This is a genomic window from Burkholderia sp. WP42, from assembly GCF_000745665.1.
GTDB classification, from domain to species: domain Bacteria; phylum Pseudomonadota; class Gammaproteobacteria; order Burkholderiales; family Burkholderiaceae; genus Burkholderia; species Burkholderia vietnamiensis.
Genome location: NZ_JQJT01000018.1, coordinates 1 through 115343, shown reverse-complemented (window position 1 = coordinate 115343; position 115343 = coordinate 1). Strand labels below are relative to the sequence as shown.

Sequence of the window (115343 nt, the reverse complement as noted above, 5' to 3'; positions counted from 1 at the left end):
CGAGCTGTTGCCCGAGCTGCGCGACGCGACGATCACGCACGCGTGGGCCGGCTTCGTCGACAGCACGCCGGACGGCGTCCCCGGGATCGGCGAACTGCCGGGCGTGCCGGGCCTCGTGCTCGCGGCGGGCTTTTCCGGCCACGGCTTCGGCATCGGCCCCGGCGCCGGGCATCTGATCGCGGATCTCGTGACGGGCGCGCAACCGCTGGTGGACCCGACGCCGTACCGGCCGAGCCGGTTCGCCGATTCCGCGTGGGGCAAGGTCGCCGATTTCTAGGCCGACGCCGGCGGCGTGACGACGCTGCGCATCGTCACGCGCCGTTCGCGCAGGCAGACGATACGACACGGTGCGACGCGATGCGACGCGAACAATGCGCGCCATGCCTCGCGGCATGGTGCGGCCGACAATGGAGTGCGTGATGCGTTTCGGTTCCTATTGGCTCGATACGTCCGAGCCCTTCGCGAGCCGCTCGCCTGAGCTGCCGGACGGAATGTGCGACGTGGCGGTCGTGGGCGGCGGGATCACCGGTTCGGCGGCCGCGCTCGCGCTCGCGAAGAAGGGCGCGCGTGTGGTGGTGTGCGAAGCCGGCACCGTCGGGCACGCCGCGTCGGGCCGCAACGGCGGCATGTGCAACAACGGCTTCGCGCAGGACTACGCGATGCTGTCGCAGCGCATCGGCGCCGAGCTGGCGAACCGGCTCTATCAGGCGTTCGACGCGGGCGTCGACATGGTCGAGCGTCTGATCGAAGAAGAGTCGATCGATTGCGATTTCGTGCGGCGCGGCAAGCTCAAGCTCGCGGCGAAGCCCGCGCACTACGACAAGCTCGTGCGCAGCCAGGCGCTGCTCGCCGCGAACGTCGATCGCGACACGCGCATCGTGACGAAGGCGCAGCTGCGCGACGAGATCGGATCGAGCCGCTACCACGGCGGCTTGCTGTTCGAGAAGAGCGCCGGGATGCACGTCGGCCGGTATGTGCGCGGCCTCGCCAACGCCGCGCAGGCGCGCGGCGCGCACGTCGTCGAACATGCGCCGGTGCTCGGGATGAAGCGCGACGCAGGCGGCGCATACGCGCTGCGCACGCCGCTCGGCGAGATCCGCGCGCGTCAGGTGCTGCTCGCGAGCGGGATCTCGCAGGTGGGGCCGTTCGGCTGGATCCGGCGCAGGATCGTGCCGGTCGGCGCGTTCATCATCGTCACCGAGCCGCTGCCGCGCGAACTGCTCGACCGCCTGCTGCCGACCCGCCGGATGGTCACCGACACCAAGAACTTCGTGAATTTCTTCCGCGTGACGCCGGATCACCGGATGCTGTTCGGCGGGCGCGCGCGTTTCGCCACCTCGAACCCGCGTTCGGACGAAAAGAGCGGACTGATCCTGCGCCGTCAGATGGCCGCCGTGTTTCCCGAGCTGGCGAACGTGCGCGTCGACTACTGCTGGGGCGGCATGGTCGACATGACCGCCGACCGGCTGCCGCGCGCCGGCGAGCGCGACGGCGTGTATTACTCGATGGGCTACAGCGGCCACGGCACCCACATGGCCACGCTGATGGGGACGCTGATGGCCGAGATCATGGACGGACGCGCCGATCTCAACCCGTGGCAACGTTTCGACTGGCCGGCGATTCCCGGCCACTTCGGCAAACCGTGGTTTCTGCCGTTCGTCGGCGCATGGTACCGACTCAAGGACACACTCCAATGACTTCTTACGACCAATCACCGGTTCGTCACCTGCTCGAGGCCGGCCGGCTCGAGCGCTTCTTCATCGACGGCGACTGGGTCGCGCCCGACGGCGGCGGCCGCTTCGCGGTCGTCTGCCCGTCGACGGAAGACACGCTGTGCGAGATCCCGCTCGGCAGCGCGCGCGACGCCGATCGCGCGGTGCAAGCCGCGCGCCACGCATTCGCCGGCTGGGCCGCGACGTCGCCGCAGGAACGCGCGGCGCTGCTCGACCGCGTGCATCGGCTGCTGCTCGAGCGCGCCGAGCGGTTCGCGACGGCGCTCGCGCTGGAGATGGGCGCGCCGCTCGGCTATGCGCGCAGCGCGCACGTGCCGCTCGCCGCCGAACATATCCGGGTCGCGCGCGACAACCTGACCGATTACCCGTTTCGCAAGCAGCGCGGCACGACCGCGATCGTGCGCGAGCCGATCGGCGTATGCGCGCTGATCACGCCGTGGAACTGGCCGATCTATCAGATCACCGCGAAGGTCGGCCCGGCGCTCGCGGCGGGCTGCACCGTGGTGCTGAAGCCGAGCGAGCTGTCGCCGCTCAGCGCGCTGCTGTTTGCGGAAGTGCTCGCCGATGCGGGCGTGCCCGCGGGCGTATTCAACCTGGTGAGCGGCACCGGCGCGGAGGTGGGCGCCGCGCTGTCGTCGCATCCGCTGGTCGACATGGTGTCGATCACCGGCTCGACGCGCGCCGGCGTGCTGGTCGCGCAGGCCGCGGCGCCGACCGTCAAGCGCGTCGCACAGGAGCTCGGCGGCAAGTCGCCGAACGTCGTGCTGCCCGATGCCGACCTGGAGCGCGCCATCGCGCCGGGCGTGGCCGCCGCGTTCCGCAACATGGGGCAGTCGTGCAGCGCGCCGACCCGCATGATCGTGCCGCGCGAAGCGCTCGGCGCGGTCGAGGCGCTCGCCGTCGCCGCGGCGCAGCGTTGCGTGGTCGGCGATCCGTTCGCCGACGCAACGACGCACGGGCCGCTCGCCAATCGCGCGCAGTTCGAGCGGGTCGCGCAGATGATCGACGTGGGCATCGCCGAAGGCGCGAAGCTGATCGCCGGCGGCCCCGGCCGCCCGGCGGGATGCGAGCGCGGCTTCTATGCGCGGCCGACGATCTTCTCCGACGTGCGCACCGGCATGGCGATCGCGCAGCAGGAGATCTTCGGCCCGGTGCTCGCGATCCTGCCTTACGACAGCATCGACGAAGCGGTCGCCATCGCCAACGACACGGTGTACGGGCTGGGCGCACACGTGCAGGGCGCCGACAGGGAACGCACGCGCGCCGTCGCGGCCCGCATCCGGGCCGGGCAGGTGCATCTGAACTACCCGGCGTGGGACCCGCAGGCGCCGTTCGGCGGCTACAAGCAGTCGGGCAACGGCCGCGAGTACGGCGTCGAAGGGATGGAGGAGTACATGGAGGTCAAGTCGATCCTCGGTTACTACGACTGAAGCCTGGGCCGCGCGACGTCCGCGCGGCGATGCACAATCCCGACCGTCCATCATCGAAGGTGTCGAACTTGGAACACGCCATTCTTTCCGAAGCGTCGCTGAGCGCGCATCGTGCCCACTGGGCGAGCTTGCGCCGCGACCTGCATGCGCATCCCGAATTGCGATTCGACGAGCACCGGACCGCCGACGTCGTGGCCCGCGAACTCGCGGCGCTCGGCTACGCGGTGTCGCGCGGGCTCGGCGGCACCGGCGTGGTCGCGAGCCTGCCCGGCACCGACCCGCGCCGCGGCATCGTGCTGCGCGCCGACCTCGACGCGTTGCCGATTCGCGAAGCCAACGACTTCGCGCATGCGTCGTGCACGCACGGCGTGATGCACGCCTGCGGGCATGACGGTCATACGGTGATGTTGCTCGGCGCCGCGCGCGTGCTCCGGGAGCTGCCGCAGCTGGCCGGCAGCGTCCACTTCGTGTTTCAGCCGGGCGAGGAAGGCGGCGCGGGCGCGCGCAAGATGATCGACGACGGCCTGTTCGAGCAGTTTCCGACCGAAGCGGTGTTCGGCATGCACAACTGGCCCGGCCTGCCGGCCGGGCACTTCGGGTTGCGCACCGGCCCGATCATGGCCGCCGGCTCGCGGTTCCGCATCACGGTGACCGGCAAGGGCGCGCACGCGGCGCAACCGCATCTCGGCATCGATCCCGTCCCGCTCGCCTGCGCGATGGTGTTGCAGTGCCAGACGATCGCCGCAAGGCACAAGGACCCGGTGGACCCGGCCGTGATCTCCGTCTGCATGTTCCAGGCCGGCACCACGGACAACGTCATTCCCGACAGCGCCGAGCTGCGCGGCACGATCCGCACGCTGTCGTCCGCGTTGCAGCAGCAGTTGCAGCGCGACGTCCGGCTCATGTGCGAGGCGCTGGCCGGCGCGAGCGGCGCGCGCGCGGACGTCGAGTTCTTTCAGTACTACCCGGCGACGGTGAATACGCCGGCCGAGACGGCCCTGTGCGAGGCGGTGATTCGCGACACCTTCGGCGAGCAGCGCCTGCGCCGCGAGGTGCCGCCGAACATGACGTCCGAAGACTTCGGCTTCATGCTCGAGGAGCGGCCCGGCGCGTACGTGCTGATCGGCAACGCGGCGGACGGTGACGCGGCGCCGGCGCTGCATCACCCGAAATACGATTTCAACGACGACATCATTCCGGCCGGCGTGCGCTACTGGGTGTCGCTGGCGCAGCGGTATTTCGCGCGCGCGGCGTGACGGTGCGCGGCTTCGAACGCGCCGTATTAAACGGCGGCTAACGAACGCTTAAGCGTGCGTTAGCCACAGCAAACACGTCTGTTCCTATAGTGACCGCTGCGAACACGCCGCGCGATGTCGCCGGCGATACGGCAACACAGGCGCGGGCCGTCGTCCGTGCCGGCTCGACACACGACACAAGAGGGATCGCCCGATGACACACGAACACGCGACCAACGCTGCCGCGCCGGCGACGGCGCTGCACTATCGACGCTTCACCGCCGCCGACGTGAGCGCGGCCCACGCGCTGTCGGTGGCGCTGCGCTGGCCGTTCCGGGCCGAAGACTGGCAGTTCTCCGCCGACACGTCGACCGCGTTCGTCGCCGAGGAGGACGGCGTGGTCATCGGTACGGCGATGTGCTGGAAGTACGGCGCGGATCGCGCTGCGCTCGGACACGTGATCGTGTCGTCCGAGCACCAGGGGCGCGGCATCGGGCGCGCGCTGATGGAGATCGTGCTCGACGAGCTCGGGCCGCGCATCACCTTCCTGCACGCGACGCCGGCCGGCCAGCCGCTTTACGAAAAGCTCGGCTTCGCCGTGTGCGGCTCGCTGGATCAGTTTCAAGGCAACGTCGAGCGGCCTGCGTCGGTGACGCTCGCCGGCGGCGAGCGCCTGCGGGCCGCTACGCCGGGCGACCTGGATTGCCTGGTGGCGCTCGACACGCGCGCGTCCGGGCTCGGGCGCGCCGCGCTGCTGGCCGCGTTGCTCGCGCGCGGCGAAGGCGTCGTGCTGGAGCGCGGCGGCGAGATCGCCGGCTTTGCGGTGCTGCGCCGCTTCGGCCGCGGCCACGTGATCGGCCCGGTCGTCGCGCCGCGTTCGCCCGACGATGCGCATGCGAAGGCGCTGATCGCGCACTGGCTGCGCGCGCGCGACGGCGAATTCGTTCGCATCGACGTGCCGTCCGGCACCTGCCTGCCCGACTGGCTCCATGCGCAGGGCTTGAAGCGCGTGGACACCTGCTCGAAGATGGTCCGCAACGCGCCTGCCGCGGCGCACGGCGCGCCGCACGATCCGGACTGCGGGCTGTACGCGCTCGTCAGCCAGGCGATGGTGTAACGCGCGTCCGGGCGCCGACGCGCAGACGGCATCGCGGCGGTGCCCAGCTCGCCGCCGGGCCGACCGCATGCCGCACGCCATGTGCCGCGTGCCGCGATCGCCGCCGAACGCGATGATGACCGGCACATTACAGTTTCGTCATCGACGCTGCCGACGCATGCACGGAACGTCTCGCCATCGCCGTTTCCCGGTAACATCGCCGCATCTTTCCCCATGCGACGGAGCCGGCGATGCGCATCCTGATAGTCGAAGACGAACCGAAGACGGGCGCGTACCTGAAGAAGGGTCTGGAGGAGTCCGGATTCAGCGTCGATCTCGCCAAAGACGGCGGTGAAGGGCTGATGCTCGCGCAGGAGGAGCGCTACGACGTGATCGTGCTCGACGTGATGCTGCCGGTGCTCGACGGCTGGGGCGTGCTCAAGCGGCTGCGCGACACGCACACCACGCCGGTGCTGTTCCTGACCGCGCGCGACGACGTGCAGGACCGCGTGCATGGGCTCGAACTCGGCGCCGACGATTACCTCGTGAAGCCGTTCGCCTTCGTCGAGCTGCTGGCCCGCATCCGCACGCTCGCGCGTCGCGGCCCGCCGCGCGAAACCGAGCATCTGGCGGTCGGCGATCTGGAGATCGACGTGGTGCGCCGCCGCGTGAAGCGCGGCGCCGTGCGGATCGACCTGACGCCGCGCGAATTCTCGCTGCTGCAACTGCTCGCGCGCCGGCAGGGCGAGGTACTGAGCCGCACGCAGATCGCGTCCTACGTCTGGGACATGAATTTCGACAGCGACACCAACGTCGTCGAAGTCGCGATCCGGCGGCTGCGCGCGAAGATCGACGATGCCTTCCCGGTGAAGCTGATCCATACGGTGCGCGGCGTCGGCTACGTGCTCGAACCGAAGGACGACGCGTGACACGCTTGCGATCGCTGTCGGCGACGCTCGCGCTCGCGTTCGCCGCGACCACGCTCGCCGCGTTCGCGCTCGTCGGCGCGTACGTGTACATGGGCCTCGAGCGGCAGGTGAACACGCAGGACGATCTCGACATCGTGCTGGCCGCGCGCCACACGCGCCGGCTCGCGGGCGAGCTCGAATCGCTCGACGCGGTGCGCGCGCACGCGGAGCGTCTGACGAGTCAGGTGCTCGGCAACGAGGCGCTGTCGATGGTGGTCCTCGACGCCAACGGCGACGTGCTGGTGCGCCACAACGTCCGGCTGAGCGCACCCGACGCGGCGCTCTACGACGCGCCGGGCGCACCGACCGACGCGCAGCTGCTGGCGCCCCGCGCTGTGCCGGTGCCCGACAACGAACGGATCACGGCCGAGCGGCTGCAGACATGGACGGTCGACGGCGGCACGCCGATGCGCGGCGTCGTGATCGCCGCGGCGCTCGGCGATCACACGCCGATCCGCATCGCGATCGCGCGCAATATGCACGACCGCGCGCAGCTGCTCGACGGCTACCGAGACCGGCTGAAGGTTGCGGGAGCGGCAGGCGCGCTGTTCGCGCTGCTGTTCGGCTACTGGCTGATCCGCACGGCGCTTGCGCCGCTGCGCGAGATCGTCGCGAACACCGGCCGGATCACGGTCGACAAGCTCGACACGCGGCTCGACGCGTCGCGCGCGCCGCACGAGTTGCGCGCGCTGGTCGACGCGCAGAACGCGATGCTCGCGCGCCTGCAGCAGGCGTTCGCGCACCTGTCGCAGTTCAGCGCGGATCTCGCGCACGACCTGCGTACGCCGCTGAACAACATGCGCGGCGCAACGGAAGTCGCGCTCGCGCGGCCGCGCTCGGCCGACGAATACCAGGCGCTGCTCGAATCGAACCTCGAGGAATACGACCGTCTCGCGCGGATGATCGACAACGTGCTGTTTCTCGCGCGCGCCGAGCACCCGAGCTTCGTCACGCGGCAACGCGCGTTCGACGTGCGCGACGAACTCGATCGCATCGCCGAATACTTCGAGGGGCTCGCCGACGAAGCGGGCTCGACGCTGCGCGTCGAAGGGCACGGCCGGCTGACGGCCGACGTCGAGCTGTTCCGCCGCGCGATCGGCAACCTGCTCGCCAACGCGCTGCGCTACACGCCGGCCGGCGGCGTGATCACGCTGGCGGTCGACGAAACGGCGGACGCCGTGCAGGTCGTCGTCGCGAATCCGGGCGAGCCGATCGACCCGGCGCTGCTGCCGCGGATCTTCGACCGGTTCGTGCGCGGCGACCCCGCGCGCAGCGGCGGTGCGCCGGGCGGCACGGCCGGGCTCGGCCTCGCGATCGTGCGCTCGGTGATGGAGCTGCACGGCGGCAGCGTGCGCGTCGAGAGCGATGCGCGCGGCACGCGTTTCATCCTCACGTTCAACCCGCCGCCGCCGGCGTGACGGCCGCGCGGTCGTTCGTCGCCGCTGACGGCGCCGGTTGCGCGCCGGCCGCCGCGTCTGCGTCGCGGCCCGCGGCGCCTTGCCAGCCGCCGCCCAGCGCCTTCAGCAAGCCGACTTCGGCTTCCATGCGGCGCGCGTCGATCTGGTCGGCCGTGCGGCGGTTCGTCAGCGCGATCGTCTGGGCGGTGACCACGTCCAGATAGCTGACCGCGCCCGCGTTGAAGCGGTTCGTCGTGAGCCGCAGCGACAGGTCGGCCGCGTCGGTCGCGCGCTGCTGGCTGCGCGCTTCGGACGCGAGCGCGGCGATCGTCGACAGTTGATCCTCGACCTGCTGGAACGCGACCAGCACCGTTTGCCGATAGCCGGCGACCGCGCCGTCGTATTGCGCGTGCGCGCCGCGCAGCGACGCGCTGCGGCGTCCGCCGTCGAACAGCGTGCCGGCGAGCTGCGGGCCGATCGACCAGAACAGGCTCGGCGCGGTGAGCCACGGCGCGAAGAACGAGCTTTCGAGGCCGGCGCTCGCGGACAGCACGAGATCGGGGAAGAACGCGGCGCGCGCCTCGCCGATCTGCGCGTTCGCGGCCGCGACGCGGCGTTCCGCCGCCGCGATGTCGGGCCGCCGTTCGAGCAGCTGCGACGGCACGCCGGCCGGAATGGCCGGCACCGCGAACGGCGTCACGCGCGGCGGCAGCGCGAAGGTCGACGCGCTCTCGCCGACGAGCGTCGCGATCGCATGCTGGAGCTGCGCGCGCGCTGCGTCGATGTCGGTGTCCTGCGTGCGCGTCGCTTCGAGCTGCGTGTCGGCTTGCGCGACCGCCGACGCGTCGATCGCACCGGCCGCCAACTGCTGCTGCAACAGCGTGAGTGCGTCGGCGTACGCGCGCACCGTGTCGTCGAGCAACTGCTTCTGCGTATCGAGCGAGCGCAGCGCGAAATAGTCGGTCGCGAGTTCGGCGGTCACCGACAGCTTCACCGCCTGCAGGTCGGCCGCGCTCGCGGCCGCATCGGCCTGCGCGCCGGCCACCGCGTCGCGCACGCGGCCGAACACGTCGGGCTCCCAGCTCGCGGCGACGCCGGCCTGATAGTCGGGCGTGGTCTTGCCGGCGAGCGACGAGCCGAGCCGGTTCTGCGACACGCGCGCGCGGCTTTGCGCGGCGCCCGCGGTGAGCGTCGGCAGGAAGCCGGCGTGCTGGTAATCGACCATCGCGCGCGCCTGCTGCAGATCGGCGACGGCTTTCTTCACCGTCTGGTTCGACACGTCGACGCGGGCTTCGAGCGCGTTCAGGTCGGCGTCGCCGAACACGGTCCACCACGCGCCGCGCGCGGCGGCGTCGGCCGGCACCGCGACGTGCCAGCCGGCCTGGGCCGCTGCGGCGGCCGGGGCGCCCGCGTAACGGGCGGGCACGGCGACGGACGGCGGCGCGTACGGCGGCAGCGTCGAGCACGCGCTCAGCGCGGCGGCGACGCCGAGCGCGACGATGCGCCGGGCAAACGGGAGCGGATGACGAAGAAGGCGCATGGCAGGTGTCTCGCGGGTTGTCGTCGATGAATCAGCTTTGGGTCGGTGTCGATGTCGACGCAGATGGCGGTGGGGCGGCGGCGGCCCCGAGCGCGACGATGCGCCGGGCAAACGGGAGCGGATGACGAAGAAGGCGCATGGCAGGCATCTCGTGGGTGGTCGTCGATGAATCAGCTGTGGGTCGGTGTCGATGTCGACGCAGACGCCGGTGACGCGGCGGTCGTGGGCCGGGACGGCACGGCGTGCGCGGACGATGCGGCAAGCGGCGCGGCAACGGATGACGCAACCGACGCGCCAGCGGGTGGGGCAACCGGTGCGCCAACTGCCGAACCCGCGCGGGCCACGATCTTCACGGCTTCCCCCGCGGCGATCGCATCGCCCGGGTTGTCGATCACGCGATCGGTCGGCGCGAGCCCCGCGACGATCTCGACCCGCGTGCCGAAATCGCGGCCGATCTGCACGGTTTTCAGCGCGGTGCGTCCGTGCGCGTCGACGGTCGCGACCGTCACGCCGTCCGGACGGAACAGCAGCGCGCTGACCGGCAATTCGAGCGCGGGCGCCGCGCTCGGCACGACGAGATGCGCTTGCGCATACGCGCCGGGCAGCAGCGCGCCGTCGCGGTTGTCGACGTCGATCTCGACGCGCAGCGTGCGCGTGACCGGATCGATCGCCCCGGCGGTGCGCGTGACGCGCGCGGCGAAGCGGCGCCCCGGATACTGCTGCGTGCTCAGGTAGACCTGCGTGCCGGTCGTGATGCCGGTCGCGCTGTCCTGCGGCACGTCGACGAACACGCGCAGCGTGTCGGTCTGCTCGAGATGGAACAGTTCGCCGGACAGCCCCGCACTGCCCGGCGTGCCGCCCGCGGTGACGAGCGTGCCGACGTCGACGTCGCGCGCGGTGATCACGCCGTCGAACGGCGCGGTGACCGACTCGTACGACACCAGTTCGGCGAGGTGCGCGACATTGGCCTGCGCGGAGGCGAGCATCGCGCGCTTGGCGTTCATGTCGGCGGTCTTCGTGTCGGCGTCCTGCTGCGACACCGACTGCGTCGCGAGCATCTGCTGCCAGCGCTGCGCGGTCGATTTCGCATAGTCGTAGTTCGCCTGCGCGGTGGCCGCGTCGGCGCGCGCCTGGCGCAACTGCGCGTCGAGGTCGGGCGCGGCGATCTGCGCGAGCGGCTGGCCGGCCTTCACGTGCGCGCCGAGATCGGCGCTCCAGTGCGCGATGTAGCCGCTCGTACGCGCATAGATCGACGCCTCCTCGTACGGCATCACCGCACCCGGCAGCGTCAGCGTCTGGTCGGCCGGCGCCGCGCCCGGCACGATCACCGATACCGGCAGCACCTGCTGCGCGGCCACCTGCGCACGCTGCGCGGCGCGCGCGTCGAGGCGCGGCACGATGCCGATCGCGAGCAGCGCGGCCGCCAGTGCGATGCCGGCGAGCGGCACGGCCAGCTTGCGGCCGCCGCGGGCGGGCGGCGCGTCGGGTGCTGCATAGGGTGTGGCGGTGGGCGTGGCGGTGGGCGTGGCATACGTGGCGGACGTAGCAGACGTGGCCGAGGTGGCGCGCGTAGCAGACGTCGCTGGCGTCGCAATCGCGGCGGTTGAAGTGCCGGCTTCGCCAGCCGGCGGCGGGGCGACGGGTTCGATCGAGTCGTTCATGATGGGTCCGGGGTCGGGGCGAGTCGAGGGATGAAGGAGCGGCCGTCCGCGCTCAACGCAGCGCCGGCGTATCGGGCGCACCGGGCGCACTGGGCATATCGGACGCACGACGCGCGCGCGCCGCGTCGCGACGCCGCTCGAGCCACGCGTGCACGAAGCCGAACACGACGGGCACGAACAGCAGCGTCGACAGCGTGCCGAACGCGAGCCCGCCGATCACCGCGCGGCCGAGCGGCGCGTTCTGCTCGCCGCCGTCGCCGAGGCCGAGCGCCATCGGCAGCATCCCGATCAGCATCGCGAGCGCGGTCATCACGACCGGACGGAAGCGGCTGAAGCCGGCGTCGAGCGCGGCCTGCCACGGCGATGCGCCGCCGGCGAGCAGCTCGCGCGCCGCATTGACGACGAGGATGCTGTTCGCGGTCGCGATGCCGATGCACAGGATCGTCCCGGTCAACGCCGGCACCGACAGCGTCGTGCGCGTCACGAACAGCATCCACGCGATGCCGGCCAGCGACGCCGGCAGGCCGCCGACGATCACGAGCGGATCGAGCCACGACTGGAAATTGACGACCATCAGCAGGTAGACCAGCGCGATCGCGAGCGCGAGACCGCCGAGCAGCCCGGCGAACGACTCGTGCATCGCCTGCACCTGACCGCGCAGCACGATCGACGAGCCGGGCGGCAGCTGCGCGCGCGCGTCGTCGACGAGCTTCGTCACGTCGGCCGTGACCGCGCCGAGGTCGCGCCCCTGCACCGACGCGAAGATGTCGAGCACCGGCTGCACGTTGTAGTGCGACACGACCGCCTGCTGCGTCGTGCGCGAGAAGCTGCCGAGCGTGCCGAGCAGGTTTTGCGCGGGCGCACCGGCCGCCGGGCCGCCGGCCGGGCGCTGCGGCGCCGGCGTGCCGCTGGTCGGCAACGGCACGTTCGCGAGCGCCTGCAGCGAATCGATCGTGTACTGCGGCGTCTGCACGAGCACCGGGTAGCTCACGCCGTTGCGCGGATCGAGCCAGAAGTTCGGCGTCGTCTGCGAGCTGCCGGACAGCGCGATCAACAGGTTCTGCGCGACGTCGCGCTGCTGGAGCCCGGCCTCGATCGCCTTGGTGCGGTCCACGTTCACGTCGATCGCCGGCTCGTCGCCGGGCTGCTGGATGCGCGCGTCGACCAAACCGCGCACGCCGCGCAGTTTCGCGAGCAGCGCGTTCGCGACCGCGCGGTTCTGATCCAGCTTGTTGCCGACGATCTGGATATCGACCGGCGCGGGCAGCCCGAAATTGAGGATCTGGCTCACGATGTCGGCCGGCAGGAACGCGAACGTCACGCCGGGGAACGACTGCGCGAGCAGGTTGCGCAGCCGGGCGACGTACGCGGCGGTCGGCGCGTGGCCCGGCTTCAGCGTGATCATCACGTCGGCGTCCTCGGTGCCGATCGGGTCGGACGAGTCGTAGGTGAGGTTGATCCCGCTCACCGGCACGCCGATGTTGTCGAGCATGCCGGCCAGTTCGCGCGCCGGAATCACGCTGCGCACCTTGGCCTCGACTTCGTCGGTCAGCCGTGCGGTCTGCTCGATCCGCGTGCCGGTCGGCGCGCGCAGATGCAGGCGGATCTCGCCGGTGTCGATCGCCGGGAAGAAGTCCTGGCCGGCGAACGCGAACAGGCCCGTGGACGCCACGCACGCCAGCACGAACGCGGCCGCGAAGCGGCGCCGGTGCGCGATCGCCGCGGCGAGCAGCGCGCGATAGCCGAGCCGGATCGCGTCGAAGCGGCGTTCGAACGCGGCCTGCAGGCCGGCGATACGCGCGAACACGCCGCGCGGCGGGCGGCCCTGGCCCTTCGCGCGCATCAGCACCATCGCGAGCGTCGGCACCAGCGTGCGCGAGAAGAAGTACGACGCGACCATCGCGAAGATCACCGCCTCGGCCATCGGCACGAACAGGTAGCGCGCGACGCCCGTCAACAGGAACATCGGCACGAACACGATGCAGATCGACAGCGTCGACACGAAGGTCGGCACTGCGATCTCGCCGGCGCCGGTGAGGATCGCGTCCTCGAGCGGCTCGCCGCGTTCGAGGTGATGCGTGATGTTCTCGATCGCGACGGTCGCGTCGTCGACGAGTATGCCGACCGCCAGCGCGAGCCCGCCGAGCGTCATGATGTTGATGGTCTGGCCGAGCGCGCCGAGCGCGAGCAGCGACGTCAGCACCGCGAGCGGAATCGACACCGCGATGATCAGCGTCGCGCGCCAGCTGCCGAGGAACAGCAGGATCATCAGCGCGGTCAGGCACGCGGCGATCAGCGCCTCGCGCACGACGCCCTGGATCGCGGACTTCACGAACACCGACTGGTCGTCGAGCGCCGCAATGTGCAGCGCCTTCGGCAGCCCGGCCGCGATCTTCGGCAGCATCGCCTTCACCTGGTCGATGATCGTCAGCGTCGATGCGCCGCCGGTCTTCTCGACGGTCAGCAGCGCCGCGCGCTTGCCGTCGGCGCGCACGATGTTGGTCTGCGGCGCGTAGCCGTCGCGCACGTGGGCGACGTCGCGCACATAGACGACGCTGCCGCCGATCGTCTTCACCGGCAGGTCGTTCAGCGCGACCACCGTCTGCGTGCTGCCGTTCAGCTGCACGTCGTACTCGTGCGTGCCGATCTTCGCGGTGCCGCCCGGCAGGATCAGGTTCTGCGCGTTGATCGCGTTCACCACGTCGATCGGCGCGAGCCCCTTCGCCTGCAGCGCGCGCGTGTCGAGATCGACGACGATCTGGCGGATCTTGCCGCCGTACGGCAGCGGCACGGCCGCGCCCTGGACGGTTGCGAGCTGCGTGCGGATGAAGCTGTTGCCGAGGTCGTACAGCTGCTGTTCGGCGAGCGTGTCGCTCGACAGCCCGAGCTGCAGGATCGGCACCGTCGACGCGTTGTACGTGATGATGTTCGGCGGCAGCGTGCCGGGCGGCAGGATGCGCAGGATCGACGCGGCGTTGCTGGCGGCTTCCGCGATCGCGCGATTGATGTCCGCGCCGGGGTGGAAGAACACCTTCACGACCGACACGCCGTTCAGCGACTGCGATTCGATGTGCTCGATGTCGTCGACGTCGGACGTGAGCGCGCGCTCGTAGTTCGACGTGATGCGCTTGGCCATGTCTTCGGCGGAGAAGCCGTTGTACGACCAGACGATGCTGACGACCGGGATGTCGATGTTCGGAAAGATGTCGGTCGGCATGCGCAGCAGCGCAAGCGGCCCCGCGATGAAGATCAGCAGCGCGAGCACGACGAACGTATAGGGCCTGCGCAATGCGAGCCGGACGATCCACATGATGTTGTTCCTCGAAGCAGGGCACGGATGCCGCGTTCGATGCGGCGAGCATGCAGTCTGCCGGCGCGGCGTTGACCCGAGCCTGTCGCGAAGATTACGAAACCGTCATCCGCGTGCGGCGGCGGCGGATGACGAATTTGTCATGTTCCGGTCAGCGTCGCGTGCACCGCGATCGCCAGAATGAAGACGTCAGGCAGCGAGTCGCATCGGGGCTCGTGCCGGCGGCGCATCGACGATGCGTCTTCATCGAATCGTTTCCGGGAGTTCCATCATGAACCGCAGGATGATTGCAGCCGCCTTGCTCGCGCTCACCATCGGCACGCCGGTGGCCGCGTTCGCCCAGAGCGCCTCGGCGGGCCTGACCCGCGCCGACGTGCTCGCCGAATTGGTCCAGGCCCAGCGTGACGGCACGGTGCCGACGTCGCGCTGGGATTACCCGCCGAGCGCGCCGACGATCGAGCGCAACCGCGAGCTGTATGCGCTCGGGCATGGCGAGCAGCACACGCAGAGCGCCGCGGCGGCGCAGTCCGGGTCGACGGGGAGTGCGTTGTGAAGGCCCGTGTGGTCGTGGCGCGCGTGACGGCGCTGGCGCTCGCCGCAGCGCTCGCGGCCGCCGTCGCACCGGCGTTCGCGCGCGGCCAGCCGCAATTGCCCGACGACGACGGCGGACGCGCCAGCGTGCTCGCCGCGTTGAATCCGCAGCACGACGCGACGCCCGAGCGTGCGGTCGCGGGCATGGGCTCGGGCTCGGCTGCGACGGGCGAGGCGCGGGTCGCGCATGCTCAGGCGGCGCCCATCAAGCGCGCGCCGAGCGCGATGCCGCGCGCGGACACCAGCGCGCTCGCCGCGCGCTGATCGGCATCCCAGGTCGCGAGTGCGGCGTCGAACACCGCGCCCGGCGCGACGTCGAGCAGTGCCGCGGCGAGCGCGACCGCGTTGTCCGCCGCCTTCGCGACGCCCGCCGCGGTGTGCGGGCGCACGACGCACGCGGCATCGCCGAGCAGCACGGTGCGGCCGAACGCCATGCGCTCGACGGCCAGATCGTAGATCGCCTGCGCGAACGGGGCCGGTGTCGTGTCGACGAGCGTGGCGAGCGTCGGCGCGAGCATGCGGTCGGCGGCGTCCACGAGTTCGGCGCGGTTGTCGTCGCGCATCGCGCCCGGCGGCAGCGACCCGTCGCGCTGCGTGCCGTCGCGGGTCAGGAACAGCGACGTCAGCCGCTCCGGCGCGAGACGGCGATACCAGACCCAGTTCACGCGCCGCTTGCCGGGTTCGATCGCACCGTCCGCGCCGGGCACCAGATAGGTCAGGAACAGGTGCGCGCCGCCTTGCTGGAACGTGAAGCGCTCGCGCAGCAGGTACAGCACCTGCTCGGGCAGCGCGTGTTCGTCGACGAGCCCGCGCCACGCGACGTAGCCGGCATACGCGGGCCGCACGTCCGGCAGCAATTGCGCGCGCACCGTCGAGCGCGCGCCGTCGGCGCCGATCAGCAGATCGGCCGTCTCGACGCGGCCGCTCGCGAACTGCGCGACGACCCGGTCGCCGTCCTGCTGGAACCGCTCGAACGCGTCGCCGGCATGGATCACGTCGTCCGGCAGCGCGTGCTTCAGCGCCGTATAGATCACGTTCCATCCGGTTTGCGTTTGCGGCATGGTCAGGCGTTGCACGACGCGATCCTGCGCGTCGACGTAGATGCGCTCGATCGAATCGACGCCCGCGTTGGCGGGCAGCGCGACGCCGCCGAACGCGAACGCGCGCTCGATCGGCGGTTGCAGCACGATGCCGCCGCCGCGGCTGTCGAGCTCGCGCGCCGATTGCTCGAACACGCGGACGTGCCAGCCGCGCGCGCGTAGCGCGGTCGCGGCGAACAGGCCGCCGACCGATCCGCCGACGATGACGGCCTTGCGGCCCGATGCGCGTTCCATGATGTGTGCTCCCGACGAAGATCCATGCGCACGGCGGGCGGCCGCGCGCGGCGGCGTAGCGCCGATATCGCACCGAGCTTAGGGCAGGATGGGCGCGCGCGAGTTGAATCGTTCTGAAGCGCTCGGACGGCGGGCGGGGTTTGCGCTACCCGCGCTTGCGGCGCGGTGTGGGTGTGGGCGCGGGCGTGGGCGTTGGGGCGGGTGTAGTCGTCGTCGGCGGCGTGTCCGCCGCCACGCGCTTCAGCGCGGCCGGCGTGCCGTTCAGGAACGCGTCGATCTGCCGCTCGATCTCGGCGTCGACGTCGTCGGGCACCGGCAGCCCGTACACCCATTTGCGCACGCCGAGATAGAAGATGCTCGCGTGCAGGCTCCACACCAGCTCGATCTCCGCATTGCGCTGCGCGTCGGACGCCGGCGTCGGGATGTCGTATTCATGGCGCAGCTCGCGCAGCACGGGCAGGAACACGCGCTCGCGCAGCCGCGACAGATAGCGCGTATTGAACCCTTCGCGGCTCAGGCCGGCGAAGATGAAGGTGCGGATCCATGCGCGCCGCAGGATCGTCTGCGCGTACGAACGATAGAACGCGACGAGCCGCTGTTGCAGCGGAATCGTCCGGTCGGCGATCAGTTTTTCCCAATCGGGATTCCACGTGTAGACCTCGTCGTACACGCGATCGATCAGCGCTTCCTTGCTCGGGAAGTAGCGGTACAGCAACGGCTGCGTGACGCCGATCTGCCGCGCCAGCTCGCGCGTGCTGCCGGAAAAGCCGTGCGTCGCGAAGTGTTCGACCGCCTTTTCGACGATCTGCCGCTCGCGGGCCTCCGGCGTGAGGCGGCGGCCCGGCGTGGCGGCCGGTTCGGCGGCCGCCGTCCGGCTCGGGCGGGACGCTGCTTTGCGCTTGGTTTCGGTCATCCATCGGCTCCTGAGTGGCGCCCATTCTGCACTTATCGGTCGAAAAATAGCAAGGCGAGCCGGCCGCCGGATTCAGAAGATTTAAGTTCGCCGCCATGACTTTAAGGATGGCGTTCCTTAGGCTGCTCCGTGATCGCCGCACGCATCGGACGCCGCCCGGCGCCGGCCCGTGCGCCGCAACCGAAACGGACCATGCCTCATCTGATCTCGCTGGGAGCCGGCATCGCAGCCGGCCCGCCGTACCACCTGGCGCGCGTGCCGTCGCTCGTGCCGTCGTCGCTCCCGCCCGCCGGGCCGCTCGACATCGTCATCGTCGCGGGCGAGCCCGCGCTTCCCTTGATGGCCGCGCCGATGCGCGCGCCGCAGAACATGAAGGAAGGTGCGTCATGCCAGCCGGCCAGCTAGCGGCAAGCGGCGCGAGCGCGCCCGATCACGTGGCCGGCGAGGACGTGATGCTCGCGTCGATCGCGGGCTACGTCGACACGCTCGGCTTCGTCGCGCTGTTCGGGCTGTTCACCGCGCACGTCACCGGCAACTTCATCCTGATCGGCTCCGGCATCGCGGGCGTCGGGCAGGGCCTCGTGATCAAGTGGCTCGCGTTTCCCGCGTTCATCGCCGGGATCGTCGCCGCCCGCCTGCTCGATCACCGGATGCGCGTGCGCGGCCACGGCCCGCGCGCGTGCTCGCTGTATGCGATGCAGGCGATCCTGCTGACCGGCTTCATGCTGGCCGGGGTGGCGGCGTCGCCGATCGCGAGCGCCGATGCGCCCGCGACGATCCTCTGCGGGCTGCTCGGCGCCGCGGCGATGGGCGTGCAGAACGCCCACGGCCGGCTGACCGCGCGCTCGGTGGTGGCGAACACCGTGATGACCGGCAACGTCACGCAGGCCGTCATCGACGCATTCGACTGGCTCGTGCCGATCGCCGCGCCCGCGGAGCGGGAAGCCGCCCGCGCGCGCTTGCGGCGCACGCTGCCGCCGGTCGCCGGTTTTGCGCTCGGCGCGGGCGCCGGTGCGACCGCGTATCTGTATGCGGGGTTCTGGGCGCTCGCGCTGCCGCTGGCGGTGCTGGTGTTTCTTGCCTGTCGCGCGGGCCGCCGCGACGCGCGGCCCGCATCCCGCTGAATCCGAATCCGCGCGCGGCGCCACGCCCCGCGCGTCACCATCAAGGAGAAACCCGATGAGTTCACTGAATCTGCGCAGCATGCTGCGCTCGACCGCCGCGGCGTCGGCCGTACTCGCCGCGCTGCTGGTCGGCGCGCCCGCCCATGCCGACGAAACCCACCTCGACGACATCGCGTCGCCGGCCGCCTCGACGCGCCTGCCGGCCGTCGCCGTAGGCCCGCAGTACGACACGACCCATGTGTGCGTGGCGCCGGAAAACTTCGACCGCTTCACCGACAGCTTCGTCGCGACCTTCGGCGGCAAGAAATCGCAGCAGGGCGTGTTCCAGGTCACGCCGACGCCGAGCCAGACGATGTCGCAACTCGTGCTGACGCCGGTCGGCACGATCTCGGTGTTCGGCTTCAAGACGCCGATCCCGTATCCGTTCTGCGACGAGCGCACCGGCTATCTGGTCAGCGACATCGACGTGGCGGTGAAGTCGGCGCGCGCGCACGGCGCCGACGTCATCGTCGCGACGTTCCCCGATCCGATCGGGCGCGACGCGATCGTCCGCTGGCCGGGCGGCGTGAACATGCAGCTCTACTGGCACACGCAGGCGCCGAACTACGACCCGTTGCAGACGGTGCCGGAGAATCGCGTGTACGTGTCGCCGCAAAGCGCGAGCAAGCTCGCGCGCGACTTCGTCGCGTTCTCGCACGGCAAGATCGTGTCGGACGTGCGCCATGCGCCGGGCGTCGAGATCGGCCGGCCGAACGACACGTATCGCCGCATCCGGATCGAATCGGGCTTCGGCAAGATGACCGTGCTGGCGACCGACGGCCATCTGCCCTATCCGTTCGGCCGCGAGATGACCGGCTATGAAGTGACCGATCTCGCCGCGACGCTGAAGAAGGCCGAAGCGGCCGGCGTGACCGTGCTCGTGCCGCCGTTCGCATCGGACGGCCGCGAGGCGGCGCTGGTGCAGTTCCCCGGCGGCTACGTCGCCGAGATCCACGCGCGGACGAAATAACCGTGCGCCGCCCGATGAACCGAGCGTGGCGCGGCGCGCTGCCGTGCGTCGTGCTGGCGGGCGGCGTCGCGTTGCACGCGGGCGCGGCGGCCGGCGCCGAAGCGGCAGACGCGACGGCCCCGGCGGCCGCACCGGCCGCCACGCCCCCTGCGACACCCGCAGCCGCGGCCGCTGCGACGTGTACCGCGAAGCGGCCCGTCGTGCTGTTCAACCGCTGGCAGGAAGACTGGTCGGTGCTCGCGAACCCGTGCGTGCCGCGCAAGCCGTTCGACTCGCTGAAATACGTGCCGCTCGGCGACGACCCGTCGACCTACCTGTCGCTCGGCGCGAGCCTGCGCGAGCGCTTCGAGCTGAACAACGCGCCGCTGTTCGGGCTGGGCGCGGCGCACGACGACAACTACGTGATCCAGCGCGCGAACGTCCATGCGGACCTGCGCTATCGCGGCCATCTGCAGGCGTTCGTGCAGTTCGTCGACGCGCGGCCGTTCGGCAAGAACACGGTCGGCCCGGTCGACAAGGATCAGCTCGATCTCGAACAGGCGTTCGTCGCGTACGTCGATCAGGTGGGGCCCGGCACGATCAAGACGCGCATCGGCCGGCAGGAGATGGCGTTCGACTTGCAGCGCTTCGTGTCGGTGCGCGACGGTCCGAACGTGCGGCAGGCCTACGACGGCCTGTGGGCCGATTATGAAATCGGCAAGTGGCGGCTGATCGGCTATGTGACGCGGCCCGTGCAGTACCGCGACGACGCGGCGTTCGACGACGTGTCGAACCGCCATCTGCGCTTCGACGGCGTGCGCGTCGAGCGCAACGGCACGGGGCCCGGCGACTTGTCCGCGTACTGGTCGCGCTATACGCGCGACAACGCGCGCTTCGCCGACGCGGCGGGCACCGAGCGCCGCGACGTGTTCGACGTGCGCTACGCGGGCAAGGCCGACTCGCTCGACTGGGACGTCGAGGCGATGCTGCAGACCGGTCACGTCGGACAGGACACGGTCGGCGCGTGGGCGTTCGGCGCACTGGGCGGCTATACGTTCGCGAAGACGCCCGGCACGCCGCGCGTCGGCATCCAGGTCGACGGCGCGTCGGGCGACGCGCATCCGGGCGACCACCGCGTCGGCACGTTCAACCCGATGTTTCCGAACGGCTATTACTTCACGCTCGCCGGTTACACGGGGTACAGCAACCTGATCCACGTGAAGCCGTCGCTGACGTTCAAGCCGTCCAGCTCGGTGACGGTGCTCACGGCCGTCGGCTTCCAGTGGCGGCAGACCACGGCCGACGCGATCTACGGGCAGGGGATGTCGGCCGTGCCGGGCACGGCGGGCAAGGGCGGGGCATGGACCGGCATGTACGCGCAGGCGCGCGTCGACTGGCTGGTCAACGCGAACCTCGCGCTCGCGCTCGAGGCCGTGCACTTCGAGCTCGGCTCGTCGATTCGCGCGCTCGGCGCGCGCAATGCCGACTACGTCGGCATGGAAGCGAAGTTCGGCTGGTGACGCGTGTGACGGCTGACGTGTGACGCGTCATGCCGGCGCGCGGGCGAGCGCGGCGATGAAGTCGATGAACGCGGCGACGCGCTTCGAGCCGCGCTGGTTCGGCAGGTACAGCGCGGTGATCACCGCGCGTGCGGCGCCGGGCGTGACGTCGTAGTCGTCGAACAGACGCCGCAGGCGGCCGGCCTCGACGTCCGCATCGACCAGCCAGTCGGGCAGCAGCGCGATGCCCGCGCCGTCGAGCGCCGCTTCGCGCAGCACTTCGCTGTGATTCGATTTGAGCCGGCCGGCGACGACGACCTGCGTGGTCCCCTGCGCGCCGACGAAGGTCCACGCCTGCTGGTCGACGCCGAAGTGAAAGCGCAGGCACGCGTGGTCGACCAGGTCGCCGGGCGTGGCCGGCGTGCCGTGCGCGTCGAGGTAGCCGGGGCTGGCGACCACGTGGCGCCGGAACGTGCCGAGCGGGCGCGCGACGACGTCTGCGCTCGGCGCCGCGTCGCCGAGCCGGATCGCGACGTCGATCCGGCTCGTCACGAGGTCGACGCGTTCGTCGGTGAGCTGCAGGTCGATGTCGAGCTTCGGATGGCGCGCGAGCAACGTCGCGACGTGCGGCGCGATGCGGCGCAGCCCGTAGGCGACCGGCACCGACACGCGCAGCGGCCCGGACGGCTCGCTGCCGCGGTCGGCGACGAGCGCATCCGCATCGGCCAGTTCCTCCAGCACGCGCTTCGCCCGCGCGTAGTAGACGACGCCGGCATCGGACAGCGTGACCTGCCGGGTCGTGCGGTTGAACAGCACCGTGCCGAGCGATGCCTCGAGCGCGTCCACCGCGCGCACCACCGACGAAGCGGCGAGTTCGAGACGCCGTCCGGCGCTCGAGAAACCGCCGGCTTCGGCCACTTCAACGAACGCGCGCAGCGCGGAGAATTTGTCCATCGGGTCGCCCTCGTGCGTGTCGCAACGTCGCGTTGCATGCGGTTCGCATTCTAGCGTCGGCTGCGTGGGGCGCAGCGGCGGCGTGGGCGATCTTCAGGACGATTCAGGGGCGGGGTGGGAGGAGGGTTGCGAGGTGTGCGCGTGCATTCTGCGACGCGCACGCCTGACGGCTTCGCGCAACGTCAGGCCCGCTGCTTCGACGGCGCGAGGCGCAGCAGCTCGGCCACGCTGTCGACGTTGAACTGTTTCATGAGCCTCGCATGGCGCGCTGCGCGCCGACGCCGTTGCCAGGCCGACGCGATCAGCGCGAGCGCGCGCGGCGCCACGCGCCGGGCGGATGGCCGATCACGCGCAGGAACACGCGGTTCAGATGGCTCTGGTCGGAGAACCCGCAATCGGCGGCGATCTCGGCGAGCGTCATGTCGGACGTCTCGATCAGATGGCGCGCCCGCGTCACGCGCTGTTCGAGCAGCCACTGGTGCGGCGTGCGGCCGGTGGTGCGGGAGAACGCGCGGATGAAATAGCCGCGCGACAGGTCGCATTCGTTCGCGACTTCCTCGATCGACACGCCGAGGTTCGCCTTCTCCATCAGCAGTTCCTTCGCGAGCGCCACTTTTGCCGGCGACAGCACGCCCTTGCGCTCGAGGTCGCGCACGCGCGCAGCGCCGTAGCGGCGCAGCAGATGGGTGCCCATCGCCAGCCCGATCTGCTCGATGAACAGCGCATCGAGCGGACCGGGCGCGTCGAGGCTGTCGGCGACGGCGTGCGCGAGATGGCCGAGCACCGGGTCGCGCACGTCGGGCCGCGAGGTCAGGCCGCCGACCGCGCTGCCGCCATGCTCCCGGCCGACGCGTTCGAGATACGCGGGCGGCAGCTCGACCAGCACGAAGTCGAAATTACCGTACAGGTCGGCGCGGAAATGGCGCGAGAAGTCGCGAATGTAGATCGAGTGTTGCTGGAACCGGCGCTCGCTCGCGCCCGCGCGCCCGTAGAGCGTGCGGCGGTGGCCGCCGTTCAGCGATACGCCGACCAGGAAGCCGCGATCGCATGCGGGCATGTCGATATGCTCGACGTGCGCCTCGCGCATGCATTTGCGGTGCAGCTTCAGGCCGCCGGCGGCCGTCTCGATGTCCTTCGACAGCAGGCTTGCCGCGCAGCCGAGCGTGTCTTTCGGCGTTGGCGCGACCGGGGCGTCCGGCGCTGCGATGACGAGGTCGGGCATGGATTTTCCTGCGAGTGACTCGTGGCGCGTTACGACGAGTCGAGTTTATACGGGCACGCGTGCATTCAAAATGAATTTGTACAAAGGTCCGCTCGCGACCCTGACGATCGGCTTTCGATGCGCGGGCGCGACGGCCGCACGCCCGAACGCCCGCGCGGGGCACGTGTGCGCGGGGCCCGGCACAGTATAGCGGCGCTGCCCGACACGCAAGTGACCGCGCCGAGCGGCGCAGCGGCGCCCGCGCAGCGCATTTTTCTTCAAGATTTCCGCCGGACGTCCTTTTACACTGGGCCGTCAATTCGATATTTCCCCGCCCGGCGCGATCGCGCGCCGGGCTCCGACTTCCTGCCGCGTGAGCTGCCGCGCTCATGCGGCGGTCATCCTGAGGTACCCGGAGGCGGCCATGATCCAGATCGGTACTTTGTCGGTCGATTTCGAGCAGCGGGACATTCGTCGTCACGGCGCGTCGCTGCGCATCGGCGCGCGTGCGCTCGACATCCTCGAAGTGCTGCACCGCGCGAGCGGTTCGGTCGTGTCGAAGGACGACATCATGGATGCGGTCTGGCCGGGCCTGATCGTCGAGGAAAACCGGCTGCAGGTGCACGTCGCGACGCTGCGCAAGGCGCTCGGCGCGAATCGCGATCTGATCAAGACGGTTCCCGGGCGCGGCTATCTGCTCGTCGCGAGCGCGTCGGCCGCGGCCGGGCCGGCGCCGGACGTCCCAGAGGGCGGCGAGCCTGGGCAGGGCATGTCCGCGGCCGCTGCGCCCGCTGGATCCGTTGCGCTCGTGGAGTCCGCAGCCCCCGATCTCGCCGCGCTGCCCGACGCCTCCCACGCCGTGCCGACCCCGCCGCTGGTCGGGCGCGATGCCGAGCTCGCGCAGATCGTCGCCATGCTGGCGCGCACGCCGGTCGTCACGCTCGTGGGCGCGGGCGGCATCGGCAAGACGAGCCTCGCCGCGCATGTGGCGCACGATGCGCGCTGCCACGGACGCGAGCGCGTGCTGTTCGTCGAGCTCGCAGCCGCGTCGACGCACGACGACATGCTGATCGCGATCGCGGCCGAACTCGCGCTCGGCGTCGACGGCGTACCGGCCGTCGAGTGCGTCGGCGCCGCGTTCGCCGAGTCGCGCAGCCTGCTCGTGCTCGACAACGCCGAGCACATCGTCGATCTGGTCGCGAAGCTCGTCGAAACCCTCACCTCCGTTGCCGGGTCGCTGCGCGTGCTGGTCACGAGCCGCGAGCCGCTGCACATCTCGGCCGAAGCGGTGCTGCGGATGAGCCCGCTCGCGGTGCCGGCAAGCGATGCGTCGTTCGACGAAATCGCCCGGTGCTCGGCCGTCGCGCTGTTCCTGGAACGCGTACGCGCCGCCGCGCCGGAGTGCCCGATCGACGAAGCGGCCGTGCGGCTGATGGGCGACATCTGCCGGCGCCTCGACGGGCTGCCGCTCGCGATCGAGCTGGCCGCGGCAAGGGTGGCGACGCTCGGGCTCGCGGTCGTCGCGTCGCGGCTGGACGACCGGCTGAACCTGCTGACCGGCGGCCTGCGGTCGTCGCTGCCGCGCCATCAGACCCTGCGCGCCACGTTCGACTGGAGCTACGTGCTGCTCGATCCGACCGCGCGTGCGCTGTTTCGCCGGATGGGCTGCTTCATCGGGCCGTTCTCGTTCGATGCCGCGCGCGCGGTCGCCGCGGAGCCCGACACGTCGGCGTCGGACACGATCGCGGTGCTCGGCGAACTGGTCGCGAAATCGCTGGTGAGCGTCGAATTCCATGGCGCGTACGTGTGCTACCGGCTCACCGAGTCGACGCGCGCCTATGCGCTGGAGAAACTGCACAACGAGGGCGAGTTCGAGCGGATCGCCGCGCGCCACGCGCTGTACGAGCGCGAACATGCGCCGGCGCGTGTGGGTGTCGGCGCTGAAGCGGGCACGGACGCGGACGCGGACGGGCGCGCGGCGCACGCGGACGATGCGCGGGCGGATGCGCAAGTCCATGCGCAGGCCCACGCGCAAGCCCGGATCATGGCAGCGGCCGAAGCCGAAGCCGAAGCCGAAGCCGAAGCCGAAGCCGAAGCCGAAGCCGAAGCCGAAGCCGAAGCCCAAGCCCAAGCCCAAGCCCAAGCCCAAGCCCAAGCCACGACCGACCCGGCGCCGCCGGCCGCCGCCATCCCCGACGCCGACCTGTTGACGCACGCATTGCAGGAGCCCGCGCGGATGCACGAGTCCGCCGCGCACGCGAGACAGCTGCTCGACGCGCTGGACGCCGGCGCCGCCGCCCCGCTCGACGCGGGCCGCGAGATGCGGTTGCGCGCTGCATGCGCGTCGGCGGTGCTGCACACCGACGGCGATGCGCTGGCCGCGGCCGCGATGTGGGACCGCACGCTGGGCCTCGCGGCCCGCAGCGGCGACGACGCGTTCGACGCGCGCGCGCTGGTCGGATTGTGGAACACGATGCTGACGCTGTCCGACATCCACGAATCGCTGCGCTACGCGATGCGCTTCGAGCGCGCGGCCGAGCGGCGCGGCGACCCGTCGCAGCGCTTGCTCGCGCATGCGATGGTCGCGACCTCGCTGCACTATTTCGGCGAGCACGCGCAGGCGCGCGAGCGGCTGGAGGCGGCCACGGCCGGCCTCGCGGACGCCGGCGAACCGCCGTGCGCGCAGGCGGCGCTCGGCGTCGACGTGGCGACGCTCGCGCGCACCATGCTCACGCGGCTCGTGTGGATGCAGGGCGAGCCGGAAGCGGCGATGCGCTTCGCCGCGCAGGCGGTCGAGTGTGCGCGTCGCGCGGGCTCGCCGCTCGCGCTGTGCATCGTGCTCGGCGCGGCCGCCGTGCCGATCGCGCTGCGCTACGGCGATCACGACATCACGTCGGACTATCTCGCGACGCTGCGCGCGAGCGCCGCTGCGCACGGCTTCGACATCTGGCGCAGCCACGCGGAATGCCTGACCGGCCAGTTCGACATCCAGGCCGGCCATCCGGGCGCGGGGCTCGCGCGGCTCGAGCCGGCGCTGCAGCGTGTCGACGCGAGCGGGTTCCGCAGGCTGCTCGCGCCGCTGAACGTCGCGTATGCGGAAGGGCTGGTGCGCACCGGCCGCGCGGCGCAGGCGCGCGCGCTGCTCGACGCGACGCTCGCGCGCTGCCGCGCGCACGGCGAGCACCTGTTCGTCCCCGAACTGCTGCGCGTGCGCGGCGTCGCGATGCTCGAGCACGCGCGTACCGTCGGCGCGGACCTCTCGGTCGCATGCGAGGCGGACGGGCAGCGTCATCTGCAGATGGCGATCGAGACGGCGAACGCGCAGGGCGCCGGGATGTGGGCGCTGCGCAGCTCGCTGGATCTCGCCGATCACCTGATCGAGCGCGGGCGTACCGCGCAGGCGTCGACGCTGGTCGCCGGCATCGTGCAGGACTTCGACCCGCGCTCGCGCGCGCACGACGTGCGCAGGCTGCTGCGGGTGCAGAGTTTCGTGCGTCAGGACGCGGCGCCCGTGCCGTCCCGCCCGCGCGCCCGACACGACGCCGTCGACGCGGCGCAGCAGGGGGCATGACGATGCGCGCATTCGGGGCGGCGGGGCCGCTGTGCGTCGGCGGCATGCGTGCCGCCGTGCGCGTGCCGGCCGCATTGGCGAGTGCGTACGAGCCGCGGACCGCGCGGCGCGCCGCGCACCGGAGGCCCGACAGTGCTTAGAGCGACGGAACCCGCGCACTCGGCGGATCTCGTCGTCTTCAACGGCAAGATTGCGACACAGGACGAGCGGGGCTCGTTCGTCAGCGCGCTCGCGGTGAAGGACGGGCGCATCGTCGCGACCGGCGACGATCGCGACGTGCTGCGCCATGCGGGCGTCGCCACGACGCGCATCGACCTGCACGGCCGCACCGTGATTCCCGGCCTCGTCGATGCGCATCTGCAGGCGATCCGCGGCGGCCAGACCTTCAACCTCGAATTGCGCTGGGACGGCATACCGTCGCTCGCCGACGCGCTCGACCGGTTGCGCCGGCAGGTGCGACGCACGCCTGCGCCGCAGTGGGTGCGCGTCGCCGGCGGCTGGAGCGCGCTGCAGTTCGCGGAAAAGCGCGGGCCGACGCTGGCCGAGCTCAATGCAATCGCGCCCGATACGCCCGTGTTCGTCCAGCACCTGGGCGACAGCGCGTGGCTGAACGCGGCCGCGCTGCGCGCGCTCGGCTACGACCGCGACACGCCCGATCCGGGCGGCGGCGAACTGCGGCGCGACCGCTACGGGCGACCGACCGGGCTGCTGCTCGCGCGGCCCGACCCGGCCGTGCTGAGCGCGGCGCTCGACCCAGCGCCGGCGCTGTCGGACGGCGACCGGCTCAACTCGACGCAACAGTTCATGCATGCGCTGAATCGCGTCGGCGTGACGAGCGCGATCGACGCGGGCGGCGACGGCCTCGTCTATCCGGACGACTATGCGGCCGTCATGACGCTCGCGCGGCGCGGCGAGCTGACGACGCGCATCGCCTACGCGCTCGGCGCGCGGCATGCGGGCCGCGAAGTCGACGACTTCGCGAAATGGATCGCGCTGACGGCGCCCGGCGATGGCGACGCGTTCCTGCGCACGCACGGCGCCGGCGAGCGGCTGCTGTTCTCGGCGGTCGATCTCGGCAACTTCCTCGAGCCGCGCACCGAGCTGCCGGCGTCGCTCGAGGCGGATCTCGCGGCCGTCGTGCGGCTGCTGGTGCGTCACCGCTGGCCGTTCCGGCTGCATGCGACCTACGACGAGTCGATCGGCCGTTTCCTCGACGTTCTCGAAGCGGTGAACCGCGAGCTGCCGTTCGACGGCTTGCGCTGGTGCTTCGACCGTTGTGAAACGCTGTCGGACGCCAATATCGCGCGGATCGCGGCGCTCGGCGGCGGCGTGACCGTGCAGCCGCGCATGGCGTTCCAGGGCGAGGCGTTCATCGCGCGCTACGGCGTGGCCGCGGCGCGCCGCGCGCCGCCGATCCGCGCGATGCTCGCGGCCGGGCTGCCGGTCGGCGCGGGCTCCGGTGCGACGCAGACGGCCGGCTACAACCCGTTCGTCGCGCTGTACTGGATGGTGTCGGGGCGCTCGGTGGGCGGCACGGTGCTGTACCCCGCGCGTGCGCGGCTCGGCCGGATGGAGGCGCTGCGCGTGCATACGCTCGGCAGCGCGTGGTTCTCGGCGGACGAGCACCGCAAGGGCGCGCTGACGCCCGGCCGATACGCGGACTTTGCGGTGCTGAGCGACGACTACTTCGCGATCGACGTCGCGCGCATTCCGCAGTTGTCGTCGGTGCTGACGGTCGTGGACGGCAAGGTCGTGCACGCGGATGCCGAATTCGCGTCGCTCGCGCCGCCGTTGCCGCCCGTCAGCCCCGCGTGGTCGCCGGTGGCCGACCGCGGCGCAGACGGCGGCGCCGACGATGCGGCGGGCGGCGCGCGAGCCCGTGCGCGCGCGTCGGCGGCGGCGGGCGCATGCGCCGAGCCGGGGATGGACGCGTGCCGTACCCGCGGCCACGGACGCCGCTTCGCGCGCTCGCGCTTCCCGACGGCGAGCGCCGCCGGCGATCGTTGCGACGCGTTCGGCTGCCGCTGCGTCGCGTTCTAGCGCGCCGGCCCGGCGTGCCGCGTGCGCGGCCGCGCGTTGCATTGAACGATTTTCCGCCCCGTGCACGGGGCATGAGGAGACGAGATGAATGCTGCGCACACGCGCGCACCGGCTGACGGCGGCGAAGTGGCCGGCGTGCGCATTCCGCGCACGCCGCTGGCGATCGACGCGGCCGACGCGGCGCGCGCATCGTTGCCTGCCGCGCTCGCCGGTCACGCCGCGCGCGTATTCGTGTTCGCGTCGCTCGCCGCGCGGCGCGCGGGCGACACGTGCGATGCCGATGCGCTGTATGTCGCCGCGATGTACGTGAACATGGGATTGAGCCACGCGTACTGCCGCTCGACCGCACGTTACGAGCTCGACGGGGCGGATGCCGCGCATGCGCTGCTGCTGCGGCATCGCCGCTCGCGGCGCATGCGCGACGACGTGTGGCACGCGATCGCGCTGCATACGACGCCGGGCGTGGCCGTGCGCGCATCGCCGCTCGCGCGCGCGCTGGCCGGTGCGGTGTCGACCGATCTGATGGCGACCGACTTCGACGCCTATACGGCCGACGAGCGGGCCGCGCTGCTGGCCGCGTACCCGCGCGGCAGCGGTTTTCGCGAGGCGTTTCTCGACACGGTCGCGCGCGGCGTCGAACATCGGCCGCAGTCGACGTTCGGTACGTGGAGCGCCGACGTGCTCGAACGCGCCGATCCGGATTTTCATCGGCCGAACTTCTGCGGGCGCGTGCTGGGCGCGCGCTGGACCGACGCGTGACGGCGTCGGGGCGGCCGGGCGATGGCCGGCTGCCGTGGGACGGGGCGGGCGGCGACGGGTAACTGCACGCTCTCCGCCCCCCACATCCCTACACCCCCGCTTCCGCCGCATCGTGCCGCGCATAGTCCACGTAACCGGCGCGGTCGCCGCCGTACCAGCCGATCGACTTCGGCTGCGCGAGCGGCGCCCGCGTCGCGATGCGCTCGACGAGATCCGGGTTGGCGATGTACGCACGCGCGAACGCGATGAGATCGGCGTCGCCCGCATCGATCAGCGCGTTCGCCGCGTCCGGCGCGATGCCGCCGTTGACGATCAGCGTGCCGCCGAACGACCGGCGCGCCTGCGCGACGATGCGCGGCAGATCGGGCTCGCCGCTCCAGCCGTTGGTGTCGGCCGCGTGCAGGTAGGCGACGCCCGCGTCGTCGAGCATGCGCCCGACGTATGCGTAGGTCGCATCGGGATCGGCGTCGCGCACGTTGTTGTACTTCGCGTACGGCGAAACGCGCACGCCGACGCGGCTCAGCGGCATCACGCCGCCCACCGCGTCGACGATCTCCTCGAGAAAGCGCGCGCGGTTCGCGACCGAGCCGCCGTAGCGATCGTCGCGGCGGTTCAGCGTCGACGACAGAAACTGGTGCGGCAGATAGCCGTTGGCCGCATGGATCTCGACGCCGTCGAAGCCCGCGGCCATCGCCTGCATTGCCGCGTGGCGGAATTCGGCGACCGCCGCGACCACTTCGTCGGTCGTCATCGCGCGCGACGGCGTCGCGTGGATCTTCGTGTAATGGCCGTTGTGCAGCTGCGCCCACACCTGCAGCTGTTCGAGGTCGTCGTTCACGCCCGACGGCGACAGCGGCGCGGCGCCGTCGAGCAGCGCCAGCGAGCCGACGCGCCCGCCGTGCCACAACTGCGCGAAGATGCGCCCGCCGTTCGCATGGACGGCGTCGGTGATCTTCTTCCAGCCGGCGACCTGCGCATCGTCGATCAGCCCGGGCGTCGATTCGAACGCCGCGGACGCCGTGCTGACGTTGGTCGCCTCGGTCACGATCAGCCCGGCGGACGCGCGCTGCGCGTAGTACTCGGCCATCAGTTCGGTCGGCAGGCCGCGCGACGGCGCGCGCGAACGCGTCATCGGCCCCATCACGACACGGTTGGGCAGCGCGAGGCCGCGCAGGTCGTAGGCACTGAGCAGGGAAGACATGGTGGACTCCTTTCGTTTCACGTTGGGCGCGGTGACGTCCGCGCGGTCAGCCTTGGGCGTGGCGGCGCGCATGCGGCCGCCCGATCGCGAGGTAGTGCGCAAGCGCGACGACCGGGAACACACCGGCCACCGCCGCGACGAGCGGCCAGCCGCCGCGTTCGTAAAGCGGGCTCGCGAGCGCCGAGCCGAGCGCGCCGCCGACGAAGATGCTCGTCATGTACAGCGCGTTCAGGCGATTGCGGCTCGCCGCATGCAGCGCATAGATCTCGCGCTGGCCGAGCACCATGTTCATCTGCACCGCGAAGTCGAGCACGATGCCGGTGACGACGAGCCCGTACAGGCCCGCGCCGTGCACCAGCGCGATCGCATACGCGAGGGCGCCGGCGATCAGCGCGATCAGCGTCGCGCGCACCGTATGGCCGGCGTCCGCGAGCCGGCCGGCCACCGGCGCCGACGTCGCGCCGATCGCGCCGACCAGCGCGAACACGCCGATCGCCGTTTGCGACAGACCGTAGTGGCGCGTCAGCTCGACCGGCACGGCGGTCCAGAACAGGCTGAACGACGCGAACATCAGGCCCTGGTAGAACGCGCGGTGACGCAGGATCGGCATCGTGCGGACCAGATGCAGCAGCGAGCCGATCAGCTCGAAGTAGGTCGCGCGATGGTCGGGCTGGCGCGCCGGAATCGTCAGCGCGAGCACTGCGGTGACGAGCGTCATCAGCACCGCCGCCGCCGCAAACACGAAGCGCCAGCCGAACGCGTCGGCGACCACGCTCGACAGCGGACGCGCGAGCAGGATGCCGAGCAGCAGCCCGCTCATGATGGTGCCGACCACGCGGCCGCGCGAATGATCGGGCGCGAGATGCGCGGCGAGCGGCACCAGGATCTGGACCGCCACCGAGCTGAAGCCGATCAGCAGCGAGATCGCCAGAAACAGCCCGGCGGTGTGCACGAACGCGGCCGCCGCGAGGCTCGCGATCGACACGACGGCCGTCACGATCATCAGCTTGCGGTTCTCGAGCAGGTCGCCGAGCGGCACGATGAAGAACAGGCCGAGCGCATAGCCGATCTGCGTCAGCGACACGATCAGGCTCGCCGTGTCGCCCGACATGTGGAGCCCCGGCGCGATCAGTTCGGTGATCGGCTGCGCGTAGTACAGGTTCGCGACGATCGCGCCGCAACTGAACGCGAACAGCAGGATCAGCCCCTGCGTGAGTTTGGCGCCGTGCGCGCCCGCCGCGAGCGGCGTTGAATCTGCTGACATGGTCGACTCCTGAAAAAGGGAAGGGCGGGCGCCGTATCACCGCGCCGGCAGCGCCTGTCGGCCCGGCGGGCGACGATGCACCGCATTGCCGTCGATACTATTGATCATTCGATAAAACGGGAATCGAGCGAGCGCGCAATCGAGCGTTGCGCGGCACGCAAAGGTGCCGCGCCGCGCGGGTTCAGCCGCGCTGGCCCTGCAGGGTGGGAATCCGCTCGAACTGGCTCGCGAGCCAGTCGACGAACACCTTGAGCTTGACGGGGATGTGACGGTTGGGCGGATACAGCACCGAGATCGGCCGCGGCGGCGCGTTGAATGCGGTCAGCACTTCGCGCAGCCGCCCGGACTTCAGGTACGGGTCCACCAGATACAGCGACGTCTTGATGAGGCCGATGCCGGCCACGCCGCACTCGATGTAGTTGTCCGCATCGTTGACGGCCACCGTGCCGCACATCTGCACGATGCGCGGTTCGCCGTCGACCACGTAGTCCCACACGCGCGGCCGGCCGGTGTCGGCCGAGATGTGGCTGACCGCGACGTGCTGCGCGAGATCGTCGACGGTCTCGGGTTCGCCGAAGCGGGCGAGGTACGCGGGCGACGCGCACGTGCAGGTGGTCAGGCTGCCGATTCGCTTCGCGATCATCCCCGAGTCGTCGAGCGCGCCGATGCGCACCACGCAGTCGACGCCTTCGCCGACCAGGTCGATCTGCCGGTCCGTCACGCCGAGCTCGATCATGATGCCCGGATGCGCTTCGAGAAACTCCGGCAGCGCGGGCACCACGACCTGCCGCGCCATCGCCGGCGGTAGGTTCACTTTCAGGCGGCCGCGCGGCACGTTGCGCGCGTGCGATACCGACGCCTCCATGTCGTCGATCTCGCGCAACACCGCGACCGAGCGCTCGTAGTACGCCTGACCGTCCTCGGTCAGCGAGATGCGGCGCGTGGTGCGGTTCAGCAGCCGGCAGCCGAGGTGCTGTTCGAGCGCGCTCAGCAGCGCGGACACGCGCGGCGTCGTGAGGCCCGTGGTGTCCGACGCGCGCGTGAAGCTGCCGGTTTCGACGATGCGCGTGAACACGCGCATCGAAAGCAAGGTATCCATCGTCGGGGTTCTCCAGGCGGTGGGCGCGTGGCGCCGGTGCGTGCCGGCGCCAGCGGCGCGGGTAGGTCGGGCGTCGCGCGGCGCGCTACGCGTCGATGCGTTTTCTCAGCGCGTCGCCGGCGAACGGCATCTCCCGCATGCGCTGGCCGGTCGCATCGAAGATCGCGTTGGCCAGTGCGCCGGCGGTCGGCCCCATCGACGCTTCGGCCGCACCGAGAAACGGCGCGCCCGGACGATTGACGAGGTGCACCTTCACGCTTTGCGGTGCGGCGGAGAAACGCAGGATAGGATAACTGCTCCAGTCGAAGCTGCGGATCCGCTCGGTGTCGTATTTCAGCGCCTCGTACAGCGTCCAGCTCGCGGCCTGCACGATGCCGCCTTCGATCTGGTTGCGGATGCCGTCCGGCGACACGATCTGGCCGGCGTCGACGGCCGCTTCCGCGTGCTCGAGCGTGACCTGCCCCGTCTCCGGCACGATCGACACCTCGACGGCGATCGCGACGTACGCCATCAGGTTCTTGTACTTGCCGAACGCGAAGCCGACGCCGCGGTTGCGCGCGCGCGGCGGCCGCGGCCAGCCGAAGTGCGTCGCGACGAGCTTGATGACCTGGCGCGCGCGATGGTCGTCCATGTGGCGCAGCCGGAACTCGACCGGATCGACGCCGGCCGCGTGCGCGAGCTCGTCCATGAAGCTCTCGATCGCCCAGACGTTGGTGTGCGCGCCGAGCGAGCGCATCGCGGAGGTCTGCAGCGGCATCGTCGGCGAGAAGTTGTTGACGATGTGCTGGTTCGGTAGCGTGTACAGCGGGATCGCGTTGCGGTCGGCGCCGCCTTCGGGCTGCAGCATCGGCGTCGACGGCGCGGGCACGAACGGCGGCTCCAGCATGCGCGCGGGCAGCAGCCGGCCGGCGTCGACGATCCGCTCGTTGTGCGAGCTGCTCCACAGCGCGTAGTTCCAGTCGACGATGCGGCCGCTCGCGTCGAGCGACGCGCTGACCTCGGTCACCATCGCCGGCGTGAAGTGATCCCACGTGTGTTCCTGCTCGCGCATCCACTGCACGCGGATCGGCTTGCCGGGCAGCGCGGCCGCGATCAGCGCGGCGTGCGCGGCCACGTCGTCCGCGCCGTTGTGGCCGTAGCAGCCCGAGCCCTCGGTGTGGATGCAGCGCACGTTCGCCTTCGGCATCGACAGCATCTGCGCGAGCGCATCGCGCAGCGGGTAGACGCCTTGCGAATGGGTCCACACCGTCATCGTTCCGTTCTCGAGATGCGCGACCGAACACGACGGCCCGATCGACCCGTGCAGCAGATAGTTCTTCAGGAACGTCGCGTTCAGTGTCTTCGTGGCCGGCGCCGTCGCCGCGTGCGTGTTCGCGATTTCGATGCGCTGCGTCGAAATCCGCTTCAGGTCCGCGTGGACGGTCGCGCGATCGGGCAGCTTGCGGCCCGGCGACCAGCGGCAGCCGGCGGCCAGTGCGCGCTGCGCGACCACCGCCTGCCACTCGCCCTGGGCGACCACCGCGAGCATGCTGCCGTTGCGCACGATCTGCACGACGCCCGGCAGCTTCAGGATCGCGGCTTCGTCGAACGACAGCAGCTTCGCGTCGTACACCGGCGGCATCACGACGCGCGCGTGCAGCATGCCGGGCAGCTGCATGTCCTGTACGTAGCTGACGCCGCCCGTGACCTTGTTCGGAATGTCGACGCGCGGCAGCGACGTGCCGATGACCGCGAACGTCGACGGATTCTTCAGCGGCGACGTCGGCGCCGCGTTGCGGTGCAGGTCGACCGTGCGGATCGCGTCGCCGTAGGTCATCGTGCGGCCGTCGGGCGCGCGGATCACCGCGTCGGCCGTGGTCAGCGTGTTCGGAGCGACGCCCAGGCGCTTCGCCGCGCCCTCGACCAGCAGCGCGCGCACCTGCGCGGCCGCATTCAGCAGCGCGGAGCCGCTGTCGGCCATCGTGTGGCTGCCGGCGGTCAACCCCTCGTCGGGCGACGCGCCGGTGTCGGCCGTCAGGAACGTGATCAGCGACGGCTTCATGTCGAGCTGCTCGGCGGCGACCTGCAGCAACGCGGTGCGAATGCCGGTGCCCAGCTCGACCTTGCCGGTGAAGACGGTCACCTTGCCGTCGGGTGCGATCTTGATCCACGCGTCGAGCAGCGGATTCGTCTTCAGACTGCCGGCCAGCGCCTGCGTGGCTTTGGCGACGTGAACGGCCGCGCCTTCGTCGGCGATCACGAGCTGCGCCGCCGCACGCGCGGCAGGCGCGAGCGTAAACGCGACGAACAGCGCGCCGGAGACGATGAAATGCCGGCGGCCTTCGTCGATGTCGTCGTGGGAATTCATCACAGTGCCTTGCTGATCGTGACGGGAGCGGAAGCCGGTTCCGGAGCCGGCAGCCCGGCGACCGAGCGCACGGCCGCGAGAATGCGCATGTGCGTGCCGCAGCGGCACAGATTCGGCTCCATGTGCGTGCGCAGATCCTGCTCCGTCGGTTTCGGATTGCGCTCGAGCAGCGCCTGCGCGCGCATGATCATGCCGGCGATGCAGTAGCCGCACTGCGCGGCCTGATGCTCGACGAAAGCGCGCTGCAGCGGCCCGGGATGCTCGGCGGTGCCGAGGCTTTCGATCGTGCGCACGTTGCGCGAACCGACCGCGGCGACCGGCATCAGGCACGAGAAGGTCGGCTTGCCGTCGACGATCACGGTGCAGGCGCCGCATTGGCCGAGCCCGCAGCCGAACTTCGCGCCGTGCAGGTGCAGGTCGTTGCGCAGCGCGTACAGCAGCGGCGTGGATGGATCGATGTCGAGCGTGTGCCGCACGCCGTTGACGGTGAGGGTGATCATCGAGCGGTGTCCTCTTTTCTGAGCTTGGCGGCCATCGCGTCGGCACCGGTCCACGCGGGGCGATCGGTGTATGCCGCGCGAACGTACGCGGCGAGATCGGCGATCTGCGCATCGTCGTACTGGTCGACGAACGACGGCATGTAGTTCAGCGTGTCCTCGCCGTGCCAGCCGATGCCGTTGAACATCATCTGGATCGCGTTGCGCGGCGTATCGGCGTTCAGCGCGGTGCTGAACGCGAGCGTCGGACGCTCGCCGATCGACTGCATCGGCGCGCCCGGCCCGTGGCACTGCGCGCACGATGCCTGGAACAGCACGGCGCCGCGCTGCGCGGCCGGGTCCTTCGCGATGCGTTCCGACCCGGACGCGGTGTCGCGCGCCCGCGCATCGGCCGGTTTCTGGATCGACAGGATGTACGTGGCGATCGCTTCGACGTCGTCGGCCGGCACCGTCGCGAGATCGCGCGTGACCGGCAGCATCGGCCCCGCTGCGGCGCCGTGCTCGCTCGCGCGGCCGGTGCGCAGATACGTGACGAGCTGCGCCTGCGTCCACGGGCGCGCGGCGTGGCCGAGCGCGTTGAGCGGCGGCGCTTCCCAGCCGTCGACGAGGCCGCCGTCGAACGCGCGGCCGCCCTGTTCGCCGCCGATCGCATTCAGCGGCGAATGGCACGACGCGCAGTGGCCGAGGCCGTCGACGAGCATCCTGCCGCGGTTCCATTGGGCGGATTGGGCCGGGTCGGCGCGATAGGCGCCTTCACGCAGGAACAGCACGTTCCAGAACGCGACCAGCGGCCGGAAGTTCAGCGGGAACGTCAGGTCGTTGGCCGGCGCGCTCGCGTGTACCGGCTCGCGCGTCATCAGGTACGCATAGGCTGCGGCGATGTCGTCGTCCGACATCCGCGTGAAATGGATGTACGGGAACGCCGGGTAGAGCGGCTGGCCGTTGCGGCCGATGCCGGTGCGCAGCGCGCGGGCGAACGCGTCGCGCGACCAGCGGCCGATGCCGGTGTCCGGATCGGGCGTGATGTTGGTCGCGTAGATCGTGCCGAACGGCGTCGCGAGCGGCAGGCCGCCGGCGAACGGCTTGCCGTCCTTCGCGGTGTGGCACACGACGCAATCGCCGAGCGCGACGACGCGCGCGCCCGCGCGCACGAGTTGCGGATCGAACGAAGCGGCGGCCGGCGGATCGATCGGCGCGATCGCGGGCCGCACCATGATGCCGATTGCGACGGCGATGCCCGCGATCGCGATGCCGGCTGCGCCGATCCAGAGTCGCTTGTGCTTCATGCGTGCTCCGTGCGCGTCGGGGCGCCGCACGACGCGTGCAGGCGGTGTCGTGCGGGTCGGGTTGTCGCGCGCCGGTGATGGGCGACAGGGGTCATGTGATTACTCCAGCAGTCGATGACGAGCGCACGCGCGGTGCTGCGCGGCAGCTCAGGATGGCAGTCTACGCACGGGGCGCGATCAAGACCTGAAGCCCGGCTGAAACGTTCTGAACGCATCGGGCCGGTGAACAGGCCCTGGCGCGGCGCACGCCACGCCCGCGCCTAGATCCGCAGCAGCCGGCCGGCATTGCCGCCCAGCACCATCGCGCGCTGGGCGGCGGTGAGGTCCAGCCGGTCGAGAAAGCGCACCGGCTGCGCGTAGCCCATGTCGAAACAGTAGTCGCTGCCGAGCACGAGCCGGTCGATGCCGACGGTGTCGATCAGGAAGTTCAGCACCGGCCCCGAATGCGACACGGTGTCGTAGCTGAAGCGCCGCAGATAGCTGCTCGGCTGCTGCGCGAGCCGGCGCGTTTCGGGCCGCACGGTCCAGCCCGCATCGAGCCGCCCGACCAGGATCGGCAATGCGCCGCCCGCATGCGGCAGCGTGAAATGCAGCGCCGGATGGCGGTCCAGCACGCCGCCGAGGATCAGATGCGAGCCGGCGATCGCGGTGTCGAACGGATTGCCGAGCAGGTTGCTCAGATAGAAATCGCCGAGCCGCGCGCCGCCGACCGTCTGCTGCGGATGCAGGAACACCGGCAGCCCGAGCTGCTCGATGCGGGCGAAGACCGGCGCGAAGCGCGGGTCGTCGAGGTCGCGGTTGTCGATGTTGGTGCCCATGTAGACGCCGCGCACGCCCGGCAGCTGCGACGCGCGTTCGAGCTCGTCGATCGCGTCGGTCGCATCGAGCATCGGCAGCGTCGCGAGCACGACGAAGCGCGTCGGATGACGCTGATGCACGCGCGACGCGGCCGTGTTCCAGGTGCGCGCCAGTTTCGCGTTGAACGGCCGGTCGCCCCAGTACGCCATCGGCACGCTCAGCGACAGCGCCTGCACGTCGACGCCGGATGCGTCCATGTCGGCGAGCCGCGCGTCGACGTCGATGAACTTCATCGGCAGCGGCCCGAGGCCGCCGGCCGGCGTGCGGAACGTGAAGCTCGTGTCGTCGCAGGTGAACGCGCCGCCGAACCGCTTGCCTTCGCCGCCGACCAGCGTGCAGAAGCTCTCCGGGTAGTAGTGGGCGTGAATGTCGATCGCGCGCGGGTGGGCGGTGGGCGGCGTGGCTGAAGCCGATGAAGCCGAACGCGGCTCGGCGGCCATCGCCGGCCGTCCGGCAACCGCCGCGCCGGCGAGCGCCGCGAAGGCGCCGAGCACGCGGCGCCGGCCGCTGGACATGCAGCAGGTACAGGTCATCGTGTCGTCTCCAGGTTGTGATGGTCGTACTGCGACGGCGCGACGCCCAACTCGCATGCGACGAGCTGCAGATCGAACAGCGCGCGTTCGCGGCGCGCGCGGGCCGACCGGTCGGTCACCGACACCGCGACGATCGCGACGAACGCCGCCGCCATCGAGAACAGCGCCGGATATTCGTACGGGTAGGGCGCATGCGCGTGGCCGAGCACCTGCACCCAGACGGTCGGGCTCAGCACGGTCAGCGCGACCGCGGTGACGAGGCCGACCGCGCCGCCGACTACCGCGCCGCGCGTGGTGAGCCCGCGCCAGTAGATCGACAGCAGCAGCACCGGGAAATTGGAGCTGGCCGCGATCGAGAACGTCAGGCTGACGATGAACGCGATGTTCTGCTTCTGGAACGCGATGCCCAGCACGATCGCGAGCACGCCGAGCACCAGCGTCGTCGCGCGCGCGACGCGCATTTCGTCGCGGTCGGTGGCGCGGCCGCGGCGCAGCACGTTCGCGTAGAGGTCGTGCGAGATCGCCGACGAGCCGGCCAGCGTCAGCCCGGCGACCACCGCGAGAATGGTCGAGAACGCGACCGCGCAGATGAAGCCGAGAAACAGGTCGCCGCCGACCGCGTGCGCGAGATGGATCGCGACCATGTTCGCGCCGCCCGCGATCGCGCCGTTTGCGTCGTGATACTGCGGGTCCGCGGCGACGAGCGCGATCGTGCCGAAGCCGATCACGATGATCAGCGCATAGCCGGCGCCGACGATGCCGGTCGCATAGAGAATGCTCTTGCGCGCGGCGCCGACGTCGCCGACGGTGAAGAAGCGCATCAGGATGTGCGGCAGGCCGGCCGTGCCGAAGATCAGCGCGAGCCCGAGCGACACCGCGGACACCGGATCGGACACGAGCCCGCCCGGCCGCATGATCGCCGCGTGCTTCGGATGGATGCGTATCGCCTGCGCGAACAGCGCGTCGAGGCTGAAGCCGAAGCGGCTCAGCACCATGACCGCCATGAAGGCCGCGCCGGCGAGCAGCAGCACGGCCTTGACGATCTGGATCCACGTGGTCGCGAGCATGCCGCCGAAGAACACGTAGACGACCATCAACACGCCGACGATCACGACCGCGACCGTGTAGTTCAGCCCGAACAGCAGCTCGACCAGCTTGCCGGCGCCGACCATCTGCGACACCAGGTACAGCAGCACGATGACGATCGAGCTCGACGCCGCGAACGCGCGGATCGGGCGTTGCTGCAGCCGGTACGACACGACGTCGGCGAGCGTGTACTTGCCGAGGTTGCGCAACGGCTCGGCGATCAGGAACAGGATGATCGGCCAGCTCGCGAGGAAGCCGACCGAATAGATCAGCCCGTCGTAGCCGCTCGTGAACACGAGCGCGGAGATGCCGAGCAGCGACGCGGCCGACATGTAGTCGCCGGCGATCGCCCAGCCGTTCTGCAGCGCGGTGATGCGGCCGCCGGCCGCGTAGTGATCGGCGACGCTGTGGTTGTGGCGCGCGGCCCAGCGCGTGATGACGAGCGTCGCGGCGACGAACAGCATGAACATGCCGATCGCGAGCGGATCGTGCGCGGGCGCATGCACGGCCGGTGCGGCCGCGCATGCGGGCGTTGCGCCGGCCGCCGCGACGATCGGCGCAGCGAGGATGGCGGCGCGCTTCATTGGCCGCCTCCGTCGCGAATCGACGCGACGCGCGCGTCGTGTACCGAATTGGCGCGCCGCACGTACAGCGCGACGAGCGCGAAGGTCGCGACGAACATCCCGAAGCCGACGGGGATGCCCCACGTCGTCGTGCGGCCCGGCGCGATCGGCCGGCCCAGCCAGGCGGGCGAGAACGCCAGCGCGAGAATGAACGCGAAGTAGAGCGCGAGCATGACGGCGGTCAACGACCACGCGAACCGCCTTCTGCGCGCGACGAGTTGGCGAAAGCGGGCATCGCGCAGCAGCGGGTGCTGGGGCGCGGCGAATGCGTCCGGATCGGGGACGGGGCCGGCGCAAGCCGGAATCGAGCGGTTCACGGTGTCTCCTGGTTGGTATCGGTCATGACGTGGTGCGGCACGTCGGGCAGGCGGCCTGCGCGATTCACAGTTGCGGCGGCACGGCGGTGTCGCGCATCACGATTTCGGGCGTGCGATAGCGCTCGGCCATTTCGCGTTCGGTGTCGTTCTGCAACTGCGCCTGCATGTACGCGCCGAGATGACGCGCATGCTGGACGATCGCGGCGCCGAACGCGGTGCGCGTGTCGCTGTAGGCATGCAGCGCATCGAGCGTATCGGCGTGGGCGCCCAGCGCCTGCACGAGCGCCATCGCGTCGCCGGCCGCCTTCGTGACGCCCATCCCGCAGTGCGGGCGCGCGACGAACGCGGCGTCGCCGAGCAGCGCGATCCGGCCGAACGTCATGTGTGGCACCTCGAGGTCGTAGATCGGCTGAAACAGCGGCTGCGCGGCGCGCGACACGACTTCCGCGAACTGCGGCGCGAGCAGCGCATGCGCGGCGTCTTCCATCGCGGCGAGCACGTCGGGCCGGATCAGCGTCGGCGGAATGCCGCCGGCCCACTGCTTGCCGGTCGCGTCGGTCAGCAGGTTCGGCAAGTCGGTGTCTTCGCGGGTCGCGCGATACCAGACGAAGTTGTAGCGGCGCTCGCCGGGCTGCGTGCTGTTGTACCGCCCGGCAACCGGGTAGCCGAGGATCTGTTCGTGGGGCGGCAGCCCGAATGCGAACTTGTCGAACAGCGTCGCGTGCGTCGTGTCGGACAGCTCGCGTTCGTCCACCAGCCCGCGCCACGCGACATAGCCCGCGTATTGCAAGCGCGCGTCGGGCAGGAAGGTTTCGCGGATCGTCGAGCGCAGGCCGTCCGCGGCGACGACGAGATCCGCGTGGACCACCGAGCCGTCGGCGAGCGTGACCGACGCGCGATCGGGGCCGTCCGCGACGTCGGCGACCACGGCGCCCGCGTGGTAATGCTGGTCCGGCAGCGCGGCGCGCAGCACGTGGTACATCTTGCTCCACGCGGTGAGCGTCTGCGGCAGCGGCCGCTCGGAGGCGAGCGAGCCGTCGCGTGCGAGCGTGATGCGCGCGTCGACGTTCACGCCGATCGACGCGTCGATCCGGACGCCGGCCGCGCGCAGCACGTCGAACAGCTCGGGATGCGTGACGATGCCGGCGCCGCGCCCGGACAGTTCATCCGGCACGCGCTCGAACACGTCGACGTCCCAGCCGTTGCGCAGCAGCAGGTTCGCGGCGAACAGGCCGCCCAGTGAGCCGCCGATGATGGCGGCCTTGCGCTTGGTCGAATTGCGGTCGTTCATGTCACGCTCCACGGGTAGCCGCGGCTGCGCCGCGCGGGTCGAGGCCGGCCACTTCGGCGGCCGGATAGTTCAGTTCGATCGTCACGCCCGACGGGTCTTCGATGAAGATCTGATGCAGCCCGAGGCTCGGCACGGTGCGGTCGCGCCACGCGACGTTCTCGGCGCGCAGCGTGCGCCACATCGCTTCGACGCCGGTCGCGAGGAACGCGATGTGATCGACGGTGCCGGTGCCCGTGGCCGGCACGGCCTTGTCGCCGAGATAGGCGGCAAGGCCGCGCGGGTCGGCCGGATCGATGCCGATCAGGTGCACGATTCCATAGTCGGCTTCGTCGTCGCCGGCGTAGAGCCACGCGCCCGGGAAGTCAAATGGCGGGCGGTAGCCGCGCTTGAAGCCGAGCACCCGCTCGTAGAACCGGCACGACTGGTCGAGGTCGAGCGTGCGGATGGAGTAGTGCGCGAGTCGCAAGACAGGCATGGCGAACTCCTTGTTTATCGAGAGATAAGTTATCGGTCGATAAATTCTAGGCGAAAAGACGCGCGGCACAAAGCCGGACGTGCGCCGTGTTAACCCTCGGTGTCGAATGGGGCGAGATCGGGCCGGATCGGGCCGGTTGGGAGGCGGCCCGGGGCGTCGAATCAGCGGCGGTCAGCCGCCCGGCGTTTCAGCCACATGCGGCCGGGCGGCTCGAAGTAGGTGCCGAACCGCACCAGACCGGCTTTCTTCAGATGGCACGTCATCTCGAAACAGACGAGCACGCCGGGATCGTCGTTGTCGAGGATGTCGACGTCGATGGAACGGATGCGCGGCTCGTATTTCACGAGCGTCGCTTCCATCTGCTGCTTGAGCACGTGAGCCGATGCGGGCAGCGCCTTGTAGATGTTCGTCAGGTCCGGCAGGCCGTAATCGGGCAGGTGTTTCAGCGCCCCGGCGCGCGTGTTCAGAATGCGCTGGACGTTCTGCTGGACGCTCATGCACTCGAGCGTCCGGTCGTCGTAGGCGTCGAGCGGCTCGCCGCCGATCTGGCCGAGCAGCATGTCGTAGAGGGAAGGGCCGGCCGGCATGGTGGTCCTCTCCCGTCACGCGGCGGCCGATGCCGGCTCGCTCGGGCCGGCCGCGACGGCGTCCCGGGCGACGAAATCGATCGTCAGGTTGCCGTCGGCCGAGCTCGACAGGACGATCTTCGCCGGCATGTCGCCGGCGGCCATGCGCGCGAGCAGCTCGCGCGACACGGTCGGCAGAATGCGTTGATTGAGGAACGCGTCGACGTTGCGCGCGCCGGATTCGCGAGCGAGACAAAGCTCGGCCATCGAGCCGATCAGCGCGTCGTCGCAGGACAGTTCGACGTCGTGTTGCCGGCGCAGGCGCTCGGCGACCTTCGCGAGCTTCAGCCGCACGATCGACGACAGCGCGGCGGCGTCGAGCGGCCGGTAGACGAGCGACTGGAAGCGTGCGAGCAACGCGGGCTGGAAGTGCGCGACGAGCTGCGGATGAATCGCGTCGAGCAGCGCCGCCTGCGCGATGTGCGGATCGTCGGCGGTGGCGTCGTCGATCTGCGCGCTGCCGAGATTGGACGTCATCAGGATCACGCAGTTGCGGAAGTCGATCTCGCGCCCTTCACCGTCGCGCATCGTGCCGCGGTCGAACACCTGATAGAACATGTCGAGCACGTCGCGATGTGCCTTTTCGACCTCGTCGAGCAGCACGACGCTGTACGGCCGTTGCCGCACGGCTTCGGTCAGGACGCCGCCGCGGCCGTAGCCGACGTAGCCGGGCGGCGAGCCCTTCAGCTGCGACACCGTATGCGCTTCCTGATACTCCGACATGTTGATGGTCGTGAGCGCGGCTTCGCCGCCGAACAGCAGGTCGGCCAGCGCCAGCGCCGTTTCGGTCTTGCCGACACCCGACGGGCCGGCGAGCAGGAAGACGCCGAGCGGCGCGTTCTCGTTCTTGAGGCCGGCCTTGGCGGTCCGCAAGCTCTCGGCGAGCGCGCCGAGCGCATCGTCCTGCGCGACGACCCGCGTGGCCAGTTGCCGTTCGAGCGTCAGCAAGCTCTGCAGCTCGTCCTCCACGAGGCTGCCGACCGGCACGCCGGTCCATTCGGCGACGACGCGCGCAATGGCCGCCGCATCGACGTCCACGAACACTAGCGGTGCCTTGCCCTGCACATCGGCGAGGAGCTGCTGCGCGTCGTCGAGCGATCCGAGTTCGGCGACGGCCTCTGCGTTTTCTTTCGCCGCGCGCTGCTCATGCACCAGCTGAACCAGTTCGAGTTCGGTGGTATAGCGCGTCTGCAACAGCGTGAGCGCATTGCGCGCGTCGCTCAGCGCGCGCGCCAGCGCTTCGCGCCGGTTCTCGATGCCGTCGATCCCGGCCTGCGCATCGGCGTCGAGCGTCGTCTGCTCCAGCTCGAGCGCCGACACCGCCGCGCGTGCGCGCTGCAGTTCGGCGGGCGGCGTTTCGAGCCCCATGCGCACGCGCGCGGCCGCCGTATCGATCAGGTCGACCGCCTTGTCGGGAAGCTGCCGAGCGGGAATGTAGCGGCGCGAGAGCTTGACCGCGGCCACGAGCGCTTCGTCGCGGATGTGGACGTGATGGTATTTCGCGTAGTGGGTCTTCAGGCCGCGCAGCATCAGGCAGGCGGCATCGTCGTCGGGCTCGTCGACCTTGATGATCTGAAAGCGTCGCTCGAGCGCGGCGTCGCGCTCGAAGAACTGCTTGTATTCGGACCACGTGGTCGCGGCGATGGTGCGCAGTTCGCCGCGCGCGAGGGCCGGCTTCAGCAGGTTGGCCGCATCGGCGCCGCCGGCGGCGTTGCCGGCGCCGATCAACGTATGGGCTTCGTCGATGAACAGCAGAATCGGCTCCGGCGACGCTTGCACCTCGTCGATCACGTTCTTCAGGCGCTGCTCGAATTCGCCCTTCACGCCGGCGCCGGCCTGCAGCAGGCCGAGATCGAGCGTCAGGATCCGAACGTCGCGAATCACGTTCGGCACGTCCTTGTTGGCGACACGCAGCGCGAGCCCTTCGACGAGCGCGGTCTTGCCGACGCCCGGTTCACCGACGAGGATCGGGTTGTTCTTGCGTCGACGCGCGAGCACGTCGACCATCTGCTGGATCTCGCGGTCGCGGCCAAAGACCGGATCGATGTCGCCGCGACGCGCCTTGTCGGTCAGATCGATCGCGAAGCGCGCGAGCGCTTCGCCGTCGGTGGACCGGCTACGTACCGATGCCGCTTCGGTTGCGTGCTCGTCGGCCTGGCGGTGCGGTTCGTCGCTCGCAGACGGCGTGTCGGCATCCGCGTCGGCCATCGCTTCGGGTTCGACGCGGCTTTCGCAGGATCGATGCGCGAGGCGCGGCAGCAGGCGCTCGATCTGCGCGCTGCTGATCGACAGCAGCGGCCAGGCGTCTTGCGCGCGCAGAACGTATGGCGTGGCGACGATCGCCTGCAACAGGTTGCCGGACCGGATCGACGCATCTTCGCCGTCGGGCGACGCCTGTAGCCGCGCGTCCTGCAGGACGGTCGCCAGTTGCAGCGAGATCGCCGGCTTGCCGCGCAGATTGCGCGGCAGCCGATCGATCGACGCGATCAGCGCGTCCCACACCTTGTCGACGTCGATCGCGTAGTGCCGAAGAATCGCCGGGATGTCGCCATCACCTGCCTCGATCAGTTTCAACAGCCAGTGCTCGACGGTGATTTCATCCGTCATTCGCCCCAGGCACAGACTGGCTGCCGCTTCGAGCGCCTTCGCGCTGTGCGTATTGAGCCGGCGGAGCAGGTGAGTGGTATCGCGCGAGATCATCGGGAAGTTTGGTCACGAAGAGGAGCGGGCAACGATGTACTCGCCGCCCGCTCCCAGGTAGAAAAAAGCCGGCCCGAATCGGTCAGGCCGGCAACGGAACCGCCAGAGGTCAGCAGTTCCGGCACGAGACCGGACCGGTCAGGAACGCTCGTTCCACGTGTCCTTGTGAACGATGTTGCCGTCCTTGTACGACCAGGTGATCGTTTCGTAGCGCAGCTCGACTTCTTCGAGGTGGTTGTGCTTCTCGTAGTCCGGGATCTTGATGTCGAGCATCTTCGGACGCACCGCGACGATCTTGACGTTGTCGAGCTTCGTGTTGAAGTACTCCTTCTCCTTGCCCGCGTCGTCGATCTTGTACCACTTGATCTCGACCGACTTGAGCGTCTGGCCGCTCGTCACCGCCTTGTACAGGTACGGCGTGGACGCGTCGGTTTCCTTGGTGAACGTGATCGGCGCGTGGACGCGCGTGCCCGTCAGCTTGCCCGTGTTGCCGTCGGTCGGGATATGCACGCCGTGATCGAACGCGACGACTTCGACGCTGCCTTCGCGGTCCTGAACCGTGACCGAACCCTTGATGTCGGCGCCGCCGTCGTCCTTGAACCACGCATATGCGGGAATTGCCATTGTCATACTCCTTTTTTGCACTACTAAACCTGCTCGGAGCTTGCCCCCGAGCTTCGGAATCCCGAAGCGGACCGCTTCGGGGGCCAAACCTGAATCGCTATTTGCCCGAGTCCGGGACCAGCGTGATTTCGACGCGACGGTTGCGCGCGCGGCCTTCGGCCGTATCGTTGCCGGCGAGCGGCCGCGTCATGCCGTAGCCCTGAATCGCAAAGCGGGTCGACGCAATGCCCGACGCATCGACCAGCCAGTCGCGTACCGCTTGCGCGCGCGCGGCCGACAGCTTCAGGTTCGCGTTCGGGTCGCCCGTGTCGTCGGTATGGCCCGCGACGAGAATGCGTTTGTCGGGATGCGCGTTGATCATTTCCAGCGCGCCGACCATCGCGCGGTTCGAGCCGGGCTTCAACCGGGCGCTGCCGCTGTCGAACAGCGACATGCTGTCGAGCGTGACGATCGCCGGCGGCGGGGCAGGCGGCACGTAAGAGGCGATCGCGTCGTTCAACGGCGCAATCAGCCGTGCGCCCCGATACATGCCGAACGACAGGCGCAGCGGAATGCCGGTGCGCGCGTAACGATCGAGTTGATCGCGATCGGCGACGAGCGCCGTCAACGCATCGCGCTGCGCGGCATGATGATCGGCCGGGATCGCCGCATAGCGACCGAGATCCGCACCGACCCGGTTCAACAGCGCCTCGTTGTTGCGGGCCGCGCCCCAGAACGCAGCGCCCGCGGCGCAGGCGAGCAAAGCCAGCGCGTGGAAAGTGGCGACGAGACGAGGCGACATCCAGTATCGACGCGGCATCGCTTCGATCAGCGGCTGCGGCAACGGCCACGGCGCGGGCGACGCGGCCGAGCCCGCGCGGCTCACGCGCGCCTGCATGTTGACATCGCGTTCCCACGGCTTTTCCGAATCGCTGGCCGGTCCGCAGTCGATCCAGCCGGCGCCGAATAACGGCCACCCGGTAGCCGGCTGCTGTCGGTCCGCCAGCGCGGCAAAAACCACGCGCTGGGTCCAGCCGATCACCGATGTCAGCGCGGCGGCGCGCGTGGCGGCAACGCGGGCGTCGGCCGCGCGCCGGACCTGGTCTTCGGCGGTGCGCATCGCGGGCTCGAAACCCGCGCCGCCTGCCAGCTGCGTGGCCGACGACACGCCGTACCACTCGGGGGTCGACAGTCCGAGCGGGCCGCAGGTGAGCCGCTGATAGACCGCAACGTACGCAGGCAGCCGCACGCCCAACATGCGCATGGCATCGGCGGCCGCTTGACGAACGACCCGCAACTTTTGCGAAAGTACTTCGGCGTCCGCGTGCAGCGCAGGCGCGACCGACAGCACGATCCCATCCGGCGCGCGGCCGTCGCGCCACTGTCTGACCGCCACGGCCAGGCGCGGCAGATCCTGCACGCGGTCGACGCGCAGCCAGATGCCGCCGTCGCCGACGTGCGCATGGCGGGTTTCCGTCGTTCGGTCGAACAGTGCGGGCAGGCCGTCTCCGGTCACCAGCACGAGCGGCATGCGCGTGCGCAGCTTCACCGGAATGTCTGCGGTGGCGGCGCCGAGCGCGGCCAGCACGTGCGCACTGTCGCCGCGCGCGCGTGCAAGCCTGCGCGTGTGCCACGCGATCATCGCGAGCGCGGCGACCCCGACCAATGCCGAGATCGCCCACGCGACGCCCGAACCGAGCGGAAGCACGAGCCAAACCACCGCGAGCGCCAGCACCGCGGCGAACGCGATCATGAGCCGGGACGGATAGCCGAGCCCTTCGTGGCCACGATCGGGCGTGCGCGGCGACGCCGACGAAAGAACAGGGAGGTCGGATTTCACGGGCGGACGGCCTTCGTTGCGATCAGCTGCGCGAGTTGCGCGTCGAGCACGGCGGACCAGACGCCCCATACGATCGCCGCCGCAATCACGGCGAGGCCTGCGATGGCCCATGGCGACAGCCGGTAAAACCAGTCGGAGAGACGCCGCCCGGCACGATCCGCGATGAACGGCCGCTCGGACGGCGGGCGCAGCGTCTCCAGCTTGGCATTGAGCGATGCGATCAACGCGGCGCGTTTCGCTTCGCCCTCGCGCGCGTAGCGGCCGACGAAGCCCATCCCGAGAATCGCCGCGTAGCACTCGAGCAGGGCCACCGACGGCGACGCTTCCCGCATGCGCGCGTCGAGTCGCTCGAACACCCGCTCACCGGCCTCGTGCAAGTTGAACTGTTCGACCTGCAGCGGCTTCTGTTCCCATCCCGACCGCGATTCGGCAGGCAAATGCCGCAGCGCGGCCTCGTCGAGCAGCCCGCACTGCGCGACCAGCGCCTCGTTGCGAACGTCGTCGGGAAAGCCGCGGCGCTCCAGCGCGCCCGCGAACTGCTCGACGAGCTGCTTGCAGCGGGCGCGCAGGGCGATTGCGTCCGGAACCTGTCCGCCCGACGTCAGCGTCGTGACCAGCAGCGCCGTATCGCGCAGCAGGTCGCGAATGCCGTCGGCGGGCGCGTTTCCCGGGCCTGCCGCGCCTTGCATCAGCGCGGCAGCGGGTCGATTGAGCTTCAGGGCTTTCATGAGCGCAGCACCGCGTAGAGTTCGAGCGACGCGTCCGGAATCGACGCGGGCAGATAGATCTGGCACGCTCGTGCGGCAAGCATCTTCCTGTGCACGACGCTGGCCGAATCGAGCGCGAAGTAGTGATTGTCGAGACGTACCGGAATCGCGGACGGCACGCGCTGCACCGCCTTCAGCGGAACGCCGAGCAGCGCGGAGTTGATGATGTGTTCGACGTCGTCCGGCGCGCCGATCTTGCACAGCCGCGGAAATTGCTCGGCAAGCTCGAATGCGGGCATCGGCGCATTGACCGACAGGTACCAGTCGGCCGCATCCGCGACGATCCGCTCGTCGAGGAACTGGCCGGTCCAGGTCGTCGGTCCGTTGCGGGTCAGGCCGATCGACACGACGCGCGACGGAATGATCGCGTCGAGCAGCTCGCGGATCATCGTTTCGAGTCGCGCGAATACCTCGTCGGCGCGCGAGTGGTCGTAGACGGGAATGTCCGTGAGCTGCGCCGTGGTCGAGAACGTGATCAGCGCGCTCGCCAGCTGAGCGAGCGTCGCATACAGCTGTTCAGGAGAACGGCCGGGGTGCGTCACGAAGAGGCGCAGTTGCGGCCATGCTGCGTGAATACAGTGCAGCAGCCAGAAGAGTTGCACGTCGGCCACGCCATATTCGGCGACTTGCTCGAGGCGCTCGCTGCGGCGTGCGCCTAACGCGAGGCTCTTGGCGTGCAGGATGTCGGCGATGCGGTTGATCCGTTCGAGATGCAGCGGATGGCTGCCGAGCGTCAGGCACGGCGGCACGAACCGGTGGTCGACCTGGAATTGACCGCTCGAGCCGCGCGTCAGCCGCGCGATCGCGCAGACCGTGTCGTCGGCGTGCGACTCGAAGTCGAACAGCAGCCGCACCGCATGCCGTTCGGCTGCGATTTCGGTCTCGGTGGTGCCATTCAGATCGGGGACCTTGACGAATTCCCGGTACGAGCGTCGCGGACGGGCGAGTGCGGCTTCGTCGAAGCGGCAATTGCTGCCGTTTGCATCGGGCAGCGCAAGCGCCGCGAGCACCACGACGCTTTGAAGCTCCGTCGGCACACCTCGCGTCAGGTCGCGCGCGGGCGGCAGCGAATCGGCGATCGTCGTGTCGATCGGGGTGCCGTCTGGGAAGCACAGTCTCAGACGGGTGAGTTTCAGGCGGCTTGTCGCCAGTGCTTCTTCGTCGATCTCGACGGCGAGTGTGCCCCACGGTTCCGCAATTGCCGCAGAGGCGTACTGACGTAACGCAAATTCAGCCCATCTGTCCTGCTGCTGAAAATGCTGCTGAGTCAGGATTAGGCCCTCGTGCCAAAGTGGCTTATCGATTCGCATGGTCTCTCGTGTGGTGCGGCGGTTCGCTATTCGGTACAACGGCGTAACCTATACACGAACTTTATTGAAAGAGCCAGGTGATGAGGCTAAAACCAAGTAGTTTGGTTTACTAATGACGGCGGAGTTGTGTGCCATTAAATGTTAAATAAAGTGGATTATTTATTTTGATGTAGCGGTTTATGGATCGTCGCGTGCGCTGGTGAAAAGGTGTGCGGTAGACGATCGTGCAACGGCTTCCGCCTTGCGGCACAAGGGTCTGGTGAGGTCGGCGCGACGGGGCGATGATTTGACGACGTTTATGTATTTTTTGTTTTCGAGATAAGGCGCTGGAGTGAACTGACAGGTTATTTTGAGATTTAACTGTCTATGACATTTAATCTGGATGGGTCGAGTGATTCGTGCTTTGACGGCCTGTCGGTTTACCGTGTATAAGTGCCATGCCACTTCTCCGTACGAACCCGGGGAACGATGCCGAATCGGTTTGCTGCATGTCGTGCATTGCGCGTGTGCGCGCCGAATCGAAGGCGGCATCGTCGTACGGGAATGGTTCGATTGCCTGCCAAACGCTTGCCCATTATCAAATAAGGATTGCAAATGGATAGCTTCCAGAGAGAGATTCCGAAGAGTCGCGTTTCAATTACGTTGGATTTGCATACGGGCGGGGCTCAGAAGAAGGTCGAGCTGCCGTTGAAGTTGCTGGTCGCGGGCGACTTCAGTGCGGGCCGTGAGCAGGCGCCGCTGGCCGAGCGCAAGAAGGTCAATATCGACAAGAACAACTTCGATGCCGTTCTGGCCGACTACGCGCCGGATCTGAAGATCGCCGCGGACAACACGCTGGCCGACGACGGCACGGAGCTGCGGGTGAATCTTTCGTTCCGCTCGATGAAGGATTTCGAGCCGGAGCAGGTCGCGCGCCAGATCCCCGAACTGCAGGCGATGCTGGCGATGCGCAATCTGCTGCGCGACCTGAAGTCGAATCTGCTCGACAACGGCACGTTCCGTCGCGAGTTCGAGAAGATCCTGAAGGACAAGCGCCTCACGGCGAAACTGCGCGGCGAGCTGGCGCAGATCGTCACGGCCGCGACGCAACAGGAAGGTCATGCCTGAGCGCGGCCTGCCCAAGCGAGCCGTCACCGCATCACGCAACCACGCAGCCATACGAAACGGGACTGAGAGAACCATGAAGCAAAATGAAGCGAGCCAGGGCGCATCGGAAACGGTGGTGCTCGAAAACGACAGCGTCTACGCTGCGCTGTGCAACAAGATCAACCTGAAGCCGGTGGCCGAAGCGCGGCCGCTCGAGGCGTTCCGCGACAACGACACGCTGTCGGAGGCATCGGCCGACGAACGCGTCGCGCGCGGGATGGACGCGCTGCTCAACCTCATCGCGAAGGAGAGCAAGCCGGTCGAGCGGCTCGACAAATCGCTGCTCGACTTCTACATCGGCCAGCTTGACCGGCAGATCAGCCGGCAGATCGACGCGGTCATGCATTCGTCGGAATTCCAGGCGCTCGAGGGCCGCTGGCGCGGCTTGAAGATGCTGGTTTCGCGCACCGACTTCCGCAAGAACGCGCGAATCGAAGTGCTCGACGTGTCGAAGGATGCGCTGCAGCGCGACTTCGAGGACACGCCCGAACTGATCCAGAGCGGCCTGTACCGCCTCACCTACATCGAGGAATACGACACGCCGGGCGGCCAGCCGATCAGCGCGATGGTCAGCGACTTCGAGTTTACGCATTCGCCGCAGGACGTCGCGTTGCTGCGCAACATCTCGAAGGTTGCGGCCGCGGCGCACATGCCGTTCATCGGGGCGGTCGGCGCCGCGTTCTTCGGCAAGAAGTCGATGGAAGAAGTCGCTGCGATTCAGGACATCGGCAACTACTTCGATCGCGCCGAATACATCAAGTGGAAGAGCTTCCGCGACACGGACGATGCGCGCTACGTGGGCCTCACGATGCCGCGCGTGCTCGGTCGCCTGCCGTATGGCAAGGACACGACGCCGGTGCGCGCCTTCAACTATGAAGAGGCGGTGAAAGGTCCGGACCACGACAAGTATCTGTGGGTCAACGCGTCGTTCGCGTTCGCGGCCAACATGGTGCGCAGCTTCGTGAGCAATGGGTGGTGCGTGCAGATCCGCGGCCCGCAGGCAGGCGGCAAGGTCGAGGACCTGCCGGTGCACCTGTATGACCTCGGTACCGGCGTGCAGCCGAAGATTCCGACCGAAGTGCTGATCCCGGAGACGCGCGAGTTCGAATTCGCCAACCTCGGCTTCATTCCGCTGTCGTTCTACAAGAATCACGATTTCGCGTGCTTCTTCTCGGCGAGCTCGACGCAGAAGCCGGCGCTGTACGAGACCAAGGAGGCGACGGCCAACAGCCGCATCAATGCACGGTTGCCGTACATCTTCCTGCTGTCGCGCATCGCCCATTACCTCAAGCTGATTCAGCGCGAGAACATCGGTACGACGAAGGACCGGCGTCTGCTCGAGCTCGAGCTGAACAACTGGATCAAGGGCCTCGTGACCGAGATGAAGGATCCGGGCGACGAGCTGCAGGCATCGCATCCGTTGCGCGAGGCGAAGGTGACGGTCGAGGACATCGAGGACAACCCGGGCTTCTTCCGCATCAAGCTGTTCATCATTCCGCACTTCCAGGTGGAGGGGATGGATATCGGGCTGTCGCTGGTGTCGCAGATGCCCAAGGCGAAGGGCTGACCTGCCGTTTGATGCATGACCGGCCGGGGCGGCCGAGGTCGCCCCGGTGGTGCCGTTGTGTCCGTGCACCTGAGAGAAAATCCATGTCGATGATATTGCCGTCACAGGCTTACGAACTGAAGCTGGCGCCGCACCCGGCGCCGACCTCCGTCCTCCGCTTCACCGGGCGGGACGCGGTGAGCGAGTTGTACCACTACGACATCGAGTTCACGAGCCCGGTGGCAGGTATACCGATGGACCAGGTGGTTGGCCGCCCGGCGAAGTTCATCGTCTCGCCGGTCGATCCGAACATGAACTATCTGCGCAGGATGTTCGGCGAGAATGCGGAGCAGTTCAGCGCGTTGCCGACGGCGTATACGATCCACGGCATCATCACCGAGTTCGACGAGTTCGGCACCTCGAACGATCAGACGCATTATCGGGTTCGGCTCGAGCCCAAACTCGCCGACCTGAACCGCGGTGTGACGAGCCGACTGTTTCAGAAGCAGTCGGTCGACGAAATCGTGACCGACACGCTGCGTCATTACGGCTACCGGGCAGGCGTCGATTTCCAGTTCCAGCTTCGTGACCAGTACAAGCGTCGCGAGTACGTCACTCAGTATCACGAGACCACGTTTGCCTTCATCAGGCGCATTTGTACGGAGGAGGGAATCTGGTTTCGCTGGGAGCAGAAGAAGGATCACGCCGTGCTCGTGTTTGGCGACGATCTGGATGCCTATTCGCGCAAGCAACGTACGTTGGCGTACCGGCGAGATGCGGGGCTCGAGAGTTCGGGTGCCGACGCGATCAAGACGCTCGACAAGCGCACCAGGCGCGTACCCGAAGCCGTGCGGCTGAACGATTACAACCACCGGCAGGCCGGTGTGTCGCTGCTGGTCGAGGAAAATGCTGCGCGCGACGACAAGACGACGAGCGGCATCGATTACAGCTGGGGCGAGCACTACGAGACGCCGGAGGAAGGCAAGCGTGTCGCTCGCCGGCGGCATGAGGAGTTTCTGGCTGCGCAGATCACCTTCAAGGGCACCGGCAATCCGTTCTGGCTCGAGGCGGGTGAAGTCATGCGGCTCGAGCCCAATCCCTCCGACGCGAAGCATGGGATCTTCGTCACGTCGGTGGAGTCGCACGGCGGACGCGATCAGTCGTATTGGGTGACCTTCGAGGGGATTCCGTCCGATCGCGTGTGGCGTACTTCGATGGCGTCGATATCGAGGCCAGCCGTCGACGGCATTCTGCCGGCCCGCATCACTTCGCCGGGCAACTACAAATATGCGTACTTGACCGAGCAAGGCTGGTACGTGATCAAGCTGCCGTTCGACCTCGATGAATGGAGTCCGGGTGGGACGAGCCGGCCGGTGCGGTTCGCGAAGCCTTATAGCGGCGACAACTATGGGCATCACTTCCCGTTGATCGATGGGGCGGAGGTGGCGATCGTCTTTACCGACGGTCATCCGGATCGGCCCGTGATCATCGGGGCCATGCATGACAGTTTGCATCCGGATCTCGTCAACAACCTCAATCACACGCGCAACATCGTTCGCACGGCCGCGCAGAATGAACTGCGGATGGAGGATAAGGAGAACGTCGAGCATATCCATCTGACCACGCCGTTTCAGACCAGCGAGCTGAATCTTGGGCATATGGTTGACGACAAACGCAGAGAGCGTGGACGTGGAGCCGAGTTGCGCTCGGACGAACACGTGGCCGTGCGAGGGGCGAAGGGGGTGCTCGTTTCCGCTGAGGCTCAGCCTGCCGCGTGCGGGCGGCAGCTCAACATGGACGGCGCGCAAGGCTTGCTCGCGCAGGCATTGCAGCAGATGGAGGCCCTCTCCGAGGCCGCCAAGTCTGCCCAAGCGGTCGCTGCGGATTATCAGCGTCAGCGTGAACTCCTTGACGGAACGCTGAAAGACCTGAAAAAGGCGGGAATTCTGCTCAGCGCGCCAGCGGGAATGGGGTTCGCATCCGGCGAAAGCCTACAGCTCAGCGCCCAAAAGAATTTGATCGCAACGGCCGGGGGTAATGCGGATATCGGCGTCCTCAAGCACTTTGCGGTCGCAGCAGGCGAACTGGTGTCTCTATTTGCACAGAAACTCGGGCTGAAGCTCATTGCGGCCAAAGGCAAAGTTGACATTCAGGCGCAGAGTGACGAAATGAATCTGGTCGCAGACAAAAACATGCGCATCACCAGTGCCAATGGCCGGGTGACCATTGAAGCCAAAGAGGAACTCCTCCTCAAATGTGGAGGATCGTACGTCCGTATTGCTTCGACCGGCATCGAAGACGGTACACGTGGTAACCGCACCATCAAGTCAGCCGCATTCAGCCGACAGGGCCCGAGTTCATTCGCGGAAACAGTCAACAACTGGAAACATGCCCCGTTCGACGAGGAATTTACCTTGAAGTGGCCTCACAGTGATGAGCCGGTTCGTCATCGGGCGTTTTCCATCATTCGCGACGACGGTAGTGTGATTCAGGGCATGACTGATGCCGCAGGAAAGACTGGCCTCCAGAGGGCGATTTTTGCTGAAGGGGTGCGGCTTCGAATCGATCCGGATACCGCAGGCTGAGCACTGATTTGCGCCGTCTGATTGCTCACCCATTGAACAAGATCGGAGTCTCGAAAATACATGGCCACTACCGAACGTGTCATTCAACCCACAATAGCGGAAGATGGGTCTGTTCACTATCCGTCAGTGACCTCGGTGCCAGACGACAGCACGGCGGTGTGCTACATGCACCCAGACCGGGTCATTCCCGTCATCGTCGTGCCCGGGGTCATGGGCACAAACCTCGCAAATCGCGACAACAAATCAGTCTGGCTTGTCGACAGCTCGGCGTCACTTTTGGCGTGGGCAGGGAAGGGGCCTACCGACAGGAAAAAACTTCTTGATCCAAAGCAAACTATTGTGTCCGGTCAGGGGGCGATTCCGACCGGGACGGCGCTATCCGAAACTGAACTGCGCCGTCGTGGGTGGGGCACAGTCTCCAAAATGTTCTATGGCGACTTCCTGGTATGGCTGGAAAATGCGCTGAACGATTGTCGCCCGGAGACGGATCATGGAAAAAATGGTCTACGAGCTCAATTGAAGCAGGAACTCGTCGCCCCGGGTCTCGGGAAACTCTCGGAAGCGGAAGTCCATCTTTCGTACAAGTATCGCCTTCCTGTCCATGCCGTGGGATACAACTGGCTCCAGTCGAATGCCGAATCAGCGAAATGGCTCGGTCAGCAGATTGATAAAATCATTGCGGACTACAAAAAACAAGGGAGGTGTGAAAAAGTCATCCTGGTGACCCATTCGATGGGCGGTTTGGTATCGCGTTTTTGTGCCGAGGTACTGCCTGGATACCGGGACAAGATTCTCGGCATCGTACATGGTGTGATGCCCGCGACCGGATCAGCTACGGCGTATCGGCGCGTAAAAGCTGGTACCGAACCGGGCGGAAACGTTATCAGCTACGGAACGAGCCTCATTTTGGGGAACATGTCAAGCAAGGTGATGCCCGTTTTCGCGCAGTCTCCCGGTCCCCTACAGTTGCTGCCAAGCCCCGAATATGGTCAGGGTTGGCTACAGATTAGGGACGGTGAGCAGTTTTTCGCTTTGCCGCATCACGGCGATCCGTATGGCGAGATATATACGAAGCGCGGCGTGTGGTGGAGCCTCGTTGATGAAGCGCTGATGGACCCCGACAAGTCAATCGATCGTGAGCATAACTGGGTGAGCTACACGAAACTTATCACCGAACAGGTAGCCCGATTTCATCAGGCAATCAGCGGGAAGTACCATCCGCACACCTATGCGTTCTGGGGGGACGACAAGGAACATAAGACGTGGGGTGACGTGGTGTGGAAACGCACACAATCGTCGTCCCTCTGGAACAGTGATGCGTATGACGTCCGCAACAAATCAGCCAACACAGACACTCTGATGGGAACAATCGATGTGGTGGCCGGAAACCTTGGTCCGATAAATGTGCACAAGACCTTTGAACTGCAGGCGGCAGGCGAGAATGGCGATGGCACTGTACCTATCCGATCAGGTGCAGCGCCAGCTCACTATGCGCGTGCCGCTGTCGGGTACACGGGCGTCGATCACGGTGCTGCATATACCAAACTGCCTCAACAGAAATTTGCACTGTGGGGAATCGTGAAGATTCTGCAGAACGTCACGGGTACGACGCTGGAATACAGGACATGAACCTTCGTCGCCTTGCCTTGATCGCGCTGGTGATAGTGCTTAGTGCCGCCTGCAGCAAACATTCTCCACCGCTGACTGAACAGGAGAAAAATACCGTGACGAAAATAACCCAAAATTTGAAAACCCGATGCGTGGGGCGCTACCTGATCGACGTGCCAGACGATGCGCTATCGAGAGGTGACCTGACCGTTCAAGGGGTGACTTTCGAGACGAAGCGCATGTCGGTTGACGAGTTCGTTCGAGAAATGAACGCTTACGAGTCGAGCCTGACAGCCAAGAAGAATATGTATGGCTATCAGGTGTTGTACGACCATGGGCAGGTGCCAAAGACGCCGCACAGCCGCTACTTTGTCACGTTGAGTGATCTTGACGACACCGCTGATCTGACCCGCGCCATCGAAGCCTACAAATGGGATGCTGGATACGAGATCAAACTTCGGATTGAAGCATCGGACTGGGTACATTCGACGTACAAGCTAAAGGTTCAGAATACGCCTTATGCCGTTCCAGATATCCCAATCAACGACGTTCCCGAAAAAACGCGTCTGGTTCTCAACCTTGCTGAGAGCGTTCGTGGTCGCCCGGACGACGAAATTCCCGTCGAGCCTGGTGTGTGCTTCAAGGATGGTTTTCTGCCGCGCAAGGCCGCAGTTGGTGAAGAGGTCAGTGTCCTGTTCGCGTTGAAGGACAAAACCAATGTGTCTTTTACGCTAAAGACAGATACCGATTTGCGGGAACTGCCGAAAGAAACGCTGCTGAACCGATTGCCGGAGATCCGATCAGAAATCAAAGATCCGAACACCAATGGACATATCATTCGCTCCGGAGCGGTGGATGTCAGCGGCATCAAGGCGGAAGAACTGCTGCTCTCCGGTACCACGGCCGCCCGTATCCCCGGACATAACTTTACGCTGCAAGCTAATACCGCGACTAGCGGTGCCCTAACTCCATATCTTGTCCTCAATATGGACAATGGGGACTTTAATAGCTTTACGGCAGACAGCCTGGAGAAGGCTTCACTCACGGAAAACGAAGCAATCGCATTATGGGATATCGTCTCCCGCACCTTGCGTCCGCGCCCCAACGCGTTCTGAAGGAGGCGGGATGGCCATTGACTTCACCAGGTTGCCCCCGGAAGAGCCCGTGCCCGATAGCCCACCGTCGAGACTCCTCTGGACGGTTGTCTTTTTCCTGATTGCGATTGTCGGTGTTTTCGCGGTCCTGCTTCTCTGGCCCAAAGAGGAGCCGCCCCAGACACCTTGGTTCTGGACCTGCGTAACCGTCTATCCGGTCGGCCTCGCCGCATTCGTTGTCCTGCGCCGCTATAGCGTTTATGAAGGTCGGCGACTGGATGCTATCGCGTGGAACCAGGCTCGCGCAGATCACGTGAACGAAGTCTTCCACGGGGCAAGTCGACCGCTCGCCATCCTTGCGGCGACCTGTAGGTTTTCGAGCGAGGCGAGGGATGACGACTTTGGCAAGCTGATGGATGGGTCCGTCAAGCTTGAACCACAAATTTCCCCGAAGCCGGACGCACCTCCGGTAAATGCACGCTGGTTCGAGAAGCCCGATGCAGACAAGAGCGGGATTCGCTTCAAGCACGATGAAGAGCGTCGGCGTTACGTGCTGGAGTGGGTGTTCGGCGCGGTGACCGACGCGGTTGCTGAAGCAATACGTTTGTTACCGACGGAATTGAGGTTGAAGGTTCAATTGGTGTTGCCAGGTATTGCGAATACGGACGAGGCGCAGACTATCTGGAACAGGCAATGGGCGCAGTCGGATTTTCGACCAGCGCAAGCGGAGATCCTGGCTGAGCACCCCGATCTGATGTATGTCGACGCATGGCTTGATCGGGTCAACCAGAGGCTTGACGAGGAGGCGCGGCTTATCGTTTGTGTAAGGCTGAATGAAATTCTTCAAGCGCTCCCCCCCGACGGGAGTACGGAAACGGTTGTTGCGATGCTCCTCGCCCCGGAAGGGGTATGTCGACGCTTCAAACTTGCACCATTAGCCATGCTGCACCGGCCGAACGGGACAGAGGACTGCGCCATTGACGACGCCCTCGCACGGGCTCTGCAATGGGGGCGCGTTGAAGCAGTTGGGATCAAACGCATCTGGCAAGGCGGACTTGATGTCTCTGAGGGCAATGCGGCAACTAAAGCCCTGGTCAAGGCCGGTATCGGCGCGAAGGTTGCGAATATCGATTACATGGTCGGTCATGCCGGAGCGGTAGCGCCGTGGCTGGCTGTGGCATATGCGGCCAGCGCTGCTGTTCAGGACGGAGCGCCCCAGATCGTTGTGACCACGGATAAAGACGGGGCCTGCTTTTCGGTCCTGCGGAATATCAGCTGACGACGAAACGTGGATGAGTATTGATGTGTGCCATTCCAATATTAATGGCGCCAGACGCACCATTTGCCATATCAAGAGGAAATCTCATCATGGTCAGGCGGTACGACATTCTAAAAGGTGACCGAACGACGTTGGGCGGTACGGTGATGGGCGGCGATTCAAACGACATGATCGGCGACCGCGAGCAGGCATACGAAGAGGATGAGGTCTGGTGTTCGGCATGTCACTCGACGGGACGTATCGTGTGTGACGGTCCGCGCCTATCGATGAAGGGACCCGACGGCAGGGAAGGCGCGCTTAGCGACGATCTGTGCGTGTGCAAGTGCAGTGTTCCCCCTCGCCTGCTTCCGTCCCAGTACTCGGCTTATGTGGATATCTGAGCGAAACGCGGATTGCCGGTGCCAGGCACACTTCGACCACGTAGCCACCAACTAACGGAATGTCCCGGAGTGCTTCCGGCATCCAGTCCAAATTTTTATTAAGTATGCTGCGCAAATTTCGGATCGATATTCTGAGCATTGTCATAGTGGTCGTTCTGCCAGGGCTGCTGATTTGGTTCAAGGGCGACTCGTTGATGAGCCTGCACTCTCCTGAAAAGCGGGCCGAATGGATCGTCGCGCTCTGTATCGCATTTGTCTTGCTGTATCTGTGGCTCAGCTTCGATGCGTCGTCCCGCCCGGCGGTCGCAGCGCGGCGCATCCGGTATTGGTTCGAAAAACAGTTCGATTCGTCGCGCGAGCAAAACGGTGGCACAGTTCCGGCTGGGCAGTCACGTGCCGCAAGGTTACGCAATAGTCTCCGCGACCGCCACGGCTGGCGCTGGCGCTATCGCGAACGGTGGGTGCTCGTCGCCGGCGACGCACCCCTGGTGAAGCGGCTAGCGCCCGGACTCGTGGAGGCTGGGTATCTGATCACGGGCGGCACGGTGTTGCTGTACGCGCGGCAAACGCGCGATACGCTTGAGACTGAATGGCTCGACCAGATCCGTCGGCTTCGCCGCCGTTGCCCGGCCGACGCAATTGTGGCGGTGACGCGTAACCGCAGTTCAGCCGCTGCACCATTCGATACCGACGACCTCGCCCAACGGCTCGCGCGCCATGCCCGCGTGCTGCGCTGGGCCGCGCCTGCGTATCTGCTTAACGTCACCGATTTCGGCAGCGAAACGTCGAGCCCAGACGAGGCGATCGGGTTCACGTGGTCCAACGCGCGCGTAACCGCAGATGAAATCGACGCGTCGCTGCGAGACCTCGCTTATAACCTAGCGGATGCCGGTGTCGTGAGGCTGACGAAGGACGCAGACGACCGCTATTCTGCCGCGCTGTCGCAGCATATTTCGGACATTCGTGGCGCGCTGTCGGATCTGGTGCTGCAAACCGCCCAGTCCCGTATCTGGCGGAATGCGGTCCACGGGCTTTTGTTCGCACCGCTGTTCAAGGAACGGGGACTGGCGCCGCCGACGCCCCTCGACGCGAACGACGCCGAGCCGGCAACTGGCCCGCAACATCGCTCGATCTGGCAGGCCGTCGCCGGGTACAGCCGCAAGATCCACGGCCGCCGTGTTGGCTTCTCGCTGTCGACGACAGCCGCATGGATCACGACGGGTCTAGTTGGCTGCTGGATCGGTGGCACGATGCTGTCTGGCTTCAACAACCGTGCAACGATCCAGAACGCGGCCGATACCGTCGTGCAGCTGTCCACCGTCCAGGATCGCACGCAGGCCCTGCCGACCCTCAACAGGCTCGACCGGCAGATCGACACGCTCGAATTCCATCAACGCGAAGGCGCCCCATGGACGTCGCGGTTCGGTCTGAACCGCGATGCCGCGCTGCTCGACGCGCTCTGGCCAAACTATGCCGATGCTGCGAGCCGCATCCTGGTTGGCCCGATCCGTCAGAAGCTCGAGGAACGCCTGCATCAGCTTGCGTCCCTGTCCGATGCGCAGATTGCCAGCGGTGGCAATACACAGATTCAGGCCGCCTATGACACGCTCAAGGCTTACCTGATGCTCGCGAAGCCCCAGCGGGCCGTCGCTCCGTTCCTGACGCCGCTGCTTGCCGCTACGGCCGTGCCTTCACGTCCGGCCAACTCGACCATGTCGTCAGGTGCCTGGGAAGATTTGCGTCTCCATGCGATCGCGTTCTTTGCAACGCATCTCGGCCGAGACACCGCATCGAATACCTCCGCGCTCGCGATCGTTCCAGACGGCAACCTGATTGCGTCGACCCGCCAAACGGTAATTGGCGTGCGCGGCATCCAGAATTCGACGGATGCGCTCTACCGCCAGATCGTCGACGAAGCTACGCCCAAGTACTCGCCGATTACGCTCGCCACGCTGCTCGGCGACACGACGAGTCGTGGCCTGTTCAACACGACGGCGAACGTCCCCGGCGTTTTCACGCGCGCCGCGTGGGAAGAACGCATTTCGAAATCGATCGACGACGCCAGCGCGCAGCGCGACGTGTCGGGCGACTGGGTGCTGTCTGACGCAAAGACCAGCAACCAGACGCCGTCGACGCTGAAGGCCGAACTGCGCCAGCGCTACTTCGAGGATTACGCGCGCGCGTGGGCGCTATTCCTCAACAGCCTGCGCTGGCAATCTGCACCGACGCTGTCGGCGACAGCCGATCAATTGACGCTGCTGGGCGACCCGCAGCGCTCGCCGCTCGTCGCGTTGATGAACGCGGTCGTCTACCAGGCGGGCACGGGCGCGAATACGCAGTCGCTGTCGGACAGCCTGATCAACAAGGCGCAGCAGCTCGTCGGCGCGACGGAGAAAGATCCGGCGAAGCAGGCCCAGCCGCCGCTCGCGCCGCTGGCCGCCGCCTTTGGTCCGATCTTGCGCTTGACCGGCAGCGATCTGGTGTCGGGCGCCCCGGCAAACGGCAAGGCAGCCGCGCAACTCGCCGCGACCGGCGACCTGAGTCTCGCGCGCTACCTTGAGCGCGTGACCGCGATGCGTCTGAAAGCATCGCAAATCGTCGCCGGCGCAGATCCGGACGCGATCGCGCGCCTCGCTGCGCAGTCCGTGCTGCAAGGCAAGACATCCGACATCGCCGACAGCCGCGACTACGCGAGCCGCGTGGCCGCGAGCCTCGGCGAACAATGGTCGGGTTTCGGCGAACTGCTTCGCGCACCGTTCGATCAATCCTGGCAGGTCGTCGTGCAACCGGCCGCATCGAGCCTGAATGAAATCTGGCGCACGGCGATCGTGGCCGACTGGAACAAGACGTTCGGTGCGCGCTATCCATTTGCAGACTCGGACAACGACGCGTCGCTGCCCGAAATGGCGCGCTTCATGCGGCCCGACAACGGCGTGATCGCTCAGTTCGTCGCGACGCAGCTGGCCGGCGTCGTCGAACGGCAGGGCGACCGTTGGGTGGCCGCGCAAGGAGCCGACCATGGCGCGTTGACGATCGATCCATCCTTTCTGAACGCGCTGAACAAGCTGACGCGCATCTCGACCGTGCTGTTCCCGGCCGGCGACGCGCACGTGCGCTACGAACTGCAAGCGGTACCCACACCGGGCGTGACCGACATGAAGTTCGTGCTGTCCGGCCGCGAACTGCATTACTTCAACCAGAAGCAGGAATGGATGCCGTTCGAATGGCCGGGCCAGTCACTGGAGAACCTGTCGCACATCGAATGGCAGACCGAGCGCGGCGGCCTGCGCACCGCGCTCGATTCGCAGGGTCGCTTCGGCCTGATCCGGCTGCTGGAGCGCGCAAAGGTGTCGCAGCAGGATAGCGCGCGCTATCTGCTGACCTGGACGCCCGATACGAGCCAGGGCATTCCGCTCAGGGTTCAATTGCGCAGCGAAGCCGGCGCGGGTCCACTCGACGTGCTGCAACTGCGCAATTTCACGTTGCCGGCGCGGGTTTTCCTGACGGGTTCGGCCAAGTCGGGACCGAAACTTTCGGGCGCGAGTCCGCCGCCGCTGCCTCGGTCGATGATCGAAGCGGCGAAGCATGCTGCGGTACCGCTCCCGCGTGGCGCATTGTCGGAGGTCGAATGAAACTCGGCGGACTGTTCCAGAAGCTTTTCCCTGCTCGCGTCGACGCCGAGCAGTTGGTGCAAGCCAGGCTCGATGCCTGGAATGCGTGGTTGCTGCCGCTTGCGGGCGACGGCGGCGTCGGCCGCGATCCGGGCTACGAGGACGTGTTTTTCGAACTGCGCGAGGAGACGCAGAAGCTTTCCGGCATCGACGACGGCCTCGTCGTCAGGTCCTGCGAGCAGTTGCTCAAGGAAACCGGCAAGGATCTGCGTCTGGCCGGCTACTACGCATTTGCGCGGCTGCGGCAGGACGGCCCCGCAGGCTTCGCGGACGCGCTCGAACTCGCGGCCGCGCTCGTCGATCGTTTCGGCGAGGCCGTGCTGCCCACGCGCGCGGAGGCGAAGAAGGGCGCGCTCGAAATGTTCGCCACCGCACGTGTGGTCGACCTGCTCGACAGCCGCGGCGCATTCCTGCCGGCCGACCTCGAGCGTGCACTCGCCGCGCTCGATGTGCTCGTCGCGGGGACGAGCACATGGCCGGAAGCCGGGCGTCCGAACCTGCAACCGCTCGTCGCGCGTTTCGAGCGCAGCGGCGAACCCGTGCGCAGCGCGGAGGCGGAAGCGGTTGCGTCGACGATACCGTCCGCGTCGACGTCGACGGGCACCATCGCATCGACACGCGACCTGCTGGATCAGGCGCGTGCGATGGCGGTCTGGTTGCGCGATCAGGAGAACGGCTACTTGCCGTCGGTCCGGCTCGTGCGCAGCGTCCGCTGGGACACGCTGCACGAGGTGCCGCCCGCGGACGCCGCGGCACGTACGCGGCTCGTGCCGCCGCGCGGCGAGCTGCGCCAGCAGATGAAGCGGCTGGTCTTGCAGAAGCAGTGGCACGAACTGCTCGAACGCGTCGAAGGGGCGTTCATGGAGGGTGTGAATCACCTCTGGTTCGATCTCCAGTATTTCCAGCACGTCGCGCTCGACCATGCCGGTGCGCCCTATAACGCGTGGAGCGAGCTGCTGCGCGCGGACTTCGCGCTGTTCCTCGAGCGCCTGCCCGGCATCGAGCGGCTGGCATTCAACGACGGCACGCCGTTCGCCGAAGACGCGACGCTCGAATGGATTGCGCGCCACGCGGTCGTGCGCGACCTCGAAGCGGGCGAGGCCGTGGCGCCGTTGCCGGTGTCGGCCGCTAGCGAAGGCGATGCCGGCGACTGGCCGGAAATCGAAGCGCAAGCGCGGGATCTCGCCGTGCGCGAAGGCGTGGAGGCGGCATTCGCGTGGCTCGAGGCGCTGCCCGGCATGAAGACCGATCGTCATCGCTACCTGCAGCGGCTCGTGATGGCGCGCCTGGCCGATCATGCCGGCCGGCCCGATGCCGCGCACGCCCTGCTTGCCGAGCTCGATATGCATGCGCGATCGCTGCCGCTGGTCCGCTGGGAGCCGGCGCTGGTTTTCGAGGTCAAGCAGCAACTCGTGCGGGCGTTGAAAGCGATGAGTGCCCGCAAGGACGCCGACAAGCCGACCCTTGTGCGCCGCATCGGCGAACTGCAGGCCGAGCTTACCGTGCTCGATCCCGGTCGGGCACTGACACTTTCATAACGACACGATCAATGGAAAACGACGATCCGATCCTGCGCTACTACGAAGCGGAAATGCGCTACCTGCGGGAGTCCGGCAAGGAGTTCGCGAAGGCGCATCCCGACCGCGCGCGCCTGCTCAACCTTGATCGCGTGGGCGATCGCGATCCCTACGTCGAGCGATTGTTCGAAGGCTTCGCGTTCCTGACCGGCCGACTGCGACAGAAGCTCGACGACGAACTTCCGGAACTGACCGAAGGACTGGTGAGCCTGCTATGGCCGCACTATCTGCGGATGATTCCGTCGCTGTCGATTGTGGAGCTCGTGCCGCTCGCGGAAAAATTGCAGAAGACCGAAGTCGTGCCGGCGGGCGTGCCCGTGCGGTCCGCGCCGATCGCGGTACCGGCTGCGGTAGGCGGCGAAGGCGCGATGCCGAAGACCGTGCAATGCGTGTACCGAACCACACAGCCCGTGACGCTGCAGCCGGTCGCGATCGCGCACGCGAGTCCAAGCGTACGTCACGACGGCCGCTCGGTGATCCGGCTCGGCTTCACGCTCGACGAGTCGGCACGCCGCACGGAAACCGATCTGTCGCAACTGCGCTTGCACCTGAGCGCGGACCTGCCGACCGCGTTCGCGATGCACGTCGCGCTCACGCGCCACGTCGATGCGATCCATTGGCGGATACCGGAGATTCGCGACGGCGAAGCCGTGCCGCTCGACGGCGTGACGATCAAGCCGGCCGGGTTTTCGAATGAGGAGCGGCTGTGGCCGAAGGCCGATGCTGCGTTTTCCGGGTATCAACTGCTGCTCGAGTACTTCACGTTCCGCGAGAAGTTCCTGTTCGTGGACCTGTGCGGACTGGACGTCACGAAGCTGCCGGAGCGCTCGACGCAGTTCGAGCTGGAGATCATGCTGAAGCATGCGTATCCATCGGACCAACGCTTCAGCGCTGAAAACGTGCGGCTATTCTGCTCGCCCGTGATCAACCTGTTCGAGCTGGATGCCGAGCCGATCGAGATCGACCATCACGAAACCGAATACCGCGTGGTGCCGGCCGGGCATCAAGGCGAGCACGTCGAAACGTATTCCGTCGACGCGATCGAAGCGTTCGACCACGAAACGGCCGAGCGGTATGAATACGTGCCGTTTGCAACGTTCCGCCACCGCGGCGGCATGTTGCGCCACGAGGCGCCGGAGCGGTATTTCCACACGCGTGTGCGGCCGGGCGTTTCCGGGCTGCACGAAACGTGGGTGATTCTCGGCGGCCATGCATGGGAAACGATGGACGCGCTGCCCGAGGAAAGCCTGTCGCTGCGCGTGACCGGCACGAACGGGTTGCTGCCGCGCAAGGGACTGCGCGAAGCGAGCCTGAACGAGCTCGCGACCAGCACGCAAAACGTCGCAGGTGTGCGCAATCTCGTTTCGCCGACCTTGCCGCTGTATCCGCCGACGGAAGACCGCTTCCAGTGGCGCGTGCTGTCGCATCTCGCGCCGAACTTCCTGTCGATGATGAACGCGGAAGTGCTGCGCGGGGCGCTCGCGCTGTACGACTGGACCAACGACGAACTGAACCGCCGACGTCTCGCGGGCATCTTGTGGGTGTCACAGGAACTGATCGAGGAAGTGTCGGGCGGCGCGGTCGAGCGAGGGGTGTCGATCGAGGTGACGCTCGACAGCCACGCGTTCGCCGGCGACGGCGACGTGATGCTGTTCGGCGAGCTGCTGCACCGATTCTTCGCGCTCTACGCCGACATCAACCTGTTCACGAAGCTCGCGATCGTCAGCCTGCCGGCGCAGGCGCGCACCGAATGGCCCCGCAGCAAGGCCGAGCGGGCGCCGCTATGAAGCCGCAGAACTTGCCGAATCTCGACCCGCTGGTCGCGTCGTTGATGGCACGCGCACCGCTGATGAACTTCATGCAGCTTTGCCGGCTGCTCGAGCTGCGTGTTCCCGAGCGGCCGGGGTTCGGTACACGCGATGCGCTGGAGCACGAATCCGTGCGCTTCCGGCCGCGACCGCGTACGGGTTTTCCGGCGGGCGAGGTCGCGTCGGTCGACTTCGATGACGAACGGCCCGATGCGCCGCCGACCGTGCGTACGACTTTCATGGGGCTATACGGCGTCGATGCGGCGATGCCGTCGCACATGATCGACGACATCGTGCTGCGCGAGGAAGGGCACGAAGTGGTCGAAGCGTTTCTCGACCAGTTCAATCACCGCTTCGTCACGCTGCTGTACCGTGCGTGGAAGAAGTACCGTTATCCGGAGAGTTTCCGCGACGGCGGAGCCGACGCGCATTCGCGCAGTCTGCTGTGCCTGGCCGGCTTCGGCTGGGGCGACAAGCCGCAGCGCGCAGGACTGCCCGATTCGCGGATGCTCGCGCTGCTGGGCTTGTTGATTCAGCGAACGCGAACGCCCGAAGGTCTCGCAGGCGTCGTTGCGCTCGCGGTGCCCGGCGTCGGTGTGCGGGTCGACGAGTTCTTTCCGGTGCTCACGCGGGCTGGACGGCCGCGGCCACTGACTTCCGCGGGCCATGCCCCGGTGTCCGACGGCGCTGCTCGCCGGGGGCTCGGGGGCGGCTACGTGCTCGGCCGCAGGCTTGCCTATCGCTGTCGCGCGGTGCTCGTCACGGTGCAGCCGGCCGACGCGCGACAGGCCCAGGATCTGCTGCCCGGTGCTCGGCTGCATCGGGAGCTGATGGCGGTGGTGCGGTTGTATGTGGGCGTAAAGGCGGACGTTCATCTGCGTATGGAGATTTCTTCGCGACATGCGCCCAGGCCGGCGATCGGGTCAGCCTTAACGGATCCGTCGCCGCGCCTCGGCTGGACGACCGTTCTGCCGGGCGATGAAGAGCGCTTTATCAGCATCGCACTCGGCGTCTGCGAAGCGTTTCCCGCGCCCAGGCCAAATCCGCGCCTCACCGCGTCGCATGCTGCGTAATTGCTGCCAGCAAGAAGGCAAGGCCGCTCACGGCCGCCGTGCTTTCCCCCGGTCCAATACATGACAATTTCAGGAACGTCGATGTCCATCCGTTTCGTTGCTTCATCGCTTGCTTCTCTCGCGCTGCTGTCAGGTTGCGGCGCATGGCAGTCCGTCTCGGACGCGTCGTCCAGTGCATATCACGCCGTGTTCTTCAAGCAGGTCAAGGCGCTCAACATCGATCTGTCGGCCCGCGAAGCGCTGAATCCCGATGATGCAGGACGCCCCACGTCGGTTGCGGTGCGCGTGTATCAGCTTAAAGACCGCAAGATGTTCGACGGGGCGTCGTACGAGGACCTTTTGCGGAACGACCGCACGGTGCTTGCGCAGGACCTGCAGACGAGTATCGGTGCCGTGCTGAACCCCGGAGCATCCGCGAGTCTCACGCAACCGATGCAGGCCGACACGAAGTACGTGGCAATCGTCGCGTTCTACCGGAACCCCGGCGATGGCGACGGCTGGAAATACGTGATCGAGAAAAAGAAGCTCGACGCGGACAAGCCGTTGAGGCTCGAGTTGGTCGACCAGTTGCTCATTGCGTCGGGGGATGCGCGTCGGAGCATTTCGCGATAGTGACCTGCCGCCGGTATTAGCCAGAACTGCCGTTAGAGTTCGCGGCTAAAGACTGGTGGTTTGCATCGCGCGCATGAGCGAGCTGCACAGGCGTCAGATAGTCGAGTGAACTATGTGGCCGCTTGATGTTGTACTCGATACGTCGTTCCTCGATCAGCCGCTTGGCTTGGCGCATTGAGACGAATAGTGCTCCTCGTTCAGGCATTCATCGCGGAACTGCCCGTTGAAGCTCTCGATATAGGCATTCTCCACCGGCTTGCGGGGCCGAATGAACGGCGGCGTGACTCTGGCTTCGTAGCCCCGTGCAGCCAGCACCTTGCCAGCGAACTCTGGCCCGTTGCCGACCGTGAAACGCGTAATCGACAGAAAGAAGCTCGATGCCGAAAAGCCGCTAAAGCTTACGTTTAACGAAGAATCGATCGAGTTACAAGCTGACGCCTCGACGACACGGAGAAGATCGCCATGAAGGATCTTTTTGTTACGGTCAATGCCAAGTGACAACATCGTTATTTCGATAAATATCGTGGTCCTGAAATAACTGCTGTCAGGTATCGTCAAATTCGGATCGGTCCGATGGACTTTGTTTCCGAGACTTGATGTACTTGTAAGAAGTCGACGGCGTTGCGTCCCCAACCTCTTGACGGGCAACTTTGTCAGTGTGAAACCACTCGATCCTACGGCGACCATGCAAACTATCCAGGACGTGCTTGCTCACCCGAGCGCGATCGTCACACAGCCTCTTCATCTCGAGATAGCGACGCTGCAGTCGCCCGTTTCTGTGTTTTCGTTTGTCCTGACGGAAGAAATGAATGCACCGTTTGTCGCGGACATTACCGTTACGTCGAAGGACAAGCATATCGACGGCGCCGCCGTAGTCGGGTGCCCCGCCATCTTCACGATTGAAGAACATGCGTCGGTGCCGTCATTGTCCGAACTGATCAATCCTTTCCAGCGTGCAGCGCGCACGGTGCACGGCATCGTGACCCAGTGGACGCGGATCAAGACATCGCGCGATGAGGCGACTTACCAGGTGCTTCTCAAGCCGCGTCTTGCATTGCTCGAGCAGGTACATGATTCGGCGGTGTTCCTTGACCGGTCGTTTCGCGAACTGCTGACTGACACGATTATCGACCGCGAACTGTTTCAATCCTACGATGTCGAGTTCGAACTGGATGGACTTGATGCGAAGCTGGATCAGACCGTCATGTACGAGGAGACGGTTGCGAATTTCATCGACCGGCATTGCAGGCGTGCCGGTGTCTTCTATTACTTCAAACACGCAAAGAAGGAAGACGGACCGCAGCGGGACACGCTGGTATTCAGTAACACGGCGCGCGGATACATGCGAGAGATCGAGGTTCCGCTGCTGCCGAATTCGGGGCTCGTAAGCTGGCATGAGGCGATTCTTGAACTGAATGTGACGCGTTCGCTCGTGCCGCAGACCGTACGTGAATGGGATCACAACTACCGGCAGCCGGATGATCCATTGCAGGTCGAGTCCGCAGTGGCCGAAAAGGCCGACCGCTCGGTATACGGCAGCATCAATCGCAGCATTGAGCATTTTCATACGGCCGAGGAAGGGCAGGCACTTGCGGATGCGCGGCGTGACGGGCTGATCACGCGTCAGACGCGTATCGCGGGCAAGAGCAATGTGATGGGCATGATGCCGGGCATGGTGGTGCGCGTGATGAACGACGTCACGCCCGAAGCGCCACATGGCTTCGTGATCACGAAGCTCGTCACGACGGGCAGCCGCAAGGAGTCGGTGACCAATCAGTTCGAGGCGATTCCGTCGCATCTAACCTACCGGCCCGACTATGTGCCGGAACGGCATTGGCGTTGGGTAGCCGGTGCACTTATTGGCATCGTGGAATCCGGTGACGACCAGCCGTATGCGTGGATGGACGAGTATGGCGGTTATCGGGTGCGGCTTCTGTTTACGCGGCACACTGGCAAGCGCGGTGCAAACAGTATGTCTTTGCGCTTGCTGCGTACGTCGGCCTCATATCAAGGCGGCCTGCATGTTCCATTGCTGCCGAACACGGAAGTTCGCGTCATTGCGACTCAGGGGAATTGTGATCGCTTACTGATCGCTGGGGCCACCCATGACTATGCGCGACGGGACCTGGTGCATGGCAAGGAGGGCTGGTACAGCCGTGCGGTGTTCCGCTCGCCGCTGCTGGGCAACAAGCTGCGCTTCGAAGACCTGAAAGATCACGAGGGCATTCGGCTCGCGACGGTGTTCGGGCAGTCGTCGCTGAACATGGGTTATCTGGTCGACAGAGAGAAGAACAAGCGCGGGGAAGGCTACGAGCTCACCACGCAAGGTTGGGGCGTAGTGCGTGCGGCAAAGGGGCTGTTCTGGTCGGCCGACCCGGTGAACCGGACCGCTCCGCACCTTGAAATGCAGGTCGCGATCAAACAGCTGCAGGCCGCTATTCAGCGCGTGACCGCGCTGGCCAATGCGACCGGGCAGGCAAGGGCCACGTCGGCCGATAAGGCAACGCAATCGAACCTGATGGACGTGCTGGACCAGTTGAAGGACGCGGGACTGCTTGCCAGCGCGCCGGCCGGCATGGCGTTTGTCACGCCGAAATCGATCCAGCAGGCCGCCGGCGAGAACGTGATCGTGACGGCTGGTCAGCACGCGGACGTAAGCGTGGTCAAGCGTTTTACCGTCGCCGCGGGCGAACTGATTTCGCTGTGCGCACACAAACTCGGCCTGAAAGTCTTTGCCACGCATGGCAAGGTCGAGATCCAGTCGCAGAGCGATGCGATGGATCTGGTTGCGGCCAAACAGCTGAAGCTAGCAAGTGCGGACGAAGACGTGCTGGTGGTCGCCCGCAAGAAAATCGTGCTGGCCAGCGGCGGCGCCGCACTCAAGATCGAAGACGGCACCTTCGAATTCATCGGTCCGGGAGCCTTCAAGATCAAGGCCGGATCGTTTGTGTTCCAGGGGCCCGGGAATGTCAATCCGCCATTGCCCGTTCTGCCCAAAAGCAATCTGAATTCACCCGACGACTACCCGCTTTCGCACTGAAGCCTATGATTATCAGTCCGCCTCTCCTGCTGCCCGTTCCTGCTTCGAATGATCGATCGAAGGACGATCTGTTGATGGACGAACTCGACAAGATCGCCGATAGCGGCGGCATCTATCCGGTCGCTTTCGATCGCCGATGGCATACAGGTGTGCATCTCGTTCCGTCGGATGACCGCTCGCTGCCAGTGCGAGCCATCGCGGACGGGGAGGTTGTGGCCTATGGTGTGTACCAGAAGCCAATAGCCGACGTGTTCGACGACAAGAATACCAACGCGGGATTCGTGCTGCTCAAGCACAGCAGCGAGACAGGCGAAAACCGTAAATTGACGTTCTACTCGCTGTACATGCACCTGCTTGATCTGGATGGCATGACGACCGACGGTATTCAGCCGCCTGCGGTCAATGAGCCCCACAGCATGTCCGACTGGCTCCGGCATTCAACTGGCGCGGCTGTTTCGGGCGGGGGCAGGAAGGTTCGGCGCAAGGATATCCTCGGATATACGGGGCGGTGTCAGGGCAAACGGCATCTGCACTTCGAGATCTTCATGACGCCCGGCGATTTCGATGGCTATTTTGGCGCCACGCAGCTAGGGCACCAGCAGGTCGAGACGTCACAAGGGAGTGATTGCTGGGGCCGCAGTTACTACGTGATTCCTGCGAACCAAACTTTCCGCGCGCAGCCGCCCGGCGTGGACGCGCACCACAAATTGCACGGGATCCAATTCGCCCCCAAGCAAGAAGGGCAGAATGAACATCCCTTGTACGTTGAGGTGTATTTCAACAAGGGGGACAAATTCACTAACGTCTGGAGCATTGCGGCCGACGGTAGCCGCATGCTCCTCACCCCTGCTCCGGTGTGTGAAGCACAGTTCGAATACGACTTGTACAAGCGTGCAACTGCACTGTACTCATTCTGTGCGAGCGACGGGTACGAAATGTTGCGGTTCGGGCGGATTCTTAGCCAACCGGCAACATTGCCGCCGATCCCAGATCAGGCGACGCCCGCAACCCTGAATCCGCGCGCGACATGGTATTGCATTCCGTTCGCAAGGGGACAGCAGGGATATATCGACATTAGCAAGTCGAGCATTAAGAAACTGTCGGACGCGGATTTCCCGTTCTTTATGGGGTGGCGGAAGATCCAGACGCAGACCGCACCGGTTGATCAGAACGGGCTATGGGACCTCGATAAGCTCAAAGCGCTGGTCCGCGCATCGATCGGGAACGTCGGGGCAGCCGGCAGCGGCGCGCCAGTGGCACTGCAAACCGCACAGCAGAAAAACGAGTCCATGCGGCATTACATCAGTGATCCGGACCACAAGGCGGTACAGCAGCTGTTGCATGGCTTTATCTGCGAAGCGCCCAGTGAATGGGATAGTGCCAATCTTGAACCTCGCTATCGCAACCTGCTGGACGAAGGGGAGCATTTCGAGGGAAACCAGAACGCGTACAACCAGTTTCTGGAATTCGTCAAAAAGCTTCAATTCTGGGATAAGACGGGTTTGTCTGCAGGCGGAACGGTATGGTTTTTCCATCCGCTCGCGTTCATCCGGCATTTCAGGAAATGTGGGTGGTTGGACATGCGAGAGCTGGCACAAACGGTTCCTGCCGACCAACATCGAACAATTACAACAGTCTCGCGCCTGTTCGTGAGCGAACTTCGAGATCGCCATCATCGACTCATGCGGCCGGCGAATCTATATCCCGCCTTGCCCGACACCATGCGTAAGTACGGAATCAATACACCCTTGCGGATGGCTCATTGGTTTGGGCAAACGTTTCGGGAGACCGGCTTGTTCTCGTATATGCGCGAGCTTGGAGAAGAGCCTTATCTGACAAATTACTATGAGGGACGTTGTAACGCCCCTGTGCATCGACTAATAAACGGGTCAATGAAGGTATTGAGCCCACTCGGAAACTGCAATCCCGGGGATGGTGTTCGTTTTTCTGGGAAAGGGATGATACAGCTGACAGGTGGTGATAATTACCGCGCCTATCAAAAGTATCACGGCGGGATAAATTTTACAGTTGACCCTGGGCCTGAAAACATAATTAATGACCCTCATGACGCATGCGATGCTGGCGGGTACTATTGGGCGAGCAAACAAAGGTATCGCAAAGACACAATAACAAACCGACTTGTGCCGCTTGGATCTCTGGGTGTTAATTATTGGGCTGATAGGGTTGAGATTTCAAGTTTTTATAACGTCGTTCAAATTAACGGAGCTGTCGACGACGTTACGAGATGCGTTAACTCTGTGCTTGATGGACGAGATGATAGACGGGAGTACTTCAAAAATGCATACGCTTATCTTTCGGATTTATCTGTATTTCCTCATGGGTATAAAGTTCTTCCTGACTAGGTCGTACAAATTGCGTGTCTTGGGTGGCAGTCTGCTGCTGTGCTTTGCAACGGGCGCGTCGGCAGTATCCCAATGTGGTTTCACGCTGCCAGATAGGGTGGGCGCGATTGTTTTGGAAAACGGTGGTGACTGCTCTATGGTCGCACAAAATATTATAAATCCGGCCGGCTTGAATTACCTTACGTTGCTCAGCTCGAACGTAGCAGATGTGCTTTCCGATAACACGTTCCTTGTTAATGAAGGTGGCAAGCAATATTTCGTGAATGAGGATGTTGATGACTCGAATGTCACAATTAAAGTGGTCAGGCAGTATCAGGCAACACCTATCCGCGTTAATGGAATGGGTGGTTTCGAGGGGCGAGCTGATTTCTTCGTCCAAGTCATCCCCAAGGCGCAATGGAAAAATGCCGCACCGTATTATGGTAGAGTTTCTTGCCTTATTGACGTAATCGGAGACGAGTCCCGGTCCCTCAAATCTCGGTTTTGCACTCCAAATACCGCCCTGGGAAAGAGGGAATTAAAGGATTACAGATCATTTCTTCGCATGATCAAATAAGTGGCGGGCGAACGCGCCCACTCCCCTCCAAAGGTGGGGGATTGGCTGCATATCAACTTTGAATATTTTGGACGATGGGCTTTTCGGAAATCCAATCGCCTCGCTTGCGGGGATTAAATGGGTGGCAATCTGGTGAAAATTTTTTGGCATCGATGTTTGGGCTTGGGTTCATGCTGTCAACGTCGGTATTCTCTGATGTCGGAGTCGCGACATCCACGGATTCCATCAATATAAATGTAAAAGGAGGGGGAAAATAAATAACCCTCTTCGCCAGGAAGCGGAGCGATCACTAAGGAAATTATCAAATTCCGGTGAAAATAGGAAGGTGATGGAGATTATTGCGTGGGACGGAATAGCGGGGCAGGGAATGATCGTTGCAGCTCGCGAGGGAATAGGCCGATCTGCTGGTTGCGCGATCTATGAAAAAAATTGGGGATTCTGATTTTGAATTTGTGAATGGTCAGCCATTCTGTTGGTTTTCCAATCCATCAGGTGAATCCAATAAAAATCCCTCCAGTATAAAATTCACTGGAAAAATTAGGCAATCATATGACGGCCCACTGAATGATATGTGGTTTGAGCTATTTTACGATAGGCGCGCCGGAATTTTTTGCGATCCCTCTTCGTGATCAAAAAAGTTTAAATGTAGCAATGGATTTTCTGGGCAAGGCGGTAATAAATCGTCGGACGGCAAATGAGATCACCAATTCGTAAGGATGATGAACTGGAGCACGGCGGCCGGGTGACGGGCGGTTCGTCGACCATGGAATTCATGGGCCGACAGCTGGCCCGCAAAGGCGATGCCGCGCTCTGTGACCGGCACGGCGAAACCGTCATCGATGAGGGCGACGAATCGTTTCCTGACCAGGACGGCAGGCCAGTGGCGATGCATCTGCATCGTTGTGCGTGCGGCTGTCGGCTGATCTCGTCGTTGCAGAACGTACACATCGGCTGAGCATGCCCGTCGATCTCTCGCCAGCCGGTCTTCCATCAGCGTATCCGGCACACGGGCCGCGCTTCTGGCCGTGGCTGCTCGGCTGGCTATTATGCTGCGGGCTCGGCGCGGCCGCGGTGCTGTTGCTGTGGCCAACGGGCACGCCAGCGCGCGGCACGCGGTTCTGGCTATGCCTGTTCGGCATCCCGAACGCCGTGTTTTTCGCAGCGCTGGCCATCGCGCGGACGATCTACGAGGCGAATTACCTCCACGCGCTGTTCCGCAACAGGCATCGCGCAGCCTGGCTCCGCGACCGCATCCTTACGGCGCAGCGGCCGCTGCAGGTGCTCGGCGCCGGCTACTGTCTGCCATTGGGCGGCAAGCCGCTACGCGAGGTACTCGCCGGGAAGACGTCACTACTGGAGGCACGCGTGCCTCGTAGCGGCACCGGTCGTGTCGTGCACAACCGTTTTGCCGATGAGGACCCCGCGCTCCGCGAAGACGCGGATGCGCCCGCTCTATTTGATACCGAGCTGCCGGAGGACCTCGACGCCGGGCATGTCGAGGCTTTCGCGCCGGTCGAAGCGCAGGATCCCCGCGCAACCGTATCGCCCGCCGTGCGCTTGATTGCACAGGCGCTGACACCTCTCGTGGAAAGCCTGCTCGCGCTCTCGCAGTACGGCGTGAAGTACGCGCCTGCGGTGCGCGTACTGACGGCCTCCGAAACGGCCCGTGTGGATGTGGAGCAGGTCGGGTTGGCACTGCAATGGGTTGGCCTGCCGGACCTCGAGTGCTTCGCCGTGCCGGCCACAGACGGTCTGATGGTGGCCGATGCCTGGCTGGATGCTCGCGATCAGCGACCGTTGCTGATCATCGCAGCGGAATGGCATGACGCGGCACCGCCGGGCAGTACTGAGGGCGCGGTCGCCGTGCTGCTCGGCCCGGGCGTGTTCCAGTTGCCCGGGCCAATAAGCGTGCTCGGCCAACTGCACCGTCCGGTCGACGACGAACTTGATGCTCTGGATGCGGTGTTGGCGAACGGCGTGCTGTGGGGCAAAACCGATTCCGACACCGTCGCGACGGCGTGGATCAGCGGCCTGGAAGGGGCGAGCGATACAAAACTGCTGGCGGCGCTGCGTACCTCCGGCCTCGCGGCCATCGCGAAACCGGAAGCCCAGCGCCGGCCCGACTCTATCATCGGGCACGCTGGCGCGGCTGGCGGGTGGTTGTCGGTTGCCGCGGCGCTCGAGGCGACCGCCGGAACCCAGCTGATTCTCCATTCACCATCGCCAACGTCGATCGCACAGGCCGCGATCCTGCATGTCAACAACCGAATGAATTACGAAGAACCTGATGACGAACGCTCGCAATAACATGCAGATTCTCGGGACGGCCGAGGCGGAGTCGACCGACACCAGCAGGCTGCTCGCCTGGGGGCCCATATTTCTGACACTGATCCTGGCCGGAATCGCGAGCGCGCTGGTGTGGTTCAAGGGTGACCTGTTCGGCGTGCTCACGCGCGAGGCGAAGCTCGGCGCATCAGTCTGGATTTTCCTGGTGCTCGTGGCGGTGCTTCTGCTGCACGTGGGGCTGCTGTTCGGTGGAGCGTACCGCCTTGTTGGAAGGGCATTTCGTGCGGAAATTCGCGATCGGGGAGCCGCAGTAAAGCAGACGAAAAGGCTCAAACGCGACGCTCGCCTGCAGACCCTCTGTGACGAACTGCGCGCCACGCGCGGCTGGTCGTGGCGTTACCGAACACGTTGGCTGCTTCTGAACGGTACGGACGCCCTGATCGACGATGTCGCGCCCGGCCTGAAGCGCGCGGGTGTAATGCCCGTTGCCGACGCGATCCTTGTGCATGCAGCACCGGACGGCATTGATGCCGGAGAATGGCGCCGCCAGATCCGGCAGCTACGCCGCCGACGTCCCGTCGACAGCGTCGTCCATGTCACTGATGCAAACACACGCGAGACCGAGCTGCCGCGCGCATTGGCTGGGCTCGCGACGGATCTCGGCTGGGCTGCGCCCGTCACACTCCTGCACACGGTGCCGGCCAAGGGTGGCCTCCCCGAGTCTTTCGAGACAATCGGCGCGTTCCCAGGTCCGTCGCTCCGCGGTACACAACCCGCTTCGGCTTTGCGCGAGCAACTCGCCACGATCGGCCGGCACACGGCAGACGCTGGCGTGCAGCTCTGCGCCACACCCGCACGGGTCACATATCTGGCCCAGATCTCCCATTACATTGACGAACAGTGCGAAAGCATCATCTCGGCCTGGAATGCGCTATTCGCCTCGCACTGGCATCGGTCCCAACTGACCGGCGTAATGTTCGCGCCTGTCTTCGAGAGTACCGTCGCTGCGCCGGCACCCGTCCCACTGGCATCGACTGCGCTGGCCGGGGCGGAAGCGTTCGTGTCGGCGGGTACGCAACGACCGGGCCTGCTCCAGAATCAACCGGCCGCGTTGCTACCAGCATGGCAAACCATCGCGCTCCGGCGCGGGACCGGCCGGCGGGTCGGCTTCTACTGGCCCAACGTGCTGGCATGGTCGGTGATTGTCGCTGCAGTCGCGTGGTGCGTGTGGATGACCGTATCGTTCGTCGGCAACCAGCAGCTCGCACGCGAAGCGCAAGCGACGGCAAATGCTGCGATCAATACCCGGCCGCAGACCGCAGTGGCCTGGCGCGCACAACTCGCGTTGCAGCAGTTGATCGAAAAGCTCGAGTACCGCCAGCAGCATGGCGCGCCGTGGTACTTGCGCGGCGGCCTCTCGCGCAACGACGAGGTGCTCGCGGGTTTGTGGCTGCCATATCGGACTGGTGCGACCCGCAACTTGCAGACGCCCGTCATGCAGACGATTGACGATCTGTTCAAGGCTGCCGGCCAGGCGCGCGCCGATAGTCTCGAATCGCAGGACACGCGTAGCGGTACCTACAACGCGCTGAAGACGTACTTGATGCTGGGCGATCCATCCCGTGCCGAACCGGCGTTCCTCAAACGCATGCTGGTGTCCCTGTGGCCGCGTCCGGTCGAGATGCCCTTGGGTGAGCGTGACGATACGGGGCAGCGGCTGGCGGGGTTTTATGCCGATCACCTCAAGGTGCATCCTGAATGGCGCGTTGCACTGAACGATGGTCTTGTGACATCGACTCGCAATATGTTGCTCACCCAAATGGGACTCGCGTCGGCTGACGATACGGTCTATCAGGGCATCATCGAAGAGGCGAAAGGCAAGTACGCAGATTCATCGCTCCAAACGCTGCTTGCCGGTGCGGATGCTCATGGCCTGTTTACGGCCGCGCAGACAGTGCCGGGTATATACACGCGTGCGGCATGGGACGGCATGATCGGCGCAGCGATCGAAAAGGCGGCGAGCGAGCGGCGCGTGAGCGGTGACTGGGTGCTGACCGGTGCACAACCGGCGCAGACCATCGGTAATACGCTGTCGCAGGGTGCGATCCGGACCACAGCCATGATCGACGAAAAGCGTGCGGCTGAGGAACTGAAGCAGCGCCTGACGGCCCGTTATTTCGCCGAGTACACGGCTGCCTGGCAGGGATTGCTCAATAGCGTGCGCTGGCAGCCGGCGGCGAACCTGAGCGACGCGATCGAGCAACTGACACGTCTCGCCGATGCGCAAACCTCGCCGCTCATCGCACTGATGAAGGCGGTTCAATACCAGGCGCAGGCAGGGCGGCCATCGCAAGCCCTGACCGACACGCTGGTGCGCAAGGCGCAGAGTCTTATCGGCAGTGACGACCAGGCAACGGCGCTGAGCGTCAACCCGCTCGACAAACCGTTCGGCCCGCTGCTCGCGCTGATGGGCGACGCCGGTACCGCACCGGCTACAGGCGGCGACGGCGGACGCAAGGGCAATGCGGCGGCAAACATCGCGCTGAACGGCGTGAGTTTGTCGCGGTACCTGACGGCGGTCACGACGATGCGTCTGAAGCTGCAGCAGATTGCAAGCAGTTCCGACTCGCAAGCGATGGCACGTTCGCTCGCGCAGGCGGTGTTCCAGGGCAAGCTCTCGGAGTTGTCACAGGCGCGTGACGACGCGGCGCTGACAGCCGCAGCCCTCGGCACGGCGTGGTCCGGCTTTGGCGATGCGGCGTTCGCACAACCGCTCGAGGCAGCCTGGCAAACGATCCTGCAGCCGGCGGCGGCGAGCCTCAACGAGGCGTGGCGGGCGAGTGTCGCGGCACCGTTCAACGCGGCGATGAGTGGCAGGTATCCATTCTTTGACACGAATGCCGACGCATCATTTGCCGAACTAGGACGCTATGTGCGACCCGACACGGGGCTGATCGCACGCTTCGTTGCCACGCAGCTTGCGGGGGTGCTGAAGCTCGAAGGCGATCACTGGGCACCGAACGAGCTGGCACCGCAGGCACTACAGTTCGATCCGAAGTTCCTGGCCGGTATTCGACAATTGTCGACGGTGGGCGCGCAGCTTTACGTGCAAGGCGATGCGGGGGAGCGCTTCGAGATGATGGCACTGCCCACTCCGAACGTGACGCGCTTGGAGCTGTCGGTCGACGGCAAACAGATCGTGTACTTCAACCAGAAGGAAAGCTGGAAGCCGCTCTCGTGGCCCGGTACCGGCTTGAATGGGCATGCGGGACTGACATGGCAGACGCTCGATGCCGGCCTTCGCCAGGCGTTCGATTCGACCGGTGATTGGGCGTTGCTGCGCCTTCTTGGCAAAGCGGACATCAAGCAACTCGACAGCACCCGCTATCAGTTGACGTGGAACGCGGCGGCCGGAGAACCGTTGTCCTATGTGATGCGTACGCAGATCGGCGCCGGGCCGCTCGAATTGCTGAAGCTGCGAGGTTTCCGAATGCCCGAGCGGATTTTTATCGTCGGGAAAGCGGGTGCCATGCCGGTGCTGCTGCCGCCCCTCCCGCCGGAGCTCCAGCCATGAACGAACGCAGGAACAGACCGCCGGCCCTACCAGGGGAGTCCGGCGCTTCGCAGGACGTCACTGTGGACTATGGAGCGAGAGTGCGCATGGATGCCGAGCGGATAACGCAGCAAGACGATCCGTTTCTGAAGTATTTCGATTCGGAAATGCGCTACCTGCGCGAAGCGGGCAGAGAATTCGCCGAAGCGCAGCCACAGGCCGCGCGCCAGCTGGGGATGACTTCGCCCGGTGCACGGGACGAGCGAGTGGAAGCTGCATACGCGGGCTTCGCGTTTCTCGCGAGTCGGCTGCGAATGAAGCTCGATGACGCGCTGCCGGAAGTGACTGATCCGCTGATCGACCATCTGTGGCCGCATGCGGGCCGTACCATTCCGTCGCTGGCAATCCTTCAGTGCGAGCCACGCACGGGCGAGGCCCGGATTCTGGATACCTTACCGGCGGGGCTGCGGGTGCGCTCCACGCCGATTGGGTCCGACGCCACGGTGTGTGTCTATCGCACCACTCAACCGGTACGCTTGCTGCCGCTCGAGATCAGCGAAGCCGGCGTGCGGATGCGCGAGGACGGCCGCACGGTGATCCGGCTTGCATTCAATCTGCTGCATCGCGAGCAGCGTCTGCTCGACGATCTGTCGCGCATTCGCCTGTATCTCCATGGTGACCGGCCGACCGCATCGGCGCTGTACGCAGTGTTCACACGGCAGGTCGAATCGGTCGGTGTGCGTATGCCACGCGTGCTCGACGGTCAGTTGCAACCACAACCGGATGTGCGTTTCGAGGCAGCCGGATTCGGTCCCGATACCCGATTGTGGCCGGTCGACCACGGCGCACGCGACGCCGAGCTCGATCGTGAACAGACACTGCTCGAGTATTTCTCGTTCCCGGAAAAATTTCACTTCGTCGACCTCTGCGGATTCAACACGGCAAGCGTGCCGTCCGGTGAGACGCGCATGGAGTTCGAGATCGTGATCGACGGCCGCATGGCCGGCGACGTGACGTTCGACGCGGACAATATCCGTCTGTTCTGCACGCCGGTGATCAACCTGTTCGAAGTGGATGCGCAGGCGATTCGCCCCAATGCCCATGACCGCGATTATCCGGTACGTCCACCTGTTTCCGCTGGCGATCATGTCGAGCCCTACGACGCTTTGTCGGTCGTGGCAGCCGATCCTCGCCATGCGATGCAATTCGAATACCAGTCGTTCAAGGAGTTTCGGCACCGCGGCGGGATGATGCGCTACGAGTCGCCCGAGCGCTATTACCACTCGTCGATTCGTCACGGCGTGACCGGCCAGCGAGAGATGTGGATCACGCTCGGCGGCCATCTATGGGATGAACCCGACAGCCTGCCGGACGGGCACGTAACGGTTCGGGTGCTGGCAAATAATGGCCGTTTGCCGCGTATGGCGCTACGCGAATCGATGATTACCGAGCCGGTATCGGCGTTTGCAGGTGTCGAGCGGGTGCGCAATCTCACGGCGCCGACGATGCCGCTTTATCCGCCGCGTGGCAGCGAATACGACTGGAAAGTCGTTTCACACTTCAATGCGATGGGTTCGACTGAACTCAACATGATGGATGCGAATGTGCTGCGCGGTGCGCTGTCGCTGTACGACTGGTCGCCACAGGACGATAACCGCCGGCGTATCGAGGCGATTCGCGATGTATGGCTGGATGAAGACACTGAAATCGTGGGTGCACGCGTCGACAGAATCATGAACGTGAATGTTGGCATCGAGCCATCGAGCTTCGCCGGTCCGGGCGATGTCGCGCTGTTCGGCGACGTGATGAGCCGCTTCGTCGGTCGTTACGCCTGTTTCCATTACGCGGTGCGACTCGTGCTGCATGAAGGTGTGGGTGGACCGGTTCGCCGTTATCCAAGCGCAGTCAAGGCGGGAGGTTGGTTGTGACACAGCAGACGAAACGGACGCGACGACGGAGCCAGCTTGTGGGCGCATGGGTAATGGCCGCTGCACTGCTCTCCGGCTGCGGCATGTGGCAGTCGGCAAAGGAAACGACCGTCGACGCAACGCGCGCGGTATTCACCCGCAAGGTCAAGCAGATGAACCTCGTGATCGAGAGCCGCGCTGCGCTGAATCCGAACGAGCGGGGCCAATCATTGCCCGTCGTAGTGCGCGCTTATCAGTTGAAGGATACGAAGGCCTTTGAACAGGCATCCTACAGCCGACTGCTTGACGATGATCGTGAACTGCTGAAGGCCGATCTCGCCGGCAGCATGGAGGCCGTACTTGGGCCGGGCGCAACGGTCAAGCTGTCGGCGCCGATGGCGGACGAAGTCCAGGCGGTGGGTGTCGTGGGATTTTTCCGCGATCAGGACGGCGCCACGTGGCAATTGGTGATCCCCAAGTCCCAGTGGAAGAAAACGGACCCGGTGAAACTCATCGTGACGGGCAACCAGATTGAATTGGGCGCGAACCATTGACGATGCAGCGGATGAGCGCGGCGATTCTCGATACATCGACCATGCGAGGCGAGCGGTAGCCAATGACGAAGCATGACGAAATGAGGGAAAACGTCCAGCCACCTCGACGCTGAACCCCGCCAGCGCCCCCACCCACCCCCACCTTAATTGTTATGAACCCCGCCGCGCGCCGCGCCACCCCGGCGTACATTCGCGACTGCGGCGGCGATCATCCCACCAGCCGGCCGCGTCCCCATCGCCAACATCGGGAGCCGCGCATGAATCAGCCGCACCACATACGAATCATCGGCATGCCGCGCAGCCGCGACGCGTATGCGATCCGCGATTTCCTGCAGCGTCGCATGGTCGCGTACGACTGGTGCGAGCTCACCTCCGACGCCGACTGCACGCGCGAGCTCGGCATCGCACCGTTGCGCGACGTCCGGCTGCCGGTCGTGATCTTTCCGGACGGCTCGCGCCTGTACCAGCCGACGCTCGCGGAAATCGCCGCGCGGCTCGGCTGGGTCGCGCAGCCGCGCTTCGTCGAATACGACGTGTCGATCTACGGCGCGGGGCCGGCCGGTTTGTCGGCGGCCGTCTATGCGGCATCGGAAGGGCTGCGCGCGGTGCTGATCGAGCGCGCCGCGGTGGGCGGTCAGGCCGGCACCAGCTCGCTGATCGAGAACTACATGGGCTTCCCGGACGGCATTCCCGGCGCGGAACTCGCGGAGCGCGCGCGAGAACAGGCGACGAAGTTCGGCGTCGAACTGCTGACGATGCGCGAAGGCGTGCACGCGCGCTTCGTCGACGGCAAGATTCACGTCGATCTCGCCGATGGCTCGGTGCTCGTCGCCCGCTCGAACATCTGCGCGACCGGCATCGAATACCGCAGCCTCGGGCTGCCGGAGGAGCCCGCGTTTCTCAACGCCGGGCTGTTTTACGGCGCCGGATCGAGCGAGGCGCCGATGTGCTCCGGTGAACACGTGTTCATCGTCGGCGGCGGCAATTCGGCCGGCCAGGCCGCGATGAATTTCTCGCGCCATGCGCGCGAGGTCACGATGCTCGTGCGCGGCGCATCGCTCGCCGACACGTTGTCGCGCTATCTGATCGACCGGATCGAGCGCACGCCGAACATCACGGTGCGCTACCGGTCGGCGGTCGACGCACTGTACGGCGACGGCTGGCTCGATGCGATCGGAATACGCACGGACGACGGCCCATCCGAACGCGTGCCGGCCACGCGCCTGTTCGTCTGCATCGGCGGCGCGCCGAATACCGAATGGGCGAAGGACACCGCCATCATCCGCAATCCCGGCGGCTATCTCGTCACCGGCACCGATCTGTACGACTGTCCGGCGTTCGAACGGGGGTGGCCGCTCGAACGCCGTCCCTACTATCTCGAGACCAGCGTGCCGGGCTCGTTCGCGGCGGGCGACGTACGGTCCGGGTCGGTCAAGCGCGTCGCGTCGGCAGTCGGCGAAGGCGCGATGGCCGTGACCTTCGTGCACCGGTTTCTCGGCGAGGACGCGCACCGGCTCGCATGATGCGCGCGTGCATGTGCGCACCGCACGACGAGCGCGGCTTCACCGCGCATCGGTTTGCACCGCATCGCGCACCGCTTGCCGGCCCGCTCCCACGGGCGCCGTCCAGCCGCCACCCAGCGCACGCACGAGGCTCACCGTCGCGATCGCGAGCGCCTGCCGGCTGTGAATCAACTGGCGCCGGGCATTCAACGCGTCACGGTCCGCATCGATGACTTCCAGATAGCCGACGTAACCATGCGCATAGCGGCTCAGCGACAGCCGCGCGGCGGCATCCGTCGCGCGCACCGCGTCGCCGTAGCGCGCGATTCGCTCCCGCTGCGCGGCGATGTCGTTGAGCGCGTCCTGCACGTCGCGCAACGCGCCGATCGCAGTCGCCCGGTAGTTCGCGTCGGCAACCTCGACGCCGGCTCGCGCGGCCGCCACCGCGGCATCGCGTTTGCCGCCGTCGAACAGCGTCAGCGCGACGTTCGCGCCGAGGCTCCACAGCGAGCTGTTGCGATCGATGAAGGTGCGCAGGTCGCGGGTCGCGAAGCCGCCGTCGGCAGTCAGCGTCAGCGTCGGCAGCCACGCGGTGCGCGCGATGCCGACCTCGAGCGACGCGGCATCGACACGCCGCGCGGCCGCGAACACGTCCGGACGGCGCGCGAGCAGCGTCGACGGCAGGCCGGGCGGCACGTCCGGCACGCGAACGGGCACGGCGCTCGCCTCGAGCTCGAACGCGCTCGGGGCCATACCCGTCAGCACCGCAATGGCATCGACGAGATTCTCGCGCAAGCGCCGGCTGTCCGCGATATCGGCGCGCGCGGTATCGAGATCGGCCGACGCGCGCAGTGCGTCGAGGTCGCTCGCCGCGCCGGCCCGCACGCGGGCGGCGATCACGTCCAGCGCGGTGCGGCGCAGCCCGATCGCGCTGTCGAGCGTCGCGAGATCGTCGTCGACGTAGCGCAGCGTCAGGTAGTCGACGGCAACCTCGGTCGCCACCCGCAGCCGAACCGCATCGCGATCGGCCGCGGCCTGCAGCACGTTCTGCGCACCGACATCCGTGTCGCCGCGCAGCCGGCCCCACAGATCGACTTCGTAACTCGCGGCGACGGGCACCGACCAGTTGTGCATGGTGCGCTTCGGCAACGCGTTGTCGACGGTGCCTGATACGCGCGCGCGGCTGAACGACGGATCGGCGCGCACGCTCGGCCACAGCGCGGCGTCGCGCATGCCGAGCAGCGCTTGCGCCTGCGCGACGCGCGCGGCGGCGGCGCGCACGTCGAAGTTGCGCGCGAGCGCGGCGTCGACGAGCGAGTGCAGTTGCGGGTCGCCGAACCATGCGGGCCACGCTTGCATCGATGGCGCATGCTCGGCCGACGCGTCGGCATGCTGAAACCGGTCGTACCCGAGCGCCACCGGCGCGAGCGGCTGCGGTGCGATCGAGCACGCGCTCAACAGGCTCACGGCGAGCAGGGCGGATGCGCGCTTCATCGTGCGTCAGGGCTGCGCTGCAGCGTGACGACGACCGACAGCCCGGGCCGGATGCGCGGCTCCGTCGCCGCCGGGCCGTCGAGCAGGATCTTCACCGGCACGCGTTGCGTGACCTTCGTGAAATTGCCGGTCGCGTTGTCGGGCGGCAGCAGCGCGAACTGCGCGCCGGTCGCCGGCGACAGGCTGTCGATGCGGCCGCTGAAGGTGCGCTGCGGCAGCGCATCGAAGCGCAACTGCACGGCGTCGCCGGTGCGCACGTTGTGCAGCTGCGTCTCGCGGAAATTGGCGACGATCCACGGATGCGGCTCGACCAGCGTGAGCAGCGCCTGGCCGGGCGCGACGTGCTCGCCGGTCTCGACGGTCTTCTTGCCGACGTAGCCGTCCGACGGCGCGACGACGGTCGTATAGCCGAGCTGAAGCAGTGCGTCGCGCAGTTCGGCGTCGTTCTGGGCAGCCGCGGCATCGGCGGCCTGCGACGCGGCGAGGGCGCTGCGCCGTTGCGCGTCGGCCGCCGCGACGCGCGCCCGCGCGGACTTGCGCGCGGCATCGGCCGCGTCGAACTCCTGCTTCGACAAACCGCGCGGCGTCTCGTGGGCCAGCTCGCTGGCCCGCGCGTAATCGAGCTCGGCCTTCTCGGCATCGGCGCGCGCGGCAACGAGCGCCGCGTCGGCCTGCGCGATCAGCGCGACGGCGCGGCTCGCATCGGCGCGGGTCTGCGCGACGCGCGCGCGCTGCGCGGCGACGCGCACGTCGAAGTCGCGCCGATCGATCTGCACGAGTGCCTCGCCCGCGTGGACGAACTGGTTGTCGTCGACGAGCACACGCTCGACCGTGCCGGCCACGCGCGGCGAGATCACATGCAGGTGGCCGGTCACGTACGCATCGTCGGTGCCCAGGTCGCGCGTATCGAACGCGTACAGCAACGACCCGACGAGCAGCAGCGCGAGCACCGCGATCGCGACGATCGCCGGCGCGCGCGCACGCGACGGCGCGGGCGCAGTCGCAGCCGATGCAACGGGCGGGGTGGGGGACGGGGGCGGCGTCATGTTCGGCAAACTCCATCGTACGGGCAGGTTTCGGCGCATCGCGTTATGCTTGCGCCAGCTTGACAGGCGGGAGCCGCTCGACGATGAACACCACGTTCGCCCCCGGTAGTGCCGCGGCGCCGGCTGTCGGCCCCGCTTCCGACATCCCGACGTTTCGTTCGATCGCGGCGATCGCGGCCGTGCTGCTCGGCGCGATCATCGCGACGCTGACGTCGCGCATCACGTCGCTCGGCCTCGCCGACGTGCGCGGCGCGCTCGGCGCGGGCTTCGACGAAGGCGCGTGGATCAACACCGCATTCACCGCATCGCAGATGTTCGTCGGGCCGCTCGCGATCGCGGCCGCGTTCCTGTTCGGCACACGCCGCGTGCTGCTCGCAGGCGCCGCGGTGTTTCTGTGCGCGGAGACCGCGCTGCCGTTGTGCACGCAGTTCGGCGCATTCATCGTGTGCCAGGCGATCGCCGGGCTCGCGTCGGGCGTGTTCGTCCCGCTGACGATCGGCTTCGTCGTGCGCACGCTGCCGCCGCGGCTGATTCCGTTCGGCATCGCCGCGTACGCGATGAATCTCGAGATGTCGCTGAACCTGTCGGCCACGCTCGAAGGCTGGTACAGCGAACACCTGAGCTGGCGCTGGCTGTTCTGGCAGAACGCGGCGCTGACCGTGCCGTTCATCGCGTGCCTGATGGTGTCGCTCGCCGACGAGCCGGTCCGCCGCTTCGCATCCGGCATCGACGCGCGCGGCATGCTGCTCGGCGCCGGCGGCTTCACGTGCCTGTGCATCGCGCTCGACCAGGGCGAGCGGCTGTTCTGGCTGCAGTCGCCGCTGATCGTCGCGCTGCTCGCAATCGGCACGCTGATGATCGCCGCATTCCTGATTCACGAGCTGGTGTCGCCGCACGCGGGCATCGATCTGAGCTATCTCGTGCGCCCCAACATCGCATTGCTGATCGTGCTGGTCGGCCTCGTGCGCTTCACCGTGCTGAACACGAGCTTCATCCCGTCGCTGTTCCTGGCGAGCACCTACGGGCTGCGTCCGCTGCAGATCGGCGATACGCTGCACTGGATCGCGATACCGCAACTGTTGTTCGCGCCGTGCGTCGCGCTGCTGCTGCAACGCGTCGATCCGCGCCGGCTGATCGTCGCCGGGTTCGTGACGGTGGCGATCGCGTTCGCGCTCGGCGCGCAGCTCACGCCGGTGTGGGCCGAGCCCGACTTCGTTCCGTCGCAATTGCTGCAGGCGCTCGGGCAGACGATGGCGCTCACGTCGGTCATCGTGTTCTTCGGCCGGCACGTGACGGCCGAGCATGCGCTGACGTTCGGCGCGGTCGTGCAGACGACGCGTCTGCTGAGCGGTCAGCTCGGCACGACGGCCATTGCGGTGATCCAGCGTATCAGGGAGGCAACCCATTCGAATCTCGTCGGTCTGCACGTATCGCTGTCCGATCCGGAGACGCTCGAGCGGCTGCGGGCCGGGGCGGCGTCGCTGGTGGCGCACGGCGCGACGTTCGCGACCGGCAACCAGGCCACCTACGCGCTCGTCGATCGCGCGGTGCGCGTGCAGGCCACCACGCTTGCACTCACCGACAACTTCCGCGTCGCGATGGCGTTCGCGCTCGTCGGCGCCGCGATCGGCCTGGTGCTGCGCCCGGCGCGTGCGCCGTGAGCGCGCGGCCGCGCATCTGAAAATTCCTGAAAAAATCTGTGGCGGCGTGCGTCGTCGCGGCGGGTTCGCCGCCGCGACGGACGTCACGCTTACGCCTGCAGGAACGCGAGCAGCTCCGCGTTGATGCGATCGGCGTTGACGACGCACATCCCGTGGGCGCCGCCTTCGATCACCTTCAGCACCGCGTGCTTGACGATCTTCGACGACAGCCGGGCCGAATCGTCGATCGGCACGATCTGGTCGTCGTCGCCGTGCAGCACGAGCGTCGGCACGTCGAACTTCTTCAGGTCGTCCGTGTAGTCGACTTCGGAGAACTCCTTCACGCACAGATACTGGCCGTGGATGCCGCCCATCATGCCCTGCGACCAGAACGCGTCGATCGTGCCTTGCGACACCTTCGCGTTCGGACGGTTGTAGCCGAAGAACGGCACCGCGAGATCCTTGTAGAACTGCGAGCGATTCTCCGCGACGTTCTTGCGGATGCCGTCGAACACGTCCATCGGCAGGCCGCCCGGATTGGTCGGCGACTTCACCATCTGCGGCGGCACCGCGCCGATCAGCACGGCCTTCGACACGCGCTTCGTGCCGTGGCGGCCGATGTAGCGCGCGACTTCGCCGCCGCCGGTGGAGTGGCCGACGAGCGTCGCTTCGCGCACGTCGAGCGCGTCGAGCAGCGCGGCGAGATCGTCCGCGTACGTGTTCATGTCGTTGCCGTGCGACGGCTGGCTCGACCGGCCATGGCCACGGCGGTCGTGCGCGATCACGCGATAGCCGTGCTGCACGAGGAACAGCATCTGCGCATCCCACGCGTCGGCGCACAAGGGCCAGCCGTGCGAGAACACGACCGGGCGACCCGCGCCCCAGTCCTTGAAGTAAATCTGCGTGCCGTCTTTCGTGGTGATCGTGTTCATCGTATGAGCTCCTGGGTGGGCTGAAGAGGCGTTGCCGGCCGGCTTGCCGGCCGCGGCCGCCATCGTGGGCAGCGCGGCTGCCGCAACGGCCGTGGCCCCCGCAAGCAGCATGTCGCGGCGGCGCGCCGACGGTACGGCATCGGTCTGTTCGGGATGCATCTGGACTCCTGGGGTATGCGGCGGCGTTGCCGCACGGGATGGTGAATCGGTGCGACCGGCCTCCGCCATCCCGTCGTGCGGCCGGTCTGCGCCGCCACGTGCCGGCCGACGCGGCGCGGACGAGCGAATGCCGTCAGGAGCGTATCCCGGCGCCGCGAGCGCCGTACTGAAATCCGGCTGAATTTTCTTGAACGCGCCCGCGTGCGAGCGGGAGGCCGCGCTGCAGAACAATTCAGTCCGTCACCGAGACTCTTCAGCGGACGGCGACTATCGTCGACATCGGGCCGCCCGGCGCACGTCGCGTCGGCTGGCGTCGGCCGCAGCCCGCGCCGCGCGACGCGAACGAGCCCGGATCGCCCGGATCACCGAATCGCGGGCCCGCCCGTTACTTGCCTGGATATGCCGCCATGGACGCGTTCACTCGTTGGGAGCTGATGATCACATCGCTCGGGCCGTCGCCCGTCGCGGGGCTGCGGCCGATGCCGCGCACCGCGCAGACGGACGGCCGCAGCCGCCTTCATCGGGACGACCCGCCGATCCCGTCGAGCGGCGACGCGCGGCGCCGCAGCGCGATCATCGCCGCCGAACGGCAGACCGATTCGTCGGTGCTGGTGTCGTGGAGCGACTCGACCCACTGCCGCTACGACGAGCAGCGCTGGATCAGCGCGAAGGCGCGCTCGCGCGGCCGCTGCGCGCTGACCGGGCTGCCGATCACGACCGGCGACGCGATCTACAAGCCGCAATGGCGCGGCGCGAAGCGCCCGGCGAACTGCCGCGAGATGATCCTCGCGGCGGCGCTCGACCGCTTCGCCGTGCGGCAGCCGCACGCGTGACGCGACGCTGGGGAGCCGATCGACCGGTATTCGTTGGACGAATAAAAATCGGCATTCGGCCGAATGCCTTTTCATCGCATATTGGCCGATAAATTCATCGACGCAACCCCGCTTTCATGCGTGAAACGCACCTGCGCGGGGCGCTGGCCGATTCGGCGAATCCAATACCGGTATTTACCAATTTCCGGTCATTTCAAAAAATGCGATCGTTCCATTCGGATAATTTGAATCATTCGATCATGCAAATACCGTAGCATTGACGCCGGATACGCGCGCTGCCCCCGCGGCGCGCGGTTGACCGTCACCAACGCGAAATTCTCATGATCCGGATTGGAACACTTCACGTTTTTCTCGACAGACGTGAAATTCGTTCGAACGGCACGCTGCTGCGTATCGGCAGCCGCGCATTCGAAATTCTCGAATTATTGATTCGGGCGGACGGGGCGCTGGTATCGAAAGATGAAATCATGCAGCGCGTCTGGCCGCATACCGTGGTCGAAGAAAACAACTTGCAGGTGCATATCGCGTCGCTGCGCAAGGCGCTGGCCGCCGACCGCAACCTGATCGTGACGGTGCCGGGCCGCGGCTACCGGCTGGTGGTCGAGCGGGACGGCGCCGAGCCGCCGGTGCGCACGGAGACGCTGCGCCCGGCCATGGTGCCCGGTGCGCTGTTCGGTCGCGAAACGATGCTGGCCGACGTGCAGGCCGCGCTGCAAGTCGCGCGCGTCGTCACGCTGGTGGGCGCCGGCGGGATCGGCAAGACGCGCGTCGCGATCGAGGCGGCCGCGCGTGCGGAAGAGCGGTTCCCGGAAGGGACGGTGTTCGTGTCGCTGGCCACGGTGGCCTGCTCGAACTTCGTGCCCGACGCGCTTGCCAGCGCGTTCGGCATCGCGCAGCCGGCCGGCTCGCTGACGCTCGAAGCCGTGCTGGCCAGTGTCGCGCGGCGCCGGATGCTGCTCGTGCTCGACAATTGCGAACACCTGCTCGACGACGCCGCCCGGATCGCGAGCGCGCTGACCGATGCCGACGACGGGCTGAGCGTGCTCGCGACCAGCCGCGAGGCGCTGCGCATCCATGGCGAGCGCGTGTGCCCGGTGCCGCCGCTCGACGTGCCCGCTGCCGACGCCGACCCGCGCGATACGATGAACGCGAGCGCCGTGCAGTTGTTCGCGGCGCGCGCGCGTGCGGCCGATCCGCGCTTTCCGCTGGATGAACGCAGCCTCGCGCTGATGGCATCGGTGTGTCGCCGGCTCGACGGGCTGCCGCTCGCGATCGAGCTGGCGGCCGCGCGCGCCGCCGTGCTCGGCATCGACGTGCTGGCCGCGCATCTCGACGATCACTTCAGGCTGCTGACCGGCGGCTTTCGCACGGCGTTGCCGCGCCACCAGACGCTGCAGGCGATGTACGACTGGAGCTACCGGCTGCTCGGCGACGACGAGCAGCTGCTGTTGCGCTGGCTCGGCGTGTTCCGCGACAGCTTCACGATCGAGGCCGTGCGCGAGGTCGTCGGCGCGAACGGGCCGGCCGGCACCGATCTGCTCGATACGATCGCCGGCCTCGTGTCGAAGTCGCTGCTGATCCTCGAGACCTCGCAAGGCGGCCCGCGCTACCGGCTGCTCACGACCACCCGCGCCTATGCACGGCAGCAGCTCGAGGCGCACGGCGAGTATGCGGCCGCGGCGCGCTCGCATCTGTGTTACTTCCTCAAGTTGTTCAGGCACGCGCCCGGCGGGCGCGGCAACGGCGCGGGCGGCAGCGTGCGGCTCGAAGTCGTGCGGCGCGAGCTCGGCAACCTGCGCGCCGCGCTCGACTGGGCATTCTCGACGGGCGGTGACCGCGCGCTCGGCATCGACCTCGCCGCGGTGGCGGTGCCGTGCCTGTTCGACCTGTCGCTCGTCGACGAATGCCGCGAGCGCGCGCGCGTGGCGCTCGACGCGATGCAGGAGGCCGACGTGACGCCGGCCTGCGCCAATGCGCGCGTGCGCTTGCTCGCCGCGTACGCGGCGGCGCTCGCCCATACCGGCGGCTCGACGCAGGCCGCACATCACGCATGGTTGCAGGTGCATCGCCTCGGCCACGATGCGCTCGACGCCGACGCGCAGTCGCGCGAACCGTAACGCCGCGCAGGCTTCAGAACGTTTCAGTCCGGCTACAGGACGGCACCGGTTCGCGCGCGTAGATTGTGCGAACGGCGCACGCAGGCCGCATGTCGGCGTGCGTGCCGCGATCGCCTGCGCTCGCTTGCGGTGGCGTGACGCCACCGAACGGGCGCATCGGCGCTCCATCCGCCCATCCGGACGACCGTTACATGAATCCTGCTCAACCCGCTCCCGCTCCCGCCTCGGCCCGCATGGCCGTCGATCTCGGCCTGCTGTTCCTGCGCGTCAGCGCAAGCCTGCTGTTGCTCGTCGTGCACGGCTTGCCGAAGCTCGTCCACTACACGGCCGAAGCGGCCGCGATCGAGGACCCGTTCCATCTCGGGCGCACGCTGTCGATCCTGTTCGCGATCTTCGCGGAAGTCGTGTGTCCGATCTTCATGATCGTCGGCCTGTGGCCGAGGCTCGCCGCGTTGCCGGTGATGATCATCACCGTCGTCGCGCTGGTGTTCGTGCATCCCGACTGGTCGCTGCGCGACGGGCAGTTCGCGTGGATGCTGCTGATCCTGTTCGGTACGATCGCGATCGCCGGCGCCGGCCGCTATGCGCTGCCGCGCATCCCGCTTCGGCGCGCGTAGCGCGAGCGCAGGCGCGGCCGGCCTGCGCCCGTTGACCTTCGCCGCGTCGCCGGACGGCCTGGCGAAACATATCGCCGCCGAGGAGCGGATGCTGGTTCCGCCGGCCGAGAAGACCCACGCGTCGTTCAGCCCGATCGGGTGGCTCGAGAAGCAGATGAAGCGCCTGCACGATACGCTCGGCTGACGCTGGCAAGGTCGCGCGGCGCTGTCGGCCGGGCGCAAGCGGGAGCTGAGAGCAGCGTGATGCAGCCGGGGCAGAGGCCACGCCGATCGAAGCCATGAGCGGCGTGTCAGACGATCGGCACGGGGCGCACGAGGCCGTGCGTGGAAGCGGGCGTGGTCGCGCATCATGCGTGCCCCGCAGGGCGAACGCGCCCGCGTGCGGGCCGTGGAACGGCAGCGTCAGTGCGGCGCCGTGAAGCAATCGACGAGGTCGGGTTTGTCGAGTTGCTCGACCCACCAGTGCAGTGCGCGTCCGGCTTCGTCGCCGCGCCATGCGAGATAGCAGTGCGTGGTGTCGCGCATGCCCGTCACCTCGCGCGCGACGAGCTTGCCGCTGGCGATCGCGGGCGCCGCGATGCATTCCGGCAGCGTGCCGACCGCGAGGCCCGCGCATTGCGCCTCCAGTTTGGCGGTGAGCGTCGGCACGGCGAGGTACGGCTGGCCGGGGTCGATCCCGATCGACTGCGGCTGCAATTCGCGCGACGTATCGCTGATCACCGCGCCGCGATACTGGACCACCGAGGCCATCGACAGCGGTTCGGGCAGTGCGGCGAGCGGATGCGATGGCGCGACCGCGAACACGTGCTTGAGCGAGCCGATCGGCCGCGCGATGATGTCCGGCAGCTCGGGCGGCTCGCCGGCCGCGCCGACCACGAGATCGGCGCGACGCGAAATCAGCGCGTCCCACGCGCCGCCGAGCACTTCGGTCGACAGCCGCAGCCGCGTGTCCATGCCGAGCGCATAGAAGCGATGGACGTACGGCCACAGCGAGTCGAACGGCAGGATTTCGTCGATGCAGACGCGCACTTCCGTTTCCCAGCCCTGTTGCACGCGCAGCGCCTTCAGCTCGAGTTGTTCGGCCGCGCGCAAGAGGCGCCGGCCTTCCTCGACGACGACGCGGCCCGCATGCGTGAGCTTCGCGCGTCGTCCGCTGCGGTCGAACAGCGCGATGCCGAGGTCGCTCTCGAGTTTCTGCACTTGATAGGTCAGCGCGGACGGCACGCGGTGCAGCAGCTCCGCCGCTTCGGCAAACGTGCCGGTGCGGTCGATCGCGTCCAGGGCTTCGAGCGCTTCGAATGACAGCTTCATCGCGGGTTCCGGTAGAGAGGCTGGCGTATGGTACCAGCGCCAGCGCGGCGCGGGCAGCATGGGTCGTCGCGATTCGCAGGGCTGGTGCGCGTCGTCGTCGGCTCGCTGGCGCGGCTTGTGACGGCTCGCGGGTTGGACACTTCTTCATACGACTTCGTTCGGCCGATGGCAGGCGTAGGTGCGCACGACGAGCTATGCCAACGGCGCTTCGCGATGAAAGTCGCCAACTTGTTCGAGCGTCTCGCCGTGAGCGGCTATCACTCGTTCGCGGTGTGAGGATTCGGCAATGCCCGCACGGGCTGCCAAGCGCGAAACAGGGCGGGGCAGCCGCAGCCGTCGTTGCCGCCGCGGTTACGCGTCGCGTTCCCGCTTGCGGCCGGTCGCGGGCGCGGCCGCGACGCGCTGCCTGCGCCATTCGGTCGGCGTGATGCCGAACCGTTCGCGGAACGCGGTGGCGAAATTCGCGGGCGTCGCAAAGCCGATCTCCTTCGCGATGCTGGCGATGCTGAGCGACGTCGAATCCAGCAGATCGCGCGCGACGCGCAGCCGCTCGTGGCGCACGTATTCGAACACCGTCTGTCCGAGATTGTCGCGAAACGCGCGCGACAGGCGCTTCTCGTGCGTACCGACCGCGCGTGCCAGTTGCTCCACCGTCGGCGGCTCGTGCAGTGAACGCGACAGGTGGCGGATCGCCGCGCGCACGATGATGCCGTCGTCCCTGCCGGCCGCAGCCACGGCGGGCGCGTCCGATGCCTCGTCCGGCAGCGGGCGCCTCATCCGCATCAGCTGCACTCGGATCCGCGCGATGACTTCGGCCGGCTCGAACGGCTTGACGACGTAATCGACGCCGCCGATCTCGAGCCCTTCGATGCGCTCGTGCAGTTCGCCGGCCACCGTCAGGAAGATCACCGGGATCGCGCTCGTCAGCGGATCGGCCGCCAGCCGCCGACACGCGGTGAACCCGTCCATGCGCGGCATCCGCACGTCCATCAGCACGAGGTCGGGCAACAACGCCTGCGCGCGCTGGCACGCCTGCAAGCCGTCGTGCGCGATGCTGATCCGGCACCCGGTGTCGCGCAGAAGGTCGACCAGCAGACGCAACTGGTCGGGCTGATCGTCGGCGATCAGGATATGGGCATTGCTCAATACGGATGTCGAGGGCTGCATCGTTTACCTGTTCGGGAAGTGCCGCGGGCTGCGTTGCCGTGCGTATCGATTCCATTGCGGGAAAATCGTCGGAAGCTGCGACATGGCTTCACGAACGGGCGCGGCACGCGCGCATCGACAAACAGAGTCGGCCGGTCTGCACGGCAGGCAGTATCTCGGCCCAATACCCGGCGTTGTCTCTTTCTATTGCTGACGCGATAAAGCGGCAGATCATGGTCGCGACCGGAATCGATGCGAATGGGATTGTAGGGGGAGATTCGAATCCTCACCAGCATAACGGCATGGATTATTCGGACGCGTGGCGAAAGTGCCGCAGGAAGGTTTTCCGGTTTTACGTTTTTTAACTTGATTGCGTTTCCCTCGGATTCGCTCTGGCAAAGCATTTGTCCGCTTCAGAAAACATTTTTATTGGTCGCGGAAATGCGCAATCGTTTGCGCATACCGTTTTTATAATGTAAGTCATTGAAAATACAGGATTTGTCATTTTATAAAGAATGACATCTTCTCGAACGCAAGGTGCTGTCCCATAATTCGTCCGAACTTTGGATGGCGAATCGATTCACCGGATCGGTCGGTCTGACAAAGAAGTCCGGCGCTGAGGAAACCAAATCGGTTTCGCTAATCGATGTGTACCACGATACATATTCGGCGCGGCAATCTTCGCATCTGCATTAGCGGTGCAGAACGAATTGCCTTGGTAACAATGTGTCGCGTAAAGCAGTCGGTCGGGGCGCGACGGACGAAATAGAAAAAACGGGGTTAGTCGCGCCGCGCGGTGCGTCCCATTCGGATTGTCAATTGCAGCAGGCTGAATCGCGAGAATCGGCCGGGACGAACTCGTCCATAACCTGAACTTCGCATTACTGAGGTTTTGGTAAATGGCGAAACACGGCCCGGTGCGCCGCCCGAGCAACGAGAAGTCGGATTCGACGGTGTGAATGAACGTAAGTAGTCCATAAACCATAAGCCATATATAACGGAGCAGAAAATGCAGAGGAACCAGATCTCGGCGCTCGTCGCCGCCATGTTCGCAAGCGCAGGTGTGCTGGTCGCGGGGGCTGCCCACGCCGACAACTTCGTCGACCGCGGCAATCCGGACAACGCGTTGACCGGGCAATGCATCGACGGCACGAACCCGTTGTGCGTCGCGACGAAGAGCGGCACGTACGTCGCGACCAGCAGCACGAACTTCACGTCGGGCGCGAACGCCAAGGCCGGTTCCAGCGGCATCGCGATCGGCGACCAGTCGAATGCGGGCAGCCAGGGCGGCTCGAGCAGCGGCGGCGGTATTGCGATCGGCGTCGGCGCGCAGGCGCTCGCGAACTCGGCGACCGCGATCGGCACGGTGGCGCTCGCGCAAGGCAACACGGCGCTCGCGGTGGGCCGCCAGTCGGCCGCGATCGGCGACTACTCGATGGCGCTGGGCAACGTCGCCGACGCGCACGGCACGAGCTCCATCGCGCTCGGTCACTCGGCGCTGGCGAGCGGCGATCGTTCGATTGCGATCGGCGGCGCGAATCCGACCACCAGCGACGGCGTCTCGAACGGCGCTTCCTACGACGCGGCGACGCAGACACGTGCGGGCGGCACGCAGTCGGTCGCGATCGGCGCGGGCGCGCAGACGAACGACAACAACCAGGTGGCCATTGGCTCCGGCAGCATCGGTGTGAACAACGGCGGTACGCCCGTGTTCGGCGGCACCGCGGCGCCGGTCGGCGGCGCGGTGTCGTTCGGTTCGGTCGGCCATGAACGGCAGATCCGCAACGTCGCGGCCGGCGCGGCCGATACGGACGCGGTGAACGTCGAGCAGCTGAAGAACGTCAACGGTACGCTGAGCACCGGCATCGCGAACGTCGATGCGCGCGTGACCTCCGTCGGCAATACGCTGTCGACGTCGATCGCCAGCGTCGACCAGCGCGTGACCAATGTCGGCAACAGCCTGAGCACCAGCATCGTCACCGCGACGCAGAACGTCGTCAAATACACCGACGATTCGCATGCGGCGATCGCGCTCGACGGCGCGAGCGGCACGACGATCAGCGGGCTCGCGGCCGGCGTTGCCGATACCGACGCGGTGAACGTCGGGCAACTGAAGGGCACCGTCGCGCCGCTGCAGACGTCGCTGTCGACCGCGGTCGGGAACATCACGAACCTGCAGAACAACGTGAACGGCCTGAGCGCGTCGCTGAGCACCGCGGCGTCGAACATCGGCGGCCTGCAGGCGGCCGACGCGCGCAACGTGAAGTACGACGGCGCGAGCGGCTTCGATTCGGTCACGTTCGCCGGCCCGAACGGCACGACGCTGCACAACGTCGCGGACGGCGTGGCCGCGAACGACGCGGTCAACGTCGGCCAGCTCGGCAAGGCGACCGATACGCTGAACCAGTCGATCGCCAACGTCGGCAACAGCGTGACGAAGCTCGGCGATCAGGTGAACGTGAACACCGGCAATATCGCCGCGCTGCAACAGGACGCGCTGCAATGGAACGCGGGCCTCGGCACCTATGACGCGAGCCACGGCGGCAACGGGCCGCAGCGCATCGGCAACCTCGCGGCCGGCCGCGACGGCACCGATGCGGTGAACGTCGATCAGCTGAATGCGGCGATCCACGACGGCACGAGCCAGCTCGACGCGCTCGCGGTGAAGTACGACGATGCGAGCAAGCGCCAGGTGTCGCTCGGCGCGGGCAACGGCGGCGTGCCGGTGCGCGTGACCAACGTCGCGGAAGGCAGCGTGTCGGCCGGCAGCACGGACGCGGTCAACGGCGCACAGTTGCGCCGCGCGACCGACGCCACGGCGGCCGCGCTCGGCGGCGGCGCAACGGCGAATGCCGACGGCTCGCTCGGCGCGCCGTCGTACCGGGTCGGCGGCGACGCGTTCAACAACGTCGGCGACGCGCTGACGAACCTCGACGGCCGCGTCGGCAGCAACACGACGACGCTCGAGAATCACGAAACGCGCCTCGGCGACGCCGAAACCCATATCGCCGGCAATACGACCGCGATCGCCGGGTTGCAGAAGGACGCGCTGCAGTTCGACCCGACGCTCGGCGCCTACAGCGCCGCACGCGACGGCGCGCCGACGCAGCTGACCAACGTCGCCGACGGCCGGATCGCGGCCGGCAGCACGGATGCGGTCAACGGTGGCCAGCTGTACGGCGTGAAGACCGATCTCGAGCAGCAGATCACCCAGGTGTCGAACCAGACCGGCGAGGCCGTGAAGAACGTCGTCAAGTACGACGTCGACGGCAACGGCAACCGGCTGAACTCGGTGTCGCTGGTCGGCGGCAACGCCAACGCGGCGGTCGTGCTGAAGAACGTCGCGGCGGGCACCGACGATACGGACGCGGTGAACGTGAAGCAGCTGAAGTCAGTGCAGTCGAACCTCGACCAGCTCGGCGCGCTCGCGGTGCAGTACGACGATGCGTCGAAGAGCTCGATCACGCTCGGCGGCGCGGGCGGCACGCGCATCACCAACGTGAAGGCCGGCGCGCTCAATGCGACCAGCACCGACGCGGTGAACGGCTCGCAACTGTACGCGACGAACCAGCAGGTCGCGCAGAACACGACCGACATCTCGAACCTGCAGAGCAACGTGACCAACATCGCGAACGGCCGGGCCGGGCTCGTGCAGCAGCAGGACGCGAACGGCGCGATCACGGTCGGCAAGGACTCGGGCGGCACGAGCGTGAACTTCGCCGGCACGTCGGGCGACCGCGTGCTGAGCGGCGTCGCGGCCGGCGTGAACGCGAACGACGCGGTCAACATGGCGCAGTTCAACAGCGCGCTGAACACCGCGGCGGCCAACGACCGGATCCGTGCGGCGGCGACCGATGCGAACACCACGTGGATCGCGCGTGCCGATGCCGGTTCGATCGGCTCGACGGCGACCGCGACCGGCAAGAACGCGGTGGCGGTCGGGCAGGGCTCGGTGGCCGATCGCGACAATTCGTTCTCGGTCGGCGCGCAGGGCAACGAGCGGCAGATCACCAACGTCGCGGCCGGCACGGCGCCGACCGACGCGGTGAACGTGCAGCAGCTGAACGACAACCTGAACGCTGCGTCGACGCAGGCGAAGGGCTACACCGATCAGCGCGTCGGACAGGTGTACAACGCGTTCAACGATCTGAAGAAAGACATGTACGGCGGCGTTGCCTCGGCGATGGCCGTGGCCGGCTTGCCGCAGCCGACCGGCGCGGGGCGCTCGATGGTGTCGGCGGCGACGTCGAACTATCACGGGCAGCAAGGGTTCGCGGCCGGTTATTCGTACGTGACGGAGAGCAACCGCTGGGTCGTCAAGGCGTCGGTGACGGGCAATACGCGCTCCGACTTCGGTGCGGTCGTGGGCGCCGGCTACCAGTTCTGATGCGGGCGCGAGCCCGTTGAACGGCGGCGCGCGGCGGGCAGGCGGGATGCCCGGCGCGTGCGCGGCCCGAGGTCGTCGATCGACCTCGGGCCGTTTGCATTGTCGCTCGGGAAAATCCGGACGGCCCTGCGCCACGGCGCCGCCGCGCCGTTGACTTGCGTCAAGGGCACGCGAGGGGCGGCGCCTACAGTGAATTCACGTCGGGTCTCGAACACGCGCGGCGACGGCTGCGGAATGCGTTCCGCCCGTCGCCGCACGGCTCGCGACACCGCGCCTGCGGGGTGCCCATCGTGGAAAGGGGGAGTCATGAGACATCGGTCCTTTGCCGTGCTCGCCACATTGCTCGCGGCGTGCGTCGCGTCGACGGCCGCATGCGCGCAGACGCTCGACAAGATCTCGCGCTCCGGCCGGATCGTCGTGTCGTACCGCGAAGCCGCGGTGCCGTTCAGCTATCTGCTGACGCCGCACAAGGCCGTCGGCTTTTCGGTCGACGTGACCGAGGCCATCGTCGACGACGTCCGCAAGACGCTGCGCAGGCCCGACCTGCGGGTCGCCTACGTGCCGGTGACCGGACAGAACCGCATTCCGCTGCTGGTCGATGGCAGCTACGACCTCGAATGCGGATCGACGACCAATACGTCGGCGCGCGGCAAGGACGTCGCGTTCTCGATCAACTACTTCTATGCTGGCACGCGGCTGATGGCGAAGCGCGCGTCGCACATCGGCGACTACGCGGACCTTGCGCACCAGGCCGTCGCGACGGTTGCCGGAAGCACGAACGAGAAGACGTTGCGGCGCGAACTCGCCGCGCGGCACATCGATGCCGACGTGGTGCTCGCGAAGGACTATGCGGATGCACTGCAGATGGTCGCGACCGACAAGGTCGCCGCGCTCGCGCTCGACGACGTTCTGCTGTACGGACTGCGGGCGAATGCCGACGATCCCGGCAGTTGGGTCGTCGCCGGCGACGCGCTGCAGGTCGAGCCTTACGCATGCATGGTGCGCAAGGACGATCCAGCGTTCAAGCGGCTCGTCGACGGCACGCTCACGCGGCTCATCAGAAGCGGCGAGTTCGCGCGGCTCTATGCGAAGTGGTTCGAATCGCCGATTCCGCCGCGCGGCGCGAATCTCGACATGCCGATGAGCGCGACGCTGAAGGCGAATCTCGTCACGCGCAGCGATCGGCCGGCCCAATGATCGACGACGAAGGCGACGTGCGCGCAGCGGTCGAACGCGCAACTGCCGCTACGCTCGCCTCACCGTCATGAACGGCCTCCGGTGTGCGCTAGCGGCGCGACAACGACGACAGGTGAACGACGAGTTCCTGCCCGCCGGTGGCGAGCGTCTTCCAGTCGGCGTCGCCGCCGATCGTCGCGACCTGCTCGCGTATCGCGAACAGCGCCGGAGGGCGCTGCCGGTCGACGAAGGCGTCGTCGAGCGCGCCGTCCTCCCGGATCGTCAACCTGACGAAACCGCTGGCCTGCCGCAACTGCACGCCGATGCGCGCAACGGGCACGCGCAGCCGCGCGGATTCGAGCGCATCGCGTGCGATCCGATAAAGCACCGACGCGGCCGCATCGTCCACCACGGTCGCGCTGAGGTCGGTGTCGATCTTCACGCCGTATCGGGCGAACAGATCCTGCGCGAGCCACTCGAGCGTGGCGGCGAGCCCGAACTCGTCGAGCATCGGCGGCCTGAGGTCGGCGGTAAGTTGCCGCACGTGCGCGGCGAGATGGTCCAGATGCGCGTCGATCTTCCGGCTGGCTTCGTTCGCGGTTCCGTCTTGCTGCATCAACTGAGCATAACGTGCGTTCAGCGCGGCGATCTCGATCTTCAACGCGTCGAGCGGTTGTGCGAGCCCTTCGTGAAGCTCGCGGGCAACGCGTGCGAATTCGGCCTCGCGCTCACGCTGCACGCCGCGCGCGAGCTCGCGCAACGCATGGCGCGATTCGCGCAGCTCGCGCTCGGTCGCATTGCGGCGCGTGACGTCGTGGAACGTCAACAGCACCGGCGCATGAACTGCGTCGCTCGATACGGTCGCCAACACGTCGACGTCGCGGGTCCGACCGTCGCGGCGCGTGAGGACGCCAGCCGTCGGCTCGGTCCGCCCGTGCGGCGCGACTGGCGCCATCGCCAGTTGTCGACGCACGCCTTTCAGGCCGTCCGCGTCGAGCCACGCGGATGCCGCGGTGGCGACCACGTCCGCCGGCGCGAGCGCGCCGAGCAGCGCGAGGCATGCGTCGTTCACCCCGACGATCACGCCGTCGCGCATCAGCCACGTCGCAACGGGGTTGTGTTCGGCACATGCGCGCGGGTGCGCGGCGCGCGCCGGCGATGCGTCGATGGCGCGAACGCACGCCGCGATGCCGGCGGCGTTTGCGAGCGGTGCCGAGTCCGGTTCGATACGGCGCGCGTGCTCTGTTTCAGCGGATCGACACGTCGCGATGGTAGGGTGGACCGGCATGCGCGCGCTGCGTCCGACCATGCGTTCGGCTGCCGGATTGAACAGAACGACGTGATCGCGATTGCTGGACGCGACGGGCGTATCGCACGCGGCATTCGTCTGATGGTCCGTGGCGGCGACGCGCTGCATTTTGCAGAAAACCCAGGCCCAGGTTCCGAGCGTGACGAACAGCCCGGCGACGGTCAATACGTCCATCGAATCGTTGTGCATCATCTTCGCGAGTCTCCGAGTGTCAAATATACTTGACGAAGGGATCGCCGCGGAAGAAAAATGGCGAGCCGGCGGGGTCCGGCGAAAGTTTCAATGGCAGAGAGGGGTGTCGCAGGCGCTCCGGCCTAGCGGTCCCTTCTCATTCGAGGCCAGTGGTATGAACATGTTTTTTCGTCTGCCCATCGCGCTGCAGGGACACGCGCACGAGCGTTTCGAGGTCGACGCGCAGGACGATGAATCGTTTGCGGCCCATCAGGTCGATTTCATCTGTGCGCTGTACGGGCGCGCCGAGTATCTGCGCGCGTGCGGCCGCGAGGACCCGGTCGGGGACGCGTTCCTGGCCGGCATCGTCAACGTGCTCGAAGCGCTCGAACTGAACTCCCCGGGCGATGCTCAAGGCTGCCTGATGCGGCTGCAGCAGATCATCGACGCGGTGTTCGCGGCACGCGGGCACAGTGCGGTGCGCGACACGCCGCCCGCCTGAACGCGTTTTCCGTCTTCGGTCAGCGCGTGGCGAACACGCGTGCGTCGTTGCGACACAGGATGCGGTGGCACTCGCACGCGTGGTGCTCGATCGCGTCGCGATCGACGATCGTGATCAGGCCGGGACGATAGCGGATCGCGCCGTCGGTCTCCAGTTTGCGCAGCGTATTGCGGGCGAGCGCGCCGTCGAACGCCAGGACCCCCGGAAAGACTTTCCTGCTGAACTGGATCGCGTTGCCGTCCAGCCGGTCGAGCGTTTGCAGCAGCCAGCGGCACAGCTGCTCCAGCGGCGAATGATGATGCCCGCACACGGTGAGTTGCGACATCTGCGCGAGCAATGCCTGCGTATAGCGCAGCAGCAGTCGCTGGAACGTGCCGCCGAGCGAGAATTCCTGTTTGGCGACGTCGGCGTCGAGCCGGTATGCATGGCCCGCGCCCTGGACGACCACGCGGTTGGCCGCGCGCGGCTCGCCGATACATGCAGACAAGCCCACGAGCCCGTCGTTGCCGATCATGGCCAGGCCGAGCGGTGCGCTCGCTTTCGTGGAATGGAAGACGACGCAGGCCGCGGTGGCCGGCAGATACAGGTGGCTCAGGCTGTCGCCTTGCTTGTGGAGCACTTGTCCGGGCGCGAGATCCACCGGTACGAGATGCGGTGCTAGCCGGTCGAGTTCGTCGGCCGGCAGCGCACGCAGCAGCCGGTTGTCCGAAGGCGCGGCACCGGCTGCGCGCGCGCCGTCGCGACTGCCGCGATCGGACTGCGTGCCTTGCGCCACGCGCGCGACGAGTTCGAGATGCTGACGGATCAGGATGTCGCGGTTGCTTTCCGGCAGGAGACTCAGGACCGCGGAGCGCACGTCGTCCTGACCGAGCGCATCGAGGATGCGCAGCTTCGACAGCGTGCCGAGGTCGCTCTTACCGGTGCGCCACGCGGATATCTGGGCGCGGGTCAACGCGAGCGCCTCCGCGAGTTGGGCGTCGCTGGGATAGCCGCCCAGCTTTTTTACTTCGTCGAATAATGCATACCAGTCGTGCACGATGTTCAGCCTGCGACGCAGTCCCGTCGCGAGGGCAACAGGGGATCGGATCAGGCGCCCATTTATAGCATAAATGACGCATGAATCCGCGATCGCGAGCGCGCGAATGGTCGGCGCGGTCGACCGGGACGCGAATCGTGTGATGGCGGCGTCGGGCCGGGGGCGGCTTCGTTCCACCGTGCGTCTATACCGGCTTTCATGTGTCTTTCGCACAGCTTTCGCGGTGCGCGCACGCGCGGTGCGCAAACGCCGGACGGCGACGCCGTGATCGACTCGCGCGTCGCGCTCAAAGGCGGTCAAGCAGCGCGAAGATCTCGTCGGTGCGGCGCAGCAGCGCGTGGTTGCGCTCGGCGCTCTCTCTGACCGCATGCAGTCTCGCGCGCCAGTACGCGGGATCGCTCACGGATGCGCTGCTCGGGAAGTAGGAGCGTGTCTGCTCGAGCAGACGAATGGAACCTTCGATATGGGACAGCTCGCGTTCGACGTCGCAGTACCAGTTCATTCGTGGTCTCCCGAGGTTGACCGGTGCATGCTGAGCCTCGCGACGCGGTCGTGTCTTGATGCCGCTCAACGCAGCGATTCATCCGATTTTTCGCGGCGACGTTCAGCCGAATCGGCATGCTGCATCGCCGCAGTGCTCGGCTGTCGTCGCGTCGGATCCGTCGTTGACCGCTTCGATTGCTTCGATCGCCGAAGCTCGCCGGATGACCTGCGTCAAGGTCGATCGGCACGTCGGAGCGAAGATCGACGTTCCCGCATGTCGATCGCGATCCGCGTCGGCATGTCGGGTGCCGTCTTCCCATGCACGTCGACGAGGCGGCAGGGATCGTGCGCGCGTTGCTCGCGAATGTGCCGAATCGCCCGACGATTTCGCGTTCCGACGCCGCCGTGTCGCGCTGACTAGCATCAATTCGCGGCGGCGACGCCGCACGTACCGTTGTTCGTATCCGATGCGGACACGAGCCGGTGGCCATCCAATGCGACAGCGAGCCGAAGCAGGGCGTCGTGCGTCGCGACGGGCATCGACCGGTGTTGCGCTGAACTGCTGACGGGAGAATCGACATGAATGCCGCGATGCTTTGCACCCGCGATGTCGCCACGTGTACGACGCAGGCTACCGTCGTCGAGGCGGCCGCCATGATGCGCGACGCCCACGCGGGCGATCTCGTCGTCGTGAGCGAACAGGACGGGCGGCGCGTGCCGGTCGGGATGGTCACCGATCGGGACATCGTGCTGACCGTGGTACGCGCCGACGCGGCGCCCGGCGCGCTGTTCGTCGGCGACGTGATGTCGGCGCCCGTCGCGCTCGCGAACGCCGACGACGACATCTGGCTGCTCGCGAAGCGGATGCGCCAGCATGGCGTGCGTCGCTTGCCGGTCGTCGGCGCCGATGGGGAACTGGTCGGCGTCGTGTCGCTCGACGACATGCTGCGCGCGGCCGCGGCGCTGCTCGATGAATTGCGTCTCGTCGCTGCGCGTCAGGTGTATTTCGAGGAGAAGCAGCGTGGGTGAGCGGGGAGGGTGCGCGGTGTGCGGCGCAGCAGCCGGCTCGATAACGGCGCACCTCATCGACCGTGCGTGCGCGATGCGATGACGCGCGATCCCGATCCCGATACGGAGGCCGATACCGCTACGCCCGCCCGGCTGCGCTGGTGGCTCGGCTGCGTCGGTCTCTGCGTGCTGCTGTCGGCAGCCATCACATGGCTCGGTGCGATCTACGACCATCCTGTACGCGAAGGTGTCGTCGCCGGCATGAACGCGTCGGAATGTGCGCGCGTGGGCGTGCGCCCGGCCGGCTCGCTGCTGACCACACCGCTTCCGGAAAATGACTTGTGCATGCCGTTGTTCGTGTATCGCGCGTCGTATCCGGACGCCGCGAGCGACGTCGCGTCGTACCGCACGTGGGTACTCCAGCAGCGCATCGCCGAATTCCGGTATCTGGTCGGCTATGTGCTGTTGCTGTGCGCGACGATTCTGGTCGTCGTCGCGGGGACGGTCATGCTGATCCGGCGGTGGCTGCGGCGTTTTGATCGCGGCGCAGGTATCGATACGTGAGCATCGCCGCTGTGGCATCGGCCAGACGGCACGAACGCCGGAACGACCGTTCAGCTGAATTGCACGACGCGCATTGCTTGATGGCGATCGAGACGAGCATCGTCGGGGCGGGACGTTATCGCTGCCGCATCCGTGTGATGCGTCCCACGCCAAACGGCAAGTACGACACGTCACCGATATTCAAGGCCGAGCGCGGCGCTGAAGACCTTGCGCAACTGCCATGACGTGGTGCGAGACGAAGAAGTCCGACGCCTTCACGTTGTAACGCATCGGCACGCGCGTTCCAGCGCGTTCGAACACGCGCGCGGCATGCGGGTCGGTACATTGACCTCCGTCAACCCCCATCGCGCAGCGCGATCGAGAATGATCGCAGCGTTCTCGCGCAGTAGCGGCGACATGTGCGGTTCCTGCCAACGCAGCCGACGGCGGCCCGCGCCGAGCGTTCGTCGACGGCTTCGTTCAGACACCCGCTCGACATGTCGGGCCGAAACCGCATACGCATATGAGGTCACGGTGGAACTGCGCATCATGAATGCCGGCCGCATCGATCCGCAGCGAAAAGCGCGAGAGCAACGAAGAGAGACGCAAGGATGAGTAGGTACGGATACGCCGTTGCAGCGCGTTCGAACGCCGCTTCCCGATGCCCGAAGCGTCGATGCACGCGAGCCTCACTGCATCGTTCGACGACGGCGCATCGTCCGCGTCATCCGATTCCAATAACCGCCTACGGGAGGAATGATCATGAACTGGCTTGCCGAATACTTCGCGCAGCGCACGAGCCCGCTGGCGCTTTCCATGTGGGCGCATCCGCCGCTCGCGCTCGGGCCGGACGGCCCGGTCTGTCGCGAGCCGTACCGGTTGCCCTATCCGGGCGTCGAACTCGTGTATACGCCTGGCGAAACGGTCGAGCGCGACGGCAATATCTATACGCTGCCGGCGCGCTACGACGCACGCGGGCTGTTCGCCGCGCGCAGCACGGCGCGAGACGACGCCGCATGGTTCTTCCATGAGGTGACGATCTTCGCGCCGTCGCCGTTCAACTCCGACTTCGTGATGACCGTCAACGGCGAGTTTTCGTTCGTGCCGACGTTCTGGCAGGACGGTTCACCGGGCTTCTCGGGAATCTGCGCACCGACAGCCAGCGGCCGCGCGACAGGCGAGCGAAGCGGTCCTCCGTGGCTATTCCAGGGCTATCTCAGCATCTAGGCCGCACCGGGCGGAGCGCGTGCGTGGCCGACGACACACGCCGCGCACACTCGTCACGCGAGGCGGAGCCGGCGCCGCATCGCCACCCGAACCCCGCCAAAACCCGCACGCCGGACGCACGTTGACGTGAGTCAACCCGGCCGCGGGTGTCGCGCTTACTCTGAATTCGTGGGCACGCGTCGTCGCGGCGCGGGGCTCGTCCATGCATCGGGCAACGGGAGCGTCATCATGCACATCGGAAGAATCTGTACCCAGCCGGTCGAGTCGTGCACGGCCGAATGCAGCGCGTTCGAACTGGCCGACCGGATGCGGCACGGGCATGTCGGCGATATCGTCGTGATCGAGTACCGCAACGGCGAGGCCATCCCGATCGGTCTGGTGACCGACCGCGATCTGGTGGTCGAGGTGATGGCGCGCGGCGACGATCCGGCCGACGTGACGGCCGGGCAGATCATGTCGCGCGGTCTGGTCGTGGTGGCGGAGACCGACGAGATCGGCGTCGCGCTCGAGGAGATGCGCCGGTCCGGCATCCGCCGGCTGCCGGTCGTCGACGACGCAGGCCGCCTCGTCGGCATCGTGACGCTCGACGACCTCGTCGAGCATCTCGCCGGATTGCTCGGCGGCGTCGCGGAAGTCGGCAAGCTGCAGCAGATCGAGGAGCACCGGTTCCGCACGTGAGCCACGCGTAAACCTTGCGGCGGCGCGCGCAGCCCGCTTTTACGCGTGCAGCGCCTCGAACAACGGCGCCCAGAACTCGCTGCTTTCGTATGCCGCGGCATCGCAGTCGGTGTCGAAGCGAATCGCGATCGCAGTCTCCGCGTCGGTCAGCGCGTCCGCATGCTCGAGCTGCCGCGCCAGCACGGCGGTGTCGGCATCGGAAGAATCGTTCCCGCGTGCTGCCCTTGCGGCCACGCGTGCGGCGAGCGTGGCCGGGCTCGCGGTGAAATCCAGAATCGCGATGCGCACGCCGCGCCGTGCGGCGAGCGACACGAACGCCGCGCGGTCGGCTTCGCGCAGGAACGTCGCATCGACGATCGCCGTGTAGCCGCTGTCGATGACGGTCGCGGCCGCTGCCAGCAGCCGTTCGTAGATCCGCTCGATCGCCGCGTCCGAATAGGCGCTGGCGGACAGGCGCGTTTCGTCCGGTACGCCCGCGCGCCGCTTGCGCTCGACGTCGCTGGACAGCCGGATCGCGCCGAGCCGCTCGGCCAGCGCGCGGCTGGCCAGCGATTTGCCAGAGCCCGACACGCCGTGACACAGGAGCAGCAGCGGTTGCGCGTCGCGGCGTGTGTCGGCCATCGCCGCTGCAATGCGCAGATAGCGGTCGCGCGCTGCATCGTCGCCCCGCAGTCGCGCGGTCAGGGCGCGCACCAGCGCGCGATAGACGAAATAGCACGGCACCACGCCGAGCGCCGCGTAGTCGCCGGTGCGCGCGAGCCACCCGGACAGCAAGCGGTGCGCGCAATCGTCCCGACCGTGTGCGGAGAAGTCCATCAGCGCGAACGCGAGATCGCTCGCGACGTCGATCCAGCGCAGCGCGTCGTCGAATTCGATGCAGTCGAACATCAGGATGCGGTTGCGCCAGCGCACGATGTTGTCGAGATGCAGATCGCCGTGGCATGCGCGCACGAAGCCCTGCGCGTGCCGCTCGGCGAGCAGCGGTGCGATGCGCGTCAGTTCCGCTTCGTACCAAGCGTGCAGCGCGGCTTCGCGCGGCACCGCGACGTCGAGCGTATCGAGCAGCGGCCGGCACTGCGCGGCCACGCTCGCCGCGCTGCCGAAGTGGCTGCGCGGGGCGCGGCGCGGCGCGTGCAGATGATGGCCGGCCAGCGTGGCGGCGAGCGCATCGGCATCCGCGAGGCCGGCGTCGTGCACCGCGCTGCGAATCGACAGCATCGCGTGCGCGTCGAACCGGCGCATGCGTACGAGGTACTCGCCGGGCGTCGGCTGACGCTGCCGGCGCGTGCCGATCTGCACCGGCTCGCCGAATGCGCAGCGTCGGCCGCGCGCGACGAGCGGCCAGACGCCGAGATACAGCGGGCCGGCGAGCGCGCGATTGAGCGTGTATTCCGCGAGCGCGCAGCGGCGCCGCTGCGCGGGCTGCACGAGATCGACGAACGCGAAGCGCACCGGCTTGATACGTTTGTACGCGTAGCGTCCGGCCAGATAGACGACGGACAGATGCGTTTCGATCCGCTCGATGCGGCCTGCGGGGTGCGGATAGGTCGCCGGGCGGCGCAATGCGCGATCGAACTGGATCGTCTTGCGTCGCGCATTGGCGCGGCCCGGCGAGAACGATACGTGACGCGTTCGGGACATGGTGAACGGAGCGGTCGGACGAGGCGCGTGTTCGTCGACGCCCCGCGGGTGGAATTCGCACGCAAGCCGCAGCGTGCGCCTGTTGGCCGGACGTCGCCGGATCGAGCGACATCGGGCGACCGGCGACGCGACCTCGCTATTGCAGCCGATCGGCGCGCGATCCGGCTTGATACGGGTCAACGCCGCCGTGCAGAGGCACGCTTGATGCAGGTCAACCGCATTCCGCGCAGCAGCAATACAGTCGGTGCCAGTAGTCGCGCAGCGATGCGCGAGCGTGCACGCTGGCGGCATGTGCGTTGCGTCACGGCCGCGGCCGTATGCGTTCACGACGCACGATCGTGTGCGGAATGATTGGTCTGGAGAGGCGTTGGCGATGAAGCGACGGGTATTGGCGATCGGCATGCTGCTTGCGTTGGCCGCGTGTGCGGACACGGAGCAGGCGACCGCGTTCAGGAAGTCGGAGACGCAACTGCTGGCCGCGCGTCAGTCCGCCGCGGTGCAATGTTCGACGGCATCCGAATGCGACCGCGAGTGGGCTCGCGTGCGGCGCTACATCGAAACCCATTCGGCGACGCGAATCACGCGCGCCAGCGCCGACCGGATCGAAACGGCGCAGCCGCATCTGGCCGGCGAAGTCTATCTGTGGGCGTCGCGCACCGCAGCGGGCGACGGCGCGTCGGTGATCCGGCTCAAGGCGATGTGCAAAGGCATGTACGACAGCGCCGGCGGCCCCGGATGGCAATACGATGCATGCGCACGGAAAATTCTCGACATCGAGCGCGGCTTCCGCGCGGACGGGAATCTGCCCGGCTAACGCGCCGCGCTGCTGCCGATCGCTTCACGCTTCCAAACCGTTGACTTCGGTCAACGCCCGCCGGCGGCAAGCGCCGATGATGGAATTGCACCGAACGCCACAGGCGCGTCGGTTCTCCCAGCGAGGTCGGTATGTACAAGAACGTCATGGTCGCCGTGGACGGCAGTCCGTCTTCGAAACGGGCGCTCGACGAAGCGCTGAAGGTCGCTGCGTCGTGCGGCGCGCGCCTGTTCGCGGTGTTCGCCGTCGACAAGTCGATCCTGCTCGCGTACGGCGGGCGCATCGACCCCGACGCGCTGCTCGACGACGTGCGCCGCGACGGCACGGCCGTGCTGCACGACGCGGAACGCGCGATTTCGCATGCGGCCGTCAACGGCGACACGGAGCTCATCGAGACGGAACTCGGGCAGGACGTCGCCGAGCGGCTGCAACGCTATGTCGCCGAGCACGCGATCGACCTCGCGGTCATCGGCACGCACGGGCGACGCGGGGTCCGGCGCTTGTTCCTCGGCAGCGTCGCCGAGCGCTTCCTGCGCGGCTCGAGTTGCCCGGTCCTGCTGCTGCGCAGCGACGATCCCGCGCCGGCCAAGACGGCCGCCTAGCGGCCGCGACGAACTGCGCGCTACCTGGTCAGGTCACCATCATGCAGATCTCGTTTCCATCCGAACATCCGACGTATTCCGGCCTCGATCCCGCGCTGATCTTCCCGGCGCTCGTTGAAGGCCGGCGTGTGCGCTGCGCGATTACCGCGGAAGCGCTGGAAGATCACTTTCGCGCGGCCTCGCCGCGCGAGCAGGATCTGGTCGACGCGTTCGCGCGCCATCGTCCCGCGATCGAGCGCGCCGCGCGCGCGCTGCTCGAGGAGATGGACGGGCGGCCGATCCTGCTGCACAGCGGCTATTTCAGGTTCTGCAGATGAGTGCCGGCCGCCGCCGTGGGCGCGCCTCGAGCGCGCGGCGGCGGCGGGCCGGTGCGTCGCATTTCGAACGATCATTCGTCCCTTGCGCGGCAGCGTTGTCGCGCCATTCGATCTTCAGCGCGGCCGAGCCTGTCGGGACGCAAGCGCGGCCGCACGTCAACCGTCTCAGGAGTTACGAACCATGAGCAATATGACCCGTTACGATCCGTTTTCGATCGAGCCCGTTTCCGACCTGTTCCATGGGCTGTTCAGGCCGTTGCGCGGCATGACGCTTGCCGACCAGCCCGACCTCGCGTCGATGAAGATCGACGTCACCGAGAACGACGGCGCGTACACGGTCAAGGCGGAGTTGCCCGGCGTGGCGAAGGACGACATCGACGTCCAGGTGACCGGCAATACCGTCTCGATCAACGCGAAGGTCGAACGCAACAAAGAACAGAAGGACGGCGAGCGCGTGATCCGGCGCGAACGCTATAGCGGCGCGATCAGCCGTTCGTTCTCGCTGGCCGCGGACATCGACGACGCGAATGCGACGGCGACGTACCAGGATGGCGTGCTGTCGCTGACGCTGCCGAAGAAGGCGCCGGTCGGGCAGAAGAAGCTCACGATCAGCTGAGCGGAAGCGCGTGGCGGGCAAGCGCATCTGCGCATCGCCCGTCGCGAGCAACGATAAGCGGCGCACGGAGCGATCCGTGCGCCGTTTCGTTTCATTTTCGTTGCAGCGGCCGGCGCATGCGTCACCCGTGTGTCGCAGTGTTGCCGACGTGGAAGCCGACCGTCTGCGCGAGGATCGGCAACTCGTCCTCGTTCAGCCGCAGCGCATCGGCGAGCGCACGGTGGTTGATCCAGCCGCGCACGACCGTCCCGAGGCCGGCCGACGCGCAATATAGCGACACATTCTGCGAGATGGCGCCGGCCGCGACTGCCGCGAACACGTCGCGTTGCTGCGGCGGCATGTCGAGTATCGCGGAAGTGCGCACGACATAGACGAGGTCGAGCGGCGCTCGGCCGACGAAGTCCTGATAGCCGGTCAGGTTGCGCGCATCGACCGCGTGCTTCAGCACGAGGCGGTGTGCGGGCACGTCGTAGCGATAGACGCCGTACGGCAGCGCGACGTACACGTCGATTTCATTGAACGCGTGTGCGGACGGCGCCGTGCGGCCGCCGCTCGCCGGGCGGTTGATCCCGTTCGCGGCCCACAGCATCGTGCCGAGCGTCGCGGGCGGCAGCGGCGCGGCCGCGAATTCGCGGGAACTCATCCGGGTGGCGAGCGCCGCCATCAGCGGCACGTCGCTGTCGAGCATCGGGCTCGGCAGATCGATGATCTCCGGCGACTCGCCGTGCGCAGGGGCCGGCAGTGCAGCGGGCGCCGGCGAGTAGGCCAATCGTTGCGGTTCGGTCATACGAGTCTCCTTCAGGCTTGGATGCGCGTGCCTGGAACGGTGCGCATCTTCGATTTCACGATACGGCGGCGGGGCCGCACCGCATTGACCTCCGTCAACCGACGCGCCGGCCCGGCGCACGAAGCCGCGCGACGCATCCGTTGACCTGCGTCAGCGAGCCGCCGCCGCGCGTGTGCAAATCTGGCTGAGTGCGGCGAACAGGCGCGCCGCGGCTCACAGGAGAGCAACGATGAAAACCGACAAGCAGTTGAAGCAGGACGTCCAGGACGAACTGGAGTCCGACCCGGCGATCGATGCGACACGTATCGGAGTCGAAGTGGCCGACCGGATCGTGACGCTTTCGGGGCATCCGCCGAGCTATGCGGAGAAGCTGGCGATCGAACGCGCGGCGAACCGTGTGGCCGGCGTGAAGGCGCTCGTCGTCGACATGACCGTGCACCTGCTGGACGACGACGTGCGCACCGACGAGGACATCGCGAAGGCGGTGCGGTCGGTGTTGCACTGGACGGTCGGGGTGCACGACGACGCGCTCAAGGTGCAGGTCGAGCGCGGCTGGATCACGCTGTCGGGCACGGTCGACTCGGCGTACCAGAGCCATCTGGCCGTGCGGGCGATCTCGCAGATGCGCAGCGTGACGGGCGTGACCGACCACATTGCGGTGCTGGGTGCGGTCGGCGCGGACGACATCAGCGGCAACATCAAGCGCGCGATCATGCGCCACGCGGAGCGCGAGGCGAAGCACATCACGATCGACGTGCACGACGGTACCGTGCGGCTGTCCGGCAAGGTCGGCTCGTTTTCCGAGCGCAAGGCCGTGCGCGGTGCTGCGTGGTCGGCGCGCGGCGTGCGTGCGGTCGTCGACGATCTGGTGGTCGAGTGACGGGCGTGCTGGTGAGAGGGGGCTCGAGGCGAGGGTACGTTACGTCGGGTGGGGATGCTTCGGGGCGGGAGGCTTTCGCTGCGGAATATCCATCATCATCGAATCGCATTGGATGAATGGCTCTTGCGAGCCGATGGTTGCGGAAGACACGCTGAGCGCACGAGCGCGGGGCGGCAATCGGCAGGCTGCGCGCGCACCGCGCCGATTGCCATGTCGGATCATGTGTATGAGGCTGGACTGGACCAAACGGACAGCGCCAGATCGTCTGACTCTGTTCGGCCAACATGCGACGCTCGGCCGAGGTTTCGCTCAGACATTCGAGCGGCAGCAGCAGCCGGCAAGCGGATCACTCTCCTGTATCATCAGCACGCACACAAATTCATCCATCTCCGAAGCTGGCGTCGGGACCCTTTTTGCCATGCAGCCAATCACCAAACTGAATCCATACTGGGCGCGATTGGAGATCGACCTTGGTGATACATCGGGAATCATTGTGCCCAAGGGGCGAAATGAGGCGGAGTATTTTGAAGGTCTTCGCGCGAGTATCAGAAGACACGCGACAGCGGCGGAGTGGGTTTCCGCTACCGTTGTAGCGCCCGGCTTCAAGCACCGTGAGCTTGGCTCCAAAGTTGCGGGCTATCTTCTCGCGAGGGACGCGGGATATTGGCTAGTTTTCGAGCCCGAAGAAGGTGAGTATTACTGTTTCTGGGGAACCGATCCCGATGACCTTGGTGCATACGGCGTTTGTGGAAACCCGCTTTATTGTTGGTGGGAATAAGAAGCCGAGGGCTTCGTTCCCCCGATTTGCATGCGGCGGCGATCGGCCGAGGCCGTGTCAAAACGCGAAATTACCCGTTTTTCGGGTGCCGCTTTACCCTTCCCGAAGTGCCGCGAGGCCGATACAGAGCATTCTGGCGGGTCGCTTTCTCCATTGGCCGGCCCCGGCACACGTTTTTACACAGCCTCGGCCAAGAGGGGACATTCGATGCGACCGAGCTGAATCGTTGACAAACCCCCTTCAACGACCAGCTACCGCACATCTGTTTATGTCCCGCTCATCTCGTCCATCCGACCTAATTGTGAACTTGTCCCTAACTGCGCAACGATCAGACGGTTCCCTGAAGGAGGTCATTTCAGGCTATCACCCGATCTACCAGGTGCGCGCTGACTACTGGTCATCTGCATATCACGAATTCGTGGGCGGCACGGGCGTCCGCACCGGGCAGCAATGTAAGGCGGAGGTTTGGCTTTTATCACCTGAGGCATACCCACACAGGTTTTAGCTAGGTCGACGCGTTGAAGTAACTGAAGGTTCAGAGCTTAGACTCTAGCTTCAAGTGCAACACCTTTGATGAGATAGGGTGTTGCGATGACGAATTACAAGCATCTGAGCGCCGAAGAGCGCGCGGTGATCATGATCGAGAAGGCCCGGAACACGAGCGTCAGAGCGATTGCAAGGCTGCTTGGCCGCAGCGCGTCGACGATCACACGAGAACTGGCGCGCAATCGTACGGAAGCGCCTCGCTGCTATGACGCCACAAGCGCGGCCAGAGCCTATCGGACGCGCCGCGAGCGAAGTCGGCGTCAGGCGAAACTGGCAGCAGGAAGCACGCTGTACTGGCGGGTGCATCACGATCTGGTTTATCGGTGCTGGTCGCCGCAGC

The 115343-nt window shown here is 66.8% G+C and carries 93 protein-coding genes (1 of these 93 running past the window's edge); 57 read left to right on the top strand and 36 right to left on the bottom strand.

Translation table 11 applies throughout. The features are described from left to right. The 7 genes from EX20_RS11590 to EX20_RS11560 form a co-directional block, all read left to right on the top strand. Nucleotides 1-277 carry the 3' end of an NAD(P)/FAD-dependent oxidoreductase gene (locus EX20_RS11590; RefSeq protein WP_011880466.1) on the top strand. It extends 1049 nt beyond the left edge of the window, so the window shows 277 of its 1326 coding nt (coding positions 1050-1326); its start codon lies beyond the left edge, outside the window; it ends in the stop codon at nt 275-277. Nucleotides 278-419: 142 nt separating this feature from the next. Then, nucleotides 420-1697 (top strand): NAD(P)/FAD-dependent oxidoreductase, encoded by a 1278-nt coding sequence (locus EX20_RS11585; RefSeq protein ID WP_034193672.1) that lies wholly within the window; start codon nt 420-422, stop codon nt 1695-1697. Beyond that, nucleotides 1694-3163 (top strand): aldehyde dehydrogenase family protein, encoded by a 1470-nt coding sequence (locus tag EX20_RS11580; protein WP_014726127.1) that lies wholly within the window; start codon nt 1694-1696, stop codon nt 3161-3163. Before EX20_RS11585 ends, EX20_RS11580 begins: the two co-directional genes overlap by 4 nt. 29 nt (nt 3164-3192) lie before the next feature. Next, nucleotides 3193-4419, top strand: coding sequence for a M20 aminoacylase family protein (locus EX20_RS11575; RefSeq protein ID WP_371464616.1), 1227 nt, complete (start codon nt 3193-3195; stop codon nt 4417-4419). A 193-nt stretch (nt 4420-4612) separates the two neighbouring features. Then, nucleotides 4613-5515 carry a GNAT family N-acetyltransferase gene (locus tag EX20_RS11570; RefSeq protein ID WP_034193625.1) on the top strand — a complete coding sequence of 301 codons (903 nt, stop codon included), beginning with the start codon at nt 4613-4615 and terminating at the stop codon, nt 5513-5515. 230 nt (nt 5516-5745) lie between these two features. Then, nucleotides 5746-6423 (top strand): heavy metal response regulator transcription factor, encoded by a 678-nt coding sequence (locus EX20_RS11565; protein WP_011880461.1) that lies wholly within the window; start codon nt 5746-5748, stop codon nt 6421-6423. Beyond that, the gene (locus tag EX20_RS11560; protein ID WP_034193624.1) at nt 6420-7880 is read left to right on the top strand and encodes a heavy metal sensor histidine kinase; all 1461 of its coding nucleotides are present in this window, start codon (nt 6420-6422) and stop codon (nt 7878-7880) included. The genes EX20_RS11565 and EX20_RS11560 overlap by 4 nt, the downstream gene beginning before the upstream one ends. On the opposite strand, the gene EX20_RS11555 is transcribed toward EX20_RS11560, so the two are convergent. From EX20_RS11555 to EX20_RS11545, 3 genes are all read right to left on the bottom strand, one after another. Beyond that, nucleotides 7858-9399: an efflux transporter outer membrane subunit gene (locus tag EX20_RS11555; RefSeq protein WP_034193623.1), complete on the bottom strand. Its 1542-nt coding sequence runs from the start codon at nt 9397-9399 to the stop codon at nt 7858-7860. The two genes, EX20_RS11560 and EX20_RS11555, sit on opposite strands and share 23 nt — an antisense overlap. Before the next feature lie 170 nt (nt 9400-9569). Further along, entirely contained in the window at nt 9570-11060 is a 1491-nt protein-coding gene (locus EX20_RS11550) for an efflux RND transporter periplasmic adaptor subunit (RefSeq protein ID WP_034193622.1), read from the bottom strand. A gap of 52 nt (nt 11061-11112) precedes the next feature. Further along, a complete protein-coding gene (locus EX20_RS11545; protein WP_034193621.1) occupies nt 11113-14370 on the bottom strand; it encodes an efflux RND transporter permease subunit in 3258 nt (1085 codons plus the stop codon). Between the two features lie 271 nt (nt 14371-14641). Here EX20_RS11545 and EX20_RS11540 point away from each other — a divergent pair, with 271 nt between their 5' ends. After that, entirely contained in the window at nt 14642-14923 is a 282-nt protein-coding gene (locus tag EX20_RS11540) for a DUF4148 domain-containing protein (RefSeq protein WP_034193620.1), read from the top strand. Then, nucleotides 14920-15225 carry a hypothetical protein gene (locus EX20_RS11535; RefSeq protein ID WP_034193619.1) on the top strand — a complete coding sequence of 102 codons (306 nt, stop codon included), beginning with the start codon at nt 14920-14922 and terminating at the stop codon, nt 15223-15225. Before EX20_RS11540 ends, EX20_RS11535 begins: the two co-directional genes overlap by 4 nt. Here the strand turns inward: EX20_RS11535 and EX20_RS11530 are convergent. Both EX20_RS11530 and EX20_RS11525 read right to left on the bottom strand, forming a co-directional pair. Then, nucleotides 15153-16295 carry an FAD binding domain-containing protein gene (locus EX20_RS11530; protein ID WP_034193618.1) on the bottom strand — a complete coding sequence of 381 codons (1143 nt, stop codon included), beginning with the start codon at nt 16293-16295 and terminating at the stop codon, nt 15153-15155. The two genes, EX20_RS11535 and EX20_RS11530, sit on opposite strands and share 73 nt — an antisense overlap. 145 nt (nt 16296-16440) lie before the next feature. After that, nucleotides 16441-17208: a TetR/AcrR family transcriptional regulator gene (locus EX20_RS11525; RefSeq protein WP_034193617.1), complete on the bottom strand. Its 768-nt coding sequence runs from the start codon at nt 17206-17208 to the stop codon at nt 16441-16443. Between the two features lie 192 nt (nt 17209-17400). Here EX20_RS11525 and EX20_RS11520 point away from each other — a divergent pair, with 192 nt between their 5' ends. From EX20_RS11520 to EX20_RS11505, 4 genes are read left to right on the top strand one after another with little or no spacing between them, the layout of a single operon-like run. Beyond that, the gene (locus EX20_RS11520; protein WP_051974428.1) at nt 17401-17613 is read left to right on the top strand and encodes a hypothetical protein; all 213 of its coding nucleotides are present in this window, start codon (nt 17401-17403) and stop codon (nt 17611-17613) included. Next, nucleotides 17595-18332 carry a YoaK family protein gene (locus tag EX20_RS11515; RefSeq protein ID WP_034193615.1) on the top strand — a complete coding sequence of 246 codons (738 nt, stop codon included), beginning with the start codon at nt 17595-17597 and terminating at the stop codon, nt 18330-18332. The genes EX20_RS11520 and EX20_RS11515 overlap by 19 nt, the downstream gene beginning before the upstream one ends. 55 nt (nt 18333-18387) lie before the next feature. Then, nucleotides 18388-19341: a VOC family protein gene (locus EX20_RS11510; protein WP_034193614.1), complete on the top strand. Its 954-nt coding sequence runs from the start codon at nt 18388-18390 to the stop codon at nt 19339-19341. A 14-nt stretch (nt 19342-19355) separates the two neighbouring features. Beyond that, nucleotides 19356-20840, top strand: coding sequence for an alginate export family protein (locus EX20_RS11505; protein ID WP_034193671.1), 1485 nt, complete (start codon nt 19356-19358; stop codon nt 20838-20840). A 27-nt stretch (nt 20841-20867) separates the two neighbouring features. Here EX20_RS11505 and EX20_RS11500 read toward each other — a convergent pair whose 3' ends face one another. Both EX20_RS11500 and EX20_RS11495 read right to left on the bottom strand, forming a co-directional pair. Beyond that, nucleotides 20868-21773, bottom strand: a complete 906-nt coding sequence (locus EX20_RS11500; protein ID WP_034193613.1) for a LysR family transcriptional regulator — start codon at nt 21771-21773, stop codon at nt 20868-20870. A 301-nt stretch (nt 21774-22074) separates the two neighbouring features. Continuing rightward, nucleotides 22075-22995 carry a helix-turn-helix domain-containing protein gene (locus EX20_RS11495; protein ID WP_011880448.1) on the bottom strand — a complete coding sequence of 307 codons (921 nt, stop codon included), beginning with the start codon at nt 22993-22995 and terminating at the stop codon, nt 22075-22077. A gap of 403 nt (nt 22996-23398) precedes the next feature. Here EX20_RS11495 and EX20_RS11490 point away from each other — a divergent pair, with 403 nt between their 5' ends. The 3 genes from EX20_RS11490 (at nt 23399) to EX20_RS11480 (ending at nt 29344) form a co-directional block, all read left to right on the top strand. Further along, entirely contained in the window at nt 23399-26545 is a 3147-nt protein-coding gene (locus EX20_RS11490) for an ATP-binding protein (RefSeq protein ID WP_034193612.1), read from the top strand. A gap of 132 nt (nt 26546-26677) precedes the next feature. Beyond that, nucleotides 26678-28585 carry an amidohydrolase gene (locus EX20_RS11485; RefSeq protein WP_034193611.1) on the top strand — a complete coding sequence of 636 codons (1908 nt, stop codon included), beginning with the start codon at nt 26678-26680 and terminating at the stop codon, nt 28583-28585. A gap of 84 nt (nt 28586-28669) precedes the next feature. After that, the gene (locus EX20_RS11480) at nt 28670-29344 is read left to right on the top strand and encodes a hypothetical protein (protein ID WP_014726106.1); all 675 of its coding nucleotides are present in this window, start codon (nt 28670-28672) and stop codon (nt 29342-29344) included. 88 nt (nt 29345-29432) lie between these two features. On the opposite strand, the gene EX20_RS11475 is transcribed toward EX20_RS11480, so the two are convergent. The 17 genes from EX20_RS11475 to tssK form a co-directional block, all read right to left on the bottom strand. Then, complete coding sequence (locus tag EX20_RS11475) at nt 29433-30545, bottom strand: alkene reductase (RefSeq protein ID WP_034193610.1); 1113 nt, start codon at nt 30543-30545, stop codon at nt 29433-29435. Between the two features lie 46 nt (nt 30546-30591). After that, nucleotides 30592-31809, bottom strand: coding sequence for an MFS transporter (locus tag EX20_RS11470; RefSeq protein WP_011880443.1), 1218 nt, complete (start codon nt 31807-31809; stop codon nt 30592-30594). 181 nt (nt 31810-31990) lie between these two features. Beyond that, nucleotides 31991-32908 (bottom strand): LysR family transcriptional regulator, encoded by a 918-nt coding sequence (locus tag EX20_RS11465; protein ID WP_014726104.1) that lies wholly within the window; start codon nt 32906-32908, stop codon nt 31991-31993. 85 nt (nt 32909-32993) lie between these two features. Beyond that, nucleotides 32994-35255 carry a xanthine dehydrogenase family protein molybdopterin-binding subunit gene (locus EX20_RS11460; protein ID WP_034193609.1) on the bottom strand — a complete coding sequence of 754 codons (2262 nt, stop codon included), beginning with the start codon at nt 35253-35255 and terminating at the stop codon, nt 32994-32996. Next, complete coding sequence (locus EX20_RS11455) at nt 35255-35755, bottom strand: (2Fe-2S)-binding protein (protein WP_034193608.1); 501 nt, start codon at nt 35753-35755, stop codon at nt 35255-35257. Before EX20_RS11455 ends, EX20_RS11460 begins: the two co-directional genes overlap by 1 nt. Continuing rightward, nucleotides 35752-37038 carry a c-type cytochrome gene (locus tag EX20_RS11450; RefSeq protein WP_034193607.1) on the bottom strand — a complete coding sequence of 429 codons (1287 nt, stop codon included), beginning with the start codon at nt 37036-37038 and terminating at the stop codon, nt 35752-35754. The genes EX20_RS11455 and EX20_RS11450 overlap by 4 nt, the downstream gene beginning before the upstream one ends. Nucleotides 37039-37298: 260 nt before the next feature. Beyond that, a complete protein-coding gene (locus EX20_RS11445; RefSeq protein WP_034193606.1) occupies nt 37299-38429 on the bottom strand; it encodes an amidohydrolase family protein in 1131 nt (376 codons plus the stop codon). After that, a complete protein-coding gene (gene actP / locus EX20_RS11440) occupies nt 38426-40099 on the bottom strand; it encodes a cation/acetate symporter ActP (RefSeq protein ID WP_034193605.1) in 1674 nt (557 codons plus the stop codon). The genes EX20_RS11445 and actP overlap by 4 nt, the downstream gene beginning before the upstream one ends. Then, entirely contained in the window at nt 40096-40455 is a 360-nt protein-coding gene (locus EX20_RS11435; RefSeq protein ID WP_011880436.1) for a DUF485 domain-containing protein, read from the bottom strand. Before EX20_RS11435 ends, actP begins: the two co-directional genes overlap by 4 nt. Nucleotides 40456-40519: 64 nt before the next feature. Then, a complete protein-coding gene (locus tag EX20_RS11430) occupies nt 40520-41746 on the bottom strand; it encodes an FAD binding domain-containing protein (RefSeq protein WP_034193604.1) in 1227 nt (408 codons plus the stop codon). Nucleotide 41747: 1 nt separating this feature from the next. After that, complete coding sequence (locus EX20_RS11425; protein WP_034193603.1) at nt 41748-42221, bottom strand: VOC family protein; 474 nt, start codon at nt 42219-42221, stop codon at nt 41748-41750. 161 nt (nt 42222-42382) lie between these two features. Continuing rightward, the gene (gene tssE / locus EX20_RS11420) at nt 42383-42808 is read right to left on the bottom strand and encodes a type VI secretion system baseplate subunit TssE (protein ID WP_034193602.1); all 426 of its coding nucleotides are present in this window, start codon (nt 42806-42808) and stop codon (nt 42383-42385) included. Between the two features lie 15 nt (nt 42809-42823). Further along, on the bottom strand, nt 42824-45547 hold the full coding sequence (tssH, locus tag EX20_RS11415; RefSeq protein WP_034193601.1) for a type VI secretion system ATPase TssH: 2724 nt from the start codon (nt 45545-45547) through the stop codon (nt 42824-42826). Nucleotides 45548-45685: 138 nt separating this feature from the next. Further along, nucleotides 45686-46171 (bottom strand): Hcp family type VI secretion system effector, encoded by a 486-nt coding sequence (locus EX20_RS11410; RefSeq protein ID WP_014726096.1) that lies wholly within the window; start codon nt 46169-46171, stop codon nt 45686-45688. Between the two features lie 97 nt (nt 46172-46268). Continuing rightward, nucleotides 46269-47990, bottom strand: coding sequence for an OmpA family protein (locus EX20_RS11405; protein WP_034193600.1), 1722 nt, complete (start codon nt 47988-47990; stop codon nt 46269-46271). Next, nucleotides 47987-48718 carry a DotU family type IV/VI secretion system protein gene (locus EX20_RS11400; protein ID WP_034193599.1) on the bottom strand — a complete coding sequence of 244 codons (732 nt, stop codon included), beginning with the start codon at nt 48716-48718 and terminating at the stop codon, nt 47987-47989. Before EX20_RS11400 ends, EX20_RS11405 begins: the two co-directional genes overlap by 4 nt. Next, nucleotides 48715-50067 carry a type VI secretion system baseplate subunit TssK gene (gene tssK / locus EX20_RS11395; RefSeq protein ID WP_034193598.1) on the bottom strand — a complete coding sequence of 451 codons (1353 nt, stop codon included), beginning with the start codon at nt 50065-50067 and terminating at the stop codon, nt 48715-48717. Before tssK ends, EX20_RS11400 begins: the two co-directional genes overlap by 4 nt. A gap of 594 nt (nt 50068-50661) precedes the next feature. Here tssK and tssB point away from each other — a divergent pair. The 12 genes from tssB to tssJ (EX20_RS11335) all read left to right on the top strand — a co-directional run bounded on the left by tssB (nt 50662) and on the right by tssJ (EX20_RS11335) (nt 68446). Further along, nucleotides 50662-51174: a type VI secretion system contractile sheath small subunit gene (gene tssB / locus EX20_RS11390; protein ID WP_034193597.1), complete on the top strand. Its 513-nt coding sequence runs from the start codon at nt 50662-50664 to the stop codon at nt 51172-51174. A 73-nt stretch (nt 51175-51247) separates the two neighbouring features. Then, entirely contained in the window at nt 51248-52780 is a 1533-nt protein-coding gene (gene tssC, locus EX20_RS11385; protein WP_034193596.1) for a type VI secretion system contractile sheath large subunit, read from the top strand. A gap of 83 nt (nt 52781-52863) precedes the next feature. Then, nucleotides 52864-55344 (top strand): type VI secretion system Vgr family protein, encoded by a 2481-nt coding sequence (locus EX20_RS11380; RefSeq protein ID WP_034193595.1) that lies wholly within the window; start codon nt 52864-52866, stop codon nt 55342-55344. Nucleotides 55345-55404: 60 nt separating this feature from the next. Next, on the top strand, nt 55405-56973 hold the full coding sequence (locus EX20_RS30595) for a lipase family alpha/beta hydrolase (protein WP_034193594.1): 1569 nt from the start codon (nt 55405-55407) through the stop codon (nt 56971-56973). Further along, nucleotides 56970-58067 carry a T6SS immunity protein Tli4 family protein gene (locus EX20_RS11370; protein WP_139164692.1) on the top strand — a complete coding sequence of 366 codons (1098 nt, stop codon included), beginning with the start codon at nt 56970-56972 and terminating at the stop codon, nt 58065-58067. Before EX20_RS30595 ends, EX20_RS11370 begins: the two co-directional genes overlap by 4 nt. A 10-nt stretch (nt 58068-58077) precedes the next feature. After that, the gene (locus tag EX20_RS11365) at nt 58078-59325 is read left to right on the top strand and encodes a hypothetical protein (protein ID WP_051974426.1); all 1248 of its coding nucleotides are present in this window, start codon (nt 58078-58080) and stop codon (nt 59323-59325) included. Nucleotides 59326-59348: 23 nt separating this feature from the next. Continuing rightward, complete coding sequence (locus EX20_RS11360) at nt 59349-59705, top strand: PAAR domain-containing protein (protein ID WP_331281142.1); 357 nt, start codon at nt 59349-59351, stop codon at nt 59703-59705. Between the two features lie 59 nt (nt 59706-59764). After that, a complete protein-coding gene (locus EX20_RS11355; RefSeq protein WP_226257067.1) occupies nt 59765-63337 on the top strand; it encodes an ImcF-related family protein in 3573 nt (1190 codons plus the stop codon). Then, nucleotides 63334-64914 carry a type VI secretion system protein TssA gene (gene tssA, locus EX20_RS11350; protein WP_034193591.1) on the top strand — a complete coding sequence of 527 codons (1581 nt, stop codon included), beginning with the start codon at nt 63334-63336 and terminating at the stop codon, nt 64912-64914. The genes EX20_RS11355 and tssA overlap by 4 nt, the downstream gene beginning before the upstream one ends. 11 nt (nt 64915-64925) lie before the next feature. Then, nucleotides 64926-66740: a type VI secretion system baseplate subunit TssF gene (gene tssF, locus EX20_RS11345; protein ID WP_034193590.1), complete on the top strand. Its 1815-nt coding sequence runs from the start codon at nt 64926-64928 to the stop codon at nt 66738-66740. Further along, on the top strand, nt 66737-67834 hold the full coding sequence (gene tssG / locus EX20_RS11340) for a type VI secretion system baseplate subunit TssG (RefSeq protein ID WP_034193589.1): 1098 nt from the start codon (nt 66737-66739) through the stop codon (nt 67832-67834). The genes tssF (EX20_RS11345) and tssG overlap by 4 nt, the downstream gene beginning before the upstream one ends. An 81-nt stretch (nt 67835-67915) precedes the next feature. Then, the gene (gene tssJ, locus EX20_RS11335) at nt 67916-68446 is read left to right on the top strand and encodes a type VI secretion system lipoprotein TssJ (RefSeq protein ID WP_139164693.1); all 531 of its coding nucleotides are present in this window, start codon (nt 67916-67918) and stop codon (nt 68444-68446) included. A 16-nt stretch (nt 68447-68462) separates the two neighbouring features. Here the strand turns inward: tssJ (EX20_RS11335) and EX20_RS33335 are convergent, their stop codons facing one another. After that, complete coding sequence (locus EX20_RS33335; protein ID WP_158333106.1) at nt 68463-68621, bottom strand: integrase core domain-containing protein; 159 nt, start codon at nt 68619-68621, stop codon at nt 68463-68465. Continuing rightward, on the bottom strand, nt 68600-68950 hold the full coding sequence (locus tag EX20_RS33330) for an integrase core domain-containing protein (protein ID WP_014726082.1): 351 nt from the start codon (nt 68948-68950) through the stop codon (nt 68600-68602). The genes EX20_RS33335 and EX20_RS33330 overlap by 22 nt, the downstream gene beginning before the upstream one ends. 181 nt (nt 68951-69131) lie before the next feature. Between EX20_RS33330 and EX20_RS11325 the strand changes: the two genes are divergently transcribed. The 9 genes from EX20_RS11325 (at nt 69132) to EX20_RS11290 (ending at nt 84228) form a co-directional block, all read left to right on the top strand. Beyond that, on the top strand, nt 69132-71486 hold the full coding sequence (locus EX20_RS11325) for a type VI secretion system Vgr family protein (protein WP_034193587.1): 2355 nt from the start codon (nt 69132-69134) through the stop codon (nt 71484-71486). A 74-nt stretch (nt 71487-71560) separates the two neighbouring features. Beyond that, a complete protein-coding gene (locus EX20_RS11320) occupies nt 71561-73849 on the top strand; it encodes a M23 family metallopeptidase (RefSeq protein WP_226256349.1) in 2289 nt (762 codons plus the stop codon). 19 nt (nt 73850-73868) lie between these two features. Further along, nucleotides 73869-74405, top strand: coding sequence for a hypothetical protein (locus EX20_RS31860; RefSeq protein WP_139164695.1), 537 nt, complete (start codon nt 73869-73871; stop codon nt 74403-74405). 694 nt (nt 74406-75099) lie between these two features. After that, a complete protein-coding gene (locus EX20_RS11315; RefSeq protein ID WP_034193585.1) occupies nt 75100-75360 on the top strand; it encodes a PAAR domain-containing protein in 261 nt (86 codons plus the stop codon). A gap of 2 nt (nt 75361-75362) precedes the next feature. After that, nucleotides 75363-76712 carry a hypothetical protein gene (locus EX20_RS11310; RefSeq protein ID WP_014726079.1) on the top strand — a complete coding sequence of 450 codons (1350 nt, stop codon included), beginning with the start codon at nt 75363-75365 and terminating at the stop codon, nt 76710-76712. After that, nucleotides 76693-80265 (top strand): ImcF-related family protein, encoded by a 3573-nt coding sequence (locus EX20_RS11305; RefSeq protein WP_034193584.1) that lies wholly within the window; start codon nt 76693-76695, stop codon nt 80263-80265. Before EX20_RS11310 ends, EX20_RS11305 begins: the two co-directional genes overlap by 20 nt. A gap of 86 nt (nt 80266-80351) precedes the next feature. After that, on the top strand, nt 80352-82172 hold the full coding sequence (gene tssF, locus EX20_RS11300; protein ID WP_072465490.1) for a type VI secretion system baseplate subunit TssF: 1821 nt from the start codon (nt 80352-80354) through the stop codon (nt 82170-82172). Nucleotides 82173-82225: 53 nt separating this feature from the next. Next, nucleotides 82226-82705, top strand: coding sequence for a type VI secretion system lipoprotein TssJ (tssJ, locus tag EX20_RS11295; protein ID WP_231572255.1), 480 nt, complete (start codon nt 82226-82228; stop codon nt 82703-82705). A gap of 257 nt (nt 82706-82962) precedes the next feature. Then, the gene (locus EX20_RS11290; protein WP_014726076.1) at nt 82963-84228 is read left to right on the top strand and encodes an NAD(P)/FAD-dependent oxidoreductase; all 1266 of its coding nucleotides are present in this window, start codon (nt 82963-82965) and stop codon (nt 84226-84228) included. A gap of 39 nt (nt 84229-84267) precedes the next feature. On the opposite strand, the gene EX20_RS11285 is transcribed toward EX20_RS11290, so the two are convergent. Both EX20_RS11285 and EX20_RS11280 read right to left on the bottom strand, forming a co-directional pair. After that, nucleotides 84268-85701, bottom strand: a complete 1434-nt coding sequence (locus EX20_RS11285) for an efflux transporter outer membrane subunit (RefSeq protein WP_034193582.1) — start codon at nt 85699-85701, stop codon at nt 84268-84270. Further along, nucleotides 85698-86747, bottom strand: a complete 1050-nt coding sequence (locus EX20_RS11280) for an HlyD family secretion protein (protein WP_034193581.1) — start codon at nt 86745-86747, stop codon at nt 85698-85700. Before EX20_RS11280 ends, EX20_RS11285 begins: the two co-directional genes overlap by 4 nt. Nucleotides 86748-86830: 83 nt before the next feature. Here EX20_RS11280 and EX20_RS11275 point away from each other — a divergent pair, with 83 nt between their 5' ends. Then, complete coding sequence (locus EX20_RS11275; RefSeq protein ID WP_034193580.1) at nt 86831-88408, top strand: MFS transporter; 1578 nt, start codon at nt 86831-86833, stop codon at nt 88406-88408. Between the two features lie 89 nt (nt 88409-88497). On the opposite strand, the gene EX20_RS11270 is transcribed toward EX20_RS11275, so the two are convergent. Further along, nucleotides 88498-89478 carry an alpha/beta fold hydrolase gene (locus EX20_RS11270; RefSeq protein ID WP_011880429.1) on the bottom strand — a complete coding sequence of 327 codons (981 nt, stop codon included), beginning with the start codon at nt 89476-89478 and terminating at the stop codon, nt 88498-88500. A 407-nt stretch (nt 89479-89885) separates the two neighbouring features. Between EX20_RS11270 and EX20_RS11265 the strand changes: the two genes are divergently transcribed. The 4 genes from EX20_RS11265 (at nt 89886) to EX20_RS11250 (ending at nt 93229) form a co-directional block, all read left to right on the top strand. Then, the gene (locus EX20_RS11265) at nt 89886-90311 is read left to right on the top strand and encodes a DUF3331 domain-containing protein (RefSeq protein ID WP_034193578.1); all 426 of its coding nucleotides are present in this window, start codon (nt 89886-89888) and stop codon (nt 90309-90311) included. 320 nt (nt 90312-90631) lie between these two features. Beyond that, nucleotides 90632-92428: an ATP-binding protein gene (locus tag EX20_RS11260; RefSeq protein ID WP_034193577.1), complete on the top strand. Its 1797-nt coding sequence runs from the start codon at nt 90632-90634 to the stop codon at nt 92426-92428. 191 nt (nt 92429-92619) lie between these two features. Continuing rightward, entirely contained in the window at nt 92620-93045 is a 426-nt protein-coding gene (locus tag EX20_RS11255) for a DoxX family protein (RefSeq protein WP_050991258.1), read from the top strand. Continuing rightward, nucleotides 93011-93229: a hypothetical protein gene (locus tag EX20_RS11250; RefSeq protein WP_034193576.1), complete on the top strand. Its 219-nt coding sequence runs from the start codon at nt 93011-93013 to the stop codon at nt 93227-93229. Before EX20_RS11255 ends, EX20_RS11250 begins: the two co-directional genes overlap by 35 nt. Nucleotides 93230-93447: 218 nt before the next feature. Here EX20_RS11250 and EX20_RS11245 read toward each other — a convergent pair whose 3' ends face one another. Next, complete coding sequence (locus EX20_RS11245) at nt 93448-94356, bottom strand: LysR family transcriptional regulator (RefSeq protein WP_034193575.1); 909 nt, start codon at nt 94354-94356, stop codon at nt 93448-93450. Nucleotides 94357-94707: 351 nt separating this feature from the next. After that, nucleotides 94708-95523 (bottom strand): response regulator transcription factor, encoded by an 816-nt coding sequence (locus EX20_RS11240; protein WP_034193574.1) that lies wholly within the window; start codon nt 95521-95523, stop codon nt 94708-94710. Between the two features lie 988 nt (nt 95524-96511). Between EX20_RS11240 and EX20_RS11235 the strand changes: the two genes are divergently transcribed. Beyond that, nucleotides 96512-99889, top strand: a complete 3378-nt coding sequence (locus tag EX20_RS11235; protein ID WP_034193573.1) for a YadA family autotransporter adhesin — start codon at nt 96512-96514, stop codon at nt 99887-99889. Between the two features lie 306 nt (nt 99890-100195). After that, nucleotides 100196-101086, top strand: a complete 891-nt coding sequence (locus EX20_RS11230; protein WP_034193572.1) for an amino acid ABC transporter substrate-binding protein — start codon at nt 100196-100198, stop codon at nt 101084-101086. Between the two features lie 88 nt (nt 101087-101174). Here the strand turns inward: EX20_RS11230 and EX20_RS11225 are convergent, their stop codons facing one another. Further along, entirely contained in the window at nt 101175-102566 is a 1392-nt protein-coding gene (locus EX20_RS11225) for a sensor histidine kinase (RefSeq protein ID WP_034193571.1), read from the bottom strand. 154 nt (nt 102567-102720) lie between these two features. On the opposite strand from EX20_RS11225, the gene EX20_RS11220 reads away from it, so the two are divergent. After that, nucleotides 102721-103047 carry a hypothetical protein gene (locus EX20_RS11220; RefSeq protein WP_014726060.1) on the top strand — a complete coding sequence of 109 codons (327 nt, stop codon included), beginning with the start codon at nt 102721-102723 and terminating at the stop codon, nt 103045-103047. 19 nt (nt 103048-103066) lie between these two features. Here EX20_RS11220 and EX20_RS11215 read toward each other — a convergent pair whose 3' ends face one another. After that, nucleotides 103067-104083: a Crp/Fnr family transcriptional regulator gene (locus tag EX20_RS11215; RefSeq protein WP_051974425.1), complete on the bottom strand. Its 1017-nt coding sequence runs from the start codon at nt 104081-104083 to the stop codon at nt 103067-103069. 286 nt (nt 104084-104369) lie between these two features. Further along, the gene (locus EX20_RS11210; protein ID WP_034193570.1) at nt 104370-104585 is read right to left on the bottom strand and encodes a hypothetical protein; all 216 of its coding nucleotides are present in this window, start codon (nt 104583-104585) and stop codon (nt 104370-104372) included. Between the two features lie 560 nt (nt 104586-105145). Here EX20_RS11210 and EX20_RS11205 point away from each other — a divergent pair. The 5 genes from EX20_RS11205 to EX20_RS11190 all read left to right on the top strand — a co-directional run bounded on the left by EX20_RS11205 (nt 105146) and on the right by EX20_RS11190 (nt 108022). Next, entirely contained in the window at nt 105146-105595 is a 450-nt protein-coding gene (locus EX20_RS11205; RefSeq protein ID WP_014726054.1) for a CBS domain-containing protein, read from the top strand. Nucleotides 105596-105673: 78 nt separating this feature from the next. After that, a complete protein-coding gene (locus EX20_RS11200) occupies nt 105674-106138 on the top strand; it encodes a hypothetical protein (protein WP_045579989.1) in 465 nt (154 codons plus the stop codon). Continuing rightward, nucleotides 106135-106362 carry a hypothetical protein gene (locus EX20_RS31855; protein WP_139164696.1) on the top strand — a complete coding sequence of 76 codons (228 nt, stop codon included), beginning with the start codon at nt 106135-106137 and terminating at the stop codon, nt 106360-106362. Before EX20_RS11200 ends, EX20_RS31855 begins: the two co-directional genes overlap by 4 nt. 517 nt (nt 106363-106879) lie before the next feature. Beyond that, nucleotides 106880-107344, top strand: a complete 465-nt coding sequence (locus EX20_RS11195) for a hypothetical protein (RefSeq protein WP_034193666.1) — start codon at nt 106880-106882, stop codon at nt 107342-107344. A gap of 228 nt (nt 107345-107572) precedes the next feature. Continuing rightward, the gene (locus tag EX20_RS11190; protein WP_011880413.1) at nt 107573-108022 is read left to right on the top strand and encodes a CBS domain-containing protein; all 450 of its coding nucleotides are present in this window, start codon (nt 107573-107575) and stop codon (nt 108020-108022) included. A gap of 39 nt (nt 108023-108061) precedes the next feature. Here the strand turns inward: EX20_RS11190 and EX20_RS11185 are convergent, their stop codons facing one another. Then, nucleotides 108062-109663 (bottom strand): bifunctional aminoglycoside phosphotransferase/ATP-binding protein, encoded by a 1602-nt coding sequence (locus EX20_RS11185; protein WP_034193568.1) that lies wholly within the window; start codon nt 109661-109663, stop codon nt 108062-108064. A 373-nt stretch (nt 109664-110036) separates the two neighbouring features. Here EX20_RS11185 and EX20_RS11180 point away from each other — a divergent pair, with 373 nt between their 5' ends. The 4 genes from EX20_RS11180 (at nt 110037) to EX20_RS11165 (ending at nt 112012) form a co-directional block, all read left to right on the top strand. Then, nucleotides 110037-110477, top strand: a complete 441-nt coding sequence (locus tag EX20_RS11180) for a hypothetical protein (RefSeq protein ID WP_034193567.1) — start codon at nt 110037-110039, stop codon at nt 110475-110477. A 131-nt stretch (nt 110478-110608) separates the two neighbouring features. Further along, nucleotides 110609-111079, top strand: coding sequence for a universal stress protein (locus EX20_RS11175; protein ID WP_011880410.1), 471 nt, complete (start codon nt 110609-110611; stop codon nt 111077-111079). A 41-nt stretch (nt 111080-111120) separates the two neighbouring features. Next, nucleotides 111121-111396, top strand: coding sequence for a DUF1488 family protein (locus EX20_RS11170; protein ID WP_014726047.1), 276 nt, complete (start codon nt 111121-111123; stop codon nt 111394-111396). 181 nt (nt 111397-111577) lie between these two features. Then, nucleotides 111578-112012 carry an Hsp20/alpha crystallin family protein gene (locus EX20_RS11165; RefSeq protein WP_034193566.1) on the top strand — a complete coding sequence of 145 codons (435 nt, stop codon included), beginning with the start codon at nt 111578-111580 and terminating at the stop codon, nt 112010-112012. A gap of 121 nt (nt 112013-112133) precedes the next feature. On the opposite strand, the gene EX20_RS11160 is transcribed toward EX20_RS11165, so the two are convergent. Continuing rightward, a complete protein-coding gene (locus EX20_RS11160) occupies nt 112134-112799 on the bottom strand; it encodes a nitroreductase family protein (RefSeq protein WP_034193565.1) in 666 nt (221 codons plus the stop codon). A gap of 229 nt (nt 112800-113028) precedes the next feature. Here EX20_RS11160 and EX20_RS11155 point away from each other — a divergent pair, with 229 nt between their 5' ends. The 3 genes from EX20_RS11155 to EX20_RS30585 form a co-directional block, all read left to right on the top strand. Next, nucleotides 113029-113679, top strand: a complete 651-nt coding sequence (locus EX20_RS11155; protein WP_034193564.1) for a BON domain-containing protein — start codon at nt 113029-113031, stop codon at nt 113677-113679. Nucleotides 113680-113905: 226 nt separating this feature from the next. Beyond that, nucleotides 113906-114457 carry a hypothetical protein gene (locus EX20_RS31850; RefSeq protein WP_139164697.1) on the top strand — a complete coding sequence of 184 codons (552 nt, stop codon included), beginning with the start codon at nt 113906-113908 and terminating at the stop codon, nt 114455-114457. Nucleotides 114458-115048: 591 nt separating this feature from the next. Then, on the top strand, nt 115049-115343 hold a 295-nt coding region (locus EX20_RS30585), incomplete at its 3' end, for a helix-turn-helix domain-containing protein (protein ID WP_156126944.1).

What these genes read in the sequence shown, in the direction of transcription:
- EX20_RS11585 (WP_034193672.1), top strand. Translation starts at nt 420, where the DNA reads ATGCGTTTCGGTTCCTATTGGCTCGATACGTCCGAGCCCTTCGCGAGC.
- EX20_RS11580 (WP_014726127.1), top strand. Translation starts at nt 1,694, where the DNA reads ATGACTTCTTACGACCAATCACCGGTTCGTCACCTGCTCGAGGCCGGC.
- EX20_RS11575 (WP_371464616.1), top strand. Translation starts at nt 3,193, where the DNA reads ATGCACAATCCCGACCGTCCATCATCGAAGGTGTCGAACTTGGAACAC.
- EX20_RS11570 (WP_034193625.1), top strand. Translation starts at nt 4,613, where the DNA reads ATGACACACGAACACGCGACCAACGCTGCCGCGCCGGCGACGGCGCTG.
- EX20_RS11565 (WP_011880461.1), top strand. Translation starts at nt 5,746, where the DNA reads ATGCGCATCCTGATAGTCGAAGACGAACCGAAGACGGGCGCGTACCTG.
- EX20_RS11555 (WP_034193623.1), bottom strand. Translation starts at nt 9,399, where the DNA reads ATGCGCCTTCTTCGTCATCCGCTCCCGTTTGCCCGGCGCATCGTCGCG.
- EX20_RS11550 (WP_034193622.1), bottom strand. Translation starts at nt 11,060, where the DNA reads ATGAACGACTCGATCGAACCCGTCGCCCCGCCGCCGGCTGGCGAAGCC.
- EX20_RS11545 (WP_034193621.1), bottom strand. Translation starts at nt 14,370, where the DNA reads ATGTGGATCGTCCGGCTCGCATTGCGCAGGCCCTATACGTTCGTCGTG.
- EX20_RS11540 (WP_034193620.1), top strand. Translation starts at nt 14,642, where the DNA reads ATGAACCGCAGGATGATTGCAGCCGCCTTGCTCGCGCTCACCATCGGC.
- EX20_RS11530 (WP_034193618.1), bottom strand. Translation starts at nt 16,295, where the DNA reads ATGGAACGCGCATCGGGCCGCAAGGCCGTCATCGTCGGCGGATCGGTC.
- EX20_RS11525 (WP_034193617.1), bottom strand. Translation starts at nt 17,208, where the DNA reads ATGACCGAAACCAAGCGCAAAGCAGCGTCCCGCCCGAGCCGGACGGCG.
- EX20_RS11520 (WP_051974428.1), top strand. Translation starts at nt 17,401, where the DNA reads ATGCCTCATCTGATCTCGCTGGGAGCCGGCATCGCAGCCGGCCCGCCG.
- EX20_RS11515 (WP_034193615.1), top strand. Translation starts at nt 17,595, where the DNA reads ATGCCAGCCGGCCAGCTAGCGGCAAGCGGCGCGAGCGCGCCCGATCAC.
- EX20_RS11510 (WP_034193614.1), top strand. Translation starts at nt 18,388, where the DNA reads ATGAGTTCACTGAATCTGCGCAGCATGCTGCGCTCGACCGCCGCGGCG.
- EX20_RS11505 (WP_034193671.1), top strand. Translation starts at nt 19,356, where the DNA reads ATGAACCGAGCGTGGCGCGGCGCGCTGCCGTGCGTCGTGCTGGCGGGC.
- EX20_RS11500 (WP_034193613.1), bottom strand. Translation starts at nt 21,773, where the DNA reads ATGGACAAATTCTCCGCGCTGCGCGCGTTCGTTGAAGTGGCCGAAGCC.
- EX20_RS11495 (WP_011880448.1), bottom strand. Translation starts at nt 22,995, where the DNA reads ATGCCCGACCTCGTCATCGCAGCGCCGGACGCCCCGGTCGCGCCAACG.
- EX20_RS11490 (WP_034193612.1), top strand. Translation starts at nt 23,399, where the DNA reads ATGATCCAGATCGGTACTTTGTCGGTCGATTTCGAGCAGCGGGACATT.
- EX20_RS11480 (WP_014726106.1), top strand. Translation starts at nt 28,670, where the DNA reads ATGAATGCTGCGCACACGCGCGCACCGGCTGACGGCGGCGAAGTGGCC.
- EX20_RS11475 (WP_034193610.1), bottom strand. Translation starts at nt 30,545, where the DNA reads ATGTCTTCCCTGCTCAGTGCCTACGACCTGCGCGGCCTCGCGCTGCCC.
- EX20_RS11470 (WP_011880443.1), bottom strand. Translation starts at nt 31,809, where the DNA reads ATGTCAGCAGATTCAACGCCGCTCGCGGCGGGCGCGCACGGCGCCAAA.
- EX20_RS11465 (WP_014726104.1), bottom strand. Translation starts at nt 32,908, where the DNA reads ATGGATACCTTGCTTTCGATGCGCGTGTTCACGCGCATCGTCGAAACC.
- EX20_RS11460 (WP_034193609.1), bottom strand. Translation starts at nt 35,255, where the DNA reads ATGAATTCCCACGACGACATCGACGAAGGCCGCCGGCATTTCATCGTC.
- EX20_RS11455 (WP_034193608.1), bottom strand. Translation starts at nt 35,755, where the DNA reads ATGATCACCCTCACCGTCAACGGCGTGCGGCACACGCTCGACATCGAT.
- EX20_RS11450 (WP_034193607.1), bottom strand. Translation starts at nt 37,038, where the DNA reads ATGAAGCACAAGCGACTCTGGATCGGCGCAGCCGGCATCGCGATCGCG.
- EX20_RS11445 (WP_034193606.1), bottom strand. Translation starts at nt 38,429, where the DNA reads ATGACCTGTACCTGCTGCATGTCCAGCGGCCGGCGCCGCGTGCTCGGC.
- actP (WP_034193605.1), bottom strand. Translation starts at nt 40,099, where the DNA reads ATGAAGCGCGCCGCCATCCTCGCTGCGCCGATCGTCGCGGCGGCCGGC.
- EX20_RS11430 (WP_034193604.1), bottom strand. Translation starts at nt 41,746, where the DNA reads ATGAACGACCGCAATTCGACCAAGCGCAAGGCCGCCATCATCGGCGGC.
- EX20_RS11425 (WP_034193603.1), bottom strand. Translation starts at nt 42,221, where the DNA reads ATGCCTGTCTTGCGACTCGCGCACTACTCCATCCGCACGCTCGACCTC.
- tssE (WP_034193602.1), bottom strand. Translation starts at nt 42,808, where the DNA reads ATGCCGGCCGGCCCTTCCCTCTACGACATGCTGCTCGGCCAGATCGGC.
- tssH (WP_034193601.1), bottom strand. Translation starts at nt 45,547, where the DNA reads ATGATCTCGCGCGATACCACTCACCTGCTCCGCCGGCTCAATACGCAC.
- EX20_RS11410 (WP_014726096.1), bottom strand. Translation starts at nt 46,171, where the DNA reads ATGGCAATTCCCGCATATGCGTGGTTCAAGGACGACGGCGGCGCCGAC.
- EX20_RS11400 (WP_034193599.1), bottom strand. Translation starts at nt 48,718, where the DNA reads ATGAAAGCCCTGAAGCTCAATCGACCCGCTGCCGCGCTGATGCAAGGC.
- tssK (WP_034193598.1), bottom strand. Translation starts at nt 50,067, where the DNA reads ATGCGAATCGATAAGCCACTTTGGCACGAGGGCCTAATCCTGACTCAG.
- tssB (WP_034193597.1), top strand. Translation starts at nt 50,662, where the DNA reads ATGGATAGCTTCCAGAGAGAGATTCCGAAGAGTCGCGTTTCAATTACG.
- tssC (WP_034193596.1), top strand. Translation starts at nt 51,248, where the DNA reads ATGAAGCAAAATGAAGCGAGCCAGGGCGCATCGGAAACGGTGGTGCTC.
- EX20_RS11380 (WP_034193595.1), top strand. Translation starts at nt 52,864, where the DNA reads ATGTCGATGATATTGCCGTCACAGGCTTACGAACTGAAGCTGGCGCCG.
- EX20_RS30595 (WP_034193594.1), top strand. Translation starts at nt 55,405, where the DNA reads ATGGCCACTACCGAACGTGTCATTCAACCCACAATAGCGGAAGATGGG.
- EX20_RS11370 (WP_139164692.1), top strand. Translation starts at nt 56,970, where the DNA reads ATGAACCTTCGTCGCCTTGCCTTGATCGCGCTGGTGATAGTGCTTAGT.
- EX20_RS11365 (WP_051974426.1), top strand. Translation starts at nt 58,078, where the DNA reads ATGGCCATTGACTTCACCAGGTTGCCCCCGGAAGAGCCCGTGCCCGAT.
- EX20_RS11360 (WP_331281142.1), top strand. Translation starts at nt 59,349, where the DNA reads ATGTGTGCCATTCCAATATTAATGGCGCCAGACGCACCATTTGCCATA.
- EX20_RS11355 (WP_226257067.1), top strand. Translation starts at nt 59,765, where the DNA reads ATGTCCCGGAGTGCTTCCGGCATCCAGTCCAAATTTTTATTAAGTATG.
- tssA (WP_034193591.1), top strand. Translation starts at nt 63,334, where the DNA reads ATGAAACTCGGCGGACTGTTCCAGAAGCTTTTCCCTGCTCGCGTCGAC.
- tssF (WP_034193590.1), top strand. Translation starts at nt 64,926, where the DNA reads ATGGAAAACGACGATCCGATCCTGCGCTACTACGAAGCGGAAATGCGC.
- tssG (WP_034193589.1), top strand. Translation starts at nt 66,737, where the DNA reads ATGAAGCCGCAGAACTTGCCGAATCTCGACCCGCTGGTCGCGTCGTTG.
- tssJ (WP_139164693.1), top strand. Translation starts at nt 67,916, where the DNA reads ATGTCCATCCGTTTCGTTGCTTCATCGCTTGCTTCTCTCGCGCTGCTG.
- EX20_RS33335 (WP_158333106.1), bottom strand. Translation starts at nt 68,621, where the DNA reads ATGCGCCAAGCCAAGCGGCTGATCGAGGAACGACGTATCGAGTACAAC.
- EX20_RS33330 (WP_014726082.1), bottom strand. Translation starts at nt 68,950, where the DNA reads ATGTTGTCACTTGGCATTGACCGTAACAAAAAGATCCTTCATGGCGAT.
- EX20_RS11325 (WP_034193587.1), top strand. Translation starts at nt 69,132, where the DNA reads ATGCAAACTATCCAGGACGTGCTTGCTCACCCGAGCGCGATCGTCACA.
- EX20_RS11320 (WP_226256349.1), top strand. Translation starts at nt 71,561, where the DNA reads ATGGACGAACTCGACAAGATCGCCGATAGCGGCGGCATCTATCCGGTC.
- EX20_RS11315 (WP_034193585.1), top strand. Translation starts at nt 75,100, where the DNA reads ATGAGATCACCAATTCGTAAGGATGATGAACTGGAGCACGGCGGCCGG.
- EX20_RS11310 (WP_014726079.1), top strand. Translation starts at nt 75,363, where the DNA reads ATGCCCGTCGATCTCTCGCCAGCCGGTCTTCCATCAGCGTATCCGGCA.
- EX20_RS11305 (WP_034193584.1), top strand. Translation starts at nt 76,693, where the DNA reads ATGACGAACGCTCGCAATAACATGCAGATTCTCGGGACGGCCGAGGCG.
- tssF (WP_072465490.1), top strand. Translation starts at nt 80,352, where the DNA reads ATGGATGCCGAGCGGATAACGCAGCAAGACGATCCGTTTCTGAAGTAT.
- tssJ (WP_231572255.1), top strand. Translation starts at nt 82,226, where the DNA reads ATGGCCGCTGCACTGCTCTCCGGCTGCGGCATGTGGCAGTCGGCAAAG.
- EX20_RS11290 (WP_014726076.1), top strand. Translation starts at nt 82,963, where the DNA reads ATGAATCAGCCGCACCACATACGAATCATCGGCATGCCGCGCAGCCGC.
- EX20_RS11285 (WP_034193582.1), bottom strand. Translation starts at nt 85,701, where the DNA reads ATGAAGCGCGCATCCGCCCTGCTCGCCGTGAGCCTGTTGAGCGCGTGC.
- EX20_RS11280 (WP_034193581.1), bottom strand. Translation starts at nt 86,747, where the DNA reads ATGACGCCGCCCCCGTCCCCCACCCCGCCCGTTGCATCGGCTGCGACT.
- EX20_RS11275 (WP_034193580.1), top strand. Translation starts at nt 86,831, where the DNA reads ATGAACACCACGTTCGCCCCCGGTAGTGCCGCGGCGCCGGCTGTCGGC.
- EX20_RS11270 (WP_011880429.1), bottom strand. Translation starts at nt 89,478, where the DNA reads ATGCATCCCGAACAGACCGATGCCGTACCGTCGGCGCGCCGCCGCGAC.
- EX20_RS11265 (WP_034193578.1), top strand. Translation starts at nt 89,886, where the DNA reads ATGGACGCGTTCACTCGTTGGGAGCTGATGATCACATCGCTCGGGCCG.
- EX20_RS11260 (WP_034193577.1), top strand. Translation starts at nt 90,632, where the DNA reads ATGATCCGGATTGGAACACTTCACGTTTTTCTCGACAGACGTGAAATT.
- EX20_RS11255 (WP_050991258.1), top strand. Translation starts at nt 92,620, where the DNA reads ATGAATCCTGCTCAACCCGCTCCCGCTCCCGCCTCGGCCCGCATGGCC.
- EX20_RS11250 (WP_034193576.1), top strand. Translation starts at nt 93,011, where the DNA reads ATGCGCTGCCGCGCATCCCGCTTCGGCGCGCGTAGCGCGAGCGCAGGC.
- EX20_RS11245 (WP_034193575.1), bottom strand. Translation starts at nt 94,356, where the DNA reads ATGAAGCTGTCATTCGAAGCGCTCGAAGCCCTGGACGCGATCGACCGC.
- EX20_RS11240 (WP_034193574.1), bottom strand. Translation starts at nt 95,523, where the DNA reads ATGCAGCCCTCGACATCCGTATTGAGCAATGCCCATATCCTGATCGCC.
- EX20_RS11235 (WP_034193573.1), top strand. Translation starts at nt 96,512, where the DNA reads ATGCAGAGGAACCAGATCTCGGCGCTCGTCGCCGCCATGTTCGCAAGC.
- EX20_RS11230 (WP_034193572.1), top strand. Translation starts at nt 100,196, where the DNA reads ATGAGACATCGGTCCTTTGCCGTGCTCGCCACATTGCTCGCGGCGTGC.
- EX20_RS11225 (WP_034193571.1), bottom strand. Translation starts at nt 102,566, where the DNA reads ATGATGCACAACGATTCGATGGACGTATTGACCGTCGCCGGGCTGTTC.
- EX20_RS11220 (WP_014726060.1), top strand. Translation starts at nt 102,721, where the DNA reads ATGAACATGTTTTTTCGTCTGCCCATCGCGCTGCAGGGACACGCGCAC.
- EX20_RS11210 (WP_034193570.1), bottom strand. Translation starts at nt 104,585, where the DNA reads ATGAACTGGTACTGCGACGTCGAACGCGAGCTGTCCCATATCGAAGGT.
- EX20_RS11205 (WP_014726054.1), top strand. Translation starts at nt 105,146, where the DNA reads ATGAATGCCGCGATGCTTTGCACCCGCGATGTCGCCACGTGTACGACG.
- EX20_RS11200 (WP_045579989.1), top strand. Translation starts at nt 105,674, where the DNA reads ATGACGCGCGATCCCGATCCCGATACGGAGGCCGATACCGCTACGCCC.
- EX20_RS11195 (WP_034193666.1), top strand. Translation starts at nt 106,880, where the DNA reads ATGAACTGGCTTGCCGAATACTTCGCGCAGCGCACGAGCCCGCTGGCG.
- EX20_RS11190 (WP_011880413.1), top strand. Translation starts at nt 107,573, where the DNA reads ATGCACATCGGAAGAATCTGTACCCAGCCGGTCGAGTCGTGCACGGCC.
- EX20_RS11185 (WP_034193568.1), bottom strand. Translation starts at nt 109,663, where the DNA reads ATGTCCCGAACGCGTCACGTATCGTTCTCGCCGGGCCGCGCCAATGCG.
- EX20_RS11180 (WP_034193567.1), top strand. Translation starts at nt 110,037, where the DNA reads ATGAAGCGACGGGTATTGGCGATCGGCATGCTGCTTGCGTTGGCCGCG.
- EX20_RS11175 (WP_011880410.1), top strand. Translation starts at nt 110,609, where the DNA reads ATGTACAAGAACGTCATGGTCGCCGTGGACGGCAGTCCGTCTTCGAAA.
- EX20_RS11170 (WP_014726047.1), top strand. Translation starts at nt 111,121, where the DNA reads ATGCAGATCTCGTTTCCATCCGAACATCCGACGTATTCCGGCCTCGAT.
- EX20_RS11165 (WP_034193566.1), top strand. Translation starts at nt 111,578, where the DNA reads ATGAGCAATATGACCCGTTACGATCCGTTTTCGATCGAGCCCGTTTCC.
- EX20_RS11160 (WP_034193565.1), bottom strand. Translation starts at nt 112,799, where the DNA reads ATGACCGAACCGCAACGATTGGCCTACTCGCCGGCGCCCGCTGCACTG.
- EX20_RS11155 (WP_034193564.1), top strand. Translation starts at nt 113,029, where the DNA reads ATGAAAACCGACAAGCAGTTGAAGCAGGACGTCCAGGACGAACTGGAG.
- EX20_RS31850 (WP_139164697.1), top strand. Translation starts at nt 113,906, where the DNA reads ATGAGGCTGGACTGGACCAAACGGACAGCGCCAGATCGTCTGACTCTG.